Below are 82,190 nucleotides of genomic sequence, written 5' to 3'. Positions count from 1 at the left end.
CCCAAAACCCCCCCCCCCCCCCCCCCCCCCCGGCGGGGGGGGCCGCCCCCCCCCCCCCCGCCCCCCCCCCCCCCCGGGGGGGGGGGGGCGCCCGCCCGGCCCCCCCCCCCCCCCCGCCCCTTTCCCATGTCCGGCAGACATGGCTTCAGAGAATATCGGTGCCCGGGTCGAGGCCGAGCAGCACCCGGCCCTGTACCTCGAGGTTCACATTGACCTGCGCCAGCGCGTGCAGCGAGAACCCGAGAATGTCACGGTGGAAGCGCTGGAACGGCACATTGCGCTTGATCACCGAAGCACCGCTCGCGGTGTACAGCAGCTCGACGGCCTCCTTGGCGAGCGAAGCGGCGAACGCGGTACGGCCGCGTATCAGAGCCTTCTCCTCGGTCGTCGGCGCCTCACCGGCGTCCGCGCGCTCCTGGAGCAGATCCAGCACCTTGCCCAGGAGTGCCGCACCGGCGTCGATCTTGTTGGCGGAGAGTGCAACCTGATGCTGCGTCAACGGGTGCTGCGCCTGGTCGTCCCAGGAGGTGTACGTGATGCCACGCCCCGGCAGCCGGTCCAGGAACAGCTCGCAAGCGCCTCTGGCCGTGCCGACGGCCATGGCGGCGTACATCGACATGATGAAAGTGACGACGCCGTAGTTCCGGCCTGCCTGGCCCTCATTCCAGCGGTCGCCGGTGGTGCCGAGCATGATGCCCTCGTAGGAAGCCACCCGCCGGGAGGGGACGAACACGTCCTTCGCCACCGTGGTGGCGCTGCCGGTGCCACGGCCCGCGGAGACGTCCCAGTCATCGACGATGGAGAGCTCGCTGAGCGGCACGGCGACAATGTACTCCTCCTGAGTGCCGTCCGGGTGCTCCAGCATCGCGGCGACGCAGTCCCAGTCGGCGGCGTGGCAGCCCGAGTTGTACGCCCAGCTACCGTTCAGGACGTATCCGCCTTCGGTCGGCACGAGCTTGCCCGTCGGCGCGAAGCCGATGGACGCTCGCACCGAGCCGCCGGCGAAGATCTCCTTCTGCGCCTCGTCCGGATACAGTCCGGCCATCAGCGCGCCCGTCAGCCACACCGTCATGTTCCACCCGGTCGACGGGCATCCGCGCGCGATTTCCTCCACCACCGCGGCCTGTTCGGCTGCGGACACCTCCAGGCCACCGAAGCGCGCCGGCACGGACATGCGGAACACCCCCGCCGCGTCGAGCAGCTGAAGATTCTGTTCCGGGACCCGTCCTTTCTCCTCCGCCTCTGTCCCGTTCTCCCTGAGCTGCGGAACAGCCGCACGCACGGCATCCAACAATTCAGTGAGTTCTTTCCGAGTGGTCACGTTTTTCCTCCGATTGGCTCGCAGATCCGCCGGACACCTCGCGGGGTTCAGCCCGCAAGCTACCGAGGCGTGTCCATGGGCCGGACTGCGCTCGTACTTCGCCTGTACTCGCCCCGGTAATCCGTCACTCTTGACGGCTTCTCGGATGCCGAGCAGTGCCGCGGAAACGCCACCCACGACAGGGGCCCGGCCGAAGGGCTCGGATGAGTACACCTACTCACCGGCACGGCCGTCGGGCATCTTCTGCCCTATGAAGGAATCCGGCATAAGGTTCAGATTCGCACCATCGGGATCAAGGAGGCATGGATGTCGGAACTGATCGTCATCGGCTACGACAATCCCGCAGTCGCGAAGAAGGCTTTCAGGGCGGTTCAGGAGCTGCAGAAGGACTTCGTGGTCGACCTGACCGGGCTCGCAGTGGTCTCGGTCGACCTGGACGGCGAGACTCACGTCGACACACCCGGCAAGAGCGAGAAGGTGGCCAAGTCGGCTGCCGCGGGCGCCCTGTGGGGCATGGTCTTCGGGATCGTCGTCCTCACGCCCGCAATGGGCGTGGTGGGTGCCGCCGCCGGGGGGCTCATCGGGAAGCTGAGCCAGATGGGAATCGACGACAAGTTCCGAGGGAGTGTCCACTCCCTCCTCCAGCCCGGCTCCGCAGCTGTCGTGATCATGGCTTCGAAGATCACCGACGACAAATTCGGTGCGGCCATGCACCAGTACGGCGGCACCGTCCCCTTGACGTCCCTCGCGGAGCAGGCCGAGAAGGAGCTCGCCGAGCAGCTCGCCGGCACCACCCAGTAGCAAAGCCTGGGCGCTACGTACGCTCGGCCACTGCGCGCGCAGGAAAGGACAACCTCGATGACGCCACGCGCGGAAGGTCGCTCAAGCACGCAACGATGGGCCACTGTTGCACGGTCAGCGACGTGTCGGACCATCGGCGGTCAGCAAACCGTCAGCATTGGTCTCGGAGGAGTCGCTGCGTCGTCGCGTGTCGGCTTTTGTTCGGGGTGTGGGCATGTTCTTCAAGGACTGCGCGCATCCCGGCCGCGGTGGACAGAGTGCCCGCATCCGTACAAGATCAGGTACCGGTGCGCGGCCGGAAAGCACGACCTTGGGGGGCCACCGCAGCTGGACCAGCGGTAGATCCGGGTGGTCAGAACACCGATGAAGAACCAGCCGTCGAAGGAGCCGTCCTTGGACTGGACGGCCCGAACGCAGCGCTCCGTGTCGGTGCGCATGGTTCAGGCATCGGGGACGGCGGAGGGTGTAGCCGGCGAAAAAGCGCCACAGCCTTCCTTTGCCAGGGCCGGGCCTTGGTCCCCTTGCGGGCTTAGTGCGGGCAGGGCACGGATCCAGGCCACGCCGGTGAAGCTCTTGGACGCGACATGGATCTCCGCGCGCCGGAACCCGGAGGCCGTCAGGCCGCTGTAGCCGTGGGAGACGAGGTCCTGGTAGAGCCCGTCCGAAAAGGCGACCACCAGGTGGGGTGCAGGGTCGTCGGCGAGGGCGCGACGCACGGGGTCGGAGTCGAGGACACGGAACAGGGCGACCACGGCGGAGCCCGCGTATCCGCTGTCCGCCTCGTGGACGATGCCCTGGTGGAGGCCAGCCCGCATCCGGACGCGCTTCGGGTGCGGGGCCGCGGCATTGGCGTCTGCCAGCGCCGAGGCGAGGCCGTCCAGGAGATCCGGCACGACCCGGGTCTCGTCGATGCCCGGCTCGAACACGAGCAGGTAGCCGTCGCCCTGCGCCTGTCTGCCGGACCTGTCCCAGACAATGCCGGCCCGCTCGCATGCCGCGCGCAGCGTCCGCAGCAGGACCCGCTGCAGCCGGATCATGTCGGTGTTGTCGCGGGCGCTGTACTTCTCGATATCAACGGCGAGACACAGGCGCCGCAGTCCCGGCGGCAGTTCCTCGTCGGCCGCCGAGGGACCGGCGTCCTCGTATGCGTCGAGTGCCCAGATGCCGGGCAGCGTCGTCTGCCGGTGGGCGAGCGGTGCGGCGGCCGGCCAGAGGTCGGCGGCCGCGAGCCGGAACGGTGTCTCATGCGGCGTCTCCGCCTCCCTGCGCCGGAACGCTCCGCCGAGCACCGGCTGTACGGTGACCGTGCTCAGGCTCAGCCTGCCGGACAGTTCGATCGCGTCCGCCGGGAGCCGGACGACGGCCTGCGCCCAGCGCCCGTCGGGGCGCAGCGCACCGCTCCGTCCCGGCGCCCGGAAGACCCACCGGAGCCGGCCCTTGCCGAGCCCGAACGCGGCGACCTCCGCCCCGTCGGCCGCGGTGCTGCCGGGGGCCGGGTGCAGGGTGACGGCGTGCGGACCGTCGTCGAGCAGGACGGTGAGGGTCGCCTCCCGGTAGTCGCGGCCGCCCGGCAACTCCTCGAGGTCGAAGGGAAAGCAGAGCAGGACGTCGCGTGGCGCTCCGGGACCGGCCGACGTGACGCCGTCGGTGACCGGGGGCAGGGAGTAGCCCAGGGGACGCCCCAGGGAAGCGCCCGCGACCCGGTCCCGTACGAGCTCTCCTCCTTTGGGCACTGCGGCGTTACGGGCGAACAGGTCGATGGTGGCCAGCACGTCGTCCCGTACGCCGTCTTGTCCCATGGTCCTGGCTCCCCTCGCCGCTTGTCCGGCTGTCGTCAGTCGTCGTCCGTCCCGGTCAGCCGGGCGGCCTTGTGCAGTCCGTCCGGCGAGAGGACGGTCAGCCGGCTGTAGCCGACCTGGATGACGCCCTTCTCGGCCAGTTGACCGAGGACGCCGTGGACGCTGCGCTCCCTGGCGCCGACCAGCCCCGCAATCTCCGCCTGGGTCAGGCGTGGCCCGATCAGGACGCCGCCGCCCTGCGGCCGGCCGTAGTCCTCGACAAGATCGAGAAGCACCCGGGCCACCCGGGTGGCCACCGGGCAGTTGCCGAAGTCGCCGCGGCGCCGCACCGACCAGCGGTTCTTGCGCACCAGCATCCGGCTCACCGCCAGGGCGGCCGCGGGATACCGATCCAGGCAGCCGAGGAAGTCCTGCTGCCCGATGCGCCGGGCGGTCACCGCGCCCGCCGCGGTGACGGTGGCTGACCGGGGCCTGTTGTCGAACGCGGCGAACTCCCCCACGAGTTCTCCGCCGAGCCGGACGGCCAGCAGCGCCGTGGCACCGTTCTCCGAGAGGGCCGTGACCTTGGTGACGCCGGTCACCAGCAGCAGGACGAACGTCTCCTGCCGGCCCTCGGCCAGCAGGATCTCGCCGGGGGCGTACGCGCGGGGCGTCCCCAGGGAGAGCAGACCCTTCGCGGCCTCCCCAGAGCGGGCGATCTCTGCCAGGAGCGTCCCGTGCGGCCAGCGGTTCTCGGGGTCCGGACCTTTGGTGTACTTCTCCGGCATCGCGGAACCTTCCCGGCCTTACCGGCACCTCGCAGCAGTCGTGACGTACGGCATCGTAATGCCCTGCCGAGCGCCAATGTCCTTGTTTTGTAGGGCGGTTGAGGATTCAGCACTGGTGCGGAGAGGATGCCGCCCCGGAAGGCGCATGCTGGCTGCACCGGGGGACGGCGGGGACGCGGCCGGAAAAGACGACTGAGTCCCCGCTCTCGCGCCGCCGACCGCCGGAGTCGCACCCTCAGAGCAGCGGATTTCGGGAACCAGTTCGCCGCCCTCGACAAGCACCTGGACTGGCCGGCACCCGAGTACCCGAGTACCCGACGCTGGATGACGCCGCGAAGCAGACCCTCATCGAGCGGATCACTGAGGACACTCACGAGTGGCTTGTCAGGAGTGGCTCGAAGGTATGAAGGAGGCGTGTGGCGAAGTCCCTGATGTGGCTGATCACCGGTCTGGCCATTGCGTTCGCAGCTGGGTGGGCGTTCGTTACGCTGCTGAGGGGGCCAGGACGCGAGCGGCACGTCCTCGATCGTGTCGATGATGTTCGGGGCCGTGGGCCTCGGGGTCGCGCTGATCGCCGCGGTCAAGGCGGTCCCGCAGCGGGATGATGCACGCAGCCTTGCCGAGAGCGCTGCCGCCACGCTTGCGGGAAACATCGAGGCCAGGGAACGCGAGCAACTGCGTGCCCTGATCGGGAGGGACGGTGTACGGCTCAACCTGTCCCCGCCGTCCCGACGACCGGCTCCCCGGCGAGGCTCTTGAACGTGGACAGCTGAATGAGGGCGGAGCCTCCCCGTTGCGCGGCGACGACGGCCACCCGTTGCCCGGCATCGCCAGGTACTACCAGGAGACCACGGAGCGCCGCCTGGTCATTACAGGCCCTCCTGGCGCTGGCAAGACGGCGCTGTCGCTGGAGTTACTGCTGGCCCTCATGGTGCTACGGCCGGAAGGACGCGTGCCCATGCGGGTGTCCCTGGCCCAATGGAACACCAGTGTGCCGTTCGAGGAGTTCCTGGCCGCCTGCGTGGTCAAGGCTGGCATTTCTGAGAAGAAGGCAGCCTGGATCAAGGAGCATCGGCTCCTGATTCCCATCCTGCCCCGACGGGCAGCAGTTGCCGCCCCCAGGCACCGCGCGCCCTGGCCGCGCTGAAGGCGCTGAAGGCACATCACCGGGGCCTCAGTTGAATGGCACGTAACTCTCGCCATCAAGGTACAAGTAGCCGTCCTGCCCGATGCCCCACTGGTACGTGTGCCCCGGCCCCACGTCCGGATACGTCGTGAGTTGGTTTCCGCTGACCGAGAAGCGGCCGGTGATGCGTACGCCTTTGATGTCCATGCTGTACGACCCGTCCCCGTTGAAGCTGTAGACGGAGGACCGGAAGCCGTCGGTGATGCCGCCGCTCCAGCTTCCGATCAGCGCGGCCGGGATGGCTGGCCCCTGGTCGGCCGGGCCGCCGCCGGCCGGAACACCGGGCCCCGCCGACGTCCCGTCCGCCCCGCCCTCGCCCCCGCCGCAGCCAGCGAGGGTGAGCAGGGCACAGAGCGCCACCGTAGGTACCAGCATGCATCGGGCTATCTTCACCAAGCCTCCAAGCGCCGCGACATACCGTGCGCCCTCAGCGTCCTCCCCGGCACCGGCCTCCCTGCCCCCGTCCGCCGCTGCGGGACGGCGTTGAGCCGTGCCGGCGACGACGGCAACTGGTCGATGCGCTGCCTTGAGGGCACGCTGGCCAAGGTCGGTAGGCGGGGTTCCCTGGCCGGGTTGCTGTCCGGCGGCGCCCTGGCGGTGGGTGCCGTCGGGCTGGTGGAGGAGGGCAAACTGCTACCAGCGGCAGATGGCGGGGTTCCAGGCGGTCACGGGGGCGACCGCCGGGAGATGAAGCGTGCCGGTGCGATGGCCAACCAGCGCGGCGCGGACCCGAATTTGCCGACCACAACGGCAGCGGACGCAGCCGAGGCCATGGTCGAACTGGCCAGAGCGGGATTCCGTACGGACCAGTCGATTTCCGCTGTGCGTGCGGCGCTTCAGCTCTCAGCTGCTGCCGGTGTAAACGCCGCAGATAGCAGTCGCTATCTCGGTGACATCATGGATCAATTCGGGTCCAGGGGCCGACCAGGCGTCGCGTTCCGCCGACATTCATGCGCCGGCCTCCCTGGGCCGCGGCAGGACGTCGGCGTGCACGGTGTGGACGCGGTAGTGGAACTCTTCGGCCCCTTCCATGGCTTGGTCCCTAAGTGCCTCCCACACCTCCTGCAGCAGCGGCATCAGGCCGGGGTCGGTGGCGTATGCGGCCCGGCGGGGCCCGACCGACGTGAGAACGCTCAGGTCCATCGGGCCGTCGCCGACGAGGACGTGCACGGTCTCGGGGCGCGGGCCGAGTCGTGGGACGTCCTGGGGCCATGTGATCCTGATCGGGGCCGTCGTGCGGGTGCTGCGGTGTGGCGCGCCGTGGGGTTCGAGGCGGTGGCCGCTGGGCTGGTCGTTGGTCACCAGAGCGGTCCTGCCGCTCAGTCCGACGCCGACCACCCAGAAGTACCGCGGCTCGCCCGAGTGGTTGGTCACGGTGACGCGGTATCGGTCCCTGTCGTACAGCCGCTCGCCAAACGCGTCCAGGGGGCGCCAGATGCCGCTGTGGGCCGGGGCCTCGATCTCGAAGCGGACCTGCACATCGGCGGACAGCAGAGCCGCGTTCTCCGGGTCGCGCAGGGCGCGCACCCGGTCGCCCCGCGCCAAGTCCTCCAGCAGTCCGGTGATCCGGGAGACCTGTGACGGGGTTGCCTCCATCGGCTCGCGGAAAGGCAAGTCGTCGCGGTTCAGCACGCTGGCAGTGCCGTTGTTGAGGAGAACGGTGGCGAAGGCCCGCCCGTCGTGGGTCTCGCACATCCGGGGAGAGTGGGCGAGTTCTCGGCGCAGCGCGTCGGCGAGTTGGCCGCTGCCGTCGACGCACACCAGCCGGCGGTCGTGGACGCGCAGCGGCAACGCGTACGAGCCCGGTGGCAGCTCCGCCGTGAACAGCCCTGCAAGAAGGGGTACTTCACCAGCGAGTGCACGGGCTTCCGACGGCGTACGCAGTACGGCGTCGCCTCCCTCCATTGCGTCCACGGTGGCCTGCACCGTCGCCTCCTCACTTTCGTCGGCCTCCCGGCCCGTGGGCTCCCGCCAGGGGTCGTCGCGCGGAAACACCATGCGCACACTGTCCTTCCGGTCGAGGCCGAACACGGCACCGCCGGGGACGATGAAGCGCCCGTCCCTTCGGACCAGGGGCAGCCGTTCCGGCTCCGAGCGCTCCTCCAGGGAGAACGGCAGCCGCCCGGAGGGCCCTCCGGCGTCGGGCCACTGCATCATCTGCTGCTGGTTGACGCGGTCGCGCACGCGGGCGATCAGTACCGACCACGGAACCTGATGCGCGGCGGGCGTGTCGAGCACGTCGGCCAGTGCGGCGGTGAACACCCCCTGGCGGCCGGCGGCCGGGCGGACCTCGGCCTCGAACGCCGAGCCGTGCTGCTGGCACGCCGTCAGCCGGACGACGTCAGGGACGAGCGGGGCGTTCCGGCGAGCGAGGGCGGCGGCCCGGGCGAGCCCGTCGTCGTGCGCGACCTTGGCCGGGGTCACCGACTTGAGCCGCCACCGGCCCGACTCCTGGGCGCCGTCCCGTACCGCTCCGCCGGAGTGGCAGCAGTCGAGCACGCACGTGACGTTGGGCGTGATGCGGGTGAGCACACGAACCATGGCGGTCAGTTCGGCGGCCAGAAACCCCCGGAAATCGGTGGGTGTGCTCTGTTCGATGTCGACGGGCACCAGATACTGCAGATCCCCTCGCAGCGAGCCGTGTCCCGAGAAGTACACGACGACTCCGTCGCCGTGCTGGGTGTCGCGGCACAGCTGTCGCAGTGCCTGTGTGATGCCCGCGTAGGAAGCCTCCTCCTCTACGCGGGCACGGATATCGGTGAAGCCGTGCTTCCCCAGCACCCTGTGCATGACTGCGACATCGGCATGCACGCCCGTCAGGTTGAACGTCTGGGCACCGATCAGCACCGCGCGCAGCGTCATGTCATACCCCCACATGAATGAAGGGCGCCCAGTGGTACGGGTGCCGGTCGTCTGCCTCCGTGGAGCGCAGCTGTTCGCTGTCCCTGGTCCCGGGGTGGGGCCAGGACCTGGACCGGGACGCCGGTCCCGGACGGACCCCGGCCCGGCCGGTGAGGGCCCGGAACTCCTCGTCCCGTTCGGCACCCGACAGGTCCCGCACCTCCAGCTGGGCCTTCGCCAGCGCCGTGGCGACGGAGGCCGTCGGGTCGTCCGCGAGACGGCGGTAGGTTCGGGTGATCACCAGGCAGCCGGTGCTGTCACGGACGGGCCAGAGCGAGACCACGGCGTGCCGCGCCCCGGTGATCAGGGCTGCCCGGGTCAGCCCGAGGACATCGCCACCCGCTGTGGCGGTACCGCGTCCGGTGTCGCAGGCGGACAAGGTGAGCAACTGAGGGGCATGAGCGGTGGCGAGCAGGTCGGCGAGACCGAAGTGGTCGTCACCGGCGAGCTGAAGCCGGCTGCGGTGGGGAGCGAGGTCGTCGACGAGCCCGTGGGTGGCGAGGTGGAGCAGCTCGCAGCCGCGCGCCGCCTCCAGCACCTCCTCGCGGGTCGCGGCGGGCCCGGTCAGCAGTCGGTGGCGGGGCAGCAGCCCGGCGATCTCCACTGCTTCGGCGGCGGTCCCGGGCAGTGCCGCCAGCCCGTGGCGAGGAGCGATGGCAGGGGCGCCGACCAGGAGCGCGTCGAGCTGTGACCAGGGCCGCTCCGGCGGCTGCTCGTGGAACCGAGTGAGGAGGGAGGCGGCGGGGACGTACGACACCTCATGGCCGGCGCCGAGGACGTCGCCGTTCCAGGGGAGTGCATGAAAGGGCAGGAGCGCGAGCCCGGCGGGCGGGACCACGATCACCTGCCGTCGGTCGCGGAGCAGCCGGCGGAAGGGCTCCAGCAGCAGCGCGGCCAGCTCCAGGCCGTCGGCTTCGCCGCCGCCGCCAGCGTCCCTCCCCGAGCACCAGGCGTGGAACCGGCGGGCGCTCGCGACCGTGCCGTGGGCCCACCGGCCGTTGCGCCGCGGGCGCAGCGTCTCGCGGCTCATGGCCCAGCCGACGAGGTCGTCGTCGTGAAGGTGGTATGTGAGGAGAAGGGCGTCCGGGGGCAGTGCGGCGGCCACGGCTGCGGCGTCCGGCGGCTCGGTGGTGTGCGACGCGGTGAACACGGCGGGGGCGAGCCTGCGTACCTCCGACTCGGCCGCGTCCAGGCCCCGTTCCACCTCGTCGATCCGACGTCTCCGCTCGTGTGCCGGCGTGGTGACCGCGCTGCTGCGGACGACCGCCGCCTCGGTCTCGAACTGCGCGGACCAGCGGATCTCGGCGGCAAACCAGTTCCTGACCGCGGCGCACGCCGCCGGGTCCTCACCCGCGGCGTCGAGGGCGTGCACGGCATCGAGGAAGCCGGAGCGGGTGCGCTCGGCCCGGTCGAAGGAGGCGGTGGCCGCGTCGGGTCCGCCGCCTTCCAGCAGGGACAGCACCGCGGCGTGGTGGAGGCCGGCCACCACCGCATCGTCGGCGGACGAGGCGCGCAGCGCGTCGCGCGCCAGCCTGACGCGGCGCTCTTCGTACGCCGCCAGCCCCCGCAGGGCGTGGCCGGCCGCCTTGTCGTACACGCGCCGCCCCAGCTCCAGGTCCGCGTGGAGCGCGGGCAGTTCCCACGGCTGCGCGGGTCCCGGGCCGTCAACGCCGATCTGCCGCACATGGGGTGCGGCGCGCTCGGGCTCCCCCACGCTCAGCCAGAGGGCGGCGGCCTGGATCGCGGAGAGGTGCTGCTCGATCGCCGCCACTTCGGCCCTGGCCGCGTCCGTGTCGCGCAGGTCGAGATGGGCGGAGCAGCGTACGAGTCCAGCGAAGAGCGGGTCAGTGATCCGTTCGGCCTCATGCAGGGTCTGGTGCGCGTGGAGATCGGCCTCAGTGTCCAGTCCTGCCGAACGGGCGCGCCGGGAGCGGAACCAGGTCTCCTGGGTGCGGGAGGTGAGGAGGTCGGACTCCAGCATGCCGAGCACGGTCCGTGCCCCGTCCATGACGGCCGAATTCGTACCGGCCGTATCCGTGGCGGTCAGAAGACTTCCCGCGACGTCGATCGCCAGCTGGGTCGAGGAGCGTGTGGCAGCGATCAGATCGGGGTCCCGCAGGGCGGACGCCTGGTCGTGGAGGACCTTGGCGCACTGGACGACGCCGAGGCACTCGGCCAGTGCGGGCGGCTCTCCCCGGTCGGTCCGCTGCTGGATGCGGTCGAGGTGTTCCTGCTGTTCCATGCCGGTGAGCACGAACGCGGCGAGGCGGTGGCTGGCCCGCTGGTAGATGTCCGCCGCAGCCCCGGCCTTCAGGTGCCCCTGGATACCCGCGGGCTCGCCGGTCAGCCGGCCCGCCAGCAGGCCGGCGCGCTTGCTCTTCATGATCTCGCCTTGCGCGCTCCAGTGCCGCGCACGGTCCTCGACGATGTGGCGCAGCCCCCGGAGCCACGACGTGCTTCCGTCCGTCGTCGCCCAGTTCACGACCTGCTCGGCGGCCTTGGACTCCGCCTCCCCCGCCTCCGCCGCTTCGATGAGGTCGAGCCCTCGGTGGACGCGGATCAGCGCCGCGCACGCGCCGTCACCGGCCACGACCGCCAATTCGAGGGCCTGGTCGAGGAGTTCGTGGCATTTCGCGTGCCGGCCAGCGAGCCGATGCGTGTGTGCGAGGCGCAGCAGCGCCGCCGCCCCACCGCGCGAGGAGCCCGCCGCACGGTACGACGCTGCGGCTCGCTCGTAGTTGTCGGCCGCCGCCGACAGCGCGTCCGAGTCCGGCGGAGTCGGTGCGACGGCGCAGTGTTCGGCCGCTCCCGGGGCGCCGAGCTCCCAGTCGCCGGTGAGGAGCGCTGCGAAGCCCTCGGCAGCGGGGCTGCCGGTGGCGTACTGCTCCGCGTGCCGCAGCAGGGGCGTCGCCGCCACCCGGTCGCCGGCCCGGACGCGGAGGTCGGCCGCGAGCAGCAGATGGTACGCGGTGGCGTCCGCGTGACCGCGGTCCATGAGCTCCTCGTACAGCCCGTCGAACCACTCCAACGGCTGCAGCACATCGTCCGCCAACTCCCGCTCGGTCCACGGCGTTTGTGCTCCGTACCGGAGGGTGCGGGCCCGTGCGGCGGCCGAGGTCGTGGCGTGGCCGAGCGTCATCCGGGCGGAGAGCAGGACGACGCCGACCTGTCCGGCGAGGTGTGCGCAGAACCGAACCGGCGGGTTCGTGATCGATGCGACGGCGGCCTCCATCCCGGAGCCGGCGTCGGTCAGCGCGCGGACGGCTTCCTGCCGGAGGGGGACGGGCACCGCGCCGGGCTGCCAGTTGTGCTCCATGGCGATAGCCGCGCTCCGCAAGGCCTTTTCCAGCTGTGCGTGATCGGGCGCCGTGGGCGTGGAGGGCACCAGGAGGGCCAGGGCCCGTTTGGGCTCGCCCGCCGCGAGCGCCGCAGCGGGCGCGAGCCATCCGTCCCACATGGTGTCCTGGGTACCCGGTTCCCCGGAGAGGTACGGCGCCGGGTCGGTGCCCCTCTGTTCGGTCAGCAGCAGCCCGATCAACCGCTCGTGGGCTTCGTCGGCTCCCCCGTCCCCGGCCACGACCCCTCGCTTGGTGCTGGCCACGCTTCCCCCCTGTCCCCGCGGTATGAGCCGGGACCTTGATACCGCACCACTCCCGTGGCCGATTCCGCAATACGACGGGTTGTCCGCCGCTGGTGGATGGCATGTTGCAGACCCGGTCCGGAGCCGCGTGCATATGGGGGGCGAGCGCCATGGAGCAGCTGTTGCAGCAAGTCAGGAGGGGTTTGTCGCTCGTGCGACGCGGAGCGGCGCCCGGCGCACAACAGCGTTCCCGCGCGCCCTCGAAAACCTTCACGCCCCTGCGCGTGGCTTCGAGTTGTCCGACAACCACACCCGTGGCCGACTGTGCCCTGCCACTCTGTTCCGGGTCGGCACACAGGGGCGGAAACCGGCCCTGGACGACATCGGGGGAACATTCGGGGGGACACATGACATGGGCGGTCAAACGCGCCCTGGCGACGCTGGTGGCGGTGCTGTTCCTGACGGTCCCCTTGGTGGGGGCTTCGGCGGGCGACGGCACCCCGGTTCCGGACTGGCTGGACCAGACCGCGAGAGAGATCGATGCGGCCAAGGGACACGGCACTCTTGTGGTGAAGGTCGAGCAGCCGCTCGCCCTGGGCAACGGCGATGTGCGGACGGGCATGGAGCGCGTCGTCGGCGCCAAGACGAAGCACAACGTGAGTCTGGTGGTCGTTCAGACGGGCCGCGACAGCGGGCCGGGCGGCGCCGTGCTCCTGCTGCTCGCGGACGGACGGGCAGTCGTCCCCGAAGGCGCGCGGATCAGCACACTGCCCGAGGACGTCCTGCAGTTCGCCCAACGTCTGGGGCTCTGTGCCCACGACGGAGGCAGCCTGTGCCAACTCCTCAACCGGCCCAATGAACAACAGGTCCAGGTAAAGGACGTCGGGCTCCCCAAATCCGATCCGCGCATGGCGCCGGACGAGCGGGCGGCACTCGAAAAGGCCAAACACCCCATGGACGTCAAGCCGCACCGGATCACACTCCCCTCCGGAGGAGGGGAAGGCATCGGTCCGGCCGGAATGCTGCTGCTGACGCTTCTCGCCGCCGGTGCCGCACTGTTCGTCCTGGCGGTGCTCAGGACCAGGTATCGGCTCCCATCCGTCGCCGGGCCCGCGCCCACCGCTTGGCCGGCACCCGTCTCTTGGCCCGCCGGCACCGCCGGACCCGTGCCCGCGCTGCCGCGGCGCCCGCCGAGCCGGTCGTGGCCCGCGGACCAGGCAGAGCCCGGCCCGGGCGGCCCACGCGCCGTGCCGGACGGCCCCGTCCGCCGGGCGACCGTACGCACAAGCCTGCACCCCCAGGGATATGTCGAACTGGACGGCTGGCTGTACCGCGCGAGCTGGGCCGAGCCGTATCTGGACCCGCCGGCCCCCGACGCGACCGTCGACGTCACCGACCGCCGGGCCAGAATCCTTCTGGCCTACGCGCGCGGGGACTCCCGCCCCTGACTCCCGCGCCGGAGACGGACGCCGGGACACCGGCACCAAAGATCAGCACCCACCTGCCTGCGCGCGGAGCCGCGCGTACCGCGCAGAGCGACAACCGCACGACATCACGGACACGACAAGAGGATCCCGTCCCATGAACCCAACGATTCCGGGCCCGCCGCCCACGCCGCCGCAGGAGCTGCCCACCGCGTACGCGGACATCGAGTTCGGCAACAACGCGCAGCGGCTGCCGCTCCTGCTGTGCCTGGACATCTCCAGCTCCATGGCGGGCGAGCCGATCCGGCTGCTCAATGAGGCGCTGACCCTCTGGGGGCGCGAGATCCAGGAGGACGTGGGGCTCAGCTCCAGCGTCGAGATCGCCCTGGTGACCTTCGGCGGCACGGGAATCGGAGTCTGGCAGGGCCCGCATCTCCTCGACCCGCGGGCCACGGCCAGTCCCTTCGTGGCCGCCCACCAGTTCCGGCCGCCTCAGCTGTCGGCCTCCGGCGTCACGCTGCTGACCGAGGCCGTGGAGACCGGGATGCGCCTGGTGGCTGCGCGGAAGACACAGCTGCGCCGCTCCGGGCTCCAGTACTACCGCCCTCAGATCTGCCTGGTGACCGACGGTCTACCGACCGACAGCCAGGGGATGGCCACAGACGCGTGGCGCCGGCTCGTGCCGACGCTCGCTGCCGAACAGGACGCCAAACGCTTCCGCTTCTATGCCTTCGGTATCGGCGGTATCAGCGAACGCGGCCAGCAGGTGTTGCGGGAACTGGCGCCCAAGTACCACGCCACGCTCAAGGGTTTCCCGTTCCGTGACCTGCTGCAGACCATGTCGGCGAGCGCGAGCGCCGAACAGCAGGGCGCGGAGGAAGAGACCTTCGAGCAGTTGTTCAACCGGTTCAAGACTCAGCGTTCTGCCTGGGACTCCTGAGCGGCGGCGGCGAGCGGCGAGGGGTGAGGGGCGATCGAGGTGACGAGGGCAACGGAAACCGGACGCGTCCAGGGCCGGGTGTGGCGGGTGCACGGCATGAGCGTGCAGGGATATCGGCACGCCCAGCAGGGGATGCCCTGCCAGGACGCCTGGGGGGAGTCGCACACCGGCCCGCCCCATGCCCGGATCACGGTCCTGACGGTGGCGGACGGCGCGGGCAGCAGACCACGTTCGCAGGAGGGTGCGCGGCTGGCGGTGCAGCTGGCCACGTCGGTGTTCGGGGCGCGGCTGGGCGAGCGGGAGGGCGCGCCGCGGGACGCCGAGGACCTCCGCGCACAACTGCGGGACGCTTTCCTGGAGGTGCTGGACGCGTTCCTCGACGGCACATGGGCACTGTCCGGCGACGGCGCGGGCGGCCCGGCGGACTTCGCCACCACCCTAACCGTGGTGGTGCTGGGTCCCGGCTGGCTGGGCTACACCACGCTGGGGGACGGATTCGTGGTGCTGCGGGCCGGTGAGGAGAACGGCGAACCGCAGTTCCATCTGCTGCCGCAACCCGAGTCGGCGGGCGAGTACGGCAACGAGACCACGTTCCTCAGCTCGGCGGACGCCGCGCTGAGGGTGCGGATCGCCTGCGTACGGGACGACGGCATCGACGGCGTCATGCTCTCCACCGACGGCTTGGCGCAGGCCGCGCTGTCCCGTGCACGAGGACCGGTATCGCTGGCCAACCGCTCGTTCGCCGCCTCGGTGCTGCGCTCGCTGGACCGTCCGGGCCCGGACCCGCGGGCCGACGCCCGGGAGCTGGAGGCGCTGCTGCTGTCGGACCGGCTCACCGCACTCAACGCCGACGACAAGACGCTGGTGCGGGCGGTCCGTACGACGGATGGCCCGGAGGGAGGGGAGCTGCCGTGGCGGGACGGAAGGTAGTTCTGGACGGACGGCCGGTGGTCCTCCTGGACCCGCCGCTGGGCTCGGGGCTGGAGGCGGCGGTCCATCCGGTGGAGGGCGCCGATGACCTGGTGGTGAAGGTCTACCACCAACCCGACGCAGCGCGCGAGCACCGGCTGCGGCGGATGCTGGCGCTCAACCCGCTGGCCGGGCGCCCGGTGGACGGTGGGCAACCCCCTGAGCTGGCCTGGCCGGTGGGGCTCGTGCACGGTACGGACGGCGGCTTCCTCGGCTACGGCATGGGGCGCTTCGCGGGGCCCGAACACATCCAGCTCATGGCGCTGTTCAGCCGGGAACAGCGACTGCTCAGATTCCCGGCAGAGGCCGACTGGCGGTTCCTGCTCGGTATCTGCTGGAACCTGGCGTTCATGACGGCCAGGCTGCACCACGAGGGCCTGGTCATCGGCGACTTCTCGGCGAAGAACGTCGTCGTCGACCAGCGCGGGTTCGCTACGTTCCTCGACTGCGACTCGATCGGCTTCACCGACCGTGTTGAGCCGTTCCCGGCCACCCTGCACACGCCCGACTACGCCGCCCCGGAACGGCTGCTGGGCGCGCCCGGAAGCACGTCGAGCGACGACTTCGCGCTGGCCGTACTCGTCTACCAGTTGCTGACCGCCGGGTACCACCCGTTCGGCGGCGTGCCCCGGGACAGCGAGGACGACGTACAGATCTCCGACAACATCAAGGCCAGCCGCTCGTTCGTCGTACGGCCGGAATCGGTGATCAAACCGCGCGGAAGGCTCGATCCAACGGTGCTGCCGCCGGCCATTCTGACACTGGCCCGGCAGGCGTTCGGACCCGGGCTGGGGGACACGGCCCAGCGCCCGACGTCCCGGCAGTGGCTGGCGGCGCTGGAGGAGTCGCGCGAGGAGGGCGCGATCACGGTCTGCCCGCGTCGGCCGAGGCACGCTCACGGGGCCCATCTGACGAGCTGCCCGTGGTGCGACCGGGCCGAGTCGACAGGGCACGACGCCTTCAACGCGCCGGAGCCGGCGCGGCAGGCGCCCTTCGTCACGCCACCGCCACCGCCACCGCCGCCGCCACCGCAGGCGCCACCGCAGGCGCCACCGCAGGCGCCACCGCAGGCGCCACCGCCACCGGTTAAGCCCGACATCTCAGTGCCGGATTGGGTGAAGGGCTGCCTGAAGGTGGCGTTGTTCGTGGTGCTGTGGCTCATCATGCACGACCTGTTCCTCTCGGACTGGTGACGGCGTGACGGACACCCTCGTTCCGGCGAGCGCCGCGGGCCCCCACGGCCGGGTGTTCACCCGACTTGCCGAGGAGCTCGGCCCCGCAGGCCCGGAAGCCGGCAACCTGCCCGTCATCCTGGGTGCCGCACGGGCGCGCATGGCGCAGCCCATGCGGGTGGCGGTGGCGGGCCAGATCAAGCGCGGCAAGTCGACACTGGTCAACGCCCTGCTCGGCGAGGAGGTCTGTGAAACCGGTCAGCTGGAGCTCACCTTCAATGTCTCGGAGTTCCACCACGCGGAGCGGCCACGGCTGCTGGTCCACTTCAAGGACGGCCGCCCGGCCGAGGAGTGGCCGCCCGATGCCCTGTCCCGGGTGACCGTGCGTGACGCCGGGGGGCTGCGGCAACTGCGTGCCATTCGCAAGGTCGAGGTGGGCCGGCCCAGCGCGCTACTGCGCCGATTCCGGATCGTGGACACTCCGGGGCTGGGCAGTGTGCACGGGACCGATGCCGACAACACCCTGTCCTTCCTCGGCATCGACGATCCGGTGGAGCGGGAGGACGCCTCCCGGGTGCTCGAGGAGCTGGGCGGGGACGCCCGGTCGGTGCACGCCCTGAGCGCGGCCGAGATGGACCGGGCCGACGCCGTCGTCTTTGTCTTCAGCCGCGGTCTGGGCCGGGCCGACCAGCAGGCGGTCGACAGCTTCGCCGGAGCGTACGGGGCGATCGTGAGCCCGCTGAAGGCGTTCGGAGTGCTCTCGCGCAGCGACCAGTACTGGCCTCCCGTGGGCGAGACCGGCCCCGACGGGATGCCCGCCGACCCCTTGGACTACGACCCGATGGCGACGGCCCGCCGCATCGCCGATTCGTACGCGCAACGGCCCGCCGTGCGGCGGGTGTTCCGCACGGTCGTGCCCGTCGCGGGCCTGCTCGGCATCGCCGCCCAGCGCATGCCTTCGGAGGCGTTCGGACCGCTGTCGGAGCTGGCGAAGGTGCCGTCCCGGCGGCTCGCGGACCTCATGGAGGACGTCAGTCTCTTCTGTGGCCGCGAGTATCCGCAGCTGCCGGTCCCGGCCCGGGTCCGCGCCGATCTGGTCGACCGGATGGGGGCGTGGGGTGTCTTCCTGGCCTGCGGCTGTCTGCGGGAGGGCCTGGGTGAGGAAGCGGTACGCCGGACTCTGCTGGAGCGCAGCGGCGTACTCGCACTGCGGGAGCTCGTCCTGCGGCACTTCGGCAACCGGGCCGGGCTGATCAAGCTGGACCACGGCCGGCGCGAGATCGCCGACGAGGTGTCCCGGCTGCGGGCCACGGCGCAGCTCACCGGGCAGCCTGTGCCCGCCGCGGCGGACCGGGTGGCCGCCCTGCTGGAGCGGCTCCAGGTCACCGACCCGGGGCCGGCGGAACTGGCCGCGCTGGGCGCGTACTACGACGGCGGGCTCGACCTGACGGCGGAGCAGGAGTCCCAACTGCTGGCGGTCACCGGTGAACACGGCACGAGCTGTGCGGCCCGGCTGGGCCTGCCCGCCGGCACGCCGGTCGACACCCTGCTGGCGGTGGCCCGCCGCCACGCCGCGCAGTGGGCCGTGCTCTGCTCCGACCCGCTGGTCGACCGGCCCACGCTTGCCGTGGCGCGGGCTGTGCTGCGCTCCTACGAGCGGGTGGCGGACCAGATCGGCCGGGCCCGGGCGCTGCTGTACGGGAACGACGACGAAGGGACGGGGCAATGAGCTGGGAACCTGACGACCCGGGCGCCGGTGCCGGATTCGACCCCATGGGCGAGGTGGACCTCACCGACTACATGGATCCGTCGTCCCCGATCAATCTGACCGACCAGATACTCCTGGGCGACCCGGTGGACCAGTCGGCTGTGACGGTCCCCTTCGACGGCAGCGGGGCGGAGGCGCCGTACCCCGGTCCGGCCCTCGGCGGGGTCCCCGACCTGCCGAACTTCGATCCGGCGCAGAGCGATCCCGCGGCCGTCTCCGGGACTCCCGGTGAGGCCATGGAGGTATGGCGCCAACACACCGGTGAGAACGCCTGTGCCATCGGTGCGCAGGGCATGGTCCTCACCTATCTCACCGGCCAGGAGTTCAGCGAGGAGCAGCTCACCCACGAGGCGGCGAGCATGGGCTGGTTCCATGGTTCCGGTACCGCGCCCGCCGATGTGGGGAATCTGCTGGAGCACCACGGTCTCCCGGTCGAGCATGTGGAGGGGGCGTCCCTTCAGCAGCTGGAGCAGGTGGTCGCGAGCGGCGGGGCGGCCATCGTGGGGGTCGACTCCAGTGAGATCTGGACCCCCGGGTACGACCCGTCAGACGACCCCGTGGGCGGTGTGCCGGGCATTCCGGGCCAGAACGCCGACCATGCCGTGTGGGTCACCGGCTTCGACCACAGCGACCCGGCCAACCCGATGGTGATACTCAACGACTCGGGGCATCCGGACGGCCAGGGTCTGGCGGTCACGCTGGAGGAGTTCATGGGCGCGTGGCAGGACTCCGGCAACCTGCTGGTGGCAGCCGGTACCCCCGGGGCGGTCTCACGATGACCCGTACCGAGCCCGGCACGAGCCGCGCCGATCGTGGACTGCCGCGCTGCGAGGACCTCGTCGGAACACTGCGCCGCTCACGGACCTTTCGCGAGCTCGCGCCCATGGAGTGCGGCATCGGCTGGCCCGTTCCGATCGCGGTGATCCAGGATGGCGAGCCGCAGGTCTTCGCCCGGCTGCCGCTCTTCGTCCTGCGTCCCGATCCGGCCGGCGGCGCCGACCTCTTCCCGCCGTTCGCCACGGCCACACTCGAGTGGTCGACCGGGCGCCTCGTCGAGTACACCGATCTGCGCTTCAAGGAGCCGCACCGCTCCTGGCAGGAGTGGGCGCACCCGATCGGCCGCTTCCCCCACCCCGCCGTCGAGGGGCTGTCGAACGCCGGATACCGCGCGCTGCGGACCCGGTTGTTCGGCCTGTACGACGAACTCTTCGCCGCGTTCTCGCTGGGGCGGCAGCCCGACGGGGCGGCGACCGCGGAGTTCCGCGAGCTGCTGGGCCGGCTGCTGGAGCCCTGCCTCGTCCGCTCCTACCGGCGACTCGCACCGAAGTTCCTCCGGCAGTACCTGCCCGGCGACCATCTGCCCGACGAAGGGTGAACCACCATGCGGGACAACGCCATCAGCCGTCTGCGTACCGACGTGCTGGCCACTTATCCGAGAGTCCTCGACGAGCTGCTGGACGAGCTCGGCCCCCGGCAGCGGGAACTGCTCGCGCGGTCCAGGGAGCGCCTGGAGGCCGGCACCTGCCATGTGGTGGTGGTCGGTGAGTACAAGCGCGGCAAGTCCTCGCTGCTCAACGCCCTGGTGGAACGGCCCGGCCTGTTTCCGGTCGACGTCGACGTGGCCACCTGTGTGGTCTCCACGCTGGCGTGGGGTGCCGAGGAGCGTGCGGTGGTGCACCTCGGGGACCCCGCTGCCGGGGGCGCCACCCGGCAGCTGGAGCTGACGCTCGCGGAGCTTCCCGCGTACGTCACGGAGCAGGGCAACCCCGGTAATCACAAGAACGTCCGGCTGGTCGAGATCCAGGCCCCGGTGGCCCAGCTGGAAGGGGGGCTGGTGGTCGTCGACACCCCTGGTATCGGCAGTGTCAACGGTGAACACACGGCGGCCACCCGCGCCTTCCTGGAGCGTGCCGACGGGCTGGTCTTCGTCTGCGATGCGATCGAGCCGCCCGCCACCTACGAGCTGGACTTCCTGAGCGAGGCTCTGGAGAAGTGCGAGGTGGTGGTCACCGCCGTCACCAAGACCGACAAGGTGCGGGATGCCGGTCCGGTGGTCGCGGGCACCCGCGAGAAGGTCGCCGGGCGCACGGGGAGGCCGGCCGACAGCCTGGTGACAGTGCCCGTTTCCTCGTTCCGCAAGCTCAAGTGGCTCAGGGACCGCACCGACGACCAGTTGCTCGCCGACTCGGGTTTCCCGGAACTGGAACGCGCGCTGTGGGGAGGGCTCGCCACCACGAGTTGCGCGGTTCAGCTGCGGCGGGCGCTGGACGGACTGGCCGACGCCTTGGCGACGGCGGGGTCACCGCTGGTCAACGAACTGGCCGCGCTGGAGTCCGACGCGTCCCTGCGGCGGATCCGCGGCCAGGTCGAGGAGACCACCGCCCGGCTCGCGGAGCTGAGTTCCGCAAGCGCGAGCTGGCGCACCGAGCTGACCCGGCGCTTCGAGGTGGACACCCGACAGGCCCGCGCCGCGCTGCAGGACACCTTCGACACGGCGCTGCGCCGCTACCAGGAGAAGGTGTCGGCCGGGGCCGACCCGGGCTCGGACGAGCTGACCGGCGAGGTCGCCTCCGGCATGCTCCGGGCGCTCACCGAGGCACATGACCGGCTGGCCACCGTGGCCATGCAGATCATGGAGGAGTTCGCCCGGCACACCAGTCTCCGCCTCACGTCGCTCGAGGCACCCCAACCGCCCTTCACCCCCAGCATCGCGGTCCCCACCGTGCCGCTCAACGTCCGGCCCGCCCGTATCTTCGACCAGCTCCGGGCCAGTTGGTCCACCGGGATGGCCGGCGTCGGCGCGGGAGCCGGCGTCGCCATGATCGAACCGTTCAGCGGCATGGTCGTGGCAACCGGGCTGGGCATCATGGGAATGGTCCACGGCGTCCGCAACCACCGGCAGGATCTGCGCGAGCGGGCCCAGCGCGAGCGCGACGCGCGGCTGCTCCAGCTGGTCTGCCAGGAGATCGCCGCAAACCGGCGGCACGCCTCCGAATCCTTCCAACAGGCGTATGGGGACATCGCCCAGTCCATGGTCAAGGAGCTGAACGCGCAACTTGCGGCCCAGCAGGAGTCGTTGGCCGAGTCCGGTCGCAGACTCCAGGAGGCGAGCCGGCAGACCAGGGAGACCCACACCCACAGGCGCGGCGAGCTGCTGGCCCGCCAGGAGCGCTACCGCCGGCTGCAGGGGGAGCTCGACCTGCTGCGCTCCCGCATGGACCGCCTGGCCATGAGGTCGGCGACGCCCTCCGAGCCGCGGCCAGGACCGGCGGGCCGGGCACCGCAGTCGGCGCCGGCCGGGGCACCGCCGCACGCCGCGCCCTCCATGGTCGCCGCCATGGCCGGGGCCACGGCGGCCGCGGTGGTCGGCGAGGTCGCGGCGGACCTCGCCCTGAACGCCGCTCTGCACGCGCTCGGCCCGGACGTCCCCGCTGTCCCCGGTCAGGGCCCAGCCGACGTCTCCGGGGTGGACGCGCCGTCGGAGCCGCCGGGAATCGACACCACCTTGCCCCCGGCGATCGGCGCGTCCTTCGACCCCGACCAGTTCGACACGCCATGACCGGCACCACCACCGATGGAGGCGCGACCTGCGGCGTGGTCTACGGCATCGACTTCGGCACCTGGGCCTCCGCTCTGGTGGTACTACGTCAGGGGCACCCCCCGCTGCCGGTGCGCGACCCCGTCAGCGCTCACGGTGCGACCTTGGTACGCAGTGCCGTGTGTCTGCTCCCCGACGGATCGATGGTGGTGGGGCAGGCGGCCCAGAACTCGCGTCTGCAACGCCCCGAGCGGTTCCGGGCCGAATTCAAGCGGGAGTTCGGCGAGCCGTTCCCGCACCGGCTCGGCGAGCGCCGGTTCAGCAGCGAGGAGCTCACCGCGCGGGTTCTCGGCTTCCTCGTGGAGCAGGCCCGCCGGGCCGTCGGGGCCGAGCCGGACCGGGTGGGGATCACCGTTCCGGCCACCTGGGAGCGGGCCCGCCGGGGGCTCATGCTGGAGGCGGCCGAGGCCGCGGGCCTCCGGCCGGAGACAGTCGAGGTGCACACCGAGCCGGTGGCGGCCGCCGTCTACGCCCTGCACGACCATGGGATGGACCGCGAGCGGACCATCCTCGTGTACGACCTGGGTGGCGGCACGTTCGACCTGGCGATCGCCCGGGGAGCCAGGGACGGTTTCAGCGTCCTCGGCTCCCCCGGCGGTCTGCCCCATGTCGGCGGGCTGGCCATCGACCAGGCGGTGCTCGGCCTGATACGGGACCGCTGTCCCGTCGCCGCCCTGGACTCCCTGCGGTCCTCCGGCCGCGACGCGGACGGCGATGGCGCGGGGGTGCTGCGCCGCAGGACCCAGCTCGCGGAGGCGTGCACCGCGTTCAAGCAGCAACTGTCCGTCTCGTCGGAGCACACCGATCTGCTCACCATGCTCGATCCGCCGGTCGAGGTCACGCTCACGCAGGCCGAACTGAGGGACGCAGTCCACCCGCTGCTGTCGGATACCGTCGCGGAGTGCGAGCGAGTGCTGCGTGCCCATGGCCTCGGCTGGGCCGATCTCGACCTCATCGTCCCGGTGGGCGGCAGCTCCCGGCTTCCCATGGTCGGTGAACTGCTGGCCGCCCGCTCCGGGCGGCCTGTGATGGACGTGTCCGAGCCGGAACTCGCGGTGGCCACGGGGGCGGCCTGGCTCGCCCGGGGTGCGGTTCCCGCCCGTGTGGCCGCGCCGCCGGCCCTTCCCGACGCAGCGCCGGAGCCCCGTCCGGTGCGTACGTTCCCGGCAGGGGTCAGGGCTTTGCTGGACGCCGGTCTGACCGACCGTATGGTGCTGGAGGCGGTACGAAGTGCCCGGACCTGACATTCCGTCGCCCCACGGGCTCGCGCTGTCCGACCAGTGGCACCGGCTGGTGAGCACGTGGGTGTCGCGGCACGACGCTCCATTCGAAGCCGACGCGGGCTCGGTGGCGGTCGGGTTCGACCTCCCGGAGGCACGCCGGAAGATCACGCTGGCGTTCACGACGACCCGGGATGAACTGCTGCTGGTGCTGGTCACGGACGACCGATACCTGGCGGAGGATCAGATCGCCCTGGCGGCCGCCGCCGCCAACGCCTGGAACGTCGAGCGGCTGGCCCCCATGCTCGCAGTCTGCAACCTCGGCGGCGACCGCCCCGCGTACCTGAGCGGCATCCGTACGCTGCCGCTGGCCTGTGCGCTGTCCCGGTCGGCCTTCCACATGATTGCCGACCAGTGGCTCGATGAGGCACGGGAGCTGTTCACCTGGTGTCACCGGGAGTTCCGGCTGTGAGACGCCGCCCTCGGCGCCCGCGCTCCGGCCCGTCCACCATGACGAACCACTGGCGTGGGCAGGGCCTGATAGCGCGAGTAGGCCCCTCCGCTCATGGCTCTCTTCGCCGTGGCCGCGGCGCTGCTGCAGCCAACTGGGTGCACCGCTGGCCGGAGCTCTCGGCGCGGCCAGGGCCCTGACGGCAACAGGAGCTTGGCCGCCTTGCGGCTCGCCGACATTACCCAGCTCGCCCGAGGGCAGGCCGTCCCCGCCTGGCTCCCAGTCCCGGACGCGCCGGTCGTGCCCGAGCCGCTGCGCGGCCGCTACGTCGCGCATGTACGGATCGCCTACACCGGCAGCGCCGAGAAGGGCGAGCGGCTCGTCGCCCCGCTGAGGCGGTCGGCCCACGCCTGGTTGCTCAGTGACCGATGTCGTGATCTCCCGCTTCGACGAGTCCGCTCTCATAGGCGAAGATCACGATCTGGATGCGGTCACGCAGACCAAGTTTGGTGAGGATGCTCGACACGTGCGATTTGACCGTGGCGGGCCCGATGAAGAGCTGGGCGGCGATCTCCGAGTTGCTCGCGCCCCGCGCGGCGGCGACCACGATCTCGAGTTCGCGCTCGGTGAGTCGCTGCAGGCGGCCCGCCACGGTGGCGCTGACGACACGTCGCTCCGCGAACTGGTCGATGAGGCGCCGGGTGATCGACGGTGCCAGCAGCGCCCCGCCCTCTGCCACAGTGCGCACGGCGGTGGCGAGCTGCTCGGGGGGAATGTCCTTGAGTACGAAGGCGCTGGCACCCGCACGCAGCGCCTTGTAGACGTACTCGTCCGGATCGAACGTGGTCAGGATCAGGACCCGCACGTCCCAGTCCGCCTCCCGCAGGATCCGGGAGGTGGCCTCGATGCCGTCCATGCCGGGCATGCGGATGTCCATGAGGATCACGTCCGGACGATGCTTGCGTGCCGCGTCGACGGCCTCAAGTCCGGTCCCGGCCTCGGCCATGACCTCGATGTCGTCATGGACCCGCAGAATCATGACGAAGCCCCGGCGGACCAGCGCCTGGTCGTCCACGACGACGACACGGATACTCACGCGGGCTCTCCTCCAGTGGGCAGATAGGCGGCCAGCCGGAATCCGCCGCCGGGACGCGGCCCCGCATCGAGGCTGCCGCCGAGGAGGAGTGCTCTCTCCCGCATGCCGACGATCCCATGGCCGGGCACACCGCCGTGGAAGCCGGCCGACACTGACTGGACGGCGGCTCCGCGACCGTCGTCGAGCACCTCGATGGTGAGGCCGCCGCTCTCGTAGCTCAGGCGCACCTCGGTGTGGGTCCGCGGTCCGCTGTGCTTGAGCACGTTGGTCAGTGCCTCCTGGACGATGCGGTACGCCGACAGCTCAACGCGGGCCGGGAGAGCAGCCTGGACACCGCCGGTGACCGAGACGTCCAGACCCGCCTCGCGGACCTGCTCGACGAGCTGGTGAAGGTCGGCCAGCCGGGGCTGGGGGCCCAGCCCGTCGCGGTCGGCGTCCGGCCGCAGTACTCCCAGCAGGTGACGCAGTTCGTCCAGCGCCTGGCGCCCGGCTTGTTCCACCGCCGCCATCGCTTCCAGGGCCCCCTGGGGATCGTCGGCGGCCACCATCCGGGCCGCACCCGCCTGAACGGTCATCATGCTCACCCGGTGGGCGACCACGTCGTGCAGTTCGCGGGCGATGTGGGTGCGCTCCTCGGCGACGATCCGGCGCGTCTCTGCGGCCTGCTCCTCGCGGAGTCGGGCGGCGCGCTGCGCACGCAGCCGCAGACGCCGGCCGATGTACCAGACCCCGAACATGACCAGGGCGCCGAAGGCGATCTCCCCCCAGGGGACGGAGTTCAGCAGGCCGTCGATCGTGACCGCGGCGATGGCGGCAGCGATGGCCGCGGCGGCGCAGAGTCGGCTCCGCCGGGTGTCCGCGGCGTATCGCCCGACGCTGTACAGCGCCACGATCACGATCCCGCTCGAGGTGGAGTAGCTGCTCCCCAGCGTCGGCGCCCAGGCGACGAGCGCCACTGCCACGACCGCGACAGGTTCGCGGCGACGCCAGTACAGCGCCGCGCCGGCCACGGCGTACAGCAGCAGGACCGGGACGGGCACGTCGGTGATCGGACGGAAGCGGAGCGCATCGCCGGGGGCTTCCTCCACGAACACCGCGGCCAGGGGCATGGCGGCAGCGAGGACGGCGTCCGCAGTCCGCGGCCACCGGGCGAAGGGTCCGCGGAACCTGCCCGGGACGCCGCGGACAAGCGTCTCCGGGGGCAGCGCCGTGCGGTTCATCATCGCTCCGTCAAAGGGCTTTCCGGCGCCCTGACGCTGGTCATCAGGGTGCACCGGGCACGCCATCGTAGGTCCAGGTCGCGGGCGCAGTCACCCGCCTGCGGGCGGATGCCGGACTCCCCCGCCGGGCGGAGGTACCGCCGCGTTCTCCCCGTCACGCGCGGGAGCCCCCGGCCCGTCCGGTGGCGGGGGACAGCACCGGCGCCGGAAACCCACGATGGAACCGCTCACAACTCACGCCTCCAGCGCGCCACCGGCCGGCGGCGGACGGCGGCCATCTCACGGGAGCCCACACAGCCATGAACCAATTCACCCGTCGTATCGGCAGCGCGAGCGCCCGCCGACCATGGGTCACCATCGCCACCTGGGCGGTTGCCCTCCTCCTCGTACTGCCCCTGGCCGCGACCGCCGGCGGCTCGTTCGTCGACGACCTGGTCGCTCCGGGCAGCCAGAGCGAGGAGGCGATGGAGCTGCTCGAAGAGCGCTTCCCGGAAGCGTCCGGGGGCAGTGCCATGGCGGTCTTCGCCGCGCCGGAAGGGGAGCGGCTGGAGCGCCACCGGCCTGCCGTCGACGCGGCGGTCGCCCGGATCGCCGACGTGGAGCACGTCGCCTCCGCAGCAGGCCCCTTCACCGCGGGCACGCTCTCGCCGGACGGACGTATCGGCTTCGCCCGGATCACGTTCGACGTGCCCGCGATGGAAGTGGACCCCAAGGAGATCGAGGCCCTGACCGACGCGATCGAGCCCGCACGAGGGGACGGCGTCGTCGTCGAGCTGGGCGGTGACGCCGTCTTCATCAACGCCGAGACGGAGACATCGGGTGCGGAGGCGGCGGGCCTGCTGACCGGACTGGTCATCCTGGTGGTGGCGTTCGGCACGATCCTGGCCGCGCTGGTGCCGATCGTGCTCGCCCTGGTGGCCGTCGCCGCGGGCCTGGGCAGCGTCATGCTGCTGGCCAACGCGCTGCACGTCTCGACCGGCGCCCCCACGATCGGCGCGATGATCGGCCTGGGCGTCGGCATCGACTACGCCCTGTTCATCGTGGCCCGTCACCGCGAGAACCGCGCCGCCGGTCAGGACAACACCGCCGCTCTGTCGAACGCCATGGGGTCCTCGGGCGCGGCCGTCCTGTTCGCCGGCGGCACCGTCATCGTGGCGATGGCCGCTCTCGGGCTGACCGGCCTGGGCTTCCTGACGTCGATCGGCCTGAGTACCGCCCTGGTCGTCCTCTTCGCCGTGGCGACCGCCCTGACGTTGCTGCCCGCCCTGTTGTCGCTCCTGGGCGACCGTGTCCACAAAAGGAGCCGCCGGAGCCGCAAGCGCCCTGTGAAGAAGGCCGAGGACACGGCATGGTGGCGCTTCGCCCACCGTGTGTCCGGCCGGCCGTGGCGCTACCTGCTCGCGGCGTCCGCGGTCCTGCTCGCACTGGCCGCCCCCGCGCTGCGCATGGAGACCGGCTTCCCCGACGCAGGCGACGACTCCACGAGCACCACCCACCGCCGCGCCTACGACCTGCTGGCCGAGGGCTTCGGGCCGGGCTTCAACGCCCCTCTGCTGATCGTCGCCGACCTGACCCGCCCCGGCGCGGAGGCCGAGGACGTGCCCGCTCTGTCCCGGCGCATCGCCGCCGACCCCGGCATCGCCGCGGTCGGCGAGCCACAGACCTCCGCGGCCGGGGACACCGTCGTGCTGTCCATGTTCCCTACCACCGCGCCCGCCGACGCCGAGACCTCCCTGACCCTTGAGCGCGTCCGTGACCTCGTCCCCGACAATGTCGCCGTATCCGGCCTGACCGCCATGACCGACGACCTCACCGAGCAACTCACCGACACCCTGCCGGTCTTCATCGCCGCGATCCTGGCAGCGTCGTTCCTGCTGCTGATGGTGGTGTTCCGCTCCGTCGCACTGCCGCTGAAGGCCGCTCTGGTCAACCTGCTGTCCATAGGCGGGGCATACGGCGTGGTGGTCGCCGTCTTCCAGTGGGGCTGGCTCGGGGGCCTGTTCAACCTGCAGGACACCTTCCTGATCGCCTCGCCCATGCCGACGATCTTCTTCGCGGTCCTGTTCGGCCTGTCCATGGACTACGAGGTGTTCCTGCTCTCGCGCGTCCGCGAGGAGTACGCCGCGACGGGCGACACCACCGAGTCGGTGGCACGCGGCATGGCGGCCACGGGCCGTGTGATCACCTCTGCCGCACTGATCATGGCGGTGGTGTTCCTCAGCTTCGTCGCCAACCCGTCGCCGCTCGTGAAGATGATGGGCCTGGGCCTGGCGACCGCGATCGTGCTCGACGCGACGATCGTCCGCATGGTGCTCGTGCCCGCGGCCATGGCGCTGATGGGGCGCGCGACCTGGTGGCTGCCGCGCTGGCTCGACCGTCGGCTGCCCCGCATCGGCGGCGAGGACGCCGACCCTCAGCCTCATCCCGAGCCGGTGCCGGCTCCCGTGCCGGGGACTTGGTAGGACGACCTACTGGGGTGGTAGGCCGGCCTTCTCAGGTGAGGCTCGATGGGACGATCCCGTAACGGCGCATCTTGCGGTACATGGTGGCGCGGGAGATGCCGAGGTCCTGCGCGGTGCGCTGGACGTTGGAGTTGCGGTCCATCAGCCCGCGCAGAATGGCATCCCTTTCCAGCGCTTCGATGGCGGTCAACACCTTGTGGGACGATACCCGGCATTCCGGCGGGAGATCCTCCACTTGGATGACTCCGCCGGAAGGGCGCCGTGCGAGGCCGCGGATCACCGACTCGAGCTGCCGGACGTTCTCCGGCCAGGGGCAACGCTGCAGCATCGCAAGCGTATCCGGGGAGCAGCCGCTCTCTCCGCTCGGCCGGTATTTGAGCAGGAAGAACCGGACCAAGTGCTCGATGTCTCCATAGCGATGACGGAGGGGCGGCACCTCCACCTTGGCGTCGTACAGACGGTCGAGCTCGTCGTCGGTCGTGACCATGGACGGTTGGCTGGTCATGACCAGTTGCCCGGCGGCGGTCCCGTAGGGGTGTGCCAGGAGGCTTGTCAGCTGTCGGCGCAGGTGATCGCCCAGCAGGTGGACATCGCGCAGGACTACCACAGTCGACGCTTGGGCCCGCAGCTCGCGGACGTCGCGCAGCCATTGCTCGCCGGCGTGCGGTGTCTCCGACGTCGGCGCCTCCACCAACTCCAGCCGTCGCCCGTCACCGTGGGCTCGGTGGAGGGCATGGACCAGTGTCCGCTTGCCGACACCCGCTTCGCCCACGACATGAAGCCAGGACCCGGCGACGAACGCCGCTTCGGTTTCGGCGACCGCGCGCAGCCATTGCGGGGAGGAGCCCACCAATCCCAGGCCCGATCGCGTGGGCCCGGCGGAAACGACCGGTACGGGCTGGGGACGTCCGATGACCCGGATCCGGAAGATGGCGCCCGCGTCGCTGTCCTCGCGCCGGCTTCGGCTGACCCGGAGTTCGGCGACTCGTCCGGAGGGGAGGGCAATACTCCGTGGCCCTTCGAACCGAGCGTCGGCGGCGATCTCTCGTGCGTGGTCGAGCAACGCGTAGTGATCCGGTCCTGTCACAGCCGACCGCAACTGCTCGTTCATCATGACGACTTCACGATTGAGGGCGAGGACAGGCCCCGGGCGGACCGAGGAGCACGCGTCCATGTAGTCCTGGAACAGGGCCCGCTCCCGTCGCGAGCTGATCGCGGCGATCTCACCTTCGATCTGGCCCGCGACAGAGCGGGCCAGAGCCATGAGCATGCCGGCGGAGCCCTGACGGACCGTGGTCAGGTTGAAGGCTCCGAGCAGCGTGCGCCGGACGGGATGCAGAATCGGCACGGCGGCGCAGTGGAAATCCCGCAGCGCCTCGACGTAGTGCTGGCTTCCGGCGATCATGACCGGACGGCCGCTGGCCAACGCGGTCCCGATGCCGTTGGTGCCCACAAAGCGCTCTGCGAACACGTGGCCCGGGGCCAGCTGCACTCGGTTGAGCCGCGTCGTCAGACCTTCGTGGGAGAGCTGGCGGGACAGCACCACGCCGTTCCGGTCCGTGATCATCGTGGACACCGGGTCGTCGGCAAGCTGCTCGTGCAGCCTGTTCAGGATCGGCAGCGCCGCCCTGGCGAGCGGGCTGTCCAGATTGGGGTTCTCGAGGTAGGGAGCGTCGATACAGCTCGGCTTCACCTCGTACTCGATCGAGCGTAGCCACGAAGCGACCACAAGCGGGCGTGCGCTCGGATCCTTGGTGACTTCCAGGTAGAGCTCTCTGGCCGCTGCCAGCGAGCTGCCAGGTTGACGTCGGGGCATTTAACACTTCCGTATCACGCGCGTCATCCCTCGGTGGAGTGATTGGAACAGCTCGATGACGCGATACCTATGGCGTGTATCACATTGAGACATCCGCGGACTGTTTGTGAGACATCGGTCTGCGAGCGGCGGGCTGTGTAATCGGCGCACCATCCACCCGCCGATTCGCAGGGAGCGCCATGAAAGCCGTGCAGGTCATCGAGTACGACGAGCCGCCAGTGCTCGTGGATGTGCCGGACCCGCAGATCACCGGTCCGCTGGATGTGATCGTGAAGGTGGGAGGTGCGGGGGTCTGCCGCACCGATCTGCACATTCTCGAAGGACAGTGGAGCGCCAAGAGCGGGGTTGCCCTGCCGTACACCATCGGCCATGAGAACGCCGGCTGGGTACAGGAGGTGGGGCAGGCCGTCACACACGTCAAGGTCGGCGACCCGGTCATCCTGCACCCGCTCATGACCTGCGGTCTGTGCCGTGCCTGCAGGGCCGGGGACGATGTGCACTGTATGAGCTCGGCCTTCCCGGGGATCGACGCCGACGGGGGCTATGCCGAGTACCTCAAGACGACCGCCCGCTCTGTCGTGACACTCGACCCGTCCCTTGAGCCGGCGTCGGTGGCGGCCCTGGCGGACGCCGGACTCACGGCGTACCACGCTGCCGCCAAGGCGGCCCGGGGCCTGCGACCGGGTGACCGGGCAGTGGTGATCGGCGCCGGAGGTCTCGGGCACATCGGTATTCAAGTGCTCCGGGCACTTTCTCCGGTCGAGATAATCGTGATCGACCGGAGCCCGGATGCCCTCGCCCTGGCCAAGGAACTGGGCGCCGAACACACGCTGGTCGCTGACGGCAGTGAGACAGAGCGCGTCCTGGAACTCACCGGCGGGCACGGGGCGGAGACCGTTCTGGACTTCGTCGGCGAGGGGGGTGCCGTCGAGACGGGCGTCGCCTGCCTGCGCCGTAACGGCAACTACTACGTCATCGGTTACGGCGGCCGGCTCGACGTTCCGACGATCGACGTCATCTCCACCGAGATCAACTTCATCGGCAACCTCGTGGGGTCCTACAACGACCTGTCCGAGCTGATGGTGCTGGCGGCCCAGGGCAAGGTCGGCCTGCGCACCCAGCGGTACCCCCTGGCGTCCTTCCAGGACGCCCTCGACGACTTGTCCGCCGGTGCCGTACGCGGCCGAGCGATCTTGATCCCGTGAGTCGAAGGAGCAGACCCATGCGCAACAACTCGTACAAGGGCGTGATCGCCGCCGCGGCCGTCGTGGCCCTCACCGCCACAGGATGTACCAGTCAGGACCAGCCGGAGAGCAAGCCCGACAGGCCGGCGCTGTTCAAGCCGGGTGAGGAGATCAGCTACAGAAAGTACGGCAAGGACTACCCGGCCACGGAGGTCAAGGACGTACCGGGGCCGTGCAGTTACGAGTCGATCAGCCGTAAAGACTACTCCGGGCAGACGCTGAAGATCATCAGCCATGCCGTCCCCGTCATCGGCGAGCCGACCAAGCTGCATGCCAGGCAGTTCGAGGAGATCACCGGGGCAAAGGTGGAGGTGGTCAACGTCCCGTTCGGGGAGCTGCACCAGAAGATCCTCACGCCCCTGCAGGCGGGCCAGCCGGCGTACGACGTCATGTTCTACCCCTCCTTGTGGATCGGCGACATGGCCCCGTATCTGGCACCGGTGCCGAAGGAGTACCTGGACACCCCTGGCATGAAGGACGTCACGAAGGCCTATATGGACGTGGCGACCTGGAACGGGAAGGTCGTTCAGTACCCCGTGGACGGTGACCGGCATTACCTCAAGGTCCGCACGGACGTACTGAAGGACCCGAAGCGGCAGGCGGCGTACAAGGCGGCCACGGGCAAGGACCTCCGCACGCCCAAAACCTGGGCCGAATACCAGGAGGTCGCCGCGTTCTTCAGCGGCAAGGACGTCGACGGTGACGGCAAGCCCAACTTCGGCAGTGCCGAGGTGACCAAGCGTGACGACCTGACGTTCTCCGCCTTCATCAGCCGTGCGGCGCCCCATGTGAAGCACCCGGACGTCAAGGGGGGCCTCTTCTTCGACCTGGACACCATGGAGCCTCTGATCAACACCCCCGGCTTCGTACGCGCTCTCGACGACATGGTGAAAGCCAAGTCGACCTGGGCACCCGGTGGCGCCAACTTCGGTCTGGGCGACGAGATCTTCTCCTTCGGAGGCGGCCAGACACTGATGTCCTACTCATGGGACGACGCGTTCATCCAGGCCCAGCAACCGGACAGCAGGATACGCAACAAGATCGAAGCGGCGGCGCTGCCCGGTTCCACCGAGGTCTACAACCGCACCACAAAGGCGTGGGACAAGAGGCAAAACCAGGCTCCCTACTTCACCTGGGGCTGGACCTCGGCGGTGGCCAAGGCCGCGCGCAACCAGAACATGGCCTTCGACTACCTGTGCTTCTTCAGCAACGAGGCGAATACCGCCCTCGACCTGACCGTCGGCCGCTTCGGCGTCAATCCTTACCGCAACGCCCACTTCGATGCGGCGTTCTGGGAGAAGCAGGGCTGGGACAAGGACGTCGCGAAGTCGTACGTGCAGACGCTCTCCGGCATGGAGAAGAGCACCAACCGCGTCTTCGACCTGCGTGTCCCCGGTGTCAACCAGTACATGTCCGCGCTGGCCAACGGCGTCGCCGCGGCTCTGGCGGGGCAGAAGGCGCCGCAGCAGGCACTGGACGAGGCGGCCCGGGAATGGACCAAGATCACCAAGCAGATCGGCAAGGACAAGGTCCGCAGCGCCTATCGAAACGTGGTCGCACTCGAGGACAACTCCTGACCCGACCGCAGGGACGCCCCGGGTGGCAGGCCGAGCCGGCCGGCCACCCGGGGGCGCCCGCCCGCTTCCGCAAGGAGAACCATGGAAGGCCTGCGCCGGCACAAGAGCATGTTCCTCCTCCCAGGACTGCTCACGCTCGCCCTCATCATCATCTTTCCGCTTCTGTTCACCATTCGTGTCAGCTTCTCCGGCTGGAACGTGAGCAACCCTCAGTTGGACTTCATAGGTGGGGCCAACTACGTCACGATGCTGCACGACAGCCGCTTCTGGACCTCGATCATGCGCCTGGTCCTCCTGGCGGGCGGCACCGTCCTGATCCAGTACGCCATCGGATTCGGGATGGCCCTGCTCGTCTGGCGAGAGGCACGCGGCCGTCGTCTCTGGCGAGTGCTGTTCCTCGTCCCCATGATGACCACTCCCGTGGTGATGGCCGCCATCTGGCAGATGATCTTCCACGAGTCACTGGGACCGCTGAACGATCTGCTCGGGATGCTCGGCCTGACCAAGGTTCCCTGGCTCACCGAGTCCGGTCCGGCGCTGGTCGCGCTGATGACCGTCGAGGTCTGGCAGTGGACCCCGTTCATGTTCCTGCTGTTGCTGGCCGGTCTGTTGAGCCTCCCCAAGGAACCGTTCATGGCCGCAGCCATCGACGGGGCGGATGCCTGGCGCACCTTCCGGAAGGTGACGTTCCCGCTCATGGCGCCGGTGTCGGTCGCGGCGATCATCATCCGGCTGATCGAGGCGTCCAAGCTCTCCGACAGCGTCTACGTGCTGACCTCCGGGGGGCCGGGCTCCTCCACGGAGACGCCGGGCTACTACCTCTACATCCAGGGGCTCAGGGATCAGCAGACCGGGTACAGCGGGGCGATGTCCCTGACCTATCTCGTCCTGATGATCGTCACGCTCACGGTCGTCGCCGCTTTGCTCGCCAGGGCCTTCAAGCTGAAGGGGGACTCATGAGGTCGCGCCTTTATCCCGTATTCAAATACACCGTGATCGCACTCTGGGCCTGCTTCGTCGCGGGTCCGTTCTTCTGGGCCATGACGACCAGTTTCAAGGACGCCAACGCAGTGCAGGGCGGCGCCACATATCTTCCCTGGATCCAGTACCAGCCCACTGCCACCGGCTGGCGCAACATATTCGGCGGAGCCGGTGGCATCGATGTGATCCAGCCCTTCCTCAACAGTGCCATCGTCACCATCGCCGCCTCGGCCATCAGCCTCGTTCTCGGATCCCTGGCCGCCTACGCGTTGTCCCGCTACCGGTTCAAGATCGGCTTTATCAAGAACAGCGACATCGTCTTCTTCTTCGTGTCACAGCGGATCATGCCGCCTGTCGTCCTGGTGATCCCCTTCTTCTACCTCCTGCAGTGGGCGGGCCTCCTGGACAGCATCCTGGGCCTGGTCATCGTGACGGTTGCCCTGCTGCTGCCCATCGCGGTCTGGGTGATGGTGGACTTCTTCAACGGCATCCCGCGTGAGATCGACGAGATGGCCATGCTCGACGGCTGCGGCCCGTTCCAGACCTTCGTGCGTGCGATCCTGCCGAACTCCCTGCCCGGGCTGACCGTGGCCGCGATGTTCTGTGCGGTGTTCGGCTGGAACGACTTCTTCTTCGCCTTCAGGCTGACCTTCACCGAGGTACAGACCCTGCCCCAGGCTGTCGTCGCCCTCAACTCGTCCATCCCGCCCTGGTGGACCCTCTCCGCCGCTGCCCTCTTCGGCGTGGCGCCGCTGATCATCCTCGCGCTCTGGGTCGAGCGCTATCTGTCAAAGGGAAACCTCTCGGGAGCGGTCCGATGAACCTGAGTGCTACTGACCTGTGCCTGACCGTCGACGGCGTCGACCATCTCAAGGAGGTGACCGCGACTTTTCTGCCGGGACGGCTCCACACCGTCATCGGCCGGACGATGGCGGGAAAGACAACCCTCCTGCGGGTGCTGGCCGGCCTGCAGGGGGTCGATTCCGGCTCCCTGACCAGGGAGGGAGCCGACTTCCTGGAAACGCCGGTCTGGCGACGTGACACCGCCATGGTCTACCAGCAGTTCATCAACTACCCACATCTCAACGTGTTCGACAACGTTGCTTTCCCTCTCAGGCGGGCGGGACTGTCGCGAGACGAGATTCAGCGACGTGCCAGGAACAGCCTGGCACGTGTGGGCCTCGCCGACTTCGAGCGGCGCAAGCCGTCTCAGCTCTCCGGTGGCCAGCAGCAGCGCGTTGCGCTGGCTCGCGCCCTTGCCCGCGAAACGGGCATCCTCCTGCTCGACGAGCCGCTGGCAAATCTGGACTACAAGTTGCGTGAACAGTTGCGCGACGAGTTCAGAAGCCTCTTCTCGGACCAGGGCGACACGGTAGTGATCTACACAACCACCGAACCCGCCGAGGCGATGATGCTCGGTGACGTGGTGCTGGTCATGCACGAGGGACAGATCCTCCAGATCGGTCCTCCGCAGGAGGTCTTCGAGCGTCCGGCGACAACCACGGTGGCATCCATCATCAACGACCCGCCCATGAACATCTTCGCGGGACGCATCGAGGGCGGGCAGGTCACGGTGGCCGGCTTCCAGGCCACGCATGCGTCCGCGCATCTCGCCGAACTGCCCGATGGCGCCTACCAGTTCGGCCTGCGCGCAACGGACGTCAGCCTGGCGTCCGCCGGGGTCGAGGGCGAGGTCACCTTCGTCGAGATCTCCGGGTCGGAGACGTTTGTCCACGCGGCCGTCGGCGAGACCCCGTTCGTCGTACAGATCGAGGGCATCCATGACGTCGCTCTGGGTGATCTGGTGAAACTGCGGCTGCGTCCTGAGCGGCTGTTCGCCTTCGACGAGAAGGGCACGCTCGTGCAGACACCTTCATACGATCTCGCTTCAGTGGAAGGGCGTTGATATGACGCAGCTGGACATCGTCGACGTCGGGCACAGCTACACGCCGGGGGCCGAGGAGGAGCGGTGGGCCCTCAAGCCACTGCAGCTGACATTCGAAGCCGGCAGGACCTACGCATTGGTCGGACCGTCGGGCTGCGGCAAGACCACACTGCTGAACATCCTGTCCGGGCTGGTCAGGCCGTCACAGGGCCAAGTCCTCTTCGACGGTGCGGACGTCACGGCTCTGCCCACGAAGGCGCGCAACATCGCCCAGGTGTTCCAGTTTCCCGTCATCTACCAGTCGATGACGGTGTACGAGAACCTCGCCTTCCCTCTGCAGTGCCGCCGGTGGGACAAGGCGAGGATCGATGCCAAAGTCCATCAGGTCGCCGAGGCGCTGGACTTGGATGACCGGCTGAGGCAGCCCGCCCGACGGCTCACCGCCGACGACAAACAGCTCATCTCGCTCGGCCGTGGTCTTGTCCGCGATGACGTGGCGGCCGTGCTGATGGACGAGCCGCTGACCGTCATCGATCCACAGCTGAAGCACTCGCTCCGGCGCAAGATCCGTGAGATCACCGAGCAGTTCCAGCCCACAGTGATCTACGTTACCCATGACCAGTACGAAGCAATGAGCATTGCGCAGGAAGTACTGGTCATGAAAGACGGCCTGGCCATGCAGCAGGGCACCCCGGAGCAGCTGTTCGAGGCACCCTCGTCAACGTACGTCGGCTACTTCATCGGATCACCGGCAATGAACTTCCTGACCGTGGACCGGGCACCCGGGGCCTTCACGCTTGGGGGCCGGGCCCTGGCCTTGGCGTGGGACATGCCGGAGAGCACCACCGAGGGCCAGGTGGGAATCCGGCCCGAGTACGTCAAGGTCGCCAGGGAACCCGGGCCCAACACCTTTCCCGCCAGGCTTCGGGGCGTCCGGGACCACGGGCCGCAGCGCGTGCTCGAGATGGAGGTGGCCGGCCAGCTCATCAGGGCGAAGGTGCCGCGGGAGGACGGAGTTCCGGCGATCGAGGAGTTCCTGGTGCATCTGCCGCGCGCCAAGGCCCTTCCCTATGCCGACGGCCGTCTGGTACTCCAGTCATAGACTGTGCTGTTACCGCGATGGTCCTGGACGTCCCTGAGGCAAGGGTGTCATCGCCCTCCCGAGGGCCTCTCCGAGGCGCTGGAGCACGCAGCCCCCGTGCTCCAGCTCCTGATCTTCATCGACGTGCGTGGATTCCCTGGGACATCAAGACTCGACGCAGTGCTCGCAACGCGTGGCTGGTGCGGGACTTCACCGTACCGATCGGGAGGTTCAATGCGGTCGCGGTGTCCTCGACACTGCGATCGAGGTAGTACCGGTGAACCAGTACCTCGCGGTGGTGCGGGGACAGGTCCCCCATCCCCCTCTCCAGCACATGCGCCGTGAGCGTGCCCTCGCCGAGGTCGGGCTCCACATCCACGTCCAGGTCCGACAGGAACAGTTCCACCGGGCGCGCACGACGGGCCCGAACCCTGTCGATGGCCAGCCGCCGCACAACGGTGAAGAGCCAGGGACGCGCCAGTCCTTGGGTGGAGATGAGCCGGTCCGCGTGCCGCCAGGCCCGTAGCAGCGCCTCCTGGACGAGGTCCTCTGCGCTGTGGACGTCCCCCAGGGTGAGCGTCCTGGCGAAGGACAGCAGTGCGGCTTCCTCCGCCGCACTGATGACTCGCATGAAGGCCTCACCTCTGTCCGGGACTGCCTGCCCGCCTCCTGCGACATGCTCTGCGACGCCGCCGGACGACGAATCGCCCGCAGGGAGGTTCTCGTCTTCCTTCAGATCGATCGAGGACGACGTGGTGTACATGTGGATCGACCGAGCCTTTCAGGGCACACCGACGGCTCGAACGGCCTCGGTCGGTGCACAGGTGACAGCCGGAGACGTCCCCGGCGAGGGTGCTCTGGAGCCGTTGCCCGGGCCGCAGGTAGTGATCGCTGACGGCTGGAACGGCCCCGGGTCAGTGCAGGGGTATGACAGCCCGCGAAACGTCTCTCGGTTCGGTGTCTGCGTCGGGACGCCCGAGACGTCTCGCATGCTCCTGGCCTGCGATCGACGCACCATTGCTTTCTGATACTCAGTCAGTTACCCGTGCTGTCCCGGCTCCGGCAAGCAGAGACCTCGCGTGGCCCGGCCACGGGTGTGCTCGCAGCGCGAACGATGGGTGACCTCAACCGGGGTGCGGAGGACGGCCGTCGTGCCCCGGTTGAGGTCGGCGCCGGGTCAGGAGGGCAGCGGCAGGCGGTCGTCGGGCGCGCCCTGACCCCAGTCGGGGTAGGGGACCGGCAGCGCGCTGACCGCGTCCAGTTCCGCCAGGTCCTCGTTGGTGAGTTCGAGGTCGACGGCGGCCAGGTTTTCGGTGAGCTGGTCGGGGCGTTTCGCGCCGACGATGACGCTGGTGATTCCCGGTTGGGCCAGTGCCCAGGCGAGGGCGGTGCGGGCCACGCTCACGCCATGGCGCGCGGCCACGACGCGCAGCGCGTCCACGATGTCCCAGCCGCGTTCCCGGTCCACGGGCGGGTAGTCGGCCAGCGCGCGGCGCGCGGTGTCGTCGCTGGTGCCGTTGCGGTCGAAGGTGCCGGACAGGAAGCCGCCGGCGAGCGGGCTCCACACCAGCGTGGCGAGCTTCTGGTCCACGGCCATCGGCAGGATCTCCCGCTCGATGTCCCGTCCGGCGAGCGAGTAGTACACCTGCTGGGATACGAAGCGCTCCAGCCCGCGCGACTGCGAGGCGCCGAGGAACTTCATCATCTGCCACGCCGCCAGGTTCGACGCGCCGATGTAGCGGATCTTGCCCTGCCGGACGGCGTCGTCCAGTGCGGCCAGCGTCTCCTCCACCGGGGTCAGCGGATCGAAGCTGTGGATCTGGTACAGATCGATATGGTCCGTACGCAGCCGGCGCAGGCTGTCCTCCAGCGCCCGGGTGACCCACAGCCGGGACAGGCCGAGGTCGTTGGGGCCGGTGCCCATGCGGGCGAAAAGCTTGGTGGCAAGCAGCACGTCCTGGCGCCTCGAGCCCAGCACCCGGCCGAGGATCTCCTCACACTCGCCCGCCGCGTACATGTCGGCGGTGTCGATGAGGTTGACACCCGCCTCGAGGGCCAGGCCCACAAGCTCGTCCGCGGCCTTGTCGTCCAGACCCCCGACGAGGCTCCACGGCGGCGTGCCCGCCCCGCCGAACGTCATCGTGCCCAAAGCGATCCGGGACACGAAAACCCCCGTAGCGCCCAGCTGTTCGTACCGCATGTTCCGCCTTCCGGTGATCCGTGCTCTGGTCGTGGACGGCGCTGCGGCCGTCCGCACGGCTGCCTGCGACGCTACGGGCGACCGGCCGGGCAGACCATGATCAAGCGTCTGGAGAACCTGCGCGTTCGTCCACGGCGGCCGGAAGACGGTAGGGGACCGCGGGCCAGCCGTCCTGCCTTGCGATCACTGCTGCGGGCGGGGCGCTGCGGTACTGCGCCGGCGAGAGACCAGTGATCCGTTTGAACGCGGTGCTGAACGCACTCTCCGACGAGTACCCCCACTCGGAGGCCACGGAGGCCACGGTCCGCTCGCCGCGGCGCAACTCCCGGCCGGCGGCCAGAATCCGCCAGCGCTGGAGGTAGTCGAGCGGCGGGAGCCCGACGAGTTCCTTGAAGCGGGCGGCGAAGCTCGCCCGGGACATGCCCGCCTGAGCACCGAGCGTCGCGACGGTCCATGGACGACCGGCCTGCTGGTGCATCAGCAGCAGCGCACGCCCGATACGCGGATCGCCGAGGGCACCGAGCCAGCCCGGCAGGGCCGTCCCGTCCGTTGCATGCGCCCCCGCCACGACGGCCCGCAGCGCCTGGATGAACAGGATCTCGGTGAGCCGCTCCGACATCACGGAGGTGCCCAGGCGCACGGCGCTCACCTCGTCGAGGAACACCCCAAGCAGCGGCTGTATCGCCTTCGCCTGGGCAGTTCCGGCACGGATGGCGACCATGGGTGGCAGGCCGCCGAGCAGCAGGGCGACGGTGGCGTCGAGGAAGTCGACGCTGCCGCCGACAATGAGGGTCCGCTCCTGGTCGGCAGTGCTGCGCGTCTCCCCGAGCCGCACGATGCGGCTGTCGGATCGCTGGTAGAGCTCCTCCGCGCTGCGGTACGGCGTGTCCAGGTCCCCGGAGACTGCGAACGACTCACGCGCTGCCAGCAGGAAGCAGTCGCCGGTCTCGAAGCGCACCGGCTCGGCTCCGTCGGCGCCGAGCCAGCAGGAGCCTTCGAGGACAGCCCCGATCTTGATGTGCTCGTGGACGCCGAAGCGAAGTGCCCAACTGCCCCACGCCTCCAGGCCGGACAGCGATCCCGTCCGGACGTTCAGCGAGGCGAGGACAGCGGACAGCGGATCGGCCGGTGATTTCATGTCATTCACGCTAGCGGAGCGGTTACCCATACGGCCGGCCAGTGCAGCCGCTAGCGGCGGCGGGCCGTTGATTCCGCCGAGCAGGACCCTGGCGGCCGACCCTGCGCCGGTCCGGGCGGCTACGCAGCCCCGGCAGAACCGGTTATCCGGCCCCCCTCTGCGTTGCGCAGGCGGGTCCCGGAAGGGCGAGGAGTCAAGGCTGTGGCGAGGGCGCGGGGGATGTCACGGTTGCGTATCGGGCCGTTGCGGGAGAACCCGGCCGGGACCGGCCTCGTAGCGGGGGTTGTCGGCTTCACCTTCGAGGCCGCAGCAACCTGTCTCTTCTCTACCGGGGGTTCCCGATGTTCCACCAACGTGCCGCCAGGCTCGCCGCGTTCGCCGCCACGGGCGTGCTTGTGCTGTCCGCCTGCGGCGGCAAATCCGGAAGTGATGCCGCCCCCGGCGAGAAGGCTGCGGCCGCCGGGTCCTCGTCCGGCGCGATCGAGCTGGCGTTCAAGCGCGGCACAGCCAAGCAGAACAACGCGCAGCAGAACACGGGCGATTGGGCGAGTGATGCCGCACCGGCCGCGGCCGTCAAGAAACCTGTGGTCCGCAAGTGGGTCCAGCTGTCTGCCGGTCGGGCCGGGAACCTGGATCCGGTGGTGGTCAACGGGGCCGGCTTCACGCTGTACCGGTTCGACAAGGACTCGGCCAACCCCTCGAAGTCCACCTGCGCAGGCGAGTGCGCCGCCACCTGGCCGCCGTATCTGATAGCTCCGGGCGGACGGATCTTCGTCGACGGGGTGAAGCCCTCGGCGATCGGGGTCATCAAGCGGGCCGACGGCAATGTCCAGGTCACCATCGGAGGCTGGCCCGTCTACCTCTTCAGCAAGGATCTAAAGGCCGGCGACACCAACGGCCAAGGCGTGGGCGGGACCTGGTTCGGCGTCACGCCCGACGGACAGCGTTCCGGCGGACCCGGTGAGGCGGAATCCGGCGACCAGCCCGGCGCCGGTGCGGCAGCGGAGGTCAAGCCCGCCAGCAGCGTCATCCTCTTCGACGCGCCCGACTTCTCCGAGAGCGGCGCCTCCCAGGGCATCGCCGGCCCCGGCTGCCAGAACGTCACCCGTGGCAGCAACTTCGGCTCCCTGAGCGCGAACGGCTCCGCCAAGATCTGGGAGGAAGCCGACTGCAAGGGCAGGTCCGCCACGGTCCAGGGCAACGTGAGCAACCTCGCCGACATCGAGTTCACCACGATCAAGTCGATCCGCTTCGCCGGCTGACCACAGTCTCCGGGGCGGGCGGGCGAATCCCCCTTGCACCGCCCGCCCCGGGCTCCACACGAGCTGAAGGATGGCAAGGGTGCCCCCCATACGCCGCACACCGATCGCCGCCCGCGCCACCGCGCTCCTGCTCGTCCTCGCAGGTGTCGGCTGCGATTCCCCGGCACGCCTGCCGGCCTTCTCCAACCCCGTCGTGGAAGGGCTGTGGACCACCCAGCGCATGGCACAAGCCCGGGCCGCGGACACCCCCGTTCCGAACGGCATCGGCGAGGACGCAGGCACCACGGATCCCGAGCCCGCCCCGGTGTCCGCGACGGCGGAGAAGGCGGCGTACCACGACAACGCCGCGGTGATCGGGAAGATCTTCTTCGACACCCCCGACGGGCCGAGCGTGTGCTCCGGCACCGCGGTGGAGGACCCGGCGCGCCCCGGCAGATCGGCGCTGGTGTGGACCGCGGGTCACTGTGTGCACGCTGGGGCAGGCGGCGGCTGGTTCCGCAACATCGTCTTCGTACCCTCGTACAACAATCTCGGGCTCGACGGAACGGCCCGGCAGGCCGCGGACGAGAACCGGATCGCGCCCTTCGGAACCTGGTGGGCCGACTGGGCGGAGGTCGCGCCCGAGTGGGTCGCCGAGGGCGCCCCCTCCGGCGGTGCAGGCTCCCCGTTCGACTACGCAGTGCTGCACGTGCAGCGCCAATGGGTACCCGACTCGCTCCAGGAGACGATCGGTCAGGCGGCGCCGGTCTGGTTCGGCGCACCGTCGGCGACCCGTATGGGGGACACGGCGGTCTGGGGCTATCCCGCCGAGCGCCCGTTCGACGGCGAGCGGATGTTCTCGTGCCAGGACAGGCCCGGCCGTCTGTCGATCCGCTCCGACCAGCCGGTGCTGTACCGGATCGGCTGCACCATGACCGGAGGCTCCTCCGGCGGAGGATGGTTCGCCCGCGGTCCGAGCGGCGCCCCCGCGCTGGTGAGCAACACATCCATCGGCCCGGCCGACAGCACTTGGCTCGCGGGGCCGCGCCTGGGCGAGCCGGCGAGGAAGCTGTACCAGCGCGTCAGTGACAAGGCCGGTTCCCTGTAAGCCGACGTTCGTCCCTGGCGGCCGTCATTCCGACCCGATCGGGCACTACTCCCGCCCCGATGTGACCCGCCTTGTGCTCAATCGTGCTCCGAGACGCCCGGTGGTACCCACCACTCCCCGAGCGGAGAGCTTCCACGAGGCGGCCACCGCCGAAGCGGTGGCCGCCGAGGGCTCCTACGAGCGTCGGGACACAGGTTTCGCTGACCCCTGATCCGAGGTCCGCCTCCGAACGGGCAGGAACCGGCGTCGGGCGTTGGCCCGACCCGAGAGGTGCGGTAGTCGCCGACCGTGGCTCTCGGATGGCGAACCGGAGTTACCCAGCTTCTCCAAGGGAGATATTCGCAAGAAGGGCAGCAAGTTCTGCGGGCATCGACAGGAACGGCGAGTGACTGCTTTTCAGCCGGTGAATGGCATTTGCTCGGGCAGCGAGTTTCTCCTGCGCCTGGGGCGGCAGAGCCCCATCCTGCTCACAGATGATGTACGTACAAGGCGTGGTTCGCCACCCGGCCTTTGTCACCCGCTCGCTGAACGATCTCGCACTTTGCGGCACGAGCTGCCGGACCGCTCGCACGGTCCCCTCCTCGGATACATCGGCGTAGAGCTCCGTATCACTTTTCTCCAAAGGCGGGACGACGCCCATCGGCTCCTCCGGTTCAGGAGCACCGTGGAAGCCGAACAGGCTTTCACCGACGTCCAGTTGATATGCGGCCAGAAAGATGGCATGCGAGACGTTAGGGGCGTCGGCGATGGCTTGGGTGACCGGAATGCCACCGTAGGAGTGACCGACGACCACCACGGGGCCCTCGATATCTTCAAGGGCCTCCAGGACGGCCCGCGCGTCTTCATGAATTCCGGGGAGCGGTTCGGTGGTCGGGGCTTCCGGCCTCACGGCACTGGGCAGTTCAACCGTTCGAGTCGTCCAACCGTCGGACATGAGCGCGGACTCCAGGCTTTCCCAGCACCAGGGGCCGTGCCAAGCTCCGTGCACCAGGAGCAGAGTGGGACGGGATGCTTCGGTGGTAACCAATTGAATCTCCTAGCTGTTCCAGAAAACCAGTGACTTCAGAGAGCTGCGGATCGCCAAGAAGCCGCCGCGCGAGTCTGCTCGGACAAACAGCGCAGGCACACACCTCATCGGCGAAGCGAGCGTGGGCGCTGTCAGGGCAGGTCGCGCAGCGGCGCGTAGCCGCGCTCATACAGGCCCTTGGCGCCGTAGCGGAGCGCGATGTTGCGAACGGCGGGCGGCATGGACCTGGTCCGGTCGCGCTGGCGGGTCTGCCGCTGCACCCACCGGGTGCGCGGAAGCCTGCGCTGGACGTACTGCTGGAGGAGGTCCACGGTTTCTCCCCCGGTGGCCAGCACCTCGGCGAGGACCTGGGCGTCCTCGACGGCCATGGCGACGCCCTGGGCCATGTTGGGCGAGCTGGCGTGGGCGGCGTCCCCGACGAGCACGACGCGTCCGTGCGCCCATGTCTCGCCGCTGACCTCTTCGACCGGGGAGAAGTACGCCTCACCGGCAGTCGGTGCGGCCAGCAGGTCCCGTACGCGCTGGTCGTAGTCGGAGAAGAGCCCGGGGAGACCGGCGGGGGTGGTCGGGTCCTCGGGTGAGGCGGCCGCCACGTCGGCGTAGCAGCACACCTGGCCCCCGCCGAGGGGGTATGCCAGGAAAGTCGTTCCCGGGCCCAGCCACACGGTCCACCGGTCGATGTCGGGAGCGTCGGTCAGGAAGCGCCAGCAGACCTGCCCGAGGTAGCGGGCACCGGTCGCCGGATCGACCGACTCCCGCAGGTCCGACCGTATGCCGTCCGCTCCCACCACCACGTCGTACCGGCCGGTCCCGCCGTCACTGAACTCCACGTGCACACCGTCGTCGGACTGCTTGAGCGAGACCAGGGTGACCCCGTGGCGGACGGGCACCGGCACGATGTCGTGCAGTGCCGCATGGAGGTTGGCGCGGGTGATGCCGACGCAATGGGCGGTGCCTCTCCACAGTTCGGCCATGGCGATGTCGGCCAGCACCCGGCCCCGGTGGTCCATCAGACGCTGCCCCGGCACGGGCGCTCCGAGCTCGCTGAGGTGGTCCCCCAGCCCCAGTGCGGTCAGCGCGCGGACACTGTTCCCGGGCAGGAAGAGCCCGGCTCCCGTGGCACGGCGCTCAGGGGAACGCTCGATGACGTCGACGGACATTCCCTCGCGGTGCAGAGCGGTGGCGGTCGCCAGGCCGGCGATACCGGCTCCGACCACAAGGACGTCAAGGGGGCTGGACATTCGGATCTCCGTAATGTGGTTGCCTTGGGTGGTACGTCGTGCACTACGGATTGGTCAGCGGCCAGGTTCTCGGCCACGGGCCGCAAAACGCTCCCCTGCCATCCACTCTGCTGAGGGGGTGCCGGCGGCGGCTTCACAACTGCCCGACCAGCAGGATGCCGGACACGCCGTCCGGCGTCGCCTTTACCACCAGCACCGTTGACACCCGCCGCGCTGTGTCCGAAACCGAGTGCAGAGAGCGGCCACGTACAGCCGCCACACCAAGGCGCCTTGCCGGGGCTGGTGAAGGCGAGGGCTCCGCGCACCAGTTCGCCTCCAGATTGTCCACCCGGGCTCGCTGCGTATGGGCGTCGTTGACCCTGGCCGGCGCAAAGGTTCCGGCGGCTGTCGCGTGGTTGTGGGGCCCAACTCCACTCGCGCGACCTGCCGCGCTTCCGTGCTGTGCACCGGGAGGCGACTCGGTCACCACGGACGGCGGACCCGCCGATGCTGCCGACGCTGCCGATTCGCTGATGCCGCGTTCTCTCCGTGGCCAGCTCGGCAGCCTCGGCCCCCTCTCCCCACGCACCCCCAAGCCGGTCCGTCGCCCGGCGGTTAGGCTGTACACGTGCCCCGACCTGCCAATCCCCTGGTCCGCGAGAATCTCCTCGACGCGGGACTGACTCTTTTCCACGCTCGCGGCTTCAACGCGGTGGGCGTCAAAGAGGTCACCGATACGGCCGGCGTCCCGAAGGGCTCCTTCTACAGCTACTACAGCAGCAAGAACGCCTTCGCGGCCGCGGTCCTCGACCGCTACTGGGCCGGAATCGTCCGTGACCACGGCTCGGTCCTCACCGACGAGTCCATCCCGCCGGCGCTGCGCCTCGCCGGGTTCTTCGGAGCCTTGACCCGGGACCATGCCGAGCGGGGGTTCGCGCTCGGGTGCCTCCTCGGCAATCTCGCTCTCGAACTTTCCGACGACAACGGGGAAGCTCGGCTCCGGCTGGCCTCCATCATGGACCGGTGGTCGGAGCTCATCGCTTCGTGTCTGGCGCAGGCCGCCGGTGACGTCGTCGAGACGCCCGAGACGACGGAATTGGCGTCGTTGATCATCGAGAGCTGGGAAGGGGCAGTCATGCGCGGCCGCATCGACCACAGCAGGGTCCCGTACGACCGCTTCCTCACCGTGTCGCTGCCTCGACTGCTGGGCAAAGTCGGGGTATCCGTCTGAGCCCGCGGGGGCCGACTTCCTGCCCGCGTACCGGGAGCACATCCTCGACGGCAGAACCGTCATCGCCTCGCCGCACAAAATCGTGGGGCCCGAATCGAACGACCTCGTCCTCCAGTTGCGCAAGCGCGGCGTCTCACAGGTTCTTCTCGCCGGCATGGCGGCCAATCTCTGCGTCGAGGGCCATCTGCGTGAACTCGTCGAGCAGGGCTTCGAAGTGGTCGTCGTCCGGGATGCCACCGCCGGCCCGCGGCTTCCGGAGGGAGACGGCTATCTGTCCGCCCTCATCAACTTCCGCTTCCTGGCCAGCGCCACCTGGTCGACGGACGATGCCCTCGCCGCACTGCGGGAAACCAAATGATCTCCGTCCAGTCGCCCGTGGCTTCGCCGGGCAGGGCACGGTCGGTCAGCGCCGAACGTGACCTGCCCGGCCCTCACCGATCACTCAGCCGTAGCCGTATCGCGTAAATGCCGTAGCAGCAGGGCGAGTTCGGGACGCAGTCGGCCCGTAGACGCCGCGAAGGAGAATCCCAGTTGCGACTCTGCCTGCGCCAACCGGCCCGCGATTCGGCACAGCTGAACCTCCGGGCCCGGGACGATCGGAGACCGAGATGCTCAGTGCGACTCGAGTCGAGTGCGCCGGGCGTAGGCACGGGCTGCGCGGACGCGATCGCCGCAACGGGTGGAGCACCATTGACGGCGGCCGTGGCGCAGCAGGTAGCGGACGCAGGGGCTGGAGGCGCAGGCGGCGAGGCGTTCTGCGTCGGGGCCGGTGAGCAGGTCGGCGGCGTTGTCGGCCAGCGCGGCCAGGGCGTGGTCGACGATCTGGGTGATCGGGTGCGAGTCGGCCCGGAACAGGCCGCGGGCAGGGTCCCAGTGCAGCAGGGAGGCCGCGGGAGCCCTGGAAAGGGCGCCGTTAACGGCGGCGAGAGCGCTCGGCGGGGCGGGGTGCCCGTCCACCCGGGCGGCGAGCAGCGCCCGGATCTGCTCACGCAGCGTCCGCAGCTGCGCCGCGCACGTCTCCTGCAGTCCGGCGCCGGGCGGGGCGAGGTCGTGTTCGGTGAGCCACTGGTTCGTGGCGGCGGGAGTGCCGAGGAGGTCGAGGAACCGACCGCCGGGCAGAGCGACGGCGCTGTTGGCGAAGTCGAGGGCGCGGTACTGCTCCGCACCCGGTGCGGGCGGCAGCACGGGCTCGGCGGTCACGGTCTTCTCCATGACTCTCATGTTACGGCTTGCACTCATCCGTGAGAAGCGGCTAGCGTCTCTCACGGATAAATCGCTTGCAATCCGTGAGGTGTTTCTTGCATGTCTGCTGCCGGCACGCCCCCTGAGCAGATCCCCGTCCGCGTCTTCGGCGGCCCGACCGCGCTCATCGAGTACGGCGGGCTGAGGTTCCTGACCGACCCCACCTTCGACGCCCCCGGCGACTACCCCCTCGGCCCCGGCCTGGTCCTGACCAAGACCGCGCCTTCTTCCGCCGCTCCCGAGGACCTCGGCCGCATCGATGTGGTCCTGCTCTCCCACGACGAGCACCCCGACAACCTCGATCACTCCGGCCGGGCCCTCCTCGCCGACGTGCCCGTCACCCTCACCACCCCCAGCGGCGCGCGCCGCCTGGGCGCAGGCGCCAAGGGTCTTGAGGACTGGGAGTCCGTCGAGCTGGACCGTCCCGACGGCGGCACCGTGACCGTGACGGGCGTGCCCGCCATCCACGGCCCCGGGGCGCGCGAGGAAGTCGAACCGATAGCGGGCCAGGTCGTGGGCTTCGTCCTCACCGCAGCCGACCTGACCACGGTGTACGTCAGCGGCGACAACGCCTCGCTCGCCCTGGTCAAGGAGATCGCCGAGCGGTTCGGCCCGGTCGACACCGCCGTTCTCTTCGCAGGTGCTCCGCGCCTGCCCGTCTTCGACTCGACGGTGGTGCTCGACAGCGCCCAGGCCGCCGAGGCCGCTCAGCTCCTCGGGGCGCGCCGGGTCGTCCCGGTCCACTTCGACAGTTGGGCCCACTTCACTGAAGGCCGCGACGACCTGGTGGCCGCCTTCACCACCGCGGGACTGGCCGACCGCCTCCGGCTGAACTGAGCGAACCCCGGCCCGCACCGCGGCATCAGGCCTGTCACTCCCGTCGACCTCCCTGATGGATCGCCCTCACGGACCTCAGATCAGCGCACTCGCCCCCGCGGTTTCAGCGCAACCGGTGGGAGTTCGGGAGCAGACAGTCGGCCCCCGTCGTAGCCCTTCACCTCGCCGAAGCGGGGGCCGGTCATCCAGTCCGAGCGAGCCTGCTCGATCTCCTCATGCGAACGGCCCACAAAATTCCACCACATGACGATCTCCTCCTCGAACGGCTCACCGCCGAGAAGCATCAGGCCGGCGTCGGATTCAGCCCGCAGCGGCAGTTCCGTACGGCCGCAGCCGAGGTAGAGCATCGAGCCGGGCAGTACAGGCACGCCGTCGACATGGGCCTCGCCGGACATGGCGAGCACGGCGTACTCGAAGGCAGGGTCCAGCGGGAGGCTCGTCTCGGTCCCCCTGGCGAGCGCCAGGTCGGCGCCGACGATCGGCGTGTATGTCGTCCCGGGCGAGGCGGCGCCGTCGAGGGCGCCGAGGATGACGGTGGCGGTCAGGCCGGGCGCGGTGACGGTCGGCAGCTCGGGGTGGTGCTCGAACTGCGGCTCGACGCCACGCTGCGCGTCGGGGAGCGCGACCCAGAGCTGGGCTCCGTGGAGAAAACGCGCGTGCGGCTTGGGACTCTCCTCGGAGTGGCTGATCGCGCGCCCGGAGGTCATCAGGCCGAGTTCCCGGGGGCGGATGGTCGCCAGGCTGCCGGTGCTGTCGCGGTGCAGCACCTCGCCGTCGTGCAGCCAGCTGACGGTCTGGAGGCCCATGTGCGGGTGGGGCGGGACCTGCATTCCGGGCTCGTCGGCGATGTCGTCAGGCCCGTAGTGATCAACGAAGGCCCAGGCCCCGACCATACGGCGGCCGAGGTTGGGCAGCAGCCGGCGGACCACGGTGGACTCGCCGAGCTGGACTCGGCGGGGGCTGAGAAGTTCGCGGACGGGCTCGGCGACGACGAAGCCACGACCGCCGCAGACTGAGAGGGCGGCCTGACGATCGAGATTGCTCATGGCGCTCAACCTATTCCTGTACGGGTGCGAGCCGGCAGCCCCCACGCCCCAAAGGATAGTGGAATGTTCAACCATCATTGTATGTTGACGAGGGTGCACGCAGCAGGCCGAGTCCCTGAAGTGGAGGGCAAGTGAACGACACCTACTACGAGTTCGGCACCCCGGCCGATCGGTGGGACCGCGCACAGATGTTCTTCGACGCCAAGGAATACCTGACGGCGGCCCGCATTCTGGGTGGTCTCGTCGAGGAGGCGCCGGAGCAGGTCGCGCCGCGTCTGCTGCTGGCCCGCGCCTACTACCACTCCGCGCGGCTGAGCAAGGCCGAGGCCGAGCTGCGCGCCGTGCTGGAGCTCAGCCCGGTGGAGCACTACGCGCGGCTGATGCTGGGCCGCACGCTGGAGCGGCAGGGGCGGTCCGAGGACGCCGCGCCGCATCTGCGGATGGCCGCGGCGATGTCCGGGGATCCCCTCCCGGCAGGAGGCCCGTGACGCATCACGGGCTGTGCGGCCGGCGGATCTCGGGGTCGGCGGCAGACCACTGGTGGCCGCCACGATGGCCGGCGTGACGACACCCGGCGTCGACGCCGCCCGGGAACGGCTCACCGAACTCGGTTACGAGGTCCTGGTCTTCCACACCAGCGGCTCCGGCGGGCGGACCCTGGAGTCACTCGCCGAGCAGGGACTGTTCGCCGGCATCCTGGACCTGACGCTCAGTGAACGCCAAGTCCGCCTGCACAACCCGTCCATCACCGTCATCCGCACCACCGCGGCGGAGTGCGCCGAGCTGGGCCGCGGCGTCGCCGCGAAATTGCGGGCCGCCACCGGGCCGACGGCCGTGTGCCTGCCCCGGCGCGGGCTCTGCACGCTCGGCGGCCCGGGAGCCCCGTATCACGATCCGCACGCCGACGACGCGCTGTTCACCGCGCTCCGTGACGGGTTGCGCGGCAGCGCCACCGAACTGCTCGAATTCGACACCCACATCAACGATCCGGCATTCGGCCGGGCCGCGTCCGAAGAGCTGCACAGAATGATCACCGCGCACCGGGCCACCGCGGGCGAGGGCCGGGCGGCGTAACCAGGTACCGGGGCCGGGCGCGGCCACTGGTCCGCGCATTCCGGATCCACCCCTGCGCGATTGACTTGATCACCCCTACTACCGCGGATCACCCCTACTACCGCGATTGTCGCGATTCCTCCACGAGGGGGCTCTATCGGCACATCGTCGTAATCTGGTAGTACTCACCCTCCACGAGCCTGGGGGAGATCATGGAACTTGGTTTTCTCAAGCCGCTCTTCGACCGTCCAGGCCCCTGGGCCTCTGTGTACATCGACACCACGCGTGCGACCGAGGACGCTCAGAGGCTGCAGAAGCTCCGTGAGCGGTCCGTCGCGTCGCAGCTCGTCGACGCGGGCGCCGACGCCTACACCATCAGGGCGCTGATGGAGAGGCTCGCCCACGAGCCGGTCTCCGGGGCGCCACCGGGCCGGGCCGTGTTCGCAGCAGGCGCCGAGGTCGTGCTCGACATACCGCTCAGCGCTACCCCTACCAGCAACGAGGCGACCTGGTCGGTCCTCCCGCACGTCGCCCCGCTGGCCGGCCTGCGGGGCGACGAGCCGTCGTGCCTGGTGGCGTACATCGACCGCACCGGCGCCGACCTGGAGCTGCGCGACAAGCACCGCCGCGAGACCGTGGGGCAGGCGAACGGCAAGGAGTGGCGGGGCCGAGCACAGCGCACCATCCCCACGGGCGAGTGGCACTACCGGAACAAGGTCGAGAACAGCTGGAACGAGACCGCCGACATCATCGCCGGCGAACTCGCCAGGCAGTGGCCCGAGAGCGGCGCGCAGTTGCTGGTACTGACCGGCGACTCCCGCGAGCGCAGGGCCGTGTACAACCGGCTGCCCGAGCGCATCCGGGCCGTCGCCGTCGAGACCGAGAACGGCAGCAGGTCCCCCGGCGCCTCGAAGAGCCTGCTCGACCGGCAGATCGCCCAGGCCTGCGAGGAGTACACGCGCGACCGGCTCCAGAGCGCCCTCGAGCGCTTCCGCATCGGACGCGGCAGGCCGGGCGAGCACCGCGCGGCCTCTGTCGACACCGGTCGCGGAGAAGCCGCTGAAGGTGTGCCCGCCGTCGTGGACGCTGCCCGGAGCCATCAGGTGGCCACGCTGCTGCTCGCGCAGGACGCGTCCGACGCGGGCCGCGATGTGTGGATCGGACCCGGCGTCGACGAGGTCGCCGTGCAGCGCGGCCAGGCGCAGGCGATGGGCGTCGCCAAGCCCGTACAGGCACGCGCGGACGACGCACTGCTGCGGTCCGCGGCGGCCGCGGATGCCGAGGTGCTGCTCGTTCCCGAGGGCATGCAGGGCCCGGCGGGCGGACTGGGGGCGGTGCTGCGCTGGAGCCTGTGAGGTGACCGGACGCATGGGCCTGTGAGGTGACCGGACGCATGGGCCCCAGGACCGAGGGGCCCGCGTCACCCGCTCGGCGGGCGCGTCGGCCTGCGGCTGGCTAGCGTGGCAGAGGGCACCACCACCGAAGCGGACCACCCACCGAGCGGGAGGCGGAGCCATGGCCGTACAACCTGAGGGCACCCCGTGCTGGGCCGATGCGATGTTCACCGACGTGGAGGGTGCGAAGAGCTTCTACGGTGACGTGCTGGGCTGGACCTTCGGTGAGGCTTCGTCGGAGTTCGGCAACTACACAGAGGCGTACGCAGACGGCAAGGCCGTCGCGGCCGTTGTGCCTCCGATGCCCGGCCAGGAAGGCCAGTCGGCGTGGTGTCTGTATCTGGCCTCGCCGGACGCCGCCGCCACCGCCACGAAGATCCGTGACAACGGGGGCGAACTGCTGATGGAGCCGATGCAGGTCGGCGAATTCGGGTCGATGCTGCTCGCCCGCGATCCCGGCGGTGTCGTCTTCGGGGTGTGGCAGGCGGGTACGCACGAGGGCTTCGAGGCGAAGGCCGTGCCCGGCGCGTACTGCTGGGGAGAGGTCTTCACCCGGGAGCCCGAAAAGGCTGACGCCTTCTTCCCCGCCGTATTCCCCTACAGCGTGCAGCGAGTTGAGGACGACGCGATCGACTTCACGCTCTTCAAGCTCGGCGACGAAACGGCCCTCGGGCGCATGAAGATGCAGGACGCCGACTTCCCGCCGGAGGTGCCCCCGTACCTCAATGTGTACTTCACCGTCGAGGACTGCGACGCGGCGGTGGCTAAGGCGACCGAGCGCGGCGCGGTGCTGCGGTTCGGGCCGATGGACAGTCCGTTCGGCCGGTTCGCGGCGCTGAGCGATCCGCAGGGTGCGGCATTCTCCGTGATCGACATCAGCACGACCGAGGGCGACATGCCCAAGACGTCGGACGTGTCCTGAGCCGCCCGGTGCCAGAGGGTCAACACGCCCGGTCGGGACCGTCCATCGCCGCCCAGGGCGCACGGTTCCATGGGCTCTGATCATTCGCCGGATCCAGCAGCCGGCCCAGATGCGCATCGGCCACGGCCTGCGGCGCCGGGAAGTTCTCGTTCTCGGTGCCGCGCAGGATGCCCATCCAGACGGTGCGCCCCAGGAGATAGCCGTCGGCGAACTCCTTCCATGAGCCGAAGGCCTGCCGCACCGGCCGCACCACCTGCCCGAGCAGTTGCCATGCCTCGGCCTCTTCCACGTACCCGGAGGCGAAGCCGGTCTGTACGTCATGCACGTACAGACCGACGTCCCAGGCCAGCGGAGCGATCCCGAACTGCTCGGCGACGCGGGTGCGGTAGCCGACCCGGGCCAGGTGGTCCAGCGCCCCCAGCAGCTCCGCGCGTGAGGTGATCCCCCACTTGTCGGACAGCCATTCCCGGGCCCTGTCGTCATCGATGAGCCGGTACGGATACAGCGTCGTCCGCGACACGTCTGCGCCCCGGCTCACCGGTGCGCCCAGCGACACCGTCCAGAGTTGATGCACCGTCAGGGGGATGGGGTACTTGCGCTCGGCCGTTCGTCGTCGAAACATGACGGCACCCTACGTGGCGGTGCCGTCCGCGAGTTCGGTCGCCTGCCTCAGCCCTGCCTCAGCCCCGATACGACTCCAGCAGGCGCAACCACACCTCGCTGATGGTGGGATACGCGGGCACCGCATGCCACAGCCTGTCGACCGGCACCTCGCCCGCCACCGCCACCGTGGCCGAGTGCAGCAGCTCGCCGACGCCAGGGCCCACGAAGGTGACGCCCAGCAGGATTTCGCGGTCGAGGTCGACGACCATCCGCGCGCGGCCTCGGTACCCGTCGCCGTACAGGCTCGCTCCCGCGACCGCGGACAGGTCATGGTCGACGGCGCGGACGCGGTGGCCCGCCGCCTCGGCCTCCGCGAGGGAGAGGCCCACGGCCGCCGCCTCGGGGTCGGTGAAGACGACCTGTGGGACGGCCGAACGGTCCGCGGTCGCCGCATGGGCGCCCCAGCGGTCGGTCTCCAGCAGCGGGACGCGCTGCGCCCTCGCCGCGATGGCGGCTCCGGCGATGCGGGCCTGGTACTTGCCCTGATGGGTGAGCAGCGCGCGGTGGTTCACATCGCCGACCGCGTACAGCCAGGCGCTGCCCTCGACGCGGCAGCTGTCGTCGACGGGCAGCCAGGAGCCCGGTTCCAGCCCCACCGTCTCCAGGCCGATGTCGTCGGTCCGGGGGGCGCGGCCGGTGGCGAAGAGGACCTCGTCGGCCTCGATACGCTCGCCGCCGTCCAGTACGAGCGTGACGGGGCCGGCGCCGTCGGAGCGCACGACGGACGTCACGGAGGTGTTCGTACGGATCTGTGCGCCGCCCTCGGTCAGGGCGTCGGCGACGTGCTCGCCGACGAAGGATTCCATCCGGGGCAGCAGTCCCCCACCGCGGACCAGCAGCGTGACCTGCGAGCCGAGGGCCTGCCAGGCGGTCGCCATCTCCACGCCGACCACACCGCCGCCGACGACCGCGAGCCGCCCCGGCACGCGAGCGGAGCTGGTCGCCTCGCGGCTGGTCCAGGCCTTCGCGCCGGCGAGGCCCGGAATGTCGGGCAGGACGGCGCGGCTGCCGGTGCACACGGCCACGGCGTGCCTGGCGGTCAGGACATGGTGCTCGCCCTCGGGACCGTCGACGATGACCTTCTTCGGGCCGTGCAGCTTGCCCTGTCCGCGGTAGAGGCGGGCGCCGATCGAGTCCAGCCAGTCGACCTGGCCGTCGTCCTTCCAATGGGCGGCGTGCTCGTCTCGATGGGCGAGGACGGCACCGGCGTCGAGCGGCCCTCGCACCGACTGGCTCAGGCCCGGCGTGCGGCGGGCGTCGGCACGGGCGATCGCCGGGCGCAGCAGGGCCTTGCTGGGCATGCACGCCCAGTACGAACACTCGCCCCCCACCAGTTCGCTCTCCACCACCGCCGTGCTCAGACCCGCCGCTCTCGCACGGTCCACCACGTTCTCGCCGACAGGGCCCGCGCCCACCACCACTACGTCGAACTCCACAGGTTCTGTCATAGAGCCAGTCTGGTCCCGGGTGTGCGTCCTGGCCACATGGGCAGGGGGAGGAATAGCACCGCCCGCGGCACCGTTGTCGCGGGCGAGTCCGCCGGACATCAGGAAGAGGTAGCACGTCATGAGCACTGTTGAGCTCACCAAGGAAAACTTCGATCAGGTTGTCACCGACAACGACTTCATCCTGATCGACTTCTGGGCTTCCTGGTGCGGTCCGTGCCGTCAGTTCGCCCCGGTCTATGAGGGTGCCGCGGAGCGCCACCCCGATCTGGTCTTCGCGAAGGTCGACACGGAGGCTCAGCAGGAACTGGCTGGCGCGTTCGAGATCCGCTCCATCCCGACGCTGATGATCGTCCGTGACAATGTCGCGGTCTTCGCCCAGCCCGGCGCGCTGCCCGAGGCTGCCCTGGAGGACGTGATCGGTCAGGCTCGCGCGCTCGACATGGACGAGGTCCGCAAGTCGATCGAGGAGGCGCAGGTCGCCCAGGCGGAGACGTCGACGGACGCCTGATCCAGGCGTCCGGGATGTGACGCCTGACGCGGCGAGGCCTGACGCAGACTCGAAGGGCGAGACCTGACGCAGACTCGAAGGCTGTCCGGCTCAGCGCTCCAGGACCAGGGCTATCCCCTGGCCCACACCGATACAGAGGGCGGCGACGCCGGTTCCCGAACCGGCCGCCGCCAGCTGGTGAGCGACCGAGCCGGCCAGCCTGGCCCCCGACGCGCCGAGCGGGTGGCCGATCGCGATGGCTCCGCCGCGCGGGTTGACCAGGGACGGGTCCAGATCCGGCCATGCGGCGAGACAGCCGAGCGCCTGGGCGGCAAAGGCCTCGTTCAGCTCGAAGGTGGTCAGGTCCGCGAAGGTCCTGCCCGCCTTGGCGAGCGCCCGCCGCACCGCCTGGACCGGGCCGAGGCCGAAGAGCTGCGGCTCGATGCCGGTGACGGCGGAGGCGCGGATCCGGGCGAGGGGCTCGCGGCCCGTCGCCCGCAGTCCTTCCTCGTCGACGAGAAGGAGCGCCGCCGCCCCGTCGTTGAGCGGTGAGGAGCTGCCCGCCGTCACCGTTCCGTCCTTGCGGAACGACGGCTTCAGCTTGGCGAGCGCCTCCATGGACGTCGAGTCGCGGATGCATTCGTCGCGCGGCAGCTCCACACCCCCGTACGCGACGACTTCACCGTCGTACAGCCCCTTTCCCCAGGCCTCGGCGGCCTTCTGATGGCTTGCGAGGGCGAAGGCGTCCTGCTGCTCGCGGGTGATGTGGTGCTTGTCGGCGATGAGTTCGGCGCCCTCACCGAGCTGGACGGTCCACTGCGCCGGCATACGCGGGTTCGTCATGCGCCAGCCCAGCGTCGTCGAGTGGAGCTCCTGGTGGCCCGCGGGGAAGGCCCGTTCGGGCTTCTGCAGCACCCAGGGTGCGCGGGACATCGACTCGACGCCGCCCGCGATCGCGATCGACGCGTCGCCCAGGGCGATGGCGCGGGCAGCCTGGATGACGGCTTCAAGTCCCGAGCCGCAGAGACGGTTGACGGTGACGCCGGGGACGGTGACGGGCAGACCGGCGAGAAGGACGGCCATGCGGGCGACGTCGCGGTTGTCCTCGCCCGCGCCGTTGGCGTCACCGAGGACGACGTCGTCGATACGGGCCGGGTCGAGCTCCGGGGCACGGTCCACGAGCGCCTTGACGACATGCGCGGCGAGGTCGTCGGGACGTACGGAGGAGAGCGCGCCCCCGAACTTGCCGATCGGGGTGCGGACGGCGTCGACGATGTAGACGTCGCGGATGCTCATCGGAACTCTCCCAGGCTTGGCCGTGCCTACAGCGTTGTTCACATGGTGAACCAACGTTCACCATTGGCCCAGTGCCCGAGTCTCTGCCGGGCGTCGGCCCATGTCAACGGCCACTGTCGCGACCCAGCGAGGCACCCACGGGCACCCACGGGCACCCACGAGGCGCGGGTATCAGGGCGTCGCCGCCCGCTCGGCGGAGTGGTCGCAGTCAGCGGTCCGCCACGTCGACGACTCGCACGGAGAGTCCGTAGTCCAGCTCCGACCCGTCGATGAGCAGCGCCTCGACCGTACGCGTCTCAGGGTCGATGTCGGCCTCCACGCCCTCGCCCGCATAGCGCGGATAGCCGGAGGACCCGTGCCGGCCCGTGGCCTCCACGACAGCGGAGCGGATGGCGCTCTTGGCCAGGGAAGCGGCATCGCGGCCCTCGATGTGCTCGGGCACCACCAGGATCTCGAAGCGCTGCGGGTCAGTACTCATGCAAGTGACGCTAGACACGCACCGCCCGGCCCGCATGTCGTCACCGGCGACCGCCGCATCTCGATTTCGCCGCAGACCGGGGCCGCCGGACCGAGGCGCGCCGGGTCAGCTGGACTCGCGGTGAAGCGCCAGCGCCCGCATCAGGCCGTGCCGCTCCGGCTCCGCGCCCGGGTCGCGTACGGCGCGGTCGACGAGTTCGGCCAGCCGCTGACCGGTCACCATGTCGATCTGCACGGTGCTCAGCCGGGGCCGCAGCAGTCTGCCGAGCAGCAGATCGTCGGCGCCCACCACCGCGGTCTCGCCAGGGACTTGAATGCCCGCGTCATGGAGCGCGCGCATGAGCAACATGGCGTACTCGTCGTTGTACGCGTAGACCGCGTCGAGGCCGAGTCCGCGCCAGCGGGCGGCGAGCTCCGCCGCCGACTCCTCGTCGTAGAACAGGGGAAGCGGCTCGATCCGGGCGCCGGTGCCCGCCGCGGCCCGCCGGGCGCCCTCCAGGCGGGGCTCGGAGAAGAGCTCCAGGCCCGGCTCCTGCGGCATGACCACGCCGATGGCGCACCGGCCGCGCCCGACCAGGTGGGTCACCGCGCAGCTGCCGATCTCGCTCTGGTCCATGACGAGGGAGTGCGCGCCATGGACGCGGTGCCGGCCGAGGGTTATGACGGCTTTCGCGCCGGAGCGCTTGAGGACGTCGACGCCGTGCGGGGTGAGCGCGACGTCGCCGAGCGAGACGACCGCGACGGGGCGCAGCTCGGCCCAGGCCCGGGCGGCCTCGTCGCCGTCGAGGCCGAGGCTGCCGTACTGCACGACGGTGTAGTCGAGGCGGCGCAGCGCCCACTGGAGCTCGTTGAAGAAGCGACTGTAGAGCGGGCCGACCGGGATACGAGCGGTGGGCAGCAGCACCATCCGGGTGTGCCCGGCGCGCAGACTCCGGGCCGCGGCGTGGGGCACATAGCCGAGTTCCTCTGCGGCCTCGCGAACGCGCCGGCGGGTGGGCTCGCTGATGCGTACGGCCGAGGTGTTGTTGAGCACGTACGAGACGGTGGCTCGCGAGACTCCAGCCAGCCTGGCGACGTCGGCGCTGGTCGGAACGGGGCGTTCTGCGGACTGCTTGGGTGTCTGACTCATCGCTCTCGGCATCCTTCCAGAGCAGTTCCGCCCGGGATCCGGAGGATGGCCTGAAACGAATGCCGGCCGGTGCTCCCCAGCAGATGCCGACCGGAGGGCTGGATCTGAGGGGCTCCCCCGTCCTACCGTGAGCCGGTGACGATCTCCCCCCGTGCATCCGGTGTGCCGAGCGCCTTCGACGGCCCCTCCTACCTGCCCGGCAGCAGCGGTCCTGCCGCCACCACCGAGGCCGACCCTGTCGAGGTGGGCCCGGTCCGCACCTCGTACGCCCCGGACCGCGACGGCGATCCCGACCCCGGCGAAATCGTCTGGACGTGGGTGCCGTTCGAGGAGAACGACGGGCGGGGCAAGGACCGTCCGGTCCTGGTGGTGGCCCGCGAGGAGATAGGCACGCTGCTCGCCGTGCAGCTCTCCAGCAAGCGTCACGACCACGACCGCGAGTGGGTGCCGATCGGAGTCGGGCCGTGGGACCGGGCCGGACGCGAATCATGGGTCGACCTCGACCGGGTGCTGCGGGTGCACGAGGACGGCATGCGCCGCGAGGCCTGCGCGCTCGACCGGCCCCGCTTCGACGTGGTCGTGCAGCGGCTGCGGGAACGCTACGGGTGGAGCTGACCGCACCACCGGAGCTGCCGCTGCGCCCCCTGACTGCGGGTGACGACGGCAGGCCGGGACGCGGTGCGTGACGACCCGATCGGTGTAGCAGCGCCGCGGTCGGCGCGGTGGTGGTCATAGAACGTTGAAACGGGCCACTACCTGGCCTTCGACGGCCGGATGGCGGAGATCGGGCGGGAGCCGACCGCCGCGCCGGCGAGCGCGAGGAGGTACGGCCCCCGAGGGCCGTGGAGATCCTGCTCCCGCCCGTGACCTCGAAGGACGCCTACCGGTCGCGCCCACGTCAAGCGAATTTCTTACATCCCGCTGACATCACGAGCACTCTTGTGCGAACCGGCGGGCGTGGCTTTAGGTTGGCAGAGTGCTTCGCGACTGGAGGAGCAGATCATGCACCCACCCGATGCCGGCGACTTCGGCCGGCCGATCGACCTGGATGAAGCGGAGGACCTGCTTCGATGTATTTGCTTCAAGAACGGCCCGCCCCGCACCGTCGGCGTGGAGGTCGAATGGCTCATTCATGAGCTGGAGCGGCCCGAGCGCCCCGTCCCCACCGACCGCCTCATCGCGGCCCACGACCAGGTTCGTTCACTACAACTGAAATCGGCCCTCACTTTCGAGCCGGGCGGCCAGCTGGAGCTCAGCTCTCCTCCCGCCGCCTCCCTGATGGAGTGCATCGACTCCACCGCCGCCGATCTGGACGCCGTACGCACCGCGCTCCGCCCGGCAGGCCTCACTCTCACCGGACTCGGCCTCGACCCCTGGCATCCCCCGCGCCGACTGCTCCACGAACCCCGCTACGACGCCATGGAGGCGTATCTGGACCGGACAGGTCCGGCCGGCCGCGCCATGATGTGCAGCTCCGCCTCCATCCAGGTGTGCCTGGACGCGGGCGCCGAGGAGCCGGGACCCCTCGGGTACGGCAGACGCTGGCAGCTCGCGCATCTGCTGGGCGCGGTGCTGATGGCGGCGTTCGCCAACTCGCCTGCCCAGGAGGGGCGTTACACCGGCTGGCGGTCGACCCGGCAGGGCGTGTGGGCCGCGCTCGACGACATACGGCCCGTGTCGCCGCCGCTGGACCAGGAGCCGCGCTCCGCCTGGACCGCCCATGCGCTGGACGCCCCGGTGATGTGCGTCCGGACCGCCGAGGGGCCGTGGGACCTGCCCGACGGCCTCACCTTCCGCCAGTGGCTGTGCTCGGGGAATTCGCGCCGGCCGACCCGGGAGGACCTCGACTACCACCTGACCACCCTGTTTCCGCCCGTAAGGCCGCGTGGCCATCTCGAACTGCGCATGATCGATGCCCAGTCCGGCGAGGACGGCTGGCTGGTGCCGCTCGCCGTCGCCACCGCCTTGTTCGACGACTCCGAGGCGGCGGAGACCGTCTATCGCGCCGTCAAACCACTGGCGGAGTACGCCGGTTCGCTGCCCGCGCCGCGCAATCCGCTCTGGGTCAACGCCGCCCGGCACGGGCTGGCCGATCCCGAGCTGCACGCGTCGGCCGTGACCTGTTTCGCCGTCGCCCTGGAAGCACTCCCCCGCATCGGCGCGTCCGACGCCGTGCTGGAAGCCGTCGCCGCATTCAATGAGCGCCATGTCCTGCGGGGCCGATGTCCCGCCGACGATCTGCGCCTCCCCTCCCTCGGGAAGGAACTGAGCACATGACCGAAGACCTCCGGCGCCGCGCCCTCGATGCGCTGACCGCCGCCCGAGAGCGTACCGCCACGCTCACCTCGTGCGTCGACGACCATGAGCTGACCGCCCAGCACTCTCCGCTGATGTCCCCGCTGGTCTGGGACCTGGCCCACATCGGCAACCAGGAGGAGCAGTGGCTGTGGCGCACCGTCGCCGGGCGTGAGGCGCTGCGGCCCGAGATCGACTCCGTCTACGACGCCTTCGAGCATCCGCGTGCCCTGCGGCCCACGCTGCCGCTGCTCGACCCTGCCGAAGCACGCGTGTACGCATCCGACGTACGGGGACGGGTACTCGACATCCTCGACCGCACCCCGCTGGAGGGCGGCCCGCTGGTCGACGCCGCCTTCGCCTTCGGGATGATCGCCCAGCACGAGCAGCAGCACGACGAGACGATGCTCATCACCCACCAGCTGCGCAAGGGCCCGGCCGCGCTCACCGCCCCCGAGCCGCCGGCCGGCAGCGCACGGGGCCTGCCTGCCGAGGTACTGGTCCCGGGTGGCCCGTTCACCATGGGCACGTCGACCGAACCGTGGGCGCTGGACAACGAACGGCCCGCGCACCAGCGCGTCGTGCCGCCGTTCCTCATCGACACGGTGCCGGTGACCTGCGGCGCGTACCAGACCTTCATCGAGGACGGCGGCTATGCGGACCGCCGCTGGTGGGCGGCCGAGGGCTGGGAACAGATCCACCAACACGACATCGGCGCACCGCTGTTCTGGCGGCGCGAGGGCGGGCAGTGGCTGCGCCGCCGCTTCGGGGTGACGGAGCCGGTGCCCGCCGACGAGCCGGTGCTGCATGTGAGCTGGTACGAAGCCGATGCATACGCCCGCTGGGCGGGGCGGCGGCTGCCCACCGAGGCCGAGTGGGAGAAGGCAGCCCGCCACGATCCCGGCTCGGGCCGCTCCCGCCGCTTCCCGTGGGGCGACGAGGATCCGGCACAGGCGCACGCCAACCTCGGGCAGCGCCATCTGCGGCCCGCCCCGGTGGGCAGCTATCCGGAGGGTGAATCGCCGCTCGGCGTACGGCAGTTGATCGGCGATGTGTGGGAGTGGACGTCGAGTGACTTCCTGCCCTACCCGGGCTTCGCGGCCTTCCCCTACCGGGAGTACTCCGAGGTGTTCTTCGGCAGCGAGCACAAGGTGCTGCGCGGCGGTTCGTTCGCCGTCGACGCGGTGGCCTGCCGCGGCACGTTCCGCAACTGGGACCTGCCGGTGCGCCGGCAGATCTTCGCCGGGTTCCGCACGGCTCGGGACGCGGCGCCCGGGGAGGCGTCGTGAGCGCGTCGGCGGCGCGCCCCACGCCGCTGCCGGGGCGCCGCCGGCTCCGCCGAGGAGGCGAGCGCTGATGTGCCGCCACATCGCCTTCCTCGGACCCGAACTGCCGCTCGGGCAGCTGCTGGTCGAGCCCGCCCACGGCCTGTTCCGGCAGTCCTGGGCGCCGCGTCACCAGCGGTTCGGAACCGTCAACGCCGACGGATTCGGCGTCGGCTGGTACGCCGAGGGCGATCCGGTGCCCGCCAGGTACCGGCGGCCGGGCCCCATCTGGGCGGATCTCTCCTTCGCCGATCTGGCCCGGGTGGTCCGCAGCGGGGCCGTGCTCGCGGCCGTCCGCGACGCCACCGTGGCCGGCGCGGACGGTGAGGCGGCGGCCGCGCCGTACACCGCCGGGCCCTGGCTGTTCAGCCACAACGGCGCGGTCAGGGGCTGGCCGGGCACGCTTGCTCCGCTCGCGCTGTCGCTGCCCGCCGCCGAGCTGCTGTCGCTGGAGGCGCGCTGCGACTCCGCGCTGCTGTGGGCGCTGGTGCTGCACCGGCTGCGCGACGGCGACGAGCTGGGCCAGGCGCTGGCCGAGACGGTCCGCGAGGCCGCCGAGGCTGCGCCGGGATCCCGGCTCAATCTGCTCCTCACCGACGGCGAGACGATCGCGGCGACGGCGTGGGGCGACACCCTCTGGCATCTCGCCGAGCCCGGCCGCCGAACGGTCGTGGCCTCCGAGCCGTACGACGACGATCCCCACTGGCGCGAGGTTCCCGACCACACCCTGCTGGCCGCGACCCGCACCGATGTCCTGCTGACCCCGCTCAAGGAGCCCACTGCGTGAGCCCGTTCCTGCTGACCCGCACCCTGCCCGAGGACGCCACGGACGCCGCTCTGCGCGCCGATGTGCTGCACGGGCTGACCCGTACGCCCAAGGAACTGCCGCCCAAGTGGTTCTACGACGCCCGAGGCAGCGAGCTCTTCGAGGAGATCACCCGGCTGCCGGAGTACTACCCGACCCGTGCCGAGCGGGAGATCCTCGCCGCCCGCGCTCCCGAGATCGCCGCCGCGACCGGTGCGCGCACCCTGGTGGAGCTGGGCTCTGGATCCTCCGAGAAGACCCGGCATCTGCTGGACGACCTGCCCGCGCTGGTCAGCTATGTGCCGGTCGATGTGAGCGAGAGCGCGCTGACCGGTGCGGCCGAGGGGCTGCTCGCCGAGCGTCCCGGGCTGAATGTCCACGCTCTGATCGCCGACTTCACCCGCGGTCTCGCGCTCCCCGGCACGCCGGGACCGCGGCTGGTCGCGTTCCTCGGCGGCACCATCGGCAATCTGCTGCCCGAGGAGCGCGCGGTGTTCCTGCGTTCCGTGCGGTCGCTGCTGGACCCCGGCGACGCGCTGCTGCTGGGGACGGATCTGGTGAAGGACGAGGCCGTCCTGGTCAGGGCGTACGACGACGCGTCGGGGGTGACGGCCGCGTTCAACAAGAACGTGCTGTCCGTCATCGCCCGGGAGCTGGGCGCGGACGTCGACCCGGACGACTTCGATCATGTGGCTGTGTGGAACCGGGAGCAGGAGTGGATCGAGATGCGGCTGCGGGCGCGCTCCACGCTGACCGTGAAGATCCCCGAGCTGGATCTGGTGGTGTCCTTCGAAGCGGGCGAGGAGATGCGTACGGAGGTGTCGGCGAAGTTCCGTCAGGAGGGCGTGCGAAGGGAACTGGCGGCTGCTGAGCTTGAGTTGACGAGGTGGTGGACGGACACGGAGGGCAGGTTCGCGCTGTCCCTCTCGACGGCCAGCTGAGCGGCGCGGGCCAGTGAGCGGCGGTCGGGGTGGCTCCCCGCGGGGATGGGCGGCAGCAGCCGGATCTCCGCGGTGAGCCCGCCGGCCGCCACGACCCGCCACAGGGACGCGGTCAGCGAGTCCTCCCCGACGAACGCGGCCGCTCCGGTGGGCAGATAGTTGATGCGTACGGGCTGGACGACGGCGTCGGCATCCAGCGCGGCCTGGAAGACGGCGTGCCGGAAGCGGCCCTGGGCGCGGCCGCACCAGGTGGAGCCCTCGGGGAAAGCGATGATGCGAGCGCCGCTGCCCAGCGCGGACGCCATCTCGCGGACGGTGGCGGGCAGCGTACGGATCCGGTCGCGCTCCAGGAAGAGGGTGCCACCCCGGGCGGCGAGCGGCCCGAGCACCGGCCAGCGCCGGACCTCACTCTTGGCCAGCATCCGCCCGGGCAGGGCCGCCGCGATCATCGGTATGTCCAGCCAGGAGATGTGGTTGGCGACGACGAGGGACCCACGGGGGCCGTGCGGCCGGCCCACGACCCGTATCCGTACGCCGAAGGCGCGTACCACCGCACGCGCCCAGCAGCGGGTCATGGCGTCCCGCACCCGGGTGCCGAGGAAGGCACCGAGCAGTGCGGCCGCGGGTGCGAGGAGCAGACCGGCGAGCACGGTGAGCGCCCCGGCCAGCAGCCGGGCGGCGGCCATGAACGCGCCGGCCGCCGGCCCGTGGTGTGTCGCGCAGCCCCCCGGGGTGCAGGGGGCGCTGGGCAGCCAGACGCTCATCGCACGGGGGCGAGGGAGAGGAAGTGCCGCAGGTAGCGGGGGTTGGTGCGGCGCAGCGAGAGCAGCACGTACAGGTCCGCGACGCCGAAGTCGGGGTCGTGGGCGGGCGCGCCGCACACCCAGGCGCCGAGCCGCAGATAGCCGCGGAGCAGGGCGGGCAGCTCGGTGCGGCCTTCGGGGCGGGTGACGGAGTCGGGGTTCCAGAGCTTGTGCGGGGTGACCCAGTACTCCTCGGGGGCGAGGTTCTTCGCCTTCACGGTGTCCCACGTGGCGGCCGCGAGGGTGCCGCCGTCCGCGAGCGGGATGGAGCAGCAGCCGGCCAGCCAGGTGTGGCCGGTGCGGGTCATGTAGCGGGCGAGCCCGGCCCAGATGAGGGCGATGACAGCGCCGTTGCGGTGCAGCGGGTGAACGCAGGAGCGGCCGACCTCGACGAGGTCGTCGCGGATGGGGGCCAGGCGGGTGAGGTCGAACTCGGTCTCGGAGTAGAGCCGGCCCGCCACCTTGGCGCGCTCGGGCGGCAGCACCCGGTAGGTGCCGACGACGTCGCCGGACTCCGCCTCGCGCACAAGGATGTGGTCGCAGTACGCGTCGAAGGCGTCGATGTCCAGACCCGGCTCCGGGCTCTCGAGCCTGGCGCCCATCTCACCGGCGAACACCAGGTGGCGCAGGCGCTGTGCGGCCCGCACGTCGTCCTGGTCCCGGGCGAGGGAGACGACGTAGCGCGGCTGGTCGCCCTCGGCGAACGGCGTGGGGGAGGGCGCCGGTGCCGAGAACTGCGCGGGGAGGGAAGCGGTGGCTGGGGCGGGGACGACTGTTGGCGATGCGGGCATGACGCTCTCCTGTGCCGGACGGAAGGGGACGGACCGCGGGTGCGGCGGCCCGGCTCCTTACTTCTTCCGTGGTCGGCTGGATTCGACATGACCGCACGGCGGAGAGTGGATGTGCGACGGCTGAATGCCGGGGAATGCGTGCCGTGACAGAGCACAGAGGGTAGCGGGAGCGGACGGCACAGTGAGGTGCGAGGGCCTCGGTGATCCGCGCGGACGCGATCCGCGCCGCGCGCCCGGGCTCCTTGCCCTGCAGAACGGCCGTCATATAGGGGGACGGGTCAGGTCCCCGAGGGCGTACGCCTGGCATGTTCGGGCACCACGCGGGCGTCGCGGGCAAGGGTGTCGAGGAAGGCGGTGGTGAGCGGGTCGGGGTGGGGGCGGGTGTAGGCGGTGGGCAGGCGGCGCACCGGGGGGTCAGGGTGCAGCAGGCGCCCACCGAAGCCCGGCGGGACGATGTTCGCCGGGACCAGGGCGCGGCCGAGCCCGGCGGCGGCGAGCAGGGGGGCGGCCGCGGTCTGCTCGGTGCGTACGGCCGTACGAGGCTGGAATCCGGCCGCGGCGCAGGCCTGGTCGAGGACTTCGGCGAGGCCGTTGCCCGGGGCGTAGTGCACCCAGTCGCGGTCCGCGAGCGCCGCGAGCGCCACCCGGCCGGGCTCGCCGGTGGCGGCCGGGTCGTCGTCGGCGACGACCACCACGAACTCCTCCGTTCCCAGCTCCCGTACGGGACCGTCCCACGAGCGCGGCGCGGGCCCGACAGCGAGGTCGGCCCGGCCCGCGGTCATCGCGTCGACGAGGGCCTCGGTGTGGGCGCCACCGCCGTCGAGTCCGACGGCACGGCGGGCGGCGGTGCGGGCCCGCTCGGCGTCGGCGAGGGCGGCGCGGGCGTGCGGCAGCATGGCACGGCCCATCGGCGTGAGCCGGACAGCGCGCGGCAGGCGTTCGAGCAAGGGGCCGCCGGTATCCCGTTCCAGCGCGCGGACCTGGTGGGACAGGGCGGGCTGGGAGACGTGCAGCAGCTCGGCCGCGCGGGTGAAGGATCCGGTGTCGACGACGGTGACCAGGTATTCGAGCTGCCGGAGGGTTGCCATGACCAAAGGCTATGGCAGCGGTAGAAGGCAAGCCCTGGGCATATGACTGGAGGCCACGGAGCACCTGGCCGACCGGGACGCGAATGGGCTCGCCCTCCCTGCGCAGCCGTCCGTCTTCGACCAGTTGGCCCCACGGCTGCGGCCGGCCCGCCGGAGATCCCGCACGCCTGCCCGAATGGACCAACCGCCTTGCCTCACCGTTGAGATGGGCGTCGGGTCCGGTGGAGAGAGTGGCGAGTCAGAGCCTCTATTGTGGTGCCATGTCCACCCCTGAGCTGATCCGCATCGTCTCCCGCGACTCGCCCATGGCGCTCGCCCAGGTGGAGCGGGTGCGCACCGAACTGGCCGCGCTCCACCCCGGCATCCGCACCGAGGTCGTACCGGTCAAGACGACCGGGGACAAGTGGATGGGCGATCTCTCCCTGGTCGAGGGGAAGGGCGCGTTCACCAAGGAGGTGGACGCCGCCCTGCTCGCCGGCGAGGCGGACCTCGCCGTGCACTGCGTCAAGGACGTGCCCGCCGACCGGCCGCTGCCCGCCGGCACGGTCTTCGCCGCCTTCCTCAAGCGCGACGACATCCGCGACGCCCTCATCCATCCCGCGGGACTCACTCTCGACGAGCTCCCGGCCGGGACGCGGATCGGCACCTCCTCCGTACGCCGCAGGGCCCAGCTCGCCGCCTCCCACCCGCAACTCGAGTGCGTACCGATGCGCGGCAACGCCAACCGCCGTCTGGACAAGCTCGCCCGCGGCGAGGCCGACGCGCTGCTGCTGGCCGTCTCCGGCCTGGAGCGCATCGGCCGCACGGACGTGGTCGCCGAGGTCCTCGCGCCCGAGGTGATGTGCCCGCCGATCGGCGCGGGCATCCTGGCCCTGCAGTGCCGCGAGGACGACACCGACGTGATCGACATCGTCAGCGGCCTCGGTGACCCGGACACCCACCGCGAGGCCACGGCGGAACGTATGTTCCTGCACGTTCTGCAGGGTCACTGCAACAGCCCGATCGCCGGTTACGCCAAGGCCGAACGCAGCGGCGATCTCTCCCTGCGCGCCTGCGTGTTCACGCCCGACGGCAAGACGGTCCTCAACGCGCACGAGTGGGCCGGCCCCCTCGACCCGGCCACGCTCGGCACCTCCGTGGCCGTCACCCTCCTGCGCCAGGGCGCACGAGACTTGATCGACTCCATCGCACACTGAACGCCGAGGCCGCGCAGAGCCCGGCCTCAGGCGGATCTCTCCCGGTGCTCCCCTGCCTCGCCCGGCCGCTCGCGCGGCACCAGGGTCGGGTTGACGTTGTCGAGCACGGTGTCGCGGTCGATCACGACGCGGGCCACGTCGTCCCGGCTCGGCACCTCGTACATCACATTGAGCAGGACCTCTTCGAGGATCGCCCGGGCCGCCCGGGCTCCGGTACGGCGGAGCAGGGCCTGTTCGGCGATCGCGCCGACGGCCTCATCGGTGAACTCCAGCTCGACGCCGTCGAGTTCGAGGAGCCTCTGGTACTGCTTGATCAGCGCGTTGCGCGGCTCGGTGAGGATCCGCGTCAGAGCCGTACGGTCGAGCGGCCGGACACTGGACACCATCGGAAGCCGGCCGACGAACTCCGGGATCAGCCCGAACTTCAGCAGGTCCTCGGGCATCACCTCGGCGAAGGCGTCCCGGTCCGTCCGCTCCTGTGCGGTGGGGATCGTTGCGGTGAACCCGATGCCCTTGCGCGCGGACCGCTGCTCGACGATCCGCTCAAGACCGGCGAACGCCCCGCCGACGATGAACAGCACATTGCCCGTGTCGATCTGGATGAACTCCTGGTGCGGGTGCTTGCGTCCGCCCTGCGGCGGGACCGAGGCCGTCGTGCCCTCCAGCATCTTCAGCAGCGCCTGCTGGACGCCCTCGCCGGAGACGTCCCGGCTGATCGAGGGGTTCTCGCTCTTACGGGCGACCTTGTCGATCTCGTCGATGTAGATGATCCCGGTCTCGGCCTTCGCGACGTCGTAGTCGGCCGCCTGGATCAGCTTCAGCAGGATGTTCTCGACGTCCTCCCCGACGTACCCCGCCTCCGTCAGCGCCGTCGCGTCGGCGATCGCGAACGGTACGTCGAGCATCCGGGCGAGCGTCTGGACGAGGTAGGTCTTGCCGCAGCCGGTCGGGCCGATCAGCAGGATGTTGGACTTGCCGAGTTCGACCGGCTCGTCCTGCGCGCGCCGCGACGTGCCGCCGCCCTGGGACCGGATGCGTTTGTAGTGGTTGTAGACCGCGACCGAGAGAGTCCTCTTGGCGCTCTCCTGCCCGATGACGTACTGCTCGAGGAACGCGAAGATCTCACGCGGCTTCGGCAGTTCCTCCCACGGCACCTGAGAGGGCTCGCTCCGCTCCTCGTCGATGAGCTCGTTGCAGAGCCCGACGCACTCGTCGCAGATGCACAGCCGGCCGGGGCCCGCGATGAGTCTGCTGACCTGCTTCTGGTTCTTCCCGCAGAACGTGCATGCCGGCACGGAGCCGCCGTCACCGATGCTTGTCACTCGGAAGCGTCCCCTCACCGGTACGAGTTGCAATGTCCGGACCATATGACGTCACCATCTGAATGGCGACGGTATCTTGACCCGCGACGGACGGCAACACGGCGATGAGTGAGGGGTAATGGGCCGGCTCAGCAGAGCGGAGTTGCAGCAGCTCAACCGCGCCAAGGTGCTCGCCGCCGCCAGGGACGAGTTCGCCGGGCGCGGCTTCCGGGACGCCAAGGTGGACGGCATCGCCGAGCGCGCCGGGCTGACTCGCGGCGCGGTGTACTCCAACTTCCCCGGCAAGCGAGCCCTTTACTTCGCGGTTCTGGCCGACCTCGCCGAGCGCGCGCCCAAGCCGCAGGCTCCGGAGGCTGTGGTTCGGGACAGCGTGCCCGTCAGCGTGCCCGTACCGTCGCGTCCGGAGCCGGACAGCACGGTCTTTGAGGCGCTCGGCGCGTTCGCCCGCGCCTGGGTCGCCCGGCTGCCGCTCGCCGGGACCGGCACCGACGCTGACGCTGACGACGGCGAGAATCGCGGCTCGGCCCGGCTCGGCATGCACCTGATGCCCGAGATCATCGCCGACGAATCGATGCGCCGCCCGTTCGGGCAGCTGCTGAAACTGGACGCGATCCTCCTCGGGCTGGCCCTGGAGCGGCTGCGACCGCACGACGCGCCGCAAGGCCGTCTGGTGCGCGTTGCGGAGGCCGCCCTCACGACCCTGTACGGCGCGACCCAACTGGCCGACGCCGCGCCCGGGTTCATCGATCCCTTCAACGTCGTCAGGGCCTGCGAGCAGCTGGCGGGCCTCGATCTCGACGACGCATGGCCGCTGCCGTACCTCCCCTACATCGCGCACGCGCGCACGGCCGATGAGCCGTGGGGCCCGCCGCGGGCGGTGGACGCGCTGCGCGGCGAGGCCGCGCGGCTCACTGACGACGGCGTGGTGGGCATCCTCGGGCTGCACCGCCTCGAAGCCGCCGAGGAGTTGGTGCGGGCCGCACCGCCCGGCGCGACGGTCACCGCCGTTCTGGTCACTGCCAACCCCGGCGAGCTGGCACCCCTGGCACGGCTGAGCGTCGCCGGTCTCCGCGCGTGCCTGCGCCAGGCCTTCCCGGCGTCGGCATGGCCGCGCCTTCAGGTGGTGTGCGACGAGTCGGGCGCCCTCGCCGCAGCGGCCGGCGTGCCCGCCGTGAGCGACGCGACCGAGGCCGCCGTCCGTGTCGAAGCCGGCCGGATCGTCGCCCGCGCGGACGGCCGCGGCGCGTGCCACGCGGCGGCGTCGGCCGGTGCCGCTGACGACCGTCCGGCTCCCGACGTCTCGCGGACTGCCCCTTGGTGGGGCACGGTGGAGTGAACGCATCGAGAGGAGTGCGACACATATGTCACATCACACCTACCGGGTCACCGAGATCGTCGGCACCTCCCACGAGGGCGTCGACGACGCCATCCGCAACGGCATCAGCCGTGCGTCCCAGACCCTGCGGGGACTCGACTGGTTCGAGGTGACGCAGGTCCGCGGGAATATCCTCGAGGGGCAGATCGAGCACTACCAGGTCGGCCTCAAGGTCGGTTTCCGGCTCGACGACGGCGAGTGACCGCCGGACCCATACGACCCCACCAGGCCCGTACGACCACCGGCCCGTACGACCACCGGCCCGTACGACCCCGGGACGTACGACCACCGGGACGGTACGGCCACCAGGCCCGGCCCGGCGCGTACGACGGATCAGGTGCGGCCCTCCCGTCCCTGCGCGTCCTTCATCGCCTCGGACCTGTCGGCCGCCCATCCGGCCCGTACGACCCGGAAGCCGGCCCGCTCGGCGTCGTCGCACACCAACTGGTCGTCGTCCACCAGCATCCGGATCTCCCGGTCGCGGCCCAGCCGCCACAGGATCTCCAGCTTCGTCGTGCGGGCGGGCCGGCGGTCGTCGTTACGCCGCATGAACACCCTGCCCTCGGGCAGTCCCTGCTCGGCCAGCCAGGTCAGAGTGTCCCTGCGGCACCGCTCCGGCCTGCCCGTGAGGTACATGACGTGGCACTCCTCGGCCGCCTGCAGGCACATCTCGATGCCCTTCGCCAGCGGCGGGTCGTCGGGGGCAGCCGCGAAGAAGGCGTCCCAGTCACGCGGTTTGCGCTCCAGGAAGCGCTGCCGGTGCCCGGAGTCGGCGAGCGTACCGTCCAGGTCGAATATGGCCAGTGGCCTGCTGTTTCGCGTCACAGCGCCACCCTAGGCAAGGCCGGGGGAATCCTGCTGCGGTGAGCGTGTTGAACTGGGTGTGAGCTCAGTGATCGCGTCCACCCGGCTGTCCGTACTCGACCGTTCCCGCACCCGCGAGGGGCACGACGGGCCCGCCGCCCTGCGCGACACGGTTCGTCTCGCGCAGGAGCTGGAGGCGCTCGGCTATCACCGCTTCTGGGTGTCCGAGCACCACAGCGTGCCCGGAGTGGCCGGTTCGGCGCCGACCGTGCTCGCGGCGGCCGTCGCGGCCGCGACCTCGGCCATCCGCGTCGGCACCGGCGGCGTGATGCTGCCGAACCATCAACCGCTGGTCGTCGCCGAGCAGTTCGGGGTGCTCGAATCGCTCTTCCCCGGCCGGATCGACATGGGGCTCGGCCGTTCGGTGGGGTTCACGGACGGGATTCGCAGGGCGCTTGGCCGGGACAAGAAGGACGCCGAGGACTTCGCCGGGCAGCTGGAGGAGCTGCTGGGCTGGTTCACGGGTGAGCAGAGGGCGCATCCGCAGGTGCACGCCCGCCCTGCGGAGGGCCTGCGCGTACCGCCGTATCTCCTGGCGACCGGTGAGGGCGCGCAGATCGCGGGCGCGGCCGGAGTGCCGCTGGTCATCGGCGACATACGGGGTCGCGAGCGGATGCTGGCGTCCGTCGACCGCTACCGGCGGGACTTCCGGCCGTCATCCTGGTCAGAGCAGCCGTATGTGGTCGTCTCGGGCACGGTCATGGTCGCCGCCACAGAGGCGGAGGCCCGCCGGCTGCTGATGCCGGAGGCGTGGGCGCAGGCGTACTCCCGGACGCACGGTGTGTTCCCACCGCTCGCGCCGCCGGAGCGGATCGAGGAGCTGACGATGACCGAGAAGGAGCGCGGGTTCTACGAGTCCGGGCTGCGCGGGCATATCGCCGGAACGGAGGAGCAGGTCGCGGATGCGCTGGAGGCCGTGGTGAAGGACAGCGGCGCGGACGAGGTGCTGGTCACGAGCAGTACGTATGACCGTGCGGCGCTGCTGGACTCCTTCCGCCGGCTCGCCGGGATCGCGGGGCTGACCAGCGACGCCGACCCGACGGCAATGCGGGGCTGACCAGCTATGCGGACCCGACGGGACTGCGAGGCCGACCAGCGCCCCGGCGCCCGCCCGGGTTGCCCTGCGCCGGCAAGGTGTGGCGCAGGGCAGAACGCGTCAGGCCACCGTGTCGTAGGTGTAGTGGCGTGTGTGGTCCAGCATGTCGGCCGGCGTCACGTCGTTCCACGGACGCATGGTGTCGCGCAGATCCACGACGTTCGGTGTGCCGGCGGCCGGGAGGTACGTCGAGCCGGGGTGGCGTGCCTGCCAATCGGCCCAGAGCTTGTCTATGAAGGCGTGGTGCAGCCAGAACACCGGGTCGTTCGGGGAGGCTCCGGTGGTCATCTGGCCGCCGACCCAGACATGTACCCGGTTGTGCAGGTTGACGCCGCGCCAGCCTTCGAGGTGGTTGCGGAAGCCGTCCGACGCGCTGTTCCACGGCGGAGCGTCATAGGTGGACATGGCGAGTACGGAGTCGACCTCGGCACGGGTCGGCAGCTGCCGCCCGCCGGCGCCGAGAGCCCGGCGCAGATAGCCGCGCCCGTCCACGCCCGCGGTCACCCTCCATGTGCCGGAGGCGAGGGCGAACGGGCCGTCCATCACCTGCCCGTCCCTCGCGCGGCCGGTTCCGCCGAGGAAGTCCGCCGCCCAGAGTGAGGAACCGGCCGTGCGGTCAGCCGTCCAGTCCCAGTAGGGCAGTGCCACGGTCGGGTCGACGGCCTGGAGTTGCTGTTCGAACTGTATGAGGAACCTGCGGTGCCAGGGCAGGAAGGAGGGCGAACGGTGGCCGACCCGGTCGCCGTTGTCCGTGTCGCTCATGATGAAGGAGTTGTGGGTGGTGACGAAGGTGTCGTACTGCCCGGTGCGCTTGAGTTCGAGCAGCGCGTCGACGAAGCGCCGCTTCTCGGTGGCGGTGAGCTGGGCCTGGTTCTTGCGTACGGTCATGGCGGTGCTCCCGGATCAGGCGAGGACGAGGGGGACGAGGTCGGCGCCCTGGAGTTCCCGTACGGCGGCGCGGGCCACGGCGCGGGGGGTGGCGAACGTCTCGTAGTGGTTGACGACGCTGATCCAGGTGCCGTCGGCGTTCCGCATCACATGCAGTTCGTCGCCGTCTATCCGCACGCGGTATCCCCCGCCGTGGTGTCCGCCGCCGTGGTGTCCGCCGTTGTGCGAGGCCGCCGCACCCTGAATGCGGCGGCCCAGGAAGACCTCGTCGAACGCCGCCGGGTCGGAGGCCTTCGGGGCGGACGCATCGGCCCGCGAGGGGCCGGCGACGACGAGATCGGCTACCGCGAGTCCGGCGAGGGCGCTAGCGGCGGCGCCCAGGGCGCGTCGGCGGGTGAGTTCAGGCATGGCAATCCCCAGAGATGGCAGTGGTTCGGTGGGGCACGGGCGGAGGTCAGCCCGCCCGTGCCCTCGCCATGCCTACCGGCACACCTGAACGCCGGGGAAATCTCCGGGAATTGGTTGGCTGCTATGCGGACATGTCGCTATACACAGTGCAGAGTTGAACAAAGTTGATCTTATTGTCCGCACGCCCGGCGGCCGCTCCAGACGCAAATCCTGCGGCCGATGTAGCAGTTGTGTGAATACTTTGTTGCGTGGGCCCGGAAAAGGTGGTCGTCCTCACACCGCAAAGCTGTCCTGAATCTCGCGGCCCCCATGCCGCACGGAAGGCCTCAGCGGCGCACCTTCCGGGTGGCCCGCAGCCACTCCTTGTTCATGGCCGAGATGGACGGCAGCGGAATGCCCTTGGGACAGGCCGTCGCGCATGCGCCGGTCAGCGTGCAGCCACCGAAGCCCTCCTCGTCCATCGTCGCGACCATGTCGAGCACCCGCGTCTCGCGCTCGGGCGCGCCCTGCGGCAGCACATTGAGGTGGTTGACCTTCGCCGAGGTGAAGAGCATCGCTGAGCCGTTGGGGCAGGCCGCGACGCAGGCGCCGCAACCGATGCACTCGGCGTGCTCGAAGGCGAAGTCGGCGTCCGGCTTGGCCACGGGCGTCGCGTGCGCCTCGGGAGCGGCTCCGGTGGGGGCGGTGATGTAGCCGCCGGCCTGGATGATCCGGTCGAAGGCGCTGCGGTCGACCACCAGGTCCTTCACCACCGGGAAGGCGGAGGCGCGCCACGGCTCGACGTCGATGGTGTCGCCGTCCTTGAAGGACCGCATATGGAGCTGGCAGGTGGTGGTGCGCTCCGGGCCGTGGGCGTCGCCGTTGATGACCAGGCTGCACGCTCCGCAGATGCCCTCACGGCAGTCATGGTCGAAGGCGACGGGGTCCTCTCCGCGCAGGATGAGTTCCTCGTTGAGGGTGTCGAGCATCTCCAGGAACGACATGTCCTGGGAGATCCCGTCCACCTCGTAGGTGACCATGACACCGGGTGCGTCGGCGTTCTTCTGCCGCCAGACGCGCAGTTCGAGCTTCATGCGTAGCTCCGCTGGGTGGGGTGGACGTACTCGAAGACGAGGTCTTCCTTGTGCAGGACGGGCGCCGCGCCCGCTCCCGTGAACTCCCAGGCAGCGGCGTACGAGAACTCCTCGTCCTTCCGCGCGGCTTCGCCGTCCGGGGTCTGGGACTCCTCACGGAAGTGGCCGCCGCAGGACTCGGTGCGGTGCAGTGCGTCGAGGCACATCAGCTCGGCGAGCTCCAGATAGTCGACGATGCGGTTGGCCTTCTCCAGCGACTGGTTGAACTCTTGGCCGGTGCCCGGCACCTTGACGCGGCGCCAGAACTCCTGACGGATCTGCGGGATGCGGCCGAGCGCCTTGCGCATGCCCTCGTCCGTGCGCGCCATTCCGCAGAACTCCCACATGAGTTCCCCCAGTTCGCGGTGGAAGGAGTCGGGGGTGCGGTCACCGTCCACCGCGAGCAGCCGGCTCAGCCGGTCCTCGGTCTCGGCGAGCACCTGTGTCACCGCGGGGTGCGAGGCGTCGACACTCCGCGGGTTCGGGTTGCGGGCAAGATAGTCGCTGATCGTGGAGGGCAGTACGAAGTACCCGTCAGCCAGACCCTGCATCAGCGCGGACGCGCCCAGCCGGTTCGCGCCGTGGTCCGAGAAGTTGGCCTCGCCGATCGCGAAGAGACCCGGGACGGTGGTCTGGAGGTCGTAGTCGACCCACAGTCCGCCCATCGTGTAGTGCACGGCGGGGTAGATCCGCATCGGGACTTCGTACGGGTTCTCGGCGGTGATCCGCTCGTACATGTCGAAGAGGTTGCCGTACTTCTCCTCGACCTTCTCCCGACCCATCCGCCGGATCGCGTCGGCGAAGTCCAGATAGACACCCTGCCCGCCGGGGCCGACGCCGCGGCCCTCGTCGCAGACGTTCTTCGCGGCCCGCGATGCGATGTCGCGCGGGACGAGGTTCCCGAAGGACGGGTAGATCCGCTCCAGGTAGTAGTCGCGCTCGTCCTCGGGGATCTCATTGGGTGGCCGCTTCTCGCCACGCGCCTTCGGCACCCAGATACGGCCGTCATTGCGCAGCGATTCGCTCATCAGGGTCAGCTTGGACTGGTGGTCGCCGGTGCGCGGGATGCAGGTGGGGTGGATCTGGGTGAAGCAGGGGTTGGCGAAGTACGCGCCGCGCCGGTGGGCGCGCCAGATGGCTGTGGCGTTGGAGTTCATGGCGTTCGTCGACAGATAGAAGACGTTGCCGTAACCGCCGGATGCCAGCACCACGGCGTCCGCGACGTGGCTGGAGATCTCCCCGGTGACCAGATCGCGGGCGACGATGCCGCGCGCCCGCCCGTCGACGACGATCAGATCGAGCATCTCGGTGCGGGCGTGCAGGGTCACAGAGCCGGCCGCGATCTGCTTCGACAGCGCCTGGTAGGCCCCGAGCAGGAGCTGCTGTCCCGTCTGGCCGCGGGCGTAGAAGGTACGGGAGACCTGGACGCCGCCGAAGGAGCGGGTGTCGAGCAGGCCGCCGTACTCGCGGGCGAAGGGCACGCCCTGCGCCACGCACTGGTCGATGATCTCCACCGAGATCTGGGCGAGCCGGTGGACGTTCGACTCGCGGGCGCGGAAGTCGCCGCCCTTGACCGTGTCGTAGAAGAGGCGGTGGATCGAGTCGCCGTCGTTGCGGTAGTTCTTCGCGGCGTTGATCCCGCCCTGGGCGGCGATGGAGTGAGCGCGGCGCGGCGAGTCCTGGTAGCAGAACTGCTCGACGTGGTAGCCCTGTTCGGCGAGTGTCGCGCCGGCCGCGCCGCCCGCGAGACCGGTGCCGACAACGATGACGGTGTGCTTGCGGCGGTTGGCCGGGTTGACCAGCCTGGCCTCGAAGCGCCGGCGGTCCCAGCGCTCGGCGACGGGCCCTTCGGGGGCCTTGGTGTCGGCGATCGGCGCGCCGGTCCCGTAAGCCGTGTAGTCGGTGCAGTCGTTCATGTCAGCTCACCACTCCGGTCATGACGGCGACGGGCACGGAGACGAAGCCCGCGGTCAGCACCACCGCGAGGATGTCGGCGAGCGACTTGAGCGCGCGGTCGCGGGCGGCGTTGCCGACGCCGAGGGTCTGGGCGGCGCTGAAGAATCCGTGCCGGACGTGCAGACCGACGGCGAGCATCGCGACGATGTAGATGACGTTGCCGTACCAGGTGGAGAAGGTCGCGACGACGTTCTCGTACGGATGGCCGGGCTGGGCGTTCTCGTTGACGGTGAGCGTTGTCAGGTCGAGCAGATGCCAGACGATGAACAGCGCGACGATGATGCCGCCCCATCGCATGGTGCGGGTGGCGTAGCTCGCGCGCCGCCGCTTGTGCGCGTACGGAGTCGGCCGGGCCTTCAGGTCACGGCGGCTGAGCTGGTACGCCGAGACCGCGTGGGCCACAACGGCCGCGAGCAGCACCACGCGGACGATCCAGAGCGCCCACTCGTAGTGCAGGACGGGCTCGCCCATGGTGCGCAGCCAGTGGCCGTAGGCGTTGAACTCCTCCGGGCCGAAGAAGACCTTGAGGTTGCCCATCACATGCGCGACCAGATAGCCGAGCATGATCAGCCCGCTCACGGCCATGACCGCCTTCTTGCCGACCGTCGATCCCCAGAAGGTGCGCGTGGGGGGCGGTTTTCGATCCGTCCGTGTTGCCAGAGCCATACGAGGAACGCTAGGTCCGATGGGCTCCAGAGGTCCAAGACATGATCCGGCTCATCTCCATAGGCATGCCCTATCGTAAATCTTATGCAGTTCCAGCAGCTCCTCTACTTCGTGGCGGTGGCCGAGACCCGGCACTTCACGCATGCCGCCGAGCGTGTTCATGTCTCCCAGCCGTCGCTCTCCCAACAGGTCCGGGCGCTGGAGAAGGAGCTCGGGGCCGAGCTGTTCAGCCGGGCCCGCGGCAATATCGCGCTCACGGACGCGGGCGAGGCGCTGCTGCCGCTGGCCCGGCGCATCCTCGCCGACGCCGACACCGCCCGGCACGAGGTGCAGGAGCTGGTCCAGCTGCGCCGTGGCCGGGTCAGGCTCGGCGCGACGCCCAGTCTCTGCACCGGCCTGCTCCCGGATGTGCTGCGCGCCTTCCACGATCTGCATCCGGGCGTCCAGCTGCTCATCGAGGAGAGCGGTTCGCACGATCTTGTACGGGAGCTGGCGCGCGGCTCCCTCGACCTGGCCCTGATCGTGCTGCCGCTGCCGCCCGCATCGCCGGCGTTGACGACCGTGGAGCTGCTGCGGGAGGACCTGGTCGTGGTGTCTCCCCCGGAGCTTCGCCTGGGAGGTGCCCCCACGGCTGCCGCGCCGCGCCGGCCGGTGCGGATCGCCGACCTGCGCGACCAGCCGCTGGTGATGTTCCGGCACGGCTACGACCTGCGCGAGCTGACGGTCGCCGCGTGCCGCGCGGAGGGTTTCGAGCCGAGCTTCACCGTGGAGGGCGGCGAGATGGACGCGGTGCTCGGTTTCGTACGGGCGGGGCTCGGCGTCGCGGTGGTGCCGAGCATGGTGGCCGAGCGGGCGGGCCGCGATCTCCAGGTCACGCCGCTGGCCAGGCCGGGGCTGCAGCGTACGATCGCGCTCGCCCACCGCAGCGACGTGGCACCGCCGCGCGCCGCGCGTGAACTGCAGCGGGTGCTGCTGAACACGCGGGCCGCCGTGCTCTAGCTCCGGGGCTCCGCCCCGGGCCCCGCGCCTCGAACGCCGGCGAGGCTGAATTTTTCGGGGTCCGGGGCGAAGAGCCCCGACTACCGGACGGCCCCGGTCACACCGCGTCGGCCAGCGACAGGGCGTGCAGTTTGTCCGGCGGGCCAGGCCGGGCGTAGTACCAGCCCTGCGCGGTGTCGCAGCCGAGCTCCCGCAGCTGTTCCGCCTGGACGCCCGTCTCCACGCCCTCGACCGTGACCGCCAGCTGAAGGCTGTGCGCCAGCGAGACGATCCCTTCGACGATCTTGAGGTCGACGGGGTCGGCCGGGTGGCGCTGCATTCCCTGGGTGAAGGACCGGTCCAGCTTGAGCACGCTGACCGGCAGCCGGCGCAGATTGGCAAGGTTGGAGTAGCCCGTGCCGAAGTCGTCCAGCGCTATGTCCACGCCCATCTCGGCGAGTTGCCGCAGCGGCTTGAGCAGATCCTCGTCGGCGCCGATCAGGGCGGACTCGGTGACCTCCAGGCAGAGCGCGCCCGGTTCGAGGCCGGAGCGCTCCAGGACGTCGACCGTGTCGGTGACCAGACCCGGGTGGTGCAGCTGGGCGGGTGAGAGGTTCACGTTGATCCGCAGCGGGCCGCCGTCGGAGTGCCGCTCCTGCCAGTACCTGGCCTGGCGTACGGCCTCCTGGAGCACCCAGCGGCCCAGCGGCACGATCAGCCCGGTGTGCTCGGCGAGCGGTATGAACTGGTCCGGCCCGAGCACGCCGTGCTGCGGGTGGCACCAGCGCACCAGTGCCTCCGCGCCGTGCACGCTCCCGTCGCCCAGGTGCACCAGCGGCTGGTACTCGATGAAGAACTCACCGCGCTCCAGCGCCGCGGGCAGCGCCGTGGTCAGACCGTGCCGGGTGATGGCCCGGGCGTCCGCCTCGGGGTCGGCGAGCTCGAAGCGGTTGCCGCCCGCGGACTTGGCCCGGTACATGGTGATGTCGGCGCTGCGCAGCACCTCGGCCGTGGTGCGCTCGCCGGCCGGACCCTCGACGATGCCGATGCTCCCGCGGACGCTGAATTCCCGGCCGTCGACGCAGATGGGCGATCCGAGCACGGTGAGGATACGGGTGGCCAGTTCGTCGACTTCGCGCTGGGTGTCGGGGCCGGTCGTCAGCGCCACGAACTCGTCGCCGCCGAGGCGGGCGACCATCTCGCCCGGCGCGGTGGCGCAGCTCTGCAGCCGGTCCGCGACCTCCACCAGGAGCCGGTCCCCCGCCGCATGTCCCAGGCTGTCGTTGATCGCCTTGAACCCGTCGAGGTCGAGGTAGCACAGGCCGAAGCGGGCGCCGTCGCCGGCGGAGAGCGCCTTCTCCAACCGTTCGAAGAACAGCGTGCGGTTGGGCAGTCCGGTCAGCGCGTCGTGCGTGGCCTCGTAGCGCAGCCGCAGATTGAGCAGCCGGCGCTCGGTGGTGTCCTCCATCAGCGCCAGCTGGTACTCCGGCAGACCCTCGGCGTCTCGCAGCAGAGAGACCGTCAGATTGGTCCAGAGCACGGTGCCGTCGTTGCGGTAGAACGGCTTCTCCACCCGGAAGTGTTCGCGCTCGCCGCGCACCAGTTCCCGGTACAACTCCCAGACATGCGGCCGGTCTTCGGGATGCGCCCAGTCGGTCACCTTCCTGCCGCGCACATGGTGCTCGAGCCCGCCGAACATCCGCGTCAAGGTGTCGTTGACCTCGAGCACATTGCCCTCGAGGTCGGCGATCCCGATTCCGATCGCGGCCCCCTCGAACACCGCGCTGAAACGAGCCTCGGTGGCGTGCAGCGCCTGCATCGCGTCGCTGCGGGCCAGCAACGAGGAGCGGGCGATGGCCTCCTGCTCGGCCAGTGTGCGCTCACGCAGCCCCTGGGCGAAGCCGGCGGCCAGCGCGTGCTGCAGCTTGGCGCAGCGGGCCCGGCTCTCCTCGGCAGTCTGCTCGGGAGCACCGCTGCCGCAGTACAGCACCAGGTACGCGTCGATGACGCCGAGCGTGCGGCTGAGCGCCTCGGGGTCCGTGCAGTGTGCCTCGACGAGGGCGGATCCGACCCGCTGCGCGACCTGTGGGTCGAAGGGGCGGGCGTGCAGGGAGAGGCTCAACTCCCGGGCCAGCGGCAGCAGATGCTCTTCGACCTCGGGCCGGGTCAGCGACGTGGCCGTCACCGGGAAGATGGCCCGGCTCCAGATCGTCGCGAATCTGCGGAGTCTGTCCTCCAGGCCGTCCGGGTCCACCGCGGAACCCGCCGCCTGCGACGGCGCCATCACGCCTTGCGCCCCACCCCGGCGAAGCCAGCGAAGGCATATGGGTCCTCCTGCTCGGCGGGGGTGTGGGGCCGCCAGAGCGGCATGGACACCAGGCCGGGCTCGACCATCTCGTACCCCTCGAAGAACCGCGCGATCTCCCCGCGCGAGCGCATGACCAGCGGGTTGCGTATGTTCTGGTAGACGTCGACGGCGCCGCTCGCCTGTTCCTCGGGCACCGGGATTCCTTCGTACGAGGCGTGGGTGACGATGATGAGACTGCCGGGCGCGAGCGCGTCGCGCAGCTGGGCGACGGCGCTCTGCGGGTCGTCCTCGTTCTCGAGGAAATGCAGTACGGCGACGAGGAGCAGTGCCACCGGCCGCTCCAGGTCGAGCAGTTCGGTGGTCTCGGGGCTGTCGAGTATCTGCTGCGGCTTGCGAAGGTCGGCGGAGACGACGACGGCCTGCTCGTTGCCGTCCAGCACGGCTCGGCTGTGCGAGACGGCGACCGGGTCGTGGTCGACGTACACGACCCGCGATTCGGCGCTGGCCTTCTGTGCCACTTCATGAACATTGCCGAAGGTCGGAATGCCGGAGCCGATGTCGAGGAACTGCGTAACGCCCTCGCTCACCGCGTAATTCACCGCTCGGCGCATGAACGCCCGGTTCGCCTGCATGATCTTGGGGAGGCCCGGCATGAACTCCATGGCCCTGCGGGCGGCTTCCCGGTCGACTTCGAAATTGTGCGAGCCGCCCAGGTAGTAGTCATAAATGCGGGACACGCTCGGCACCGATATGTCGATGCCCTGCGGGGCCCAGGCGGGACGCTCCATCGATGTCTCCAACAAGTCGCCACGGGGGAGTTCGGCCATGTCCATGGCCAGTGTTCGAGCCGAGGCTACTGATCGCCCGCCAAGAGAGCGAGCCCAAACGGAAATTAGCGGTCCGTTCTTGGTCACACGCCGACGTTACACAGCAGCCGGCCCGCCATCACGCGGGGGGCGTGAGACGGGCCGGCCCGGGCCGGGCGCGCGGCGTGGGGACTACTTGGGCGCTCCGACCAGCTTGCCCTGGGGAGATACCGCGTACCAGGTGCCGCCAACGCCCTGACCGTTGGTGTCACCGGCCTTGGCGTCGCCCGAGAAGGTGTAGATCGGCCAGCAGTCGATGGTCTGCTGCTTGATTCCGTCGGGACGGCTGAAGGTGACAAAGCCCTTCTTGAGGATTCCCTCGGCGTCGTTCTTGTCCACGGGGTCGACAACCGGCCACTTCTTGAGGCAATCGCCGGTGCAGGCCGTCTTCATGGGCCAGGCCGAGTCCTTCTTGAACCGGTAGACCGTCATTCCGTTCTTGTCGACGACGATCTCGCCGAGCTTGGGGTCCTTGCGGACCGAGAGTCCGGCCAGGTCGGCGCCGCCGCCCGCTTCCTCACCGGCTCCAGCACCGTCGCCGTAGTCCCCGCCGGAGCCGGCACCGGCACCGGCACCGGCACCCGCGCCACCGCCGGCCTTCTTGCCGTCGGGGGCGGCGGCGAACCAAGTGCCGCCCACGCCCTGGCCCTTGGCGTCGCCGGGCTTGGCGTCCTTGGCATAGCGGTACA

General features: G+C 70.3%; 74 protein-coding genes and 2 pseudogenes (1 of these 76 cut by a window edge). 41 read left to right on the top strand and 35 right to left on the bottom strand.

What is annotated here, in order from left to right; genetic code table 11:
* Positions 1 to 145: 145 nt before the first annotated feature.
* Positions 146 to 1,321, bottom strand: coding sequence for an acyl-CoA dehydrogenase family protein (locus ACFYWY_RS09535; protein WP_389182258.1), 1,176 nt, complete (start codon positions 1,319 to 1,321; stop codon positions 146 to 148).
* A gap of 306 nt (positions 1,322 to 1,627) precedes the next feature.
* Here ACFYWY_RS09535 and ACFYWY_RS09530 point away from each other — a divergent pair, with 306 nt between their 5' ends.
* Positions 1,628 to 2,122, top strand: a complete 495-nt coding sequence (locus ACFYWY_RS09530) for a DUF1269 domain-containing protein (protein ID WP_389182255.1) — start codon at positions 1,628 to 1,630, stop codon at positions 2,120 to 2,122.
* Between the two features lie 323 nt (positions 2,123 to 2,445).
* On the opposite strand, the pseudogene ACFYWY_RS09525 reads toward ACFYWY_RS09530, so the two are convergent.
* The 3 genes and pseudogenes from ACFYWY_RS09525 to ACFYWY_RS09515 all read right to left on the bottom strand — a co-directional run.
* Positions 2,446 to 2,559, bottom strand: a pseudogene (locus ACFYWY_RS09525) (Ada metal-binding domain-containing protein); the annotation flags it as partial.
* A 3-nt stretch (positions 2,560 to 2,562) separates the two neighbouring features.
* Positions 2,563 to 3,921, bottom strand: coding sequence for a hypothetical protein (locus tag ACFYWY_RS09520; protein ID WP_389182253.1), 1,359 nt, complete (start codon positions 3,919 to 3,921; stop codon positions 2,563 to 2,565).
* A 35-nt stretch (positions 3,922 to 3,956) separates the two neighbouring features.
* Positions 3,957 to 4,688, bottom strand: coding sequence for a Crp/Fnr family transcriptional regulator (locus tag ACFYWY_RS09515; protein ID WP_389182250.1), 732 nt, complete (start codon positions 4,686 to 4,688; stop codon positions 3,957 to 3,959).
* A 528-nt stretch (positions 4,689 to 5,216) separates the two neighbouring features.
* Here ACFYWY_RS09515 and ACFYWY_RS09510 point away from each other — a divergent pair.
* Positions 5,217 to 5,447, top strand: a complete 231-nt coding sequence (locus ACFYWY_RS09510; protein WP_389182247.1) for a hypothetical protein — start codon at positions 5,217 to 5,219, stop codon at positions 5,445 to 5,447.
* A 34-nt stretch (positions 5,448 to 5,481) separates the two neighbouring features.
* On the top strand, positions 5,482 to 5,835 hold the full coding sequence (locus ACFYWY_RS09505) for a hypothetical protein (RefSeq protein ID WP_389182243.1): 354 nt from the start codon (positions 5,482 to 5,484) through the stop codon (positions 5,833 to 5,835).
* Between the two features lie 27 nt (positions 5,836 to 5,862).
* Here ACFYWY_RS09505 and ACFYWY_RS09500 read toward each other — a convergent pair whose 3' ends face one another.
* Positions 5,863 to 6,249 (bottom strand): DUF5640 domain-containing protein, encoded by a 387-nt coding sequence (locus ACFYWY_RS09500; protein WP_389182240.1) that lies wholly within the window; start codon positions 6,247 to 6,249, stop codon positions 5,863 to 5,865.
* Positions 6,250 to 6,390: 141 nt separating this feature from the next.
* On the opposite strand from ACFYWY_RS09500, the pseudogene ACFYWY_RS09495 reads away from it, so the two are divergent.
* Positions 6,391 to 6,774: pseudogene (locus ACFYWY_RS09495) on the top strand (hypothetical protein); the annotation flags it as partial.
* Positions 6,775 to 6,822: 48 nt separating this feature from the next.
* Here the strand turns inward: ACFYWY_RS09495 and ACFYWY_RS09490 are convergent.
* The gene (locus ACFYWY_RS09490; protein ID WP_389182237.1) at positions 6,823 to 8,736 is read right to left on the bottom strand and encodes a caspase domain-containing protein; all 1,914 of its coding nucleotides are present in this window, start codon (positions 8,734 to 8,736) and stop codon (positions 6,823 to 6,825) included.
* Position 8,737: 1 nt separating this feature from the next.
* Positions 8,738 to 12,376, bottom strand: a complete 3,639-nt coding sequence (locus tag ACFYWY_RS09485; protein ID WP_389182235.1) for a CHAT domain-containing protein — start codon at positions 12,374 to 12,376, stop codon at positions 8,738 to 8,740.
* Between the two features lie 386 nt (positions 12,377 to 12,762).
* On the opposite strand from ACFYWY_RS09485, the gene ACFYWY_RS09480 reads away from it, so the two are divergent.
* The 10 genes from ACFYWY_RS09480 to ACFYWY_RS09435 all read left to right on the top strand — a co-directional run bounded on the left by ACFYWY_RS09480 (position 12,763) and on the right by ACFYWY_RS09435 (position 23,918).
* A complete protein-coding gene (locus ACFYWY_RS09480; RefSeq protein ID WP_389182232.1) occupies positions 12,763 to 13,803 on the top strand; it encodes a hypothetical protein in 1,041 nt (346 codons plus the stop codon).
* A 133-nt stretch (positions 13,804 to 13,936) separates the two neighbouring features.
* Entirely contained in the window at positions 13,937 to 14,719 is a 783-nt protein-coding gene (locus ACFYWY_RS09475) for a hypothetical protein (RefSeq protein ID WP_389182229.1), read from the top strand.
* Between the two features lie 39 nt (positions 14,720 to 14,758).
* A complete protein-coding gene (locus tag ACFYWY_RS09470; protein ID WP_389182227.1) occupies positions 14,759 to 15,649 on the top strand; it encodes a PP2C family serine/threonine-protein phosphatase in 891 nt (296 codons plus the stop codon).
* A complete protein-coding gene (locus tag ACFYWY_RS09465) occupies positions 15,631 to 16,881 on the top strand; it encodes a hypothetical protein (protein ID WP_389182224.1) in 1,251 nt (416 codons plus the stop codon). Before ACFYWY_RS09470 ends, ACFYWY_RS09465 begins: the two co-directional genes overlap by 19 nt.
* A 4-nt stretch (positions 16,882 to 16,885) precedes the next feature.
* Entirely contained in the window at positions 16,886 to 18,589 is a 1,704-nt protein-coding gene (locus ACFYWY_RS09460) for a dynamin family protein (protein WP_389182221.1), read from the top strand.
* Positions 18,586 to 19,407 (top strand): C39 family peptidase, encoded by an 822-nt coding sequence (locus ACFYWY_RS09455; protein ID WP_389182218.1) that lies wholly within the window; start codon positions 18,586 to 18,588, stop codon positions 19,405 to 19,407. The genes ACFYWY_RS09460 and ACFYWY_RS09455 overlap by 4 nt, the downstream gene beginning before the upstream one ends.
* Complete coding sequence (locus tag ACFYWY_RS09450) at positions 19,404 to 20,003, top strand: hypothetical protein (protein WP_389182216.1); 600 nt, start codon at positions 19,404 to 19,406, stop codon at positions 20,001 to 20,003. Before ACFYWY_RS09455 ends, ACFYWY_RS09450 begins: the two co-directional genes overlap by 4 nt.
* Positions 20,004 to 20,009: 6 nt before the next feature.
* On the top strand, positions 20,010 to 22,187 hold the full coding sequence (locus ACFYWY_RS09445; RefSeq protein WP_389182213.1) for a dynamin family protein: 2,178 nt from the start codon (positions 20,010 to 20,012) through the stop codon (positions 22,185 to 22,187).
* Positions 22,184 to 23,470: an Hsp70 family protein gene (locus ACFYWY_RS09440; protein ID WP_389182210.1), complete on the top strand. Its 1,287-nt coding sequence runs from the start codon at positions 22,184 to 22,186 to the stop codon at positions 23,468 to 23,470. Before ACFYWY_RS09445 ends, ACFYWY_RS09440 begins: the two co-directional genes overlap by 4 nt.
* Entirely contained in the window at positions 23,457 to 23,918 is a 462-nt protein-coding gene (locus ACFYWY_RS09435; protein WP_389182207.1) for a hypothetical protein, read from the top strand. The genes ACFYWY_RS09440 and ACFYWY_RS09435 overlap by 14 nt, the downstream gene beginning before the upstream one ends.
* A gap of 397 nt (positions 23,919 to 24,315) precedes the next feature.
* Here ACFYWY_RS09435 and ACFYWY_RS09430 read toward each other — a convergent pair whose 3' ends face one another.
* Together ACFYWY_RS09430 and ACFYWY_RS09425 are read right to left on the bottom strand one after the other, a co-directional pair.
* The gene (locus tag ACFYWY_RS09430; RefSeq protein WP_389182205.1) at positions 24,316 to 24,993 is read right to left on the bottom strand and encodes a response regulator; all 678 of its coding nucleotides are present in this window, start codon (positions 24,991 to 24,993) and stop codon (positions 24,316 to 24,318) included.
* A complete protein-coding gene (locus ACFYWY_RS09425; protein WP_389182202.1) occupies positions 24,990 to 26,216 on the bottom strand; it encodes a sensor histidine kinase in 1,227 nt (408 codons plus the stop codon). The genes ACFYWY_RS09430 and ACFYWY_RS09425 overlap by 4 nt, the downstream gene beginning before the upstream one ends.
* Positions 26,217 to 26,512: 296 nt before the next feature.
* Between ACFYWY_RS09425 and ACFYWY_RS09420 the strand changes: the two genes are divergently transcribed.
* On the top strand, positions 26,513 to 28,675 hold the full coding sequence (locus ACFYWY_RS09420; protein WP_389182199.1) for an MMPL family transporter: 2,163 nt from the start codon (positions 26,513 to 26,515) through the stop codon (positions 28,673 to 28,675).
* A 31-nt stretch (positions 28,676 to 28,706) separates the two neighbouring features.
* On the opposite strand, the gene ACFYWY_RS09415 is transcribed toward ACFYWY_RS09420, so the two are convergent.
* The gene (locus tag ACFYWY_RS09415) at positions 28,707 to 30,491 is read right to left on the bottom strand and encodes a sigma-54-dependent Fis family transcriptional regulator (RefSeq protein WP_389182196.1); all 1,785 of its coding nucleotides are present in this window, start codon (positions 30,489 to 30,491) and stop codon (positions 28,707 to 28,709) included.
* Positions 30,492 to 30,670: 179 nt separating this feature from the next.
* On the opposite strand from ACFYWY_RS09415, the gene ACFYWY_RS09410 reads away from it, so the two are divergent.
* The 6 genes from ACFYWY_RS09410 to ACFYWY_RS09385 all read left to right on the top strand — a co-directional run bounded on the left by ACFYWY_RS09410 (position 30,671) and on the right by ACFYWY_RS09385 (position 37,280).
* A complete protein-coding gene (locus tag ACFYWY_RS09410) occupies positions 30,671 to 31,696 on the top strand; it encodes an NAD(P)-dependent alcohol dehydrogenase (RefSeq protein WP_389182193.1) in 1,026 nt (341 codons plus the stop codon).
* A 17-nt stretch (positions 31,697 to 31,713) separates the two neighbouring features.
* Complete coding sequence (locus tag ACFYWY_RS09405; RefSeq protein WP_389182190.1) at positions 31,714 to 33,312, top strand: extracellular solute-binding protein; 1,599 nt, start codon at positions 31,714 to 31,716, stop codon at positions 33,310 to 33,312.
* Positions 33,313 to 33,393: 81 nt separating this feature from the next.
* A complete protein-coding gene (locus ACFYWY_RS09400) occupies positions 33,394 to 34,272 on the top strand; it encodes a carbohydrate ABC transporter permease (protein ID WP_389182187.1) in 879 nt (292 codons plus the stop codon).
* Positions 34,269 to 35,114 (top strand): carbohydrate ABC transporter permease, encoded by an 846-nt coding sequence (locus tag ACFYWY_RS09395; RefSeq protein WP_389182184.1) that lies wholly within the window; start codon positions 34,269 to 34,271, stop codon positions 35,112 to 35,114. Before ACFYWY_RS09400 ends, ACFYWY_RS09395 begins: the two co-directional genes overlap by 4 nt.
* The gene (locus ACFYWY_RS09390) at positions 35,111 to 36,199 is read left to right on the top strand and encodes an ABC transporter ATP-binding protein (RefSeq protein ID WP_389182181.1); all 1,089 of its coding nucleotides are present in this window, start codon (positions 35,111 to 35,113) and stop codon (positions 36,197 to 36,199) included. Before ACFYWY_RS09395 ends, ACFYWY_RS09390 begins: the two co-directional genes overlap by 4 nt.
* Before the next feature lies 1 nt (position 36,200).
* Positions 36,201 to 37,280 carry an ABC transporter ATP-binding protein gene (locus ACFYWY_RS09385; RefSeq protein WP_389182178.1) on the top strand — a complete coding sequence of 360 codons (1,080 nt, stop codon included), beginning with the start codon at positions 36,201 to 36,203 and terminating at the stop codon, positions 37,278 to 37,280.
* A gap of 115 nt (positions 37,281 to 37,395) precedes the next feature.
* On the opposite strand, the gene ACFYWY_RS09380 is transcribed toward ACFYWY_RS09385, so the two are convergent.
* The 3 genes from ACFYWY_RS09380 to ACFYWY_RS09370 form a co-directional block, all read right to left on the bottom strand.
* Complete coding sequence (locus ACFYWY_RS09380) at positions 37,396 to 37,890, bottom strand: sigma-70 family RNA polymerase sigma factor (RefSeq protein ID WP_389182175.1); 495 nt, start codon at positions 37,888 to 37,890, stop codon at positions 37,396 to 37,398.
* Between the two features lie 546 nt (positions 37,891 to 38,436).
* The gene (locus tag ACFYWY_RS09375; protein ID WP_389182172.1) at positions 38,437 to 39,459 is read right to left on the bottom strand and encodes an aldo/keto reductase; all 1,023 of its coding nucleotides are present in this window, start codon (positions 39,457 to 39,459) and stop codon (positions 38,437 to 38,439) included.
* A 100-nt stretch (positions 39,460 to 39,559) separates the two neighbouring features.
* Complete coding sequence (locus tag ACFYWY_RS09370; protein WP_389182169.1) at positions 39,560 to 40,597, bottom strand: AraC family transcriptional regulator; 1,038 nt, start codon at positions 40,595 to 40,597, stop codon at positions 39,560 to 39,562.
* A gap of 341 nt (positions 40,598 to 40,938) precedes the next feature.
* On the opposite strand from ACFYWY_RS09370, the gene ACFYWY_RS09365 reads away from it, so the two are divergent.
* Together ACFYWY_RS09365 and ACFYWY_RS09360 are read left to right on the top strand one after the other, a co-directional pair.
* On the top strand, positions 40,939 to 41,859 hold the full coding sequence (locus tag ACFYWY_RS09365) for a hypothetical protein (RefSeq protein WP_389182166.1): 921 nt from the start codon (positions 40,939 to 40,941) through the stop codon (positions 41,857 to 41,859).
* Between the two features lie 79 nt (positions 41,860 to 41,938).
* Positions 41,939 to 42,946, top strand: coding sequence for a trypsin-like serine peptidase (locus ACFYWY_RS09360; RefSeq protein ID WP_389182163.1), 1,008 nt, complete (start codon positions 41,939 to 41,941; stop codon positions 42,944 to 42,946).
* A 313-nt stretch (positions 42,947 to 43,259) separates the two neighbouring features.
* On the opposite strand, the gene ACFYWY_RS09355 is transcribed toward ACFYWY_RS09360, so the two are convergent.
* Positions 43,260 to 43,973 (bottom strand): alpha/beta hydrolase, encoded by a 714-nt coding sequence (locus tag ACFYWY_RS09355; protein WP_389182160.1) that lies wholly within the window; start codon positions 43,971 to 43,973, stop codon positions 43,260 to 43,262.
* A 131-nt stretch (positions 43,974 to 44,104) separates the two neighbouring features.
* Positions 44,105 to 45,214 (bottom strand): FAD-dependent oxidoreductase, encoded by a 1,110-nt coding sequence (locus tag ACFYWY_RS09350; RefSeq protein ID WP_389182157.1) that lies wholly within the window; start codon positions 45,212 to 45,214, stop codon positions 44,105 to 44,107.
* Between the two features lie 607 nt (positions 45,215 to 45,821).
* Between ACFYWY_RS09350 and ACFYWY_RS09345 the strand changes: the two genes are divergently transcribed.
* On the top strand, positions 45,822 to 46,424 hold the full coding sequence (locus ACFYWY_RS09345) for a TetR family transcriptional regulator C-terminal domain-containing protein (RefSeq protein WP_389182154.1): 603 nt from the start codon (positions 45,822 to 45,824) through the stop codon (positions 46,422 to 46,424).
* An 82-nt stretch (positions 46,425 to 46,506) separates the two neighbouring features.
* Positions 46,507 to 46,782, top strand: a complete 276-nt coding sequence (locus tag ACFYWY_RS09340) for a cysteine hydrolase family protein (RefSeq protein ID WP_389182151.1) — start codon at positions 46,507 to 46,509, stop codon at positions 46,780 to 46,782.
* 254 nt (positions 46,783 to 47,036) lie between these two features.
* On the opposite strand, the gene ACFYWY_RS09335 is transcribed toward ACFYWY_RS09340, so the two are convergent.
* Complete coding sequence (locus ACFYWY_RS09335) at positions 47,037 to 47,636, bottom strand: CGNR zinc finger domain-containing protein (protein WP_389182148.1); 600 nt, start codon at positions 47,634 to 47,636, stop codon at positions 47,037 to 47,039.
* A 90-nt stretch (positions 47,637 to 47,726) separates the two neighbouring features.
* On the opposite strand from ACFYWY_RS09335, the gene ACFYWY_RS09330 reads away from it, so the two are divergent.
* Positions 47,727 to 48,503 carry an MBL fold metallo-hydrolase gene (locus tag ACFYWY_RS09330; RefSeq protein ID WP_389182145.1) on the top strand — a complete coding sequence of 259 codons (777 nt, stop codon included), beginning with the start codon at positions 47,727 to 47,729 and terminating at the stop codon, positions 48,501 to 48,503.
* Positions 48,504 to 48,583: 80 nt separating this feature from the next.
* On the opposite strand, the gene ACFYWY_RS09325 is transcribed toward ACFYWY_RS09330, so the two are convergent.
* Entirely contained in the window at positions 48,584 to 49,549 is a 966-nt protein-coding gene (locus ACFYWY_RS09325; RefSeq protein WP_389182141.1) for a pirin family protein, read from the bottom strand.
* 131 nt (positions 49,550 to 49,680) lie between these two features.
* Between ACFYWY_RS09325 and ACFYWY_RS09320 the strand changes: the two genes are divergently transcribed.
* The 4 genes from ACFYWY_RS09320 (at position 49,681) to ACFYWY_RS09305 (ending at position 52,918) form a co-directional block, all read left to right on the top strand.
* The gene (locus ACFYWY_RS09320; RefSeq protein WP_389182140.1) at positions 49,681 to 50,037 is read left to right on the top strand and encodes a tetratricopeptide repeat protein; all 357 of its coding nucleotides are present in this window, start codon (positions 49,681 to 49,683) and stop codon (positions 50,035 to 50,037) included.
* Positions 50,038 to 50,110: 73 nt separating this feature from the next.
* Complete coding sequence (locus ACFYWY_RS09315; RefSeq protein WP_389182137.1) at positions 50,111 to 50,623, top strand: Tm-1-like ATP-binding domain-containing protein; 513 nt, start codon at positions 50,111 to 50,113, stop codon at positions 50,621 to 50,623.
* 191 nt (positions 50,624 to 50,814) lie between these two features.
* Positions 50,815 to 51,957: a hypothetical protein gene (locus ACFYWY_RS09310; protein ID WP_389182134.1), complete on the top strand. Its 1,143-nt coding sequence runs from the start codon at positions 50,815 to 50,817 to the stop codon at positions 51,955 to 51,957.
* Positions 51,958 to 52,117: 160 nt separating this feature from the next.
* Positions 52,118 to 52,918, top strand: coding sequence for a VOC family protein (locus ACFYWY_RS09305; protein WP_389182131.1), 801 nt, complete (start codon positions 52,118 to 52,120; stop codon positions 52,916 to 52,918).
* Between the two features lie 19 nt (positions 52,919 to 52,937).
* Here the strand turns inward: ACFYWY_RS09305 and ACFYWY_RS09300 are convergent, their stop codons facing one another.
* Together ACFYWY_RS09300 and ACFYWY_RS09295 are read right to left on the bottom strand one after the other, a co-directional pair.
* Positions 52,938 to 53,540, bottom strand: a complete 603-nt coding sequence (locus tag ACFYWY_RS09300) for a DUF1266 domain-containing protein (RefSeq protein ID WP_389182127.1) — start codon at positions 53,538 to 53,540, stop codon at positions 52,938 to 52,940.
* Between the two features lie 58 nt (positions 53,541 to 53,598).
* On the bottom strand, positions 53,599 to 55,029 hold the full coding sequence (locus ACFYWY_RS09295) for a dihydrolipoyl dehydrogenase family protein (protein WP_389182124.1): 1,431 nt from the start codon (positions 55,027 to 55,029) through the stop codon (positions 53,599 to 53,601).
* A 118-nt stretch (positions 55,030 to 55,147) separates the two neighbouring features.
* Between ACFYWY_RS09295 and trxA the strand changes: the two genes are divergently transcribed.
* Positions 55,148 to 55,537: a thioredoxin gene (gene trxA / locus ACFYWY_RS09290; RefSeq protein WP_389182121.1), complete on the top strand. Its 390-nt coding sequence runs from the start codon at positions 55,148 to 55,150 to the stop codon at positions 55,535 to 55,537.
* Between the two features lie 90 nt (positions 55,538 to 55,627).
* On the opposite strand, the gene ACFYWY_RS09285 is transcribed toward trxA, so the two are convergent.
* From ACFYWY_RS09285 to ACFYWY_RS09275, 3 genes are all read right to left on the bottom strand, one after another.
* The gene (locus ACFYWY_RS09285; protein ID WP_389182118.1) at positions 55,628 to 56,812 is read right to left on the bottom strand and encodes a thiolase family protein; all 1,185 of its coding nucleotides are present in this window, start codon (positions 56,810 to 56,812) and stop codon (positions 55,628 to 55,630) included.
* 208 nt (positions 56,813 to 57,020) lie between these two features.
* A complete protein-coding gene (locus ACFYWY_RS09280; RefSeq protein ID WP_389182115.1) occupies positions 57,021 to 57,290 on the bottom strand; it encodes a hypothetical protein in 270 nt (89 codons plus the stop codon).
* A 105-nt stretch (positions 57,291 to 57,395) separates the two neighbouring features.
* Entirely contained in the window at positions 57,396 to 58,418 is a 1,023-nt protein-coding gene (locus tag ACFYWY_RS09275; RefSeq protein ID WP_389182112.1) for a LacI family DNA-binding transcriptional regulator, read from the bottom strand.
* A gap of 141 nt (positions 58,419 to 58,559) precedes the next feature.
* On the opposite strand from ACFYWY_RS09275, the gene ACFYWY_RS09270 reads away from it, so the two are divergent.
* The 5 genes from ACFYWY_RS09270 to egtD all read left to right on the top strand — a co-directional run bounded on the left by ACFYWY_RS09270 (position 58,560) and on the right by egtD (position 63,784).
* On the top strand, positions 58,560 to 59,033 hold the full coding sequence (locus ACFYWY_RS09270) for a type II toxin-antitoxin system PemK/MazF family toxin (RefSeq protein ID WP_389182288.1): 474 nt from the start codon (positions 58,560 to 58,562) through the stop codon (positions 59,031 to 59,033).
* 387 nt (positions 59,034 to 59,420) lie between these two features.
* Entirely contained in the window at positions 59,421 to 60,695 is a 1,275-nt protein-coding gene (egtA, locus tag ACFYWY_RS09265) for an ergothioneine biosynthesis glutamate--cysteine ligase EgtA (protein WP_389182109.1), read from the top strand.
* Positions 60,692 to 62,002, top strand: coding sequence for an ergothioneine biosynthesis protein EgtB (egtB, locus tag ACFYWY_RS09260; protein ID WP_389182106.1), 1,311 nt, complete (start codon positions 60,692 to 60,694; stop codon positions 62,000 to 62,002). The genes egtA and egtB overlap by 4 nt, the downstream gene beginning before the upstream one ends.
* 67 nt (positions 62,003 to 62,069) lie before the next feature.
* On the top strand, positions 62,070 to 62,825 hold the full coding sequence (gene egtC / locus ACFYWY_RS09255; protein WP_389182103.1) for an ergothioneine biosynthesis protein EgtC: 756 nt from the start codon (positions 62,070 to 62,072) through the stop codon (positions 62,823 to 62,825).
* Positions 62,822 to 63,784 carry an L-histidine N(alpha)-methyltransferase gene (egtD, locus tag ACFYWY_RS09250; protein ID WP_389182100.1) on the top strand — a complete coding sequence of 321 codons (963 nt, stop codon included), beginning with the start codon at positions 62,822 to 62,824 and terminating at the stop codon, positions 63,782 to 63,784. Before egtC ends, egtD begins: the two co-directional genes overlap by 4 nt.
* Here the strand turns inward: egtD and ACFYWY_RS09245 are convergent.
* The 3 genes from ACFYWY_RS09245 to ACFYWY_RS09235 form a co-directional block, all read right to left on the bottom strand.
* A complete protein-coding gene (locus ACFYWY_RS09245; protein WP_389182097.1) occupies positions 63,679 to 64,548 on the bottom strand; it encodes a lysophospholipid acyltransferase family protein in 870 nt (289 codons plus the stop codon). The genes egtD and ACFYWY_RS09245 overlap by 106 nt on opposite strands.
* Positions 64,545 to 65,378 carry a GNAT family N-acyltransferase gene (locus tag ACFYWY_RS09240; RefSeq protein WP_389182094.1) on the bottom strand — a complete coding sequence of 278 codons (834 nt, stop codon included), beginning with the start codon at positions 65,376 to 65,378 and terminating at the stop codon, positions 64,545 to 64,547. The genes ACFYWY_RS09245 and ACFYWY_RS09240 overlap by 4 nt, the downstream gene beginning before the upstream one ends.
* A 278-nt stretch (positions 65,379 to 65,656) precedes the next feature.
* The gene (locus ACFYWY_RS09235; protein WP_389182091.1) at positions 65,657 to 66,466 is read right to left on the bottom strand and encodes a LysR substrate-binding domain-containing protein; all 810 of its coding nucleotides are present in this window, start codon (positions 66,464 to 66,466) and stop codon (positions 65,657 to 65,659) included.
* A gap of 260 nt (positions 66,467 to 66,726) precedes the next feature.
* Between ACFYWY_RS09235 and hemC the strand changes: the two genes are divergently transcribed.
* Positions 66,727 to 67,662: a hydroxymethylbilane synthase gene (gene hemC, locus ACFYWY_RS09230; RefSeq protein WP_389182088.1), complete on the top strand. Its 936-nt coding sequence runs from the start codon at positions 66,727 to 66,729 to the stop codon at positions 67,660 to 67,662.
* A gap of 26 nt (positions 67,663 to 67,688) precedes the next feature.
* Here the strand turns inward: hemC and clpX are convergent, their stop codons facing one another.
* The gene (gene clpX, locus ACFYWY_RS09225) at positions 67,689 to 68,984 is read right to left on the bottom strand and encodes an ATP-dependent Clp protease ATP-binding subunit ClpX (protein ID WP_389182085.1); all 1,296 of its coding nucleotides are present in this window, start codon (positions 68,982 to 68,984) and stop codon (positions 67,689 to 67,691) included.
* 118 nt (positions 68,985 to 69,102) lie between these two features.
* Here clpX and ACFYWY_RS09220 point away from each other — a divergent pair, with 118 nt between their 5' ends.
* Positions 69,103 to 70,320: a helix-turn-helix domain-containing protein gene (locus ACFYWY_RS09220; protein ID WP_389182082.1), complete on the top strand. Its 1,218-nt coding sequence runs from the start codon at positions 69,103 to 69,105 to the stop codon at positions 70,318 to 70,320.
* Positions 70,321 to 70,345: 25 nt separating this feature from the next.
* Positions 70,346 to 70,561 (top strand): dodecin, encoded by a 216-nt coding sequence (locus ACFYWY_RS09215; RefSeq protein WP_389182079.1) that lies wholly within the window; start codon positions 70,346 to 70,348, stop codon positions 70,559 to 70,561.
* A 131-nt stretch (positions 70,562 to 70,692) separates the two neighbouring features.
* On the opposite strand, the gene ACFYWY_RS09210 is transcribed toward ACFYWY_RS09215, so the two are convergent.
* Positions 70,693 to 71,184, bottom strand: coding sequence for a hypothetical protein (locus tag ACFYWY_RS09210; protein ID WP_389182076.1), 492 nt, complete (start codon positions 71,182 to 71,184; stop codon positions 70,693 to 70,695).
* Between the two features lie 58 nt (positions 71,185 to 71,242).
* Here ACFYWY_RS09210 and ACFYWY_RS09205 point away from each other — a divergent pair, with 58 nt between their 5' ends.
* Positions 71,243 to 72,280 carry an LLM class flavin-dependent oxidoreductase gene (locus tag ACFYWY_RS09205; protein ID WP_389182073.1) on the top strand — a complete coding sequence of 346 codons (1,038 nt, stop codon included), beginning with the start codon at positions 71,243 to 71,245 and terminating at the stop codon, positions 72,278 to 72,280.
* Between the two features lie 99 nt (positions 72,281 to 72,379).
* On the opposite strand, the gene ACFYWY_RS09200 is transcribed toward ACFYWY_RS09205, so the two are convergent.
* The 5 genes from ACFYWY_RS09200 to ACFYWY_RS09180 all read right to left on the bottom strand — a co-directional run bounded on the left by ACFYWY_RS09200 (position 72,380) and on the right by ACFYWY_RS09180 (position 77,349).
* Entirely contained in the window at positions 72,380 to 73,207 is an 828-nt protein-coding gene (locus ACFYWY_RS09200; protein ID WP_389182070.1) for a tyrosinase family protein, read from the bottom strand.
* A 15-nt stretch (positions 73,208 to 73,222) separates the two neighbouring features.
* Positions 73,223 to 73,615 (bottom strand): tyrosinase cofactor, encoded by a 393-nt coding sequence (locus tag ACFYWY_RS09195; RefSeq protein ID WP_389182067.1) that lies wholly within the window; start codon positions 73,613 to 73,615, stop codon positions 73,223 to 73,225.
* A gap of 326 nt (positions 73,616 to 73,941) precedes the next feature.
* A complete protein-coding gene (locus ACFYWY_RS09190; protein ID WP_389182064.1) occupies positions 73,942 to 74,688 on the bottom strand; it encodes a succinate dehydrogenase/fumarate reductase iron-sulfur subunit in 747 nt (248 codons plus the stop codon).
* The gene (locus ACFYWY_RS09185; RefSeq protein WP_389182061.1) at positions 74,685 to 76,643 is read right to left on the bottom strand and encodes a fumarate reductase/succinate dehydrogenase flavoprotein subunit; all 1,959 of its coding nucleotides are present in this window, start codon (positions 76,641 to 76,643) and stop codon (positions 74,685 to 74,687) included. The genes ACFYWY_RS09190 and ACFYWY_RS09185 overlap by 4 nt, the downstream gene beginning before the upstream one ends.
* Position 76,644: 1 nt before the next feature.
* The gene (locus ACFYWY_RS09180; RefSeq protein ID WP_389182059.1) at positions 76,645 to 77,349 is read right to left on the bottom strand and encodes a succinate dehydrogenase cytochrome b subunit; all 705 of its coding nucleotides are present in this window, start codon (positions 77,347 to 77,349) and stop codon (positions 76,645 to 76,647) included.
* A gap of 84 nt (positions 77,350 to 77,433) precedes the next feature.
* Between ACFYWY_RS09180 and ACFYWY_RS09175 the strand changes: the two genes are divergently transcribed.
* A complete protein-coding gene (locus ACFYWY_RS09175; protein WP_389182056.1) occupies positions 77,434 to 78,348 on the top strand; it encodes a LysR family transcriptional regulator in 915 nt (304 codons plus the stop codon).
* A 97-nt stretch (positions 78,349 to 78,445) separates the two neighbouring features.
* Here the strand turns inward: ACFYWY_RS09175 and ACFYWY_RS09170 are convergent, their stop codons facing one another.
* The 3 genes from ACFYWY_RS09170 to ACFYWY_RS09160 all read right to left on the bottom strand — a co-directional run.
* Positions 78,446 to 80,611, bottom strand: a complete 2,166-nt coding sequence (locus ACFYWY_RS09170) for a putative bifunctional diguanylate cyclase/phosphodiesterase (RefSeq protein WP_389182052.1) — start codon at positions 80,609 to 80,611, stop codon at positions 78,446 to 78,448.
* The gene (locus ACFYWY_RS09165) at positions 80,611 to 81,423 is read right to left on the bottom strand and encodes an SAM-dependent methyltransferase (protein WP_389182049.1); all 813 of its coding nucleotides are present in this window, start codon (positions 81,421 to 81,423) and stop codon (positions 80,611 to 80,613) included. The genes ACFYWY_RS09170 and ACFYWY_RS09165 overlap by 1 nt, the downstream gene beginning before the upstream one ends.
* 210 nt (positions 81,424 to 81,633) lie before the next feature.
* Positions 81,634 to 82,190, bottom strand: partial view of an SCO0930 family lipoprotein gene (locus ACFYWY_RS09160; protein WP_389182047.1) — the 3' portion only. 454 nt of this gene lie beyond the right edge of the window; 557 of the gene's 1,011 nt are visible here — the last part of the coding sequence; its start codon lies off the right edge, out of view — the gene reads right to left on this strand; it ends in the stop codon at positions 81,634 to 81,636.

Source organism: Streptomyces sp. NPDC002870, from assembly GCF_042888505.1.
Lineage (GTDB): Bacteria > Actinomycetota > Actinomycetes > Streptomycetales > Streptomycetaceae > Streptomyces.
The sequence above is the reverse complement of the archived record's forward strand: the minus strand, read 5'-3'. Positions and strand labels throughout refer to the sequence as shown.

Bases quoted from the DNA above. Each gene is read 5' to 3' on its own strand.
- ACFYWY_RS09530 (WP_389182255.1), top strand. From the start codon at position 1,628: ATGTCGGAACTGATCGTCATCGGCTACGACAATCCCGCAGTCGCGAAG.
- ACFYWY_RS09520 (WP_389182253.1), bottom strand. From the start codon at position 3,921: ATGGGACAAGACGGCGTACGGGACGACGTGCTGGCCACCATCGACCTG.
- ACFYWY_RS09515 (WP_389182250.1), bottom strand. From the start codon at position 4,688: ATGCCGGAGAAGTACACCAAAGGTCCGGACCCCGAGAACCGCTGGCCG.
- ACFYWY_RS09500 (WP_389182240.1), bottom strand. From the start codon at position 6,249: ATGCTGGTACCTACGGTGGCGCTCTGTGCCCTGCTCACCCTCGCTGGC.
- ACFYWY_RS09490 (WP_389182237.1), bottom strand. From the start codon at position 8,736: ATGACGCTGCGCGCGGTGCTGATCGGTGCCCAGACGTTCAACCTGACG.
- ACFYWY_RS09480 (WP_389182232.1), top strand. From the start codon at position 12,763: ATGACATGGGCGGTCAAACGCGCCCTGGCGACGCTGGTGGCGGTGCTG.
- ACFYWY_RS09475 (WP_389182229.1), top strand. From the start codon at position 13,937: ATGAACCCAACGATTCCGGGCCCGCCGCCCACGCCGCCGCAGGAGCTG.
- ACFYWY_RS09455 (WP_389182218.1), top strand. From the start codon at position 18,586: ATGAGCTGGGAACCTGACGACCCGGGCGCCGGTGCCGGATTCGACCCC.
- ACFYWY_RS09450 (WP_389182216.1), top strand. From the start codon at position 19,404: ATGACCCGTACCGAGCCCGGCACGAGCCGCGCCGATCGTGGACTGCCG.
- ACFYWY_RS09445 (WP_389182213.1), top strand. From the start codon at position 20,010: ATGCGGGACAACGCCATCAGCCGTCTGCGTACCGACGTGCTGGCCACT.
- ACFYWY_RS09440 (WP_389182210.1), top strand. From the start codon at position 22,184: ATGACCGGCACCACCACCGATGGAGGCGCGACCTGCGGCGTGGTCTAC.
- ACFYWY_RS09425 (WP_389182202.1), bottom strand. From the start codon at position 26,216: ATGATGAACCGCACGGCGCTGCCCCCGGAGACGCTTGTCCGCGGCGTC.
- ACFYWY_RS09420 (WP_389182199.1), top strand. From the start codon at position 26,513: ATGAACCAATTCACCCGTCGTATCGGCAGCGCGAGCGCCCGCCGACCA.
- ACFYWY_RS09415 (WP_389182196.1), bottom strand. From the start codon at position 30,491: ATGCCCCGACGTCAACCTGGCAGCTCGCTGGCAGCGGCCAGAGAGCTC.
- ACFYWY_RS09410 (WP_389182193.1), top strand. From the start codon at position 30,671: ATGAAAGCCGTGCAGGTCATCGAGTACGACGAGCCGCCAGTGCTCGTG.
- ACFYWY_RS09405 (WP_389182190.1), top strand. From the start codon at position 31,714: ATGCGCAACAACTCGTACAAGGGCGTGATCGCCGCCGCGGCCGTCGTG.
- ACFYWY_RS09400 (WP_389182187.1), top strand. From the start codon at position 33,394: ATGGAAGGCCTGCGCCGGCACAAGAGCATGTTCCTCCTCCCAGGACTG.
- ACFYWY_RS09395 (WP_389182184.1), top strand. From the start codon at position 34,269: ATGAGGTCGCGCCTTTATCCCGTATTCAAATACACCGTGATCGCACTC.
- ACFYWY_RS09390 (WP_389182181.1), top strand. From the start codon at position 35,111: ATGAACCTGAGTGCTACTGACCTGTGCCTGACCGTCGACGGCGTCGAC.
- ACFYWY_RS09385 (WP_389182178.1), top strand. From the start codon at position 36,201: ATGACGCAGCTGGACATCGTCGACGTCGGGCACAGCTACACGCCGGGG.
- ACFYWY_RS09380 (WP_389182175.1), bottom strand. From the start codon at position 37,890: ATGCGAGTCATCAGTGCGGCGGAGGAAGCCGCACTGCTGTCCTTCGCC.
- ACFYWY_RS09375 (WP_389182172.1), bottom strand. From the start codon at position 39,459: ATGCGGTACGAACAGCTGGGCGCTACGGGGGTTTTCGTGTCCCGGATC.
- ACFYWY_RS09370 (WP_389182169.1), bottom strand. From the start codon at position 40,597: ATGAAATCACCGGCCGATCCGCTGTCCGCTGTCCTCGCCTCGCTGAAC.
- ACFYWY_RS09365 (WP_389182166.1), top strand. From the start codon at position 40,939: ATGTTCCACCAACGTGCCGCCAGGCTCGCCGCGTTCGCCGCCACGGGC.
- ACFYWY_RS09350 (WP_389182157.1), bottom strand. From the start codon at position 45,214: ATGTCCAGCCCCCTTGACGTCCTTGTGGTCGGAGCCGGTATCGCCGGC.
- ACFYWY_RS09335 (WP_389182148.1), bottom strand. From the start codon at position 47,636: ATGGAGAAGACCGTGACCGCCGAGCCCGTGCTGCCGCCCGCACCGGGT.
- ACFYWY_RS09330 (WP_389182145.1), top strand. From the start codon at position 47,727: ATGTCTGCTGCCGGCACGCCCCCTGAGCAGATCCCCGTCCGCGTCTTC.
- ACFYWY_RS09325 (WP_389182141.1), bottom strand. From the start codon at position 49,549: ATGAGCAATCTCGATCGTCAGGCCGCCCTCTCAGTCTGCGGCGGTCGT.
- ACFYWY_RS09310 (WP_389182134.1), top strand. From the start codon at position 50,815: ATGGAACTTGGTTTTCTCAAGCCGCTCTTCGACCGTCCAGGCCCCTGG.
- ACFYWY_RS09305 (WP_389182131.1), top strand. From the start codon at position 52,118: ATGGCCGTACAACCTGAGGGCACCCCGTGCTGGGCCGATGCGATGTTC.
- ACFYWY_RS09300 (WP_389182127.1), bottom strand. From the start codon at position 53,540: ATGTTTCGACGACGAACGGCCGAGCGCAAGTACCCCATCCCCCTGACG.
- ACFYWY_RS09295 (WP_389182124.1), bottom strand. From the start codon at position 55,029: ATGACAGAACCTGTGGAGTTCGACGTAGTGGTGGTGGGCGCGGGCCCT.
- trxA (WP_389182121.1), top strand. From the start codon at position 55,148: ATGAGCACTGTTGAGCTCACCAAGGAAAACTTCGATCAGGTTGTCACC.
- ACFYWY_RS09285 (WP_389182118.1), bottom strand. From the start codon at position 56,812: ATGAGCATCCGCGACGTCTACATCGTCGACGCCGTCCGCACCCCGATC.
- ACFYWY_RS09280 (WP_389182115.1), bottom strand. From the start codon at position 57,290: ATGAGTACTGACCCGCAGCGCTTCGAGATCCTGGTGGTGCCCGAGCAC.
- ACFYWY_RS09275 (WP_389182112.1), bottom strand. From the start codon at position 58,418: ATGAGTCAGACACCCAAGCAGTCCGCAGAACGCCCCGTTCCGACCAGC.
- egtA (WP_389182109.1), top strand. From the start codon at position 59,421: ATGCACCCACCCGATGCCGGCGACTTCGGCCGGCCGATCGACCTGGAT.
- egtB (WP_389182106.1), top strand. From the start codon at position 60,692: ATGACCGAAGACCTCCGGCGCCGCGCCCTCGATGCGCTGACCGCCGCC.
- egtC (WP_389182103.1), top strand. From the start codon at position 62,070: ATGTGCCGCCACATCGCCTTCCTCGGACCCGAACTGCCGCTCGGGCAG.
- ACFYWY_RS09245 (WP_389182097.1), bottom strand. From the start codon at position 64,548: ATGAGCGTCTGGCTGCCCAGCGCCCCCTGCACCCCGGGGGGCTGCGCG.
- ACFYWY_RS09240 (WP_389182094.1), bottom strand. From the start codon at position 65,378: ATGCCCGCATCGCCAACAGTCGTCCCCGCCCCAGCCACCGCTTCCCTC.
- ACFYWY_RS09235 (WP_389182091.1), bottom strand. From the start codon at position 66,466: ATGGCAACCCTCCGGCAGCTCGAATACCTGGTCACCGTCGTCGACACC.
- hemC (WP_389182088.1), top strand. From the start codon at position 66,727: ATGTCCACCCCTGAGCTGATCCGCATCGTCTCCCGCGACTCGCCCATG.
- ACFYWY_RS09220 (WP_389182082.1), top strand. From the start codon at position 69,103: ATGGGCCGGCTCAGCAGAGCGGAGTTGCAGCAGCTCAACCGCGCCAAG.
- ACFYWY_RS09215 (WP_389182079.1), top strand. From the start codon at position 70,346: ATGTCACATCACACCTACCGGGTCACCGAGATCGTCGGCACCTCCCAC.
- ACFYWY_RS09200 (WP_389182070.1), bottom strand. From the start codon at position 73,207: ATGACCGTACGCAAGAACCAGGCCCAGCTCACCGCCACCGAGAAGCGG.
- ACFYWY_RS09195 (WP_389182067.1), bottom strand. From the start codon at position 73,615: ATGCCTGAACTCACCCGCCGACGCGCCCTGGGCGCCGCCGCTAGCGCC.
- ACFYWY_RS09190 (WP_389182064.1), bottom strand. From the start codon at position 74,688: ATGAAGCTCGAACTGCGCGTCTGGCGGCAGAAGAACGCCGACGCACCC.
- ACFYWY_RS09185 (WP_389182061.1), bottom strand. From the start codon at position 76,643: ATGAACGACTGCACCGACTACACGGCTTACGGGACCGGCGCGCCGATC.
- ACFYWY_RS09180 (WP_389182059.1), bottom strand. From the start codon at position 77,349: ATGGCTCTGGCAACACGGACGGATCGAAAACCGCCCCCCACGCGCACC.
- ACFYWY_RS09175 (WP_389182056.1), top strand. From the start codon at position 77,434: ATGCAGTTCCAGCAGCTCCTCTACTTCGTGGCGGTGGCCGAGACCCGG.
- ACFYWY_RS09170 (WP_389182052.1), bottom strand. From the start codon at position 80,611: ATGGCGCCGTCGCAGGCGGCGGGTTCCGCGGTGGACCCGGACGGCCTG.
- ACFYWY_RS09165 (WP_389182049.1), bottom strand. From the start codon at position 81,423: ATGGAGCGTCCCGCCTGGGCCCCGCAGGGCATCGACATATCGGTGCCG.